Raw genomic sequence first — 115343 nt, forward strand, 5'->3', positions numbered from 1 at the left:
TTGTGATCCTTAACTACATTGCTAACTACATCATTCAAAACGATGCAGTAAACAAAGACTTCGTGAACAAGCACACCACCTTTGCATTGGGTACTGACGATATCGGTTACGGTCTGCGTCCAGACCATCCGCTTGAAAAGAAAGCCAAGAACCCTGGTAACGGTAAGTTCGCACCAATCAGCTTTGACGAGTACGCTAAATTCGTAAGCACTTACACGCTTGAATACGCTGCAGAAATGAGTGGTGTTGAGCCTGAAAAGCTAGAGCTTATGGCGAAAGCGTATGCTGATCCAAACGTTAAGATGATGAGCTTGTGGACCATGGGTATTAACCAACACACCCGTGGTGTGTGGGCCAACAACATGCTTTACAACATCCACTTGCTAACCGGTAAGATCGCGACTCCAGGTAACAGCCCATTCTCGCTAACAGGTCAGCCTTCAGCTTGTGGTACTGCACGTGAAGTGGGTACATTCGCCCACCGTCTGCCAGCAGACATGGTGGTGATGAATCCTAAGCACCGTGAAATTACTGAGAAGCTATGGCAAGTACCACAAGGCACGATTCCGCCAAAGCCTGGTTTCCACGCGGTACTTCAGAGCCGCATGCTTAAAGATGGCAAGCTGAACTGTTACTGGACTATGTGTACCAACAACATGCAAGCCGGCCCGAACATTAACGACGAAATGTACCCAGGTTTCCGTAACCCAGAAAACTTCATCGTGGTGTCTGATCCATACCCAACAGTGACTGCAATGGCAGCCGACTTGATTTTGCCAACCGCTATGTGGGTAGAAAAAGAAGGGGCTTACGGTAACGCAGAGCGTCGCACCCATATGTGGCACCAGCAAGTTAAAGCACCAGAAGGCGCTAAGTCTGACTTGTGGCAGCTAATGGAGTTCTCTAAGCGCTTTAAGGTGTCTGAAGTATGGCCTGCTGAGCTGATTGCTAAGCAACCTGAACTGGCTGATAAAACTCTATTTGACGTGCTTTATGCCAACGGCGTCGTCAACAAGTTCCCAGCAAGCGAATGTAAAGGCGAGTACAACGACGAGTCTGAAGCATTTGGTTTCTACGTGCAAAAAGGCCTATTCGAAGAATACGCCCAGTTTGGTCGTGGCCACGCTCACGATTTAGCAGATTTTGATGCTTACCATGAAACACGTGGTCTTCGCTGGCCAGTAGTTGATGGTAAAGAAACCTTACGCCGCTTCTCTAAGGGTGATCCTTACGTGAAAGGCGATAAGGAGTTTGACTTCTACGGTAAGCCAGACGGTAAAGCGGTTATTTTCGCCCTACCATATGAGCCTGCTGCTGAAGAGCCGAATGAGGAATACGATATCTGGTTATCAACCGGTCGTGTACTTGAACATTGGCACACGGGTTCAATGACCGCTCGTGTACCTGAGCTTTATCGCGCTTACCCAGATGCACAGATCTTTATGCATCCTGAAGACGCTAAAGCACGTGGTCTAAAACGTGGTGATGAAGTCATCGTAGCTTCACCTCGCGGTGAAGTGAAAACCCGTGTTGAAACTAAAGGCCGTAACAAGCCGCCAAGAGGCGTGGCGTTTATGCCATTCTTCGATGCGCGCCAGCTGGTCAACAAGTTAATACTTGATGCAACTGATCCTCTGTCAAAAGAGACAGACTTCAAGAAGTGTCCAGTTAAAGTGATGAAAGCATAAGCTTTTCACTAATAAATTTAACTTTAATCGCTTGAGCAAAAGCGGAGAAAACTAACGCAAATGAGTACGGTCAATCACAGTAAGTTCGCATCTAAAGGCGTCAATCGCCGCCAGTTTTTAGCCACATCGGCAAAAGCAGGCTGTGCGATGGGCTTGCTAGGAATGGGATTAACGGCAGTTGCTAAGCAATCTAGTCAGTTAGACCCGCTCGCGATTCGACCGCCAGGCGCATTAAGTGAAAACGATTTTCTCTCGGCCTGTGTACGCTGTGGTTTATGTGTAGATGCTTGCCCTTACGACACCCTAAAACTGGCTCGCTGGTTTGAAGGTGTTCCAACGGGCACGCCCTACTTTACTGCGCGCACTATCCCTTGTGAGATGTGTGAAGATATCCCTTGCGTTAAAGCTTGCCCATCTGGCTCGCTTAACCATGAACTAACGGATATCGAAGACGCTAAGATGGGTGTTGCGGTATTAATAGACGAGAAAAATTGCCTTAACTTTAAAGGGCTACGTTGCGATGTTTGTTACCGGGTTTGCCCGCTAATCGACGACGCAATCACCCTTGAAATGCAGCACAATGAACGCAGTGGTCATCATGCTATGTTTTTACCCACAGTCAACAGCGATAGCTGCACAGGCTGCGGTAAATGTGAACATGCTTGCGTGCTTGAACAAGCTGCGATCAAAGTGCTACCGCCTCATATTGCTGTTGGTAAAGCTGCTGCACACGATACTTATATCAACACCGAAGAGACCACGCTTGAGATGTTAAACAAGGGGCTTGAGCTATGAGCCAAACACTAAAGCAAAAACCGACAACACATGGCTTTGCTAATGCGGCAGTGAAAGAACTCGGCTGGTGGCGCGCCCACAAGTTCTTGTTCTTACGCCGTGTAAGCCAAGTCAGTGTCTTTGCCATGTTTGCCCTTAGCCCCTTCATCGCAACGTGGGCTGGCGTTTGGTTACTTAAAGGTAATCTTTCTGCCAGCGAACTCTTCGGCGTTGTGCCCTTGTCAGATCCACTTGCCACTTTACAGGTGTTGATGACAGGCCATTTACCCGAGTTAAGCCTAATACTAGGTGCCGTTATTATTGCGCTGTTTTACGCAGTATTAGGTGGCCGAGTATTTTGTAGCTGGGTCTGCCCCGTGAACATGGTGACAGACTTAGCGAGTTGGTTACGCCGTAAGATGAACTTGCCTCGCACCTCAGAGATGCCAAGAAACTTACGCTATTACCTACTTGCGCTCGTACTGCTATTGCCTGTAATGACCGGCCTAACGGTATGGGAATGGGTTAACCCTGTTCCTGTATTGTACCGCGCGGCACTATTTGGCGCTGGCAGCGGTTTATGGATTTTGGCCGCTATCTTCTTACTGGACTTATTTATCAGTGAGCGAGCATGGTGTGGGCATTTATGCCCAACAGGTGCACTCTTTGGCCTACTCGGCAAAGTGAGTCCGGTAAAAGTATCTGCTGTAAACGCAAAAGATTGCGACAACTGTATGGATTGCTTTGTTGTATGCCCTGAAAGACAGGTATTAAAGCCTGCACTCAAAGGTAAGCAGCCTATGATCACCAACAGTGATTGCACTCAATGCGGCCGTTGTATCGACGTTTGCGCCCAACGCGTTTTCCAGTTTCAGAATCGAAAGAATCAAAATCGAATTGCCCTAAAGGCGGAGAACAACCAATGAAAAAAGTACTCACCTTAGCTGCGCTAGTAATGGCGCTTAGTGCTTGCTCTGGTCAGCAAGCGAATACTCAAGCCGAGCCTGTGAACATTAGCTCACTGGGTAAGTCTGAGATCACCGATATTCGTGCAGCCGATCCGGCGCCGCTTTATCCTAAACGTGGTAAATCAATTGAACGTACTTTTGTACATCAACCACCAATGATCCCACACAAAGCAGACTACCCAATTACGCTGAAGCGTAACGGCTGTATCAGCTGTCACAGCCCAGCAAAAGCCAAGCGTATGAAGGCAACTGCGGTTGATCCATCGCATATGTTGGCCGATGGTAAGCTAAACAATGAGTACTACAACTGTACTCAGTGCCACACGCCTCAAGCTGAAAATAAGCAAGAATTAGTCGAGAACGACTTTTCAGCTCAGTAAGCGCTAGCGGGTTTTAAAGCATAAAAAAACCACCTCATTTGAGGTGGTTTTTTGTTTGTTATCTTATTGGATGCTCACTCTATCGGTAACAGTTGCCCTTCTCTTGCTGGCACGATTAATACATTGCTGCGAGTGCGGCTCAAAATAGACTCAGCCATATTACCCACCACATAAGCATAAACGCCTTGACGTTGCACTGCACCAAGCACCAGATATTGCACTTTATGCTCACAAGCTAACTGATACAAACATAAGTCTGGCTCGCCGACCGTAATATGCACACAGTCATCAGTTAAGTTAAGCTCATCGAATAATGGCTGATGCCTTTGCTTAGCTTCTCGCACCAATGCATGGGTATCGACAATCTCCATATCATGGATAACCTGTGGCAAGCGGATCACGTACGCCAAATGTAATTGGCTGCCTGTAGCCTGTGCCAGCGCGGTTGCTTGGCGGATCACCGCCTGATTAAGCTGTTGCTTTAAGGTTTTTTTACTGTCTAGATCCAGCGCCATCATTACGCTATTACCTTTATGCAATGGGTTGTCGGTTAACAGCATGAGTGGCACGCGAGTGTGGCGAATGAGACTCCAGTCGACAGGCAGATAATGATCGGCGTGATGTACCGCCTTTACGATAAGATCAAAGTCATGGCGCTTTGAATGATGACAGGCATGTTCAAATAAATCTTTACTCCACACGCTGTGGATCGGTGTGTCTTGTTCATCAATATCCTGCAGCATTTGCTCTATTTTGGCCTCACGCTGCTTCATCACGTGCTTTTGTGCTACCGCGACAAACTTAGGATTATAAAACTCTGCATCGCCAAAGTATTCAAAACTATATGCAAATACCTCGGCGCGTTTACCAAGTAACTTAGCTAATTCAACGCCTTTTACCACGGCATTAATATGTGCTTCTTGCCGCTGCGAAATCACTAACACTTTACCCATGAAGTCACCTCTGCTGATTATCCTTATCCTAATTTTAGCTTAGCTAAAACGCGTCTTTAAGGAAGCTAAACTGAGAACAATCATGATCAGGATCAAACTAAATTTTGCACAAAAAAACCGCCTTGCGGCGGCCTTTTAGCAATTATAGCTACCGCAGGATTAGGTGTTACAGCCCAAAGACTCAAAGTCTGCACGACTCATATATTCAGTTGTTGGCAAATACTCCCCCATAATCACGTACTCATCACCTGGAGTGCTGGTATTTTGAATCGCTTGCGCAAACCCTTCTTGTGGAAGCATATTACGTACGATTAGCATTGCTTCATTGAGCTTATTATTGCCACCTTCAACAGCTCGGCCAAAGCCATCGCCTTGCTCGGTCCAAGGTAAAAAGTTGTAACCGCAATCAGGATTAGCATTATTCGGTTTAAAAGAGTCTCGACTCGTTACCACAGTGTAATAACCCTCTTCATCGGTAACGAGTTGTTCATCAAACAGACAATCGGTTACCACTTGCGAATAGTACTCGTTCTGGCAAATTGACCAATACCTTATCTGCGAGTCCGATTCATCAAACACGGTATTGCCTTTAAAGGTTTGCGGCACACGCGGTAATTTCCCTCGAGTCACAGCCACTTCACCAAAATTTGAGTCTAAAAAAGTACTGATATATTGGTTATCTGCATTAGCGTAAAAGTTCACGCTACGCTCAGGCTCTCCAGCACATTGCCCTAGAAAGTTACATTGAAACCCATACGTACCGTTATAAGCTGCACGCCAAATAGCGGGGGTTTTAGCTGGGTCAAAAGCGGGATTTGAACGAACTTTAGCATAGGTTTCTTTAGGCACTAGTGGGATGGCAAGATCTTCAGTATCTGCTTGCAGAACATCACAAGCTTGCTGGCCATAAAGTTGCTCCCCCGTAGCTAGCGTTAACTCTACCGCTGGCAGCTCAAAACCTGCTTGCTCATCTTGCCCCTCATCACCGACATATATCCGATAGATCAATACCGCTTTATCTCCCTGTTTAGCATAATCAAACAAGGTATTAGCGGGTAAATCACCAGAGGGCTCTCCTTGAGCAACTGTTAAGGTAAATTCTCGTCGTTGCTTTTGTCGCTCAGCATCTTGAATAAAGGGATTATAAGACCCGTCATCTGCCACTATTTGATTATCAGTAATCGCTGTTGCTGGCGTAGTATCGGCACGATAGCTATTAAGTGAAATATAACGTGCATAAGGATATTCACCGTGAAGAGTTAAGTTTGCCCCTTCAGGCAAAGTGTACCCAGCATGCCAATAATTAGCCCCTGTGTCAGGGTAGGCAAAGTTACGCTCAGGGTGGTCAATGTTATACGGGCCAACCCAAAAGCAAGCACTAGACTCAATTTGCTTACCTTGAGACCCGCCATCCGAGTCACTGTCGCAACCCGCTATTATGAACGATAAGCAAGCAGCCAATATTGCAGAGCCTTTTTTCAAACCTGATTTAGATATAAACGAGTAATGATTCATTATTATTCCTTATAGTTACTCGGCAAAAATGCCACTCCCTCAATGCGTTGCAGCAAGCCTTATCCTACGTGTCCCCCCCCTCTTAATAAAGATTGAGCTTAAGCCGCTTTATTTGTAACCTAAACCATGATGCAGTGGATTAATGGTCGGCGAGAGACAGGTTTATGACTTTGAAGGACAAGAATATAACTAAAGTTGAATCTACAACTATCGCATCTTGGGCGTTAGCAGTGTGTCGCACCATTGATGCCTCTGGCGCTAGCAGTCAAAAAATTCTAGATGAACTTGCCATTGACCCCTCTGTATTAATTGATCCTAATGCCCGCTTACCAGTAAGCCAAATGACACTGTTATGGCGTAAAGCAGTGACGCTAACAGGGGATGAAGCAATAGGTTTAAAGGTCGCTAATTTTGTGCAGCCTACTAGCTTTAATGCATTGAGTTTCTCATTGCTAGTAAGTGAATCCCTCAACGATGCCTGGGTAAGAGTAAAGCGCTATTACAGCATTATTAGTAATGTATTAGAGGTGAATATAGAGCATGGCGAACATGAATCCGCATTATGTTTTAATAAAATAGCCGGAAGGCATTATGCAGATGAAGCCATAGATGCATTTATGGCCACTAGTTATTTAATGGCATTTCAGGTCAGCCACGGACAAATAATTCCCTATCGATTAGAACTGGAACGTCGACAGCCTTTCAACTCGAAACCCTTTAATGATCTGTTTAATTGTCCGATCAAATATGCGGCCAACAGCAATAAAATTTACTACTCAAACACTGCTTTACAACGACCTTTTCCGTCTGCAAATAGACAACTAGCATTGAGTAACGATGAAGCTATTCAGGCTTATTTTCAAACGATTAGCCAGCAAGCCTTCAGTAAAAAAGTGACAGAAGCAATTACTTTCTCTATGACGTTAGGCAATCCTTTACGGGATACGGTAGCCCAGTCATTTCATATGAGCAGCCGCAACCTACAACGTAAGTTACGCCAAGAAGGTACAAGTTTCAGTGAGTTAGTTGAAAACGTTCGTAAAGAATTAGCTATCAAATACTTAGCCAATAATCAGTTGGCAGTGATTGATATTTCATTTCGTTTAGGCTTTAAAGATCCCAGTAACTTTACTCGCGCATTTAAACGCTGGCATGGACTTTCACCACTTCAATACAAGCAGCGACATAAAGTTAAATAATAGGCTGTATCTAAGTGGGATTTTAACGATTTTATAAACATAATCTCACTTGCTATCATTTGATATTCAGGTAACGTTAGGGCTACATCAATCGACATAAGAAGCGTCTATATGAAGTCAGGTAAGCACGATGCACAACTACTGAAGCTCGCGTTAGAAATTGGTGTTGGCTACGCCAAAAAAAGAGGCTTTGCTGATTTTGGCCAAGGGATCTCTCCCAAAGATAAAGTCGAATGTATTTACCGCTTATTAGTACAAGACAACCTTATTCAAGCACTACCAAAAGACAAAGAAGATGGTCCCAATATGAAGCACAAATTAGTACTTTGGATAAGCCGCCAGTTACCACCTGAACATGAGCTACTGAACTAAACATCGAGGAACCCAATTGGCTAATGAACATAGCAATATTCATTAGCCAAGTTTATTTTCACTCACATTTTAGCCATACAAACTAGCTGCTATAGAGGTTTATACCAACACTAGTCGCCACAATACAATCCAAACCACTTTGCTTCATGCTAGTACACGCTGACAATGCTTGTTGACGCTGAGTAAACTCGCCAACTTTAATTCGGTAATATGTTTTTCCGTTAACTAAAACACGCTCATACCTCGGCACATAACGAGCTAACTGAGTGCCAAAACGACTATTTAACTCAAACCAAGTAGGCTCGATACGAGAGAATTTATCCACTGATGATAACTGCAATGCAAAACCACTTTTCTTCCGAGCGGCTTTAGCTTCTGCTTGCGTCTTATTTGCATAGTTCAAAACCTTTGGATTAGACTCGATAGGTTGCTCAGGCCCACCCGGATATGCTGATGCGTAACTTCTAATAGCTAAAGCTTCTGGCACATTAACTTCTGTTTTCGTGCTCTCAGCTGCAGCCATGTGGTCAACTTGTACTCCGTCAACTTTATTGTCACTGCTTTGGCTCGAAATTTGGTGTTTAACCTCCATCGTTGAACTTGCTACTGCTATTGAATCTGACGAAACGGACGTTGGCATTTGTTTAGTCGCTTTAGGCGTTATTGGAGCTGGCCTAACAGGTGCTTGGCCTCCTGCCGCCAACATAGTGAGTTGCTCAACCAATAACTTCAAGTCGCCCTCAATAACAATCAAACGGGATAGACCAGCCTTCATTTGATGCCACTCAGCAAGCTCTTGCTCTAATTGTTCTATTTTGTCTTTTAGTTGCTTTTGCTCTGCAACTCGTTGCTTTTCAAGCGCGATATCAGCCTGATTAGCACAGCCAGTTAAGCTCATTATGGCAACAAGCAAAGCCGCTGCTTTACGGCAAGCTCGATAGTTCACTACATTCATTCTAAAACTCATTTCCACAAGACTGTCTCTGAAAAGTAATATGATTTAAATAGAAAAAGCCTAAATTTATTATGATTCAAATTCGAACTCAAAAGGCTCGACACTGCACTTTAGACCTTGTTTTGTAATTTGAGAGCAACCGTTTTCAGCTTGTTGTTTACGAGCCAAAAAGGCTACATTTAACGCATAACGCTTGGTTTGTTTATCTTCGATATAAAATACTTGTTGGCTCATGGCATCGTCATAATTATGCTTCACCAACTGCCAGTAGGTTTTGAGCATGGCGAGTGAATTAAATTTACCGAGGTTCATTACATAGCCTTTGCTCGTCATGATCTCTGCAAACGTAAAGTCAGCACCATTCATTACATCGCCATTATTTTGCAAGGTAATCGCCATTTGTGACTCACCACGTAACTTCTTACGTTCAAGGTAATTAGCATCAATAGATAATTGGTAATCGCCCGGAATTAAATCAGTAAACAAGTAATATCCATCAAATTCTGTTTCTGTAGTGGCGACAATATCACCTGCCGCATTGACTAAGTTGACTGTGGCATAAGGTGCGATAGATTCAGTACCATCGACTTCGCGCACATACACAGTACCTTCAACTTCTGCTGCGTTAACGACAGGAAAATCTAAAGTCTGTATATGACCACGCCTTGGGGTGATAGAGACCCCAGGAATAGCGGGAATTAAGAAAGGATCACCTAGGCTTTTTTGATCAAGCACAATATCGGTTTTCTTCTGGCTAGACATTGAGGTTAACATCGCCACGCCATCTTGATTACTAGTGCCATAGCGGTACTGTTGCACGCCTTTTACTCTTGCGCCTTCAATAACAGCCTCACCAGCATCAAACCGTCCATTAAGGTTATCATCCTCGAACACCCGCACCATTAAGGCTCCCGCACCAGATAAGCTACGCGATGACATAAACACTTGCTCAGTTTCTGGCTCATAACCAAAGCTAAAGCGGCCATACAAACCTAATGACCAGTCGCCTGTATTATCATAAGAAACAGTAGAATTAAGACTAAATGCATTATGCTGCCAGCTTAAGCTAGCACTACTACTTAACAGATCAGTTATAGGGTAGTAATCAAGCTCAAGTTCAGATTGTAGATGAGTGTTAATTGGGATGGATAGCTCGGTAGAAAATCGAGAAATTTCAGCTTCTGGCTGAATAAAATAATCTAGTTTCACCCTGCTAAAAGCCCAACCAAAACTCTTTTGTAGCTGTAATTGGCCTGTAAGCGAGTCATCTAAAGCTGCGTCACTTGAAGAGTGGCCCGTATACCAAGTTAATTGGTTATTAATGTTTGCCCAACCAGTACTTATCGCGAGCAAGTTGCCGAACTCATCGTGCTTTGCGCCATTACTCGTTTGAGTTTGTCGCCAATGATTTCGATAATTTAAACGATAGGGAGAGCCTTGAAAAATATATCCACTGTGGTCAAAATTATATTCTGTATGTTGTTGCTGACTTAAATCTTCTAAGGTCTTTTCTGATGCCTGATAACGCAAGCTTAAAGATTGGTTACCAATTTGGGTTCGCCCAGAAACAGCAAATGTGCTGTCTTGATGACCTTTAATTTGATAATCAGCATCAACAAGAAAACGTTCAAACAGATTAAAATTACCACCAATGGCATAAGTATCGACAGAAGTGCCCTGTTCTGATAACTGCTCTTGCACACCTAAATTAATCGATGCCCAATCAGTTAAACCGCGCTCATAGGTCGAGCTTAGCACCCAACCCGTTTCATTATCGTCAGGTGTACTAGAGATACCAGATAAACCTTTACCAATTTCAGCAAGCGAAACACTATAGCTGCTCTCGTTAGCTTTGAGTTTATTACTATCAACATAAACTTGTTTAGTTTCGGTTTTAACCTGTCCTTGCGGGCCATAAGCGATCATCTCAAATTGGTTATCACCATACAGCAATTCGATGTCGTTAAACTCATAGCGACCATTTTGCAAACTAAGTGCCTGCCTGATCAGTAAACCGTTTTGATATAGCTCGATATCCCAGCCAGGTTGAATATCACCACTGAGATTGATGGTTCTATTGTTGGCTGATACACCTGTTTTATCATTAGTTACTGAAATACCGCGACTTTGACCGAGCGTGCCATCAACTCCAACGCTCACAGGAGTAATATCACCCAATCTAAATTCTGTCGCCTTTAATGGGCCTAGTAAGTCCCCAGCAGCCGATTCTTTTGATAAGGTTAAACGTAAGTCCGTCAATGCATCGTTACTATTGCCGCTGGCATAAAACTCACTACTTAAGAATGCGAAATCATGACCGCCAATTATCGAGTAACTTTGATAATTGTTGTGTTCTGTCACTGCAGCGTTAACCTGCACATCGACTAAAGGAGAGGATATCGCTTGATAATTAGATTCTTTCCAAGGCAACACAGCCTCTCTATTGCGACTTACAGCTTGATTTAGTTGACGCTTTTTTCGTGCTAACCTTTGTTGTACAGGTAACGGCGAGGAGCTGCTAATATCTACCTTTAAATCTGAAAAACTATAGTCAAAAGTGATACCAAACCACTGTTCAATCTCATCGCCGGCAATATAAATATCATCAGCCATAAGGGTGTAATGACTAGGTTCTAATTCGAAATCCTGCTGGTTAACCGAGACATTAACGACTTCCTCTCCCGCTTCAGGTAGGCGCATTAAAAATTGACGAGTCTCATCTAAATACCAGCCTTTAACCATGCGATTATCAAAGTCGCCTTCAATTGGAAAATCAATTAACTCAAATAGCCCAATTAAACTAAATTGCGCATTTTGCTTACTTTTGATAGCAAACACATCTGACAAATAATGATTATCGACATAAAGAGATAGCAGTAATTCCTCCCCTTCGGGAATACCCAACTGCTCAGTAGAGAGTTCTACGTTTACACTAGCGTCATCAGTTGTAGATGCTAAAACTGCAGCTTGGGATTGTAGCTCCTGCAATGACAAGCTGTAACTTTGCTTCAGCCTCGCTAAAGTGCGCGCAACGTCGGCATTATTTAAACTTGCAAGCTGAACGTTTTGCTCTGATTGAATAACTACAGGTAAGGCGTGTTGAGAAGATATAAAAGCAATAAAAGCAGGCTGCGCACTTGCGGAGCCTGCATAGCTGAGAAGTAGAGATAAAAGTAATGCGTAACTTAGACGATAGCGCACTACTTTCCCTTAAATTCGAATAACAGCAAAGTATTCACCAACTCTGGTCAACATCCACCACAAAAATAGCTAGTTGTTAGTAAATGCTTCTGCGGTTACAGCAAACTCTTTCTCTGCAAAAACTTGCCCGTTAAATTCTTGCTGTCCTTCATAAACAATACGCAGCTTGCCGTTAGACGGCGTGAAATCTTTGGCAATCCAAGCCATAGACTTAATAGCTTGATTGACCTCTGGATATATATTGACGTTATTTAAGCGCGCAACAACTTGCTCATCCCCTTGTTCACCTAGCCAATACGCAACTAAATTCCCAGCAGTAGAATATTCACCAGTTCGAGTTAAATTAACGTTCAACATGGTTTTGCCACTATGTTGATCAAAGCGTAACACCTTTGACGTAATCTCAACTTTAGGGTTAGCTTTTCCTTGCCTAACGATTACTGGCAGGCTGTAACTTAACAAAACGTCCAAATTAATCGACATTTCACCATCTGACTTTTTAGCTCGTTTTGGCGGTAACGCTTCTAACTTTAAATGCGAGCGATACTCTCCATCAGCAAGATCTTTAGGGCGCCTTAGACCCAACCTAACAATCTGACGCTCATTAGGTTTCAAAGTCACCTGCCTCGGACTAAAGCGCAGCATTTTGCTAGCTGAGGGATAGCCAATTGCCTCTTCTGATGTTAGGTCTTTATAGCCACCACTTGGTAAAGCTAACTTTTCTTGCCACGCAAGACGGTATGTTTTGACTTCAGAGCTGCTGTTTATAAGTACAATCTCATAGGATCTTTCGCGTCCCTCAAAAGCAACCCGGATAGGAGACACCAATAAGCTAGCTTGAGCTGAATTGATAAATGAAAATAAGCATATTGACCCAAAAAATGTAGCTTTTAATAAGCGCTTAAACATAGAAAATACTCAAAACAAATGGAATATAATTCACTCTAGTGATGGGGTCTAGGCCCTATAAAATTACAGAGTTACTCTGTAGTTGTTGACTGAACTAATAACTAATATCTAAATAAAAAACGGCTTGATAGGAAGTATTCAGATAATGCTTACCATTACCTGAGGTCATCAGCTTGCCACCCATTTGAGCGATAGCCATACCTGCACTGTCTGTACGAATACTCTGCTCAATATAGATCTCACTTAAGGTGAATTGTTCAGTATCTCCTGATGCAACAGTCGTTATAACAGGCAACATGGGAGTAATTGAAAGATCGACATAAGGTGGGTAATCAGTAATGACCATTTCAGCTGCTTCTCCGGGCTTAATGATCAACAGCTGTCCTGAAGAAGTGCTATGGCCAAAGGTAGGCACTATCACACTGCTTTGAATGCTGTTATCACGTATCACTATAGTGCCAAACGATAGCGGCTGTTCAAAATACACATCTGCACTTACGTCAAAAATGACCGTTGTTAAAACCAAAAATAAAATGGATTTCAAAGCTAGCCTTTTATATAAGGTGGCTAAACATATGTTTCGCCACCTAAGTCTATTTTTACTTAGTAGCTAACAGTAATTGGAAAAGTACCGGTAAACTCACCATCTTGATATTGTCTATCAATAACATTGGAATCAGCAACGTATACATCTGTCGTTAACGTGCCACCAAAGTTAAAGCTCGCATTACCTTGACCGTCTGCAGTCAACTTATTTGTATCATTAACATAAAGCGTGCCGTCATTATCGCCTGATGTAATAAATGCCGTAATAGTACTTAATACAAACTTAGGTGATCCTGGAGGTGCTGAAGCAGCTACAACATTGGTTGGAGTTGTCGGTAAAGTCACACTTAACTCTGAATATGGTGCAACACCAGCAACGGTAACTTCACCAGGTTCACCCGGTACTAGTGATCTAATAGTTGCCGCATTTCCAGCACCATTAACTACAGTTGCCTGCTCAGTTGGGTTTGGCGACATTGTAATACTGGCACTTACGCCATCAGTATCTGTCAGGTCGACTACTGCAGTGATTTCACCAAAGTTTAATGGCTTAGCCACAACCATTTCAAAAGCATTTTTAACAGTAACAGATGCTGTAGCATTCTCTGTTTCAGCAGCCATAACTGGTGCAGATACAACCATAACTAATGCTAAGCCAACAGCTTTTGCCACCATAGAAATATTTTTCATTTAAAACTCCATTTTACACATTATTGTATTTAATAAATAACGCCAAGACACACTTTGATTAAATAAAAACCAAAGGTGACAACAAACCAAGTTAAACTTAGGCTAAAAATAGAAAAGATAAAGCTAGATAACTAATCGGCATTATAAAATTTAACTTTAATTAAATTTACAACTAAGTTCTTTTTCCATAATACTTCATAAAATCCTTTTATATTCTCTCACCCTTATATTCAACTACGGCACAGTACTGCCCTTCGACTTTTAATAGGCGGCATATTGATAATGCCGATTTTTTACTCGAGTATGGCCCATAGACCAACCGAGAGAAACTCTTACCTTTACTAACAAAATCGACCTGCATTGGTTGACCATCAACCAATAAATCATGAAACCTTTTTTTATAACTAAGCCAACCTGCCTTTAGGTTATTACTATTAGAGTAGGAAGATAGATGAATGCCATAAGCATTATGACCATTTTTTATTTCGGTCACCTTATTATTGTTTGCAGCATTTTCTACTTTATTAATAACTGGTGATGGCAATACCACTTCTTGAGGCGTTACGACTTTCAAAGGTTTATGCTGCAACATTGATATTTTACTTAACTCAGAGATCAGCAGTGCTAAGTCCTCCTCATTATGAACCAGTCTTTCAATAGCAGGCTTAAGCTTATCCCAGTCTGCTAGTTGTTGCTTTATTTCTAATAGCTCTGCAGCGAGTTCAAAAGGTATGACTTGTTCTTGCTCATTAGCGAAAGTTATCGATGAAAAAAAATAAGACAAACCAATTAATGAAAATATGATATTCCGCCGATAAAATATACACATGGCTCTAACTCTATTTTCACTTAAACTCATTAAAAGTATTCACTTATCTAAAACCCGCATTAATCCGAAATAGCTTAACTAATAGTTCATCGCTAAAGGACCTATATATCACCAAATTAAGCAGAGTGACAAAATAAAAACACCTAATAATCGTTATAGCCAGAAACGAGCCAATAATTGCAAAATAAAAAACAAATTGTTATTTAAAACTTAATGTGTGACACATATCACCAACCAGCGATTACCACCTATCGGTTGCAAAAACTAAAACCGCAGCAAAAGACGACATTAACATTCAGAACGATATACATTTAAGATTTTAATCTCTACCAATTAAATTTACTTAGTTAAAAATATAGAAGCCCGAACACCATTATTTAAAAATTAATATTCACGGGAATAAAAACAAAAAACATATTAATAATATAAAAAACAAACAGAATGATGAAATTGACAGAATAATGACTATTAATTAAAGCCTCATTGTAATAAAGCTATTCAAAATTGAGATATTTACTTAATAGATAAATGATCTATTTTTTACGCTAATCGTATTCAAGCCTATGAATAAAATTAACCCGAAAAAACTACTACAGAGCAAATGGACTGCGGTTAATACGCAGAAAAAGCAGAAACACTTTATGGTGACTAAAGTGAAATTTGATGAGCAAGGAGAAGTGAGCTTATGTTTGATAGAAGCTGTGCTGACTCGCGCTGAGTTTTCAATTAATTGGCGCGAGTTAACACAAGAGACGGACTGGCTTATGGGCTGGAAATAACAATATACAAGCAGGCTATATTAAGCCTGCTTTGTGCTTGCTTGCCCTGAGTCAATGCGCTGGGCTGAAGCCGCTGCTAATTTTTGCTTCTGCTCTTTGTCTAATGGTTTAGCTGCGAGATACAGAGCTTGAGCAAATAAACCTTGATATGACTTCATTTTAGATCCCATTAATGTATTAAAAACAAACAAAACTGCTTAATTGGTGCTAAAGTAACCGCCTCCAAGTTATTAGTAAAATGAATAGTTATTATTAAATGGATTCCAAATAGGCATGAACATACAGATCAAAAGTTTGCACTGTTTCATTACCTTACTTGAAGTCGGTAATTACACCCGTGCGGCAGAAAGATTACACCTTACTCAACCCACTTTAACCAAGATGATCCAACGATTAGAAGAGCATTTAGAACAGCCGTTACTCATACGTAATAATCAAAAAGTCATTGCAACCGAGGCTGGACGTTTACTCGAAAGTAGTGCGAAACAGATCGTTGGGCAATGGCATCGTTTGCAAGAAGAAATGAACAGCTTAAACGGATTGCAAACTGGACAACTGCGACTAGGGGTATGCCCTATGATGGGAGAAATGGTTATTGATTTGCTATCACAATATCGCAAGCGCTTCCCACGAATAGACGTGAGTATTGTTGAACTCGGTGGTTTTGCAGCAGAGCAAGCTTTGCTAAATGACACGCTTGACCTAACATTTACGGCTTTGCCAACCACTCATACTCAGGATTTCTGTAGCCATAACCTTGGCGGCTATCCGCTATTTGCTTGCTTACCCGAAGACCATATTCTCACTAAAAAAGCATCGATTTCTTGGTCAGACTTAGCTCATTATCCTTTCATCCTTTATAACGATGACTTCTCACTCGCTAAACTTATTCGCCGACTGACCCATAAGGCCAATATCGAATTGAATATTGCCGCACAAAGTGGCCAATGGGATTTTATTGCCGCAATGGTTGAGTCAAAAATGGGACTCGCGATCTTACCAGAGCCTATTTGTCATAAAGTGAATTCGACTCGCTTAACGTATCGACCGCTATCACCGCAACTGACCTGGGATTTAGCATTAATTTGGCGTAAAAATTTACCATTAACCCCAGCAGCAGAAAGCTTTATCCGCTTAAGCCAAGAGTTGAGCCCTGCAAGATTAGCCATTACCAAATAGCTCGGGGTTAGTGGTGTAGCTGATTTTGCCGTGTAGTATTATCTATCGCTTTTAGCCTTAATTACTGGTGAAATAGATAACTATTTTTACCTTGACGCTTTACTTCATACATGGCGTGATCAGCTTGTTCACAGATCTCGGCAAAAGATTGAACAGTGAATAAGCTAATCCCGATACTCATACCGATATTAATACTTTTATTCTCTACTAAAACGTTCAAACCAAAAGCGCTTAATATCCTGTCAGCAATTTCTGAAAGCAGTGTACGATCATTTGACTCAAACAGGAGCACAAACTCATCCCCACCCATTCTTGCAATTGCCTTGGAATCTGGAACCTGTAATTGCAATATCTCAGCAATTTTAATCAGTAAACTATCACCAAATTTATGGCCATAGCGGTCATTATTCGACTTAAAGTCATCGAGATCGATAAACATTAATGCTCCGCATGCAGTTTGCTCTCTTTGCGAGTTAAATGCTTCAATTAATGCTTTACGGTTAAGTAGATCAGTTAATGGATCGCGATGGGCAAGCTTGGCTAACTCTAACTCGTAGCGTTTTTCTTTAGTGATATCGACATGTGTCCCCATGATACGAATTGGCTCACCTTTGTCGCCAAACTCAATCACTCGTCCTCGGTCTGACACCCAACTAACAGTACCGTCTTTATGGACCATTCTATGGGTCACATCGTAAGAGTCTGTTTTGCCGCTAACATGGTCTTCAAAATTAGCGATAACCCATTCTCTGTCATCAGGGTGAAGATTGCCTTTCCAGCTATTGACATGCGCAGCGAGCTCATCAATGGTATAACCTAAGAGTGAGCCCCACTCCATATTGAACATGGTTAAATTGCCAGTTGGAATATGTTGCTCCCAAAGACAAAGTCCCGTGCCATCAAGTGCAGCATTAAGTTTTTGTTCTAAGATTTTATTTTGTTTGCTCAACGCATCGATTTTTTCACGTAATACATTATTCTCATCCACCAGCCGTGCTAACAATTCATCCTTTTTAGCTGTAAAAGTAATAAATAACTCCTTTGAAATAATCTAGCTAGGGCAGATTAAAATAGCGTATAAATAACAAGCAAAGATAACACACAAACTACTTGCAACATGCCCAACCCCGTAAAAACACAATTTACCAACAAGAATGCTAACTAAACTCAATTTAATACGCTTAACATGATAATAATTACTCATAATAAATACTCGCAATGTAAACTGTAAGGCCTATAACTCAATCGATAACACTGAAAGAATGACTCTTAAGATTGGAATTGCAGGCGCAGGTTTTTCAGGTGCTGTCATTGCCAATGAACTTGCAAAAGCCGGCCATAAAATTACCGTTTACGAACCGCGCAATCATGTTGCTGGTAATTGCTACTCTTCGAGAGATGTTGATAGCAAGATAATGCTGCACCATTTTGGCCCACATATTTTCCACACTGATAAAGCTCACGTGTGGAACTATGTCTGTCAATTAGGTCAATTTATGCCTTTTACCAATAGGGTAAAAGCGAGGACTCAAGGCCAGATCTATTCGCTGCCAATTAACCTACACACCATCAATCAATTTTTTAACGCGCAAATGTCGCCAATTGAAGCTAAAAACTTCATAGCGAACCAAGCTGATAGTAGGATTAAAGAGCCTAAAAACTTTGAAGACCAAGCAAAGAAAATGATTGGAGAATCGCTCTATCAAGCCTTTTTCAAAGATTACACTATCAAGCAATGGGGTCGCTCACCCGATAGCTTACCTGCGAGTATTTTAAAGCGACTACCAGTTAGGTTTAATTACGACGACAACTACTTTAGTCATCCATTTCAGGGGATGCCGCTTGAAGGATACACGCCACTTATCGAAAAACTACTGGCTCACCCAAATATACAAGTAAAGCTAAATTCAACGTTCAGTGCAGCCATGAAGAGCAATTATGATCATGTTTTTTTCTCTGGGCCGTTAGATGCTTATTTCGATTACCAGCTTGGTAGACTGCCATATAGAACCCTAGATTTTGTCAAAGAAACCCATCAGGGCGACTACCAAGGTAATGCTGTAATTAACTATTGCGATAATAGCCAAGCTTACACTCGTATTAGCGAACATAAACACTTTACCCCTTGGGAAGAGCACGCTAGCACTGTAATTTTCAAAGAATATAGCCGTGAAGCAACGCCTGATGATACGCCATACTATCCAGTCAGGTTAAGTGATGACAACGCGTTATTAGAGCGCTATATCGCACTCGCTAAACAGCAAGAGAACATTACTTTTGTTGGTCGTCTAGGTACATATCGTTACTTAGATATGGACGTCACTATCGATGAGGCATTAACCGTCAGTAAGTGCTTCCAAGAATCGATAATTAGCAAGCAAACTATGCCGGCTTTCATTGAGCAATAACCAGATATTCAGAGCTATTGATATGAAAAAATACTTAGTCATTGCCCGGGTCGGTGACAACTCACTGCATTCGCATTGGTTAAAAAATGCGACTGCCAACTTCGACTTATTCCTGAGCTACTTCGGTGACAAACCTAAGCACTTTCAAGAAGAGGCAAATTACTATGAACAAGTCAAAGGCGGGAAATGGCCTGTCGTTCATAAACTAATTGAAGCGAATTGGGATGTGATCTCGCAATATGATGCAGTATGGATCCCAGATGACGACATTCTTGCAGATGCTAAGACCATCAATAATATGTTCAGTTTATTTGAGGGGTTTAATCTTGCGTTAGCTCAACCAGCGCTCACGATGAACTCCTATTTTTCGCACTCAAGCTTACTACGTCAATCAAACTCAATTTTACGCTACAGCAATTTTGTTGAAGTGATGGTGCCTATTTTCTCAAGTGACGCGTTAACCCATTTAAAACATAGCTTGGGCCAGAGTCCATCAGGTTGGGGCTTAGATGCTCTTTGGCCACACTTAATTGAAAATCCAGAGCGTAATAAGATTGCAGTCATCGATGCTGCCGCCGTTGTCCATACGCGTCCTGTAGGAGGCGAGCTGTATAAACTCAACCCTGAATTATCACCAGAAAAAGATGCACTCAAGCTGCAACAGCTGTATCCACAATTCAATATTAGCCGTCGCCATGGCCCAAATAAATTTAAGGTCTTTAGCCAAATAACAGAATCTAGAGTGCATTCCCCTTTGCTTGCTAGCCTCAAAGGAAAATGGCAACGAGTCATCGCTAAACAAAAAGCTAAATCTCAACCTAAATACCCTAAAAATTAAACGCTAAAAACAAAAAGCCCACTCATACCAATTGGTATGAGTGGGCTTTTTAGTGAGCTGTAAACTAGCTCCGTAAAGCAGAGCCGCTAATACGGCTCCACTTTAGTAAGCGGTTACTTAGTCACTGGCGATACTACAAATAGTAATTCGCCTTGCGATACTTGTTGACCGTTACTGTTAAGAATACGCTCAATACGATACTGCTGATCTTCTGGGTATAACACCGCATCCTTACGGTTAAAGCCAGCTAATGTTACCTGCGAGAACATCTTCATTGCTTCTGTAAGCGCTAAAGTCTGATCCACAGTAACAATATCACCTTCCTTAACAAAGTCTGCTTCACCAGGTGCTGGAGAGGTATAGAAGATACCTGCGCCCTGCGCCATCACTTTAAGCTCGTTACTCTCACCTACACGCAGTGATGCTGTATCTACGCCAACCGTTTCTGCAGCGGCTTCCATTTCTGCAATCATCTCAGGCACATCTAGCTCTGCCATAAAGCGCGGAAGGTAATTAGTATCGTATACGCCTTCGTTAAACGTGCCATCTTTAAGAATGCGCGTTAACAACGGAATGTTAGTTGCGATGCCTTTAATCACTACTTGATTCGCTAGGTAATCATGTAGCTTTATAATCACATCTTCACGGCTTTCACCACGGCAAATAATCTGTGCAATCAAGCTATCGTAGTAAGGAGAAACCTCTTTACCTTCACCGGCAATTGAGATGATTTCGATGTCATCACGCTCAGGCATCTGATACTCAGTGATGAGACCTGGGTACGGCAATAATTGCAGTACGCCATGGCTATCAAGCGCCGCTTTCTCAGCCGTTACACGTACTTCCATCGCGTAGCCAATATCTTGAGGTTCAAGTTCTGCAATTGAACGACCCGCTGCGATATCAAAACCTGCGCTTACGATATCAATGCCAGAAGTGGCTTCTGTTACTGGATGCTCAACCTGTAGACGCGTGTTCATCTCCATGAAGTAGACTTCGTTCGCGTCTAAGTTATAGATAAATTCAACCGTACCTGCGCCCATGTAGTCAGTCGCATCACCAAGTGCACGAGTGTATTCCATCACGCGCTGCTTAAGCTCATCAGGCAACATAGTTGAGCCAGACTCTTCAACCACTTTCTGGTTGTTACGCTGCACAGAACAGTCACGTAGACCCAGTACTTTAGTGTTACCAAACTGGTCACGTAGCAACTGAACTTCGATGTGACGCAGTGAAGTTACATACTTCTCTAGGTAAAGGTCGCCATTACCAAATGCTGCTGCCGCTTCGGTAGAAGTCTTTTGGAATAACGAGATCATGTCGCCAGGACGTTCAACAACCTGAATGCCCTTACCGCCACCACCTTGTACCGCTTTAAGTAATACTGGGTAGCCGATTTCGCTCGCAACGTTTACCGCTTGCTCTGCGTTATTCAAAATACCGTGGCTACCTGGAACTACTGGTACGTTTTGCGCTTGCGAAGTCTTAATCGCGTTCGACTTGTTACCCATAGTCGTCATGCTGTGCACACTTGGGCCAACGAAGTTAACGCCATTGTTTACACAAAGTGCTGCAAACTGTGGGCTTTCAGATAGGAAGCCAATACCTGGGTGCAATGCATCAACGTTTTCATATTCAGCCACTTTCAGTACTGAGTATGCGTTTAGGTAACTTTCATCAGAGGTGTTACCACCGATACAAACTAGCTTATCGTCGCCTTTAAGCATATCTGCAGGTACAGAAGTCATATCAGGATCTGATGCAACCAGTACCACGTTAATGTTGTTGTCGTGCGCCTTACGGATAAGCTTAACCGCTGTACAACCACGAGCATGAACCAATACTTTTTCAATTGGTTTCATTAACTGACGAGGGTCATCTTGAACAATTTCTTCTTCAGTAATCAGTCTTTCAGGGACTAGAGTCGATACAGCACTACCAATCACATCAACAATCTTAGCTGTTGGCTTAGGCATTAATGGGTCAATGCTTTGAAGCTGAGCGTCGATTGTTTCGCTGAATGGGTTAGTGACCAATGCATCCATCGCGCCCGGTACTTTAGACAAGTAGTTAGACAAGGTAGAGGTTGATGGCAAGTACGCAGGTACAACCATTTGGCCAGCAAATGGCATGTTTGTGCCAGATAGATAGTAAGTTTGTACTAATGGATGAGTTACAAAACTCGCCTGTGCACCACCGGTACAGTCACCGTAACCAAACATTAATACTGGCAATTCGTTATCACGAATAAAACGAGTAATACGGTCGTTCACTACAGCCATTGAGAATAGTGCCGCAGCACCTTCTTTTGTCTGCATACCACCAGAGCTAATGAAACAGATAACCGGTAGTTTACGTTTAGCACATTCGATCAATAGTGCGCTGAACTTCTCAGCAGCCGCCATATCAAATGCACCCGCTTGGAATGCTGTGTTTGATACCGCAACACCAACACGCATTGCTTGACCGTTATGATCGAAATCAGCAAGACCTGTGATCAAACCACATGGACGAATGCCCTTGTCTAGCGCATCTTCGATTGATAAACGGAAACCAGGGAAGTTAAGCAAATTAGCTGAAATCTTGTCGCCATTGATCTCTTCAAACTCAGTAAAGAACTTAGCAACAATCGCGTCCCAACCCATTTTTCCTGCGCGCTTTTCATCGCGAAGTACTTTTTGGATCAGCAAATCTTGATAACCCATGGTCAGACGGTTCCAGAAGTCTTTACGACGACCGATACGTACAGGGTTAATCGCGCCAGTGTATTCACCGCTTTCTTCTTCACTGTCAAAGTACTCAGGCAATAGACGCTCGAAGAAGTAAGTTAGGATAACGAATAAACTGTCGTTTAATTGTGGGAAACCAACACTTTTCCACTGCTCAGTACGAGTCAGCAGCTCAGCGCGGTTTGACTGAGTCATAAAGTACTTCAGCCACTTGTAGAACTTGTTTTTATCGTTAGCTACGTCCTGGGTTGATAATGCGCGGTCAATTGACTCATGCAATAGGTTATCAACTGAGTTACGTGACAAGCTCTTAGACATCATAGCTTCTTTAGCGATTGACGCTAAGTTACCGACTACGTTGTCGTAAAGTGCGTTGAAAACAAGAATGTTATGACACTGCCAAATAAAGTCTTCACGTAGCTCGTCGTGAATGATCACGTCAAGTACCGTCAGTTTGTTTAGCTCAGGCCAATCAGCTTGAGTCACTTCTGATGGAAGCGTTTCTAGGTAGTTGATTAGACCTTTAAAGTTGTTTTCTGCGTTACCTTTCCAGCGGTGGTATAGCGACCAGCTGATGTTAAAGATAAGTGCTTTACGTGCTTTCTTATAGTTCTCTTTTGGCTCACCCAAAATCAAACGCGTTAGCATGTTTCGCTCAGTCGATACATCATCACGCTTAGCGATGAAGTTACCCCAAAGCTTGTTTAGGTCTTCGTCGTAAACCAATTTATCAGGGCTTGATAACCAAGATTGGAATACACGATCTTGCTCTTGCTGGATACGTGCTAGCAAGTCACCTTCAGGTACGCTGACCTTGGATAGACGACCATACTGCTCTTGCGAGATAGAATGGATACGACTACGTAGCGTTAGGTAACGTAAGTAGCGGTATGTGCTACCAAATAGGTTCAAGTGCATAGTTGGGTTGTTAGCAACCGCAAGCTCTGCATTTAGCTCTAACGCTTCAAGATTCTTAGATGGACTAAGGAAACGCGCCAAACTGCGGTCATAATGCTCACGTAAATCTTCAGATTCACGAACAAAGTTAACCGCCGCTTTTTCTACGGCTTCAATGCTGCTGATAATCGCACGGCGCAGATTGTGCTGACGCTCATCTTTATCTGATGGTGAGAAATCAACAATACCGTCGATGCAACCTGAGGTATAAAGTTCTTCAGGTGATACGCCCACTGATTTAGCACATTCCTGCCAAGACAAGTTGTACTTACGCGCGATGCTTTGCAAACCTTGTGGCTGAATGGTGTTAAAAATACCATCACGTAGCGACAATAAAATGTTCGCAGCAGCAAGTGGAATAGCGCCACCAGAGTAACCCGCACCGATAACGATACCTACAGTTGGTACGTCAACGTTCGCGCTCTCGGCAATCGCTTTAGAAATTGAGTGTGCTTGGTTCTGGCTGTTTGCCACTTCACCCGCATCGGCACCAGGAGTGTCGATAAGGTAAACGATAGGCATAGACAATTCAGCAAAATGGCGAATCGCTTTACAGCATGCAATGTGATGCTCAGGCATCCATGCACCGTTAGCTGTAGTACGCTCTTGCGCGACAAAACCGATACGGCGAGTACGAGATCCAAAATTCAGTTCGATCTCTGCACTATAAAAAGGGCCAATATGAGTTTCGGTAACAAGCTTACCTTTTAAGTCCGCGATGATGCGCTTGGCACCTGGGCGGTTCTTATCTTGAGTGGGTTGAATCACCTTAGTGACATAACCGTCGACGTCTAGCTGCGCCAAATCTTTTAGGTTGGCTTGAATCGCATCGTCGTCTAAAAGACCTTTAACTTCATCAGAAAGCGACTGCTTACTGTGTTCAGGGAACAGTGAAAAGTCTTTTGCTAACTGCTCTGCTTTTAGAAAAAGCGGATCGGCAGTTTGCACTTGAGTCATGTTAGCGGGCTGATTTTTGCTGGTCATCGAAAGATCCTCTGCTTTTAGCCTCTGAAATTTTTAGCCCGTAAATATAACTTTGTTATCCTGTCAATTGCTATTAAACTGCGCTAGACGCTTTGTTCCATATTTGAGACAGTGGAGATAACATGCCAGATTTAAACGGTATGATGCTCTTTGCGGCGGTAGTTAGAGCCAAAGGTTTCTCTCAAGCTGCCCGTGAAATAGGCATGCCTAAATCAACCATAAGTCGTAAAGTTGCCCAGCTAGAAGAACAGCTTGGCGTGCGACTTTTGCAACGAGATACCCGTAACCTTAGCTTGACTCAAGTCGGCGCGCTATTTTATCAGCACTGCTCCAGTATAAACGATGAAATTGAAGCTGCAAAAGCGACGGTTGAGAATACCCACAATGACGTATCCGGCTTGCTACGTATCGCTATTCCAGTGTCTTTCAGCCAAGAGTTAATCGCTACCCTTTGTAGCGGTTTTCTACGCCTGTATCCCAATGTTGAGCTCGATGTGCAGTTTACCGACAGCGAAGTAGGCTTGGTTGGTGAAGGCTACGACATTGCGATAAAATATGGCCCTTTGCAATCATCAGACTTAGTCGCGCGTTTGTTATTCGAGCGTCAGCCTATTTTGGTTGCCAGCCCCGGATACTTAAAAGTCCACGGCACCCCTGCAACCCCGCAAGACCTAGCTGAACACAGCGGTATTTTGCTTGGTACCTCGCGATCAGCGCCCATTTGGCCCCTTGGTAAAGGCGCTAGAAAAACCATGGTTAACTTTCAGCGTAAAGTCAGGGTCAACAGTGCGGTCATGGTAAAGCAGTTAGTGATGGATGATTTTGGCATTGCCATGCTATCCAACTCAGTTTGTAAAAATGAGCTAGCTAGCGGCTCGCTAGTGCCTATTTTACAAGAGTGGCCGATGGAAGCTTTTAAGGTTTATGGTGTTTACTCTAGCCGTCGTCAATTAGCGACTAACATCAGCGTGTTTCTAGACTTCTTCCATAAACGCTTTACTAGCCAAGAGTCGTTACAGTCCCTAATGATGTAAACCTACTGATGTAAACCTGCTGATGTAAACCTGCTGATGTAAATCAGCTTATATAAACCTGCTTATGTAAAAAAGCGCCTATCAAGGCGCTTAATTTATATGGTCAATCCATACCGCTTTAGCCGATTAAAAACGATAAGGGAAGCGTAAGCTGATCTGATAATCGGGCGAATCTTCCGTTAAACCAGCACCGATACTGGTGACCATAGAAAAGTTTTCAGTTAACGCGAGCGTTGCACCTAAACCTAGATTAGCCGTGTTAGTATCAGTACGTGCAATATCTTGCCATTGCCCGCCTAATGGCTTTTGGCGGGTTTTAGTAAAGAAACGCTGATTAAAGCTCATGCCGATACTCATTCGCTCTGACACGGCAAAAGCCAGCCCCAAGCTGTAATCAATATAATCGCCTAAGTCGATTTCTCCTGGGGATAATCCCGGAAGACCCGATAAATCACCATACTCTTCCGAAAGAAAAGTGCCGTAATTCAAGTTAAAAAATACAATTGCAGGATCATAGGTTTTCGCTAAGCTAAAGCCGGTTGAAATCCCCCACACACCAGCGCCAGTGGCAATTTGATCTGGATAAGTTAAATTGCCGGACTCGGATGACTCTAAATTAATACCAAATGGGTCTTCCCCTGTTGGCATTCGCACTCTTACGTTCCACACCCAATCAGGCCAACCGTCACCTTCTGTCATTATTCGATAGTAAGCAGCAACACTCATGTCACCAATTTGTGCGCCTTCTACATCTGCCGACTCATAAAGCTGACTAGAATTACCTTCACCAACAGACTCGTATTTGTTCATGCGATAGACAAATGGCATTGCCATTTCAAATTGCCAACTGTCGTTTAAGGTATAACGCGTGGTGAGATCCAGCTGTACTGTATTAGAGCGAATTCTATCTAAATTTAGGTTACCGAGAAAAATCGCATCCAAGGCTAAAAAACCACGTAACACTAAATCCTTACGCCCGTAGTAGCTGTAGGTTAAAGAGGGCTCGATAGTCAGTTTACGGTCAAATACATTGTGCGCTTCTTGCAACACATCTTCTGTACTGCGTGAACGTTCAGGCTCTTTCTTTACACTTGGCTTTGCTGCTGTCTGAGCTGATGCATTAGAACTAGCAATTTTAGTTGATTGTTGAGGCGCTCTTTCAATTGATTGTTGCTGGGACTGACTTGCTTGTGGTTGCTTGGCGACCGTGGTTACAGCAGTACCTTGCTTAAGTTGAGCTTCTTTAGATAGCACCTTTTGCGCCATTTGGTTAATGGCTCGTTGCTGCATCTGCAATTGTTGATTAAGTAAAATAAGCTGCTTTTTTAATAATTGCAGCTCTTCCGCTTCTGTCATAGTTGCTTTAGGTTTTTGTGCAGCATCCGCCCCAAAACTTGAAAATGGCATACACGAAATTGACACTAGCAAAGCGACTTTAGTCCATGAAAAATCCATTTATTTATCCTTAATTATGCTTTCAAAAACTATAGTCCATTACCAATAATGTCGCGTACCTGCATACCTAATATTTGTCTTTGCTTTATGCCAAGATCAATACCGTTATAACGGATCAAAGAGTGATTACTAACTTGATGGAACGCACCATCGACTCGAATAGACTGAATGAGTTGACCATTACCACCTTGAGAAGCCACCCCTTGAGAAAAAGAGGCTGATGACATTGCAACTTCATAGCCAAGTTGGCCACTTGCTGTAGAATAGACAACATCACCACGACTATTCACCAATGTTTGCCCAAACACCACTTCGACCCCATTTGTCAAAGGGGTTAGGTTACCTTGCTCAAAGTCAAATTGATTATTAACATGGTTAAAGTCACCCGCGATTTGAATTGATTGCTGTAAACCTCGCTGCTGACCAGATGCCGATAAATTAATGTTATCATTGGCGAGTAAAACATCATCCGCGACAGTGATACGCATAGCGGGTCCGCTATTCGCGTTCGCCAACTCTACTTGCATATGTACCTGCTGCGACACACCTTGCTCATTGATATAATGGGTTTGCATGTGTAGGCCAAAATAGAAATCTTGACCATTTTCGGTATATTTACCTCTTAACTCTGCCAATTCACCATCCAACAACGGCTCTTTTCCTTTAAAAACATCTAAAGGAGCGTCTGCGGCAAAAACTGAATTAACTAATAATATCCCTGTTACTAAGCAAAATTTCATTTTGCCTCCTAGAGCATGTCTGCATACTCAAAACCGAACTCCAATAGTTCAGCATCAGACAAGGGTTGCATCGGACTCAGCATGTTGTAGGTTAATTGTGCTCGAGGATAAAGTAGTGGGTTGTCTTTGATGTATTGATTACCAATAACTACAAACACAATACCGTTCCACTTATCGGTAAATTCATCATAACTTAATATACGATTACCAAGAGCAGGATCACCAAGGTAAACCTGATGTTCAGAAAATCTTCTCATTACAACAAAATGGCTATAACCACCATCGTTTAATAATACGATTGCAGGTATTTTTAACTGCTGAAGTTCTTCGACTCCAACTCGGTATCCCCGTCCTCGCATGCTTTGTGAATTCAAATAGCGTTTCATATCCAGCAAAGAAAACCCTTGTTGCTGAACCACTTCTACATCAGACACTTTTAACATGCCCAAAAGCACCTGTTCTTCGGTTATTGATTCATTGCCATAACCATATTTAAGAATGCTCGCCAAACTCGCCGCACCGCAGGAAAAGTCTGTTTTTTGTTGCACTACAAACTCAAACTTTCGCTCTCTAATACTTTGGATATTTTTACTGTAATTGCCCATTCCCGGGATCATTCCAGTTAGCATCATGTCAGCAGCAGTTACTTGCGAAGATAGCAAAGTCATTACGAAAATAAGCTGATATTTCATAAATAACGTCCTTGTATGTAATAGCCTGAGCAAAGCCCAGGCCATTATTCACACTAAGTTAATAGTATTAATTAAGGAGCTTCTGAAACGATGGCTCCACCTGTCATACTCGTTAGTGATAGGTTGTTTGATTGCAAATTACCGTGTCCCGATGCCATGTTCACGCCAATGTTACCCGACGCACCGTTAAATGCATTACCCGCTAAGGTTGCTGTATTGCTGGTGCCTTGCATAACTTGCATGTATGGAAGCTCAATAGATAATTCAACATCTAGATCTAGCTCGCCGACCTCATCAAACGCCATTTCACCTCCACTTGGATTGTTGCCATCAAAATCTAAGTGACCGACTAAAGTCGCGTCATCACCATTAGCGTGCTCACCATCGTCCATCCAAATTTCTGGATAGAAATCCTCTTGCAATGTGCTAGTCCCTGTATAATCGCCGGTACTCGTCACTGATGCAGAAGCGGTAAAGGTTTCATCTGATGCACCTACAGCGCTGGTATTCCAAATACCGTTATGAGCCGATACTTGGTTATTAGAAACACTCGCTTCACCAAGTCGACCTTGAAAAGCTGAAGCGGCCATATTATTAGCCTGAACATTGTTACCGCCTGCCGCGATATTCACGCCGATATTACCTGAGGCGCCTTTGAAAGCATCACCATCAATGGTTGCGGTATTAGTTGAAGCGTAATTATCCGTTCCAGTAAATGTGCCTCGCTGAGAACTAAAAATTTCCGCATCACCAGAACCAAAAGCAAAACTGGCATCAATAGACGCTAAGGCTGCAGAGTTACCTTGTACATTAAAGTCACCAGCAGCTTGGTTAACGCCTATATTACCGCTGGCATTACCAAAGGCGGCATCACCGATAGAGGCATCATTTTCCAAATAATCATTGCCAATTAAGTTACCGCCAGACGCCTGAACATTATCGACCACAGCCATGCCCAAACCGTCAGCTCGAATATTGCCATCAATTTTGACTGTTCCTTTGTATTCAAGATCTTTTTTAACGTTGACCTCTTTCGTTAGCGATACACTACTGTCTGATTCTGAGTTTGAAGTTGAATCATTATTACCACCAGCAAAAGCAGGAGCACTAATTGCCGCACCGATACACATTACTAGGGTTAATTTTTTCATTTCCATTTTCATATCTCCATTTTGAGCAATTTAATTCCCACTAGGTAACTGCAGCGAGAACTGATTTATGGCGCTGTTACCATCGCCAGAAACTTGGTTGATCTGAACTATGCCTTGAGCATTTTCAAAGCTGTCTGGAGCAATAACGGCGTGGTTTGTATCGTTACGTTCAAGAGGCAAAGCGGTAGGGCTTACTATGTTATTAAGTGCGCTATCATCAAGACCTAAACCAATTACAGATTGCAGAGCAATCGCACCAAGATTAGCCTGTATGTTTCCTTGACCACTCACTTGGTTAACACTAATCAGACCTTGAGCATTTTCAAAAGCTAGATCTTCAATATGCGTAAGGTTATATGCCGTGTTACTACCTAACTGTTTGAGGTAAGGGTTTTGTTGGTCCGATAAAATGATGACTTGATCAGCAATAGCGTGACTATTGGATTGTAGATTGCGATCACCTGCTGCCTGGTTAATTGCGATACGTCCACTGTTGTTGCTAAAAGACTTTGTGCCTACGGTCGCATGATTATCAACATGTTGGATAAGCTGGCTATCATCGTTGTTTGAGTAAACAACAAATGAAAAACCCGCCAAAGACATGCATAAGCATTTTTGAAAAAAACTTAATTGCATCCAACACCCGATATAAAGTTAAACCGTGCCAACCTTGTAGCAAGTGCTAAGCCAATAATTTTTAGTCTTACAATACATAACGTTAAATAAAACAAAAAAAAATCGGTCTCATTTTTGAGACCGATTTTTTTGTAAATGATTGATTTAACGAGACTCGAACTAAGTTGTCATATTCTCATTATTGAGAAAATAACAAGAGATCTACTCTGTCGCATATATTTCATGCTTATCAATGAGCCTATACAAGGTTGCCCTAGATATTTGTAAGTCATTAGCAACGATATCCATTTTTCCATCATGCTTTTGAATCGCAGAGACAAGCGCATGCTTCTCAACTTGATTCTTAATTGTTTTTAGCCCCAGAGGAACCAGCGGCTTAGCTTGAATAGGCTCAAGCTCCAAATCTCTAGTTTGAATCAGTCCGTTTTCACACAAGATCACAGCTCTGCGGATCCTATTTATAAGTTCTCTTACATTTCCGGTCCATTCATGTCGCATCATTGCGACACATGCATCTTTACTCAGCTTACAGCTCCCAACATTATATTCTTCGGCATAACGCTCACAAAAATGATTGGCCAACTGAATAATATCTTCTGTACGTTCTCTCAATGGGGGTAATTCAATGGTTATTCCATTTAATCGGTAAAATAGATCTAGCCTAAACTCGCCTCTCTCAATTGCAGCCTCCAAGTTTATATGGGTCGCAGCAACCACGCGGACATCTGAGGTTTGCGCACAGACGCCGCCCACGGTATCAAAAGTGCCCTCTTGCAAGAAGCGTAATAAATTGACTTGCTGGTCTAACGGTAAATCACCCACTTCATCTAAAAAGAGTGTGCCGCCATCAGCTTGAGATATTTTACCTTTATGGCAATTAACCGCGCCAGTGAATGCCCCCTTTTCATGACCAAATAACTCAGATTGAACAACGCCGGAAATAAGCGAACCACAATTGACAGCAATAAAAGGCGCTTTTGAACGTGATGATTGGTTATGAATTTTTCTGGCAATGAGCTCTTTACCTGTACCACTTTCACCACGGATAAGGATAGGGATATTGGTTGGCGCGGCTCTAGCAACATTTTTAGCAAGCATTTGCATTGCACTCGATTGCATCACTGGCGTAACAGCTTTTATAGATGGCGTCTCAACCCCTTGGTTAATGCAGCTACTATCAGACATGCACTGCTGACGAATGCGAATAACACCCAGTGCATGCCCCATTAAGCGAATAAGTCTATCGATTTCAAACGGTGCAGTATGGTAATCCCAAGCATGTTGTCCAATAATCTTCTGAATTTGTTTACTCTTTAGTTGAGTTCGCTCTATCAGTACTAATAACAAAGTATTTTGATGTCTCTGCCTTACTAGCGACTCAACCCAAGCAAATTGTTCAAGCCCTCTTAAGTCCAAAAATATCAGTTGGCAATCGAAGCTAAACTTAGCTATATCTGAAACGGCACAAAAATCGGCATATATTTCCTTCCTTTTGAGCTGTTCACATAAAAAATCATCATGATTTTTCCCTATGATGCTGATACGTTTCATCATCTACTCCCTAGACTTAAATACCTTAATCAGTCCAAGTGAATGCCAGCCACTATATTTTCAAAGCACAGAAATGCAGCTATATCTCGTCTCCAATTCGAGTGAGTACTTGCAGGCCATCACTTGTGATGATGTAAGACAGTATAGTAACGATCTACCATCTAGGAGCGCCCAAGCCCCAATAAATCTGCGGTCTCAGGGATATTTTAGATACTCTTACAGCGAACATTTTCACTATTGAACAACTTTTCATCACTACTTTTGTAGTGCATACTGGCTTGAATTATTGTTAGAAAATATAAAAAATCGATGATTTGGAAAACTCAAAATCAGCGATAAAAACAACACTTATAATTGCAAAGGATTTAGTAATGGCTTCTCTTAATATGGCATTATTTGCTGTAGCCCTCACAACAGCCACCAGCATTCTGCCTGTTTCAGCAAAACTCAATATAGAAGAAAGCCGACTGACAACAGCAACTCAAGCGATCCCAGAGGTTGTTAGTCGTTACCAAGTCTTTGCGACACAATTGGGCGATAAATACAGTCGCCACTCAGATGAACTAAAAGTCACCCAAATGGTGGCTCATCAGGGCCAAAGACTGTGGCAACAAGCTGCGCGGGATGTTCAATCTGGCCACCTAGATGACCGTTCTTTATATTGGAATCGTTTGGCAATGCGTGAGTTGCTGAAAACTCAAAAACCAGGTTTTGCGATTGCCGGCTGGCAACAAGAAATCTTGCTAGATGCAGTAGAGAAGTCATCTCGCGGCTTTAGCGACATCGACTTTAAACAAGATGCAGAAGTAAAAATTCTTCTCACTGGATTCGATCCTTTCTTTCTCGATCGCAATATAGACCAAAGTAATCCATCTGGTCTTGCGGCTCTAGCACTTGATGGTTACCAATTTAAAGTCAATGGCAAACAAGCCCAAATTGAAACCGTGATGATCCCGGTACGTTTTGCTGACTTTGATGAAGGAATGATTGAGTCACTATTTACACCTTTCTATCGTGACAACAGTATTGATATGATTTTTACCGTTAGTATGGGGCGCGATGATTTTGATATTGAACGTTTTCCAGGCTTAAACCGCAGCGCAGCGGCACCTGATAACCTTAATGTGTTGACTGGTGCCAATAAACAAAAGCCGATTGCGCCAAAGTTCAATGGAGGCATACTCAATGGCCCTGAATTTGTTGAGTTTTCATTACCTATTAAAGCGATGCAAACTGTAAAAGGACCTTGGAAAGTTAATGATAATCACACCGTATCAACCTTAAAAGGCGGTGAGTTTCAAGCGACATCATTGGCGCAGCTGCAAAACGCAATATCAGTTGAAGGTTCTGGCGGTGGTTATTTATCAAATGAAATTTCTTACCGAGCTATTTTACTCCAACAACAGTTCAATAGTCAGATCCCAGTTGGTCATATTCATACACCACGTATTAGCGCTTATGATGTAAAAGTTGAAGCTGATATCGTCAATCAAGTCAAAGGGATGGTTAAAGCTGCAGCGGCAACCTTGTAGCCACAGCGGCGATTACAAGTTCATTTAACCCTGTTTATGATAGTGGGCCAGCACTACAACGCTGGCCTGAATATTCAGCCTCAGTTAAAATACCTCAATTAGATTAGCTCCGCATTTGTAGTCCCATTTGAGAAACCGCCGCCATGCTTAAAATTCGCAATCCATTTAAGTCAGTTATCAAGACTAAACAGGCGGTAAATAACGCTCCAGCTAGCCACTTTAGCGACCCACTACAGCAACAAATCGCAGAACAAGTTGAGCATTGCTACCAAGTCGCAGAGACGTATCTAGGGCAAACCTTTCCACGACCAGAAATAAGCTTTGCACTACGCGGAAAAAGCGCAGGTACAGCACATCTGCAACTCAATAAACTGCGTTTTAATGCGGCGCTACTTCAAGATAATCTTCAAGCATTTTTAAATGATGTCGTTCCCCATGAGATCAGCCACTTATTAGCATCGCAGCTTTATGGCAGAGTAAAACCTCATGGACGAGAATGGCAAAGCATTATGTTGAGCGTGTTTAAGGTTTCCCCGCGCACTACTCATAGTTTCGATACTCGCGCCGTGGAGGGCAAAACTTTCGAGTATTTCTGCCAATGCGGTCCTATAGAGCTTAGTATTCGCCGTCATAACAAGGTGCTGCGCGGTGAAACCCAATATCGTTGTCGAAAGTGTGGTAGTACGCTGCAATCAAGCTAATTTAATCAAATCCTTGCTTAAGCTTGCCGGTATTCAGCGCATTCGTTTTAATGTGCTCCTATTGAAACCAATACGACAAGTTAAAATATTTTCCACATAACCTACTTACAATGAGCACATAGTGCATCATGCATAGTTAGCAATTAGCCACAGACTTTCTGCTGAAAAGACCTTTATAAGCCACTTACAGTACTTTTGTTGTGGTTGGCAAGCATCTCTATCATTGCGACAAACCGCCCCCTCACTTACAATCCCCGCAAACGAACATACGTTTCGTAATTGCGATATTTTTAGGGATTTTTTAGATGTCATTTATTAAAGTGCTCACAGTAGCACTCGGCCTTTTGTGGCTGTTACCTCAAACAACTTATGCTTCCAACGGTCATGCAAAAAGCTTCAATCAAGCAAAAAAAAATGTTCGTAAGATCTATCTCAACCATCTGCCACAAACCAGCTTTTATTGTGGTTGTGATATCACTGTGAAAGGTAAGAAGTGGATCCCCGAACTTAATACTTGCGGCTATGAAATACGTAAGCAAAAAGTGCGTGCATCACGCATAGAATGGGAACATGTTGTACCTGCGTGGGAGTTTGGCCACCAGCTATTATGTTGGCAAGAAGGTGGGCGCAAAAATTGCGGTCGTAAAGACCGCACCTTTAAAAAAATGGAATCCGATCTGCACAACTTAGTACCGGCTATTGGGGAAGTTAACGGTGATCGCAGTAACTATCGTTTTAGTCAATGGAACGCTAAGCCGAATCAATATGGTCAATGCCAAGTTAGCGTAGATTTTAAAGGCCGCAAAGTACAACCACCAGCGCAAACTCGTGGCCAAATTGCACGCACTTATTTTTATATGCAAAAAACCTATGGTTTGAAAATATCCGGCAGCCAATTAAAGTTATTTAAAGCATGGGATAAAACCTACCCAGTTGATACTATTGAATGTCGACGTGATAGCGAAATAGCTAAAGTGCAAGGCAACCATAATGAGTTTGTACAAGCTCAATGCCAAGGCTTAACCGACTCCAAAACATACGCAGAATAAGGCGAGCAACATCATGAGAGTGCCAAGAATCTATCAACAATCAACATTAGTTGTCGGCCAATCGGTCGCATTAGATGATGAAGCCGCAGGTCATGTTGGCCGCGTATTAAGAATGTCTTCAGGTGAGCAGGTTAGCTTGTTCAATGGTGACGGTAATGACTATCTTGCTGAAATTATTAGTGCCAGTAAGAAAAACGTCGAAGTTAAGGTCCTCTCTAGTGAGGAAAATAATAGTGAATCACCGCTTAACTTACATTTAGGCCAAGTCATTTCTCGTGGCGACAGAATGGATTTCACCATCCAAAAATCCGTTGAGCTCGGTGTGAACACCATTACGCCATTGTTTTCTGAGCGCTGTGGCGTCAAGTTAACCGGTGAACGTTTAGAGAAAAAAATTCAACAGTGGCAAAAGATTGTCATTAGCGCCTGTGAGCAGTCTGGCCGCAGTGTGGTGCCTGTTATCCGCCCTGCTATGCAGTTAGCTGACTGGTGTGCAGAGCCTTCAGATGCCGTTAAGCTTAACTTACATCCGCGAGCATCCCACGGCGTTAACGGCTTAACGCTACCGAATAATCGCGTTAGATTAGTAATTGGTCCTGAAGGCGGACTATCTGCGCCTGAAATAGTCATGACAGAAGAGCACCAATTTACCGACGTATTGCTTGGCCCACGAGTACTGCGCACCGAAACCGCAGCGCTGACCACCATTAGCGCATTGCAGCTAAAGTTTGGTGATATCGGCTAAAACCGTTATATGGCAAACACAGCCAGATAGAAGATTTATTAGTAGCACGCTAGAAAACGGGGGCTGATGCCCCCATATTTATCGTTGAAACGAATATAAGATAAGGAAACCGCTCCATGATCAAACTCGGCATCGTGATGGATCCCATCAGCGACATTAATATCAAAAAAGATTCTAGCTTTGCCATGTTAATGGCAGCGCAGTCTCGTGGTTATCAGCTGTTCTACATGGAGATGAACGATCTGGCGATGGTTAACGGCCAAGCAATGGCAACCATGCGCGCATTAACCGTTAAGAATGATCCACTCGAGTGGTACCAATTAGAAGAAGCAGTCGATACTCCGCTTGCTGACTTAGACGTGATCTTAATGCGTAAAGATCCGCCGTTCGACACTGAATTTGTTTATTCAACCTACATGCTTGAGCGTGCTGAAGAACAAGGCGTGTTAATTGTAAACAAGCCACAAAGTCTGCGTGACGCGAACGAGAAACTGTTTACCGCTTGGTTCTCTGAATTTACCCCAGAAACTATTGTTACTCGTGACGAACAGCGTATTCGCGCTTTCCATCAAGCTAAAGGTGATATTATTCTTAAACCGCTAGATGGCATGGGTGGCAGCTCTATTTTCAGAGTGAAAAAAGACGATCCTAACCTAGGGGTTATCATCGAAACTTTAACCGCTGAAGGTTCACAATATGCGATGGCGCAGGCATTTATCCCTGATATAACTGCTGGTGACAAACGTATCTTAGTGGTTGATGGTGAGCCTGTGCCTTACTCACTTGCCCGTATTCCACAAAAAGGTGAAACCCGTGGCAACTTAGCCGCTGGTGGTCGTGGTGTAGCTCAGCCGCTATCAGAGTCTGACTGGCACATTGCCCGTACTATTGGCCCAGAGCTTAAAAAGCGTGGTCTTATCTTTGTAGGTCTAGATGTTATTGGTGACAAGCTGACCGAAATCAACGTGACGAGCCCAACTTGTATTAAAGAGATTGAAGCGGCATTTGATGTCGACATTACAGGCATGCTAATGGATGCCATAGAAGCACGAATTAACAAAACTGCTTAGCCAAAGGATTCGGCATGAACTTGAGAAAAACATGCACATGGGCCATTAGTGCCCTTGTTCTGTTACCACTATTTGCATCGGCCAATATCGATATTCATGAGGCACCATCGCGCCCAAAAAACATGATTATCATGGTGGGGGATGGTATGGGCCCTGCGTATACCAGTGCTTATCGCTATTACCAAAACAACCCAGACACAGAAGAGATTGAGCAAACAGTATTTGACCGCTTGTTAGTGGGTATGGCGTCAACTTACCCTGCAAGACAAAGTGGCTATGTAACAGACTCGGCAGCATCTGCAACCGCATTAGCGACCGGCGTTAAAAGCTACAACGGTGCTATTAGTGTCGATGTAAATAAGCGCCCGCTCACTAGCATTATGCAGATGGCAAAAGCTCGTGGCATGGCAATTGGCGTTGCCGTCACCTCTCAAGTTAATCATGCCACGCCAGCGGCTTTTCTCGCGCATAATGAAAGTCGTCGTAACTACGATGAAATAGCCCAAAGCTACTTAAGCTCTGATGCTGATGTAATTCTAGGTGGTGGCCAAAAGTACTTCTCTGAAGATCTTCTTGCACAATTTAAAGCTAAAGGTTATCAGCACATTGACGACTTTAGCCAACTAGAAAACCTTAACCAAGGTAAAGTACTCGGCTTGTTTGCCGATGTGCAACTTCCTTGGGTTATCGACCAACAAGATTCTACTCAACTCAGTCTATTAACCCAAAAAGCACTCGATTTATTATCGCAAAATGATAAAGGCTTCGTGCTGTTGGTCGAGGGCAGCTTAATTGACTGGGCCGGTCACAACAATGACATCGCAACAGCTATGAGCGAAATGCATGGTTTTGCCAATGCTATTGAAGTGGTTGAGCAATTTGTGCGCGCGAACCCTGATACCTTAATGGTTGTTACAGCTGACCATAATACCGGTGGATTATCGATTGGTGCTAATGGCGAATACGCTTGGGACACTGCTTTGCTGCAAGGCATTAAAGCCAGTCCCGCAAGCATTGCCGAACAAGCCATTGCCATAGATAACTGGCAAACCCAGCTTAAACAAACCTTAGGGTTTGAGGTCAACAAGGATGAGTTACAACGCCTTAGTAATGCTCGCATGCAGGGCAAAGCAGCTTTTGAAACAAGCTTAAAGCAAGTTATTGATAGCCGCAGCTTTACCGGCTGGACTACCAGTGGCCATACTGGTGGAGACGTACAAGTCTTTGCCGCTGGCCCGGCCGCCGACCTATTTAAGGGTAATCAAGATAATACCGATATTGCTGAAAAAATGATGAGTTTATTGCCACGAGTTAAATAAACTTAGATTGATAGCAACATCAGAAGGTCGCTAAACTTAGCGGCCTTTTTTATTTTTGTTGCGCCCCTCTTCCAACTCGCATTCCAAGGTTGTTACGGTATAATTACCTACAATTGTACTCCGACCTTGAAAACTCATGCTAACCAACGCTTCGCAAGTCCTTCTTAGAAATAGTGAATTAGTCAAAGACCACTCAGTATTGGTCATTAACTATGAAAGCGATCACCTACCAAAAGAGCTACTCAGCACTGCAAGTCGTGTTTGCGGGTTAGCATTAGATTACCATCACCACTTGATGATGCAGCCTTATGCTGCTGCAAATCTAACACTGCATTTTGGTCACCAGCTTCCTAATGAAGATATCTTCGACAGTGTGATTGTTTATTTTCCAAAGGCTAAAGCGCTTGCACCATACCTATTTAATTTAGCTGCAAAGCATTTAAAACCACAAGGTCAGTTAATAGTGGTTGGTGAAAACAAGGGCGGCATCAAATCACTACCGAAACAGCTACCTAGCTATTTTGACAAGCCATTTAAAGCCGACAATGCCCGTCACTGTATCGTATTTTTGAGCGAACTAAATGCAGATGCGCCAAAGTTAACTCTAACCGATTGGCAGAGTAAATATCAGCTAGAGACCCCACAAGGGCAAATTAGCATCTGTAATTTAGTCGGTGTATTTAGCGAGAAAAAACTCGATGAAGGTACGCAATTATTACTTGAGAACCTGCCAAAAATGAAAGGTAAGGTGCTTGATTTCGGTTGTGGTGCAGGTGTGATTGCAGCGGCACTACTCAAAGTACAACCTGAGCTGAAAATAGACTGCGTCGATATTAATGCAATGGCACTAGCGTCATGCCAATTAACATTAGCAGCAAACGGCTTTGATGCAAAAGTATTTGCATCAGACGGCCTAGCGCAAACCAATAATCGCTACGATGGTATTATCTCAAACCCGCCATTCCATGATGGCCTTGCCAGCACAACTCAAATCGTCAATAGCTTCGTCAAAGATGGCGCTAACAACTTAACCACTGGTGGCTTATTCCATATCGTTGCCAACCGTCACTTGCCTTATTCAGATATCATTGCTGAAAATTTCGGAACAGTTAATGTTGCTGCAGAAAACAACAAATACAAGATTTACTCTAACGTAAAACCTTAACTCGCCATCATTACGACCAACAAGCCCAGAGTGCTCCTAGATGACACTCTAGGCTTGAAATATTTGGTTAATCATTTGATTCACACTATTTGCCTCTGCTACTTTTTTCCCCATCTTTTCTATGGTTATATTCTCTCATCACTTTGCATAACGCTGCTGCTTACTCGTCATTTAGAGGTTTTAAAATTGACTAAAACCTGTACGATAAGTTGGTATAAAACAACGATTAAAAAACAGATAGACACGGCAATAAACGGACTAAGCATTGCTACATTAAGCCTAAAGCAGGAATGGATTTTTAGCTGTATATTCGCCCAATACTATAGAACTACTTTAGCCAGAAAGCTCAATTAGACACGGTAATAACTATTAGAAAATAACCGCGCAATCAATCAAATTGATAGGGATTTTTATGCTTCATCCAGAGCTCATAGAATTAAGCCAAGATCAGCAAAAAGCCGAATTAAAAATCGTCCCCAGTACCCACGGGCCGATCAGTGAAAACGATCTACTGCAGCTATTGGGCTTACCAGGATTTTCTAGCCTTTGCCCATCACAGAGCCAAATATCTCAAGCCGTTATAAAGGTGAACCAACTACACCCTCAAGATAAAGGTAATGTTGAACTATTTTTTGAAATTGCTGATAGACGCGATGCAAGCATTAGCTTTGAAGTCTCAGACGATAAAATGCAGGCCACTATGATGCTTACGGCAGCTTATGGCGGTAAAAGTCTCGATATTAAAGACATACTCAAAAACTTAAAACTACAACGAATAAGCATGGGGCTGAGTAAGCCTAAAATAGATAGCCTACTTACCGAGTTTTCACAACTCGCACCTGGAGCAAGCTGCTATGGCACCATAGCCAGAGGTCGCCCCCCCGTAAATGGTGTAGCAGCGCAATTAAGCCGTAAAGTATCCCTAGCCAGAGAGCGCTTGTTGCAGCCACAGAAAAATAGTGATGGCAGTGTTGATATGCGTAACCTTGGTGCCATGATAATGGTAAAGCCAGGTAATTTGCTGATCGAGAAAACCCCTGCAACATCAGGTGTAAATGGCTACAACGTTTATGGCGAAAACATTATCGCTAAGCCAGGTAAAGACCTAAGGTTGATTGTGGGTAACGGCACAGAGCTTAACCTTAATAATCCGAATCAACTACTTGCCAGCGTTGCAGGGCAACCCGTCGAAGCGAAGTCAGGCATGCAAGTTGATGATGTTTTGCAAATCAAAAATGTCGATGTCAGTTACGGCCATGTTGACTTTAAAGGCAGCATTCTCATTACGGGGGATGTCGGAGAGGGGATGATAGTAAAAAGTAGCGGCGACATTACCGTTATGGGATTTGTAGACTCCGCAACCTTGGAAGCAAAAGGCGATATTACCGTAAGCAAAGGTATCATAGGTCGGCAATTAAAAGATCTCAGCTTATCGACAAAGCTTACCGCCCAAGGGCAGATTAGCGCTCAGTTTGTGCAGTACTCTAATTTAAACGCGCAAGGTAATATCCTTGTGACTAAACAGCTATTACATAGCCATACTCATACTAAACAACAACTTATCGTTAGCGATGCAACAGGGCGTCGTGGTGACCTTGTGGGCGGCAAAGCTGAGGCTAATGGTGGTGTGAAAGCCGTAGCCATTGGCGCAACAGCTGACACCAAAACTGAAGTTTACTGCGCGATGGAGCTTAGTGACTTTAAGCAGCAACTTAAACAACTCGATCACAGCATTAAGTCCATGGTTGTCGCAACACTCAATATTGAAGCGCAGTTAAGAAAGCTACCGCCAAAAGAGCAATGGCAAGATGACGCGATGATGGTCGAGCAAGTTACAGTGATGCTCGATGAAAAGCGCCGTATGAATGTAATAAGAGCACAAGAAGAGCTTGAATATGACACGCTAAAGCACACCATAGAAAATTACTATAAGCAAAACTGCGTTCATGCTTTAAAGCACGTGTTTTCTAATGTCGAACTGCATATAGGCCCTGCATTTCATCGAACCCAAAGAGAGCACGGCCCTTGTCGTGTTCAAAACGAAAACCAAGAGATAAGTATTAATTACAGCAATTAACGCTTAATAAATATCTAGATAGGAAATTCAAGTCGTATTCGACTTTCCTTAGGCTGGTTATTCACGGCATAATTAGGTCACATTTGTCCTTTGAGTTATGACGTGGAATTATTGAAAATCGATTGCCTTGGAAAACCACTGCGCCTAGAAGGGTCGCTAGCAGGTTGGCAACAACTGTTTTGGGGTGACACTTTAGTCTCTGTTATTCAAGCAAGCCCTGATAATGAAGGTCTTAAAAACCATAACTTTGAATTAGCAACTCAAGGGAGCGCCTCTGTACAAACCGCAGAGGGTGAGCAAGTGCCAACTCAGAGTATAAAGATCACCCTTGAGACCGACCTACAATGGCAGCCCTTTGTCATTGATTATCGTTTGCTTAAAGACGATGAAGTGATCACCAGCGGTCAACGCAACGCCAAAGATATTGAGCGTCAAATCCCAACGACACCTATTACCGAAAAACGCCAATTTAGTCTTGTCGGCCTAGCGTCACTTGGTTTTAAATTACTAAAAAGCGCCAAAGTCATTAAAGTGCTTTTGGCTGGCGCCAGTGTGGCGGCATATTCTTGGTTATTCTCGTTTCAGTTTGCACTTGCTCTTATCGCTTGCCTTGTATTTCACGAATACGGTCATATCCGTGCAATGAAATACTTTGGCATGAAAACCAAAGGTATTTACCTGATCCCATTTATGGGTGGCTTGGCACTCAGCGACGAAAAGATAAATACTCGCTGGCAAGATGTAGTGATCTCAATAATGGGCCCAACTTTTGGCCTGTTGATGTCAATTGCATCATTGATTGCTTATTGGGTAACAGGCAATATTTTCTTTGCTGGTTTAGCAACTTTTAATGCCCTACTCAACCTATTCAATCTACTCCCGATATTGCCACTAGATGGCGGTCATATCTTAAAAAGCATCAGCTTTTCAATGAACAGTATGATGGGCTTGGTGGCCTGTATTCTTGGTGCTGCGGTTGGGGTTTATATCAGTTATTCATTAGGGTTAGCCTTACTAGGCTTTTTACTACTGATTGGTAGCGCTGAGATTGTATTTGAGTGGAAAACGCGTCACCAAAGCCATCTATTGCCACTTGATAGATATGGACAGATTTTTTCTGCAGTTTGGTACTTCTTAACCGTTGGCGCACTAGTGGGCATTATCTGGTACTTTGCGGCAAGTGGTGATGAAATGCTGGCACTACCACTTGAGATCTTGAAAAGCTAAAAACATCTCATTTAATGACTCGAGCCCATAAAGCGCCTTTGTAGGCTCGAGCAATAACGTAAACGAACACGTTAACCATTACTCACACACGAAACGTAACAATGGCGCTCATCATTATCACTGTCGCAACTCGCGTTAAAAAGTAATACCGAACAATGCGCCCCAGTGTTAGAGACCGTCGATGACCAAAGAGCATTGGCACCTATCGGCCAACTTCTATCTGGATTTCTTGCTAACCATAAGTGTAATTCATGTAGCTCTGTTGAGGTTGGTAAGCGCTTGCCTAGCTTTTTAGCCAAACAATTAGCACTACTAAAGCTCAAATCAGCATAACCTTGCCACTCTTCTGACTCGACTTCAAATTGCTCAGCAAGTGCTTTAGATATTAGGGGAGAAAAGCGTAACTTAGTCCCCCAGCTAGTTTTAAACGTGATCTCATTCATAGCCTAACCTCTACCCTTTCTTATGAATCAAAAACACAAGACACAAACCCGTAGTAGTCATCATTCACACTATAAGACTTGCCATTTTTTAAACGTACAGAGTAATGTTCGCCATCAGTAATACTGGTTGAAGAGCGATATATATTATGAGGCGGCCACTCATGGTTAACTTGTTGATTAATCCATAGGTGAAGCTCAAATAATTCAGCGGATGTAGGCAAACGCATAGCACACTTCTGCGCTAGTTGTGTGGCTGCCCTATGATCTAAATCTGCGTAACCTTGCCATTCTTGGCACTCTATCCCTAACGAACGCACAGCGTTAACTGTCATCGGTGGCGTAAAAGTTAACAATGCACCCCAACTGGTTATAAAACTAATATTATTCATATCAACCTACTTATTATTAACCGCAATAGCGTCTAAATTAGTCACGGGCAAGGGTTATATAAATACCATATTTGGTAGTCAATAATTAATGCAACAACAGACCTTTATAAAGAAGGTCTGTTAAAAATAAAAAATTAAATTTCAACCAAGACATTTAATAAAAACAACATTAATAAACCAAATAAAACAATGCTGTGAACGAAGTCAATAAAATAGAATAAACACAAGATAGAGAAATTCAAAACGAATTAATTAAAGATACATAATCAAGCTTTAAGTAAATAAGAATAACGGAAATAAATTAGCCACATCATTTCTGAATTTCAGAAATACCAAAATTACATCTGTGACTAAATACCTATAGTTTGAATATAAATACCAACAAATGGGTAATTGTGACCACAATCAATTTGTTTCTTTATTCGTTAGTAAATACTCCAAATTAGAAATTGCACCACTAATTAAAATTTTAATTCAATATTACTGAGAGGAAATCAAAATGATTACAAGGAGAGCGCTGCTTGCCAATGGAGCTAAAGTTGCAGTCGGAACTGTATATTGTGGATCATTAGTTAGCTTCCTTACTGGCTGTAGTAGCGATGATGACGATGATAAGACTATTGAGGTTTTACCTGGCGGTTTAATGGTCGTTGATCCTGTGCTATGCGTGGGCTGTAGACGCTGTGAAATAGCTTGTAGCTGGAGCCATGGCAAATCTGCTGTAAGCCCAAATACAGCAAGGATTAAAGTAGCCAAAAACCTCAACTTTGGCCCTCATGGTGTACAAGACAACTACCATCAACAGCGTGGTGAAGAAGGCGATGGTACGGTTGTTCCTGAGACATGTCGACAATGTAATGTGTGCATGTCCGCCTGCCCTCAACAAGCTATTTATATCGATGAAACAACCGGCGCACGCCTTGTTGATGAAGAGCTTTGTATAGGCTGTGGTTACTGCGCAGAAAACTGCCCCCAACAGGTCATTACAATCGATAAGAATACTGAAAAAGCGTTGAAGTGCGATCTTTGCCAAGGAAAACCTAACTGTGCAGAAGTCTGCCCAACTGGTGCAATTAAGTTCTATACATGGGAAGAAGCCATCGCTGAAGTTGAACACCATGAGAAATATTTAAAACTAATTTAATTAATTTTATTTTTATAATTTTATAATTTCATAGGAACTTATATATGAATACCGAATTTGGCGGATGGGCCGGACATGTACTACGCGTAGATCTCACAAACAACATAATTAAAAAGGAACCAACAAGCACCTACCATAACTATATTGGAGGAATGGGGATAGGTTATAAAGTATTATGGGATAATCATAAAGATGGAATAACCGCAACAGATGAAGAGAACAGACTTGTTATTTCAGCAGGACCACTAAGTGGTTCTGGTGCAATATGTTCAGCAAGAACAACTATTACATCAAGAAGCCCTGTAATTAAGAAACACTTAATCACTGATGGTCATTTTGGCGGACATTTCTCTCCAGAAATGAAATATGCAGGTTATGATGCCATCATTATTGAAGGTAAATCTCCTACTCCTGTTTGGTTAAAAATTGTTGATGACGAAGTTAGCTTAGAACCCGCCAATACATTATGGGGTAAAGGTATGTTCGATACCTTTGCAGCTATAAGTAAAATGATGGGGCAGCAAGCTCAAGTTGCCGCGATTGGCCCTGCAGGCGAGAACCTTGTATCTCAATCAACCATCCAAACTCAAGGCGGCCATTCAGCTGGCGGCCACGGTGCAGTACTCGGATCAAAACAATTAAAAGCGATTGGCATTATAGGTAATGGGGTCGTCGATGTTGTAGCTAACAATGAGCAATTAAGAAAGTTAGACGACCATATTCTCGGTATTATTGGCGCCAACAACCAGGGGGTTGTTCCGCATCAACCGCAAACATGGGCAGAATACAGCTCAAGCATTAGCCGCTGGCGTGGTGGTCCTGGGGTAAAATGGGGAGCCGCAGACACCCCTGTAGATGTGGGTGAAACTCCTTGGGACGATCGTCAAAAAGTTGGTATGCGTACCTCAATGGCTGAAATGTATTTCGGTCGTGAAGAAGCGAATAGAGTATTTAAGCGTCCAGGCGGCTGTCACTCTTGCCCAATCCGCTGCTTCTGTGAGGTCAAAAACCCTAAAATGAAGACAGAATACAAACTGCCCACCGACAATATTTCCAATACTTGTATGGGTTTCCTTGACCCTTGGTATGTTATGGGACTACCTGCCAACTCAGAAAAACGCACAGACATCCAAACAGTAGGCGCGTATTACATGGATAACTATGGCGTCTGGAGTGCATATGGCCAGCTATCCCATATCATGCGCGAATTTATTACCCGCAACTTTTGGAAGCAATTGCTACCGGAAGCTGAGTTTGCAGCGATAAATTGGCAGCAACAGAAAGATCTTGATGCTCATTTCATGGAAGATTTCTATACGCGCCTAGCTTTGGGCACGCAATATAAAGGTTCAAACGTACTAGGTCGGTTCTTAGGCAAAGGCTTACATGAATTTATTAATGAAGAAGGTGAGCTCTATAACATCCAAGATATCCTTGATGGCATAGAAAACCCACGTATGGCTGATCTAGTGTTTAACCTAGAAGGTGACGCAGCCTACGGCCTAACGGGTAAAACTTACAGTGTATTCCTCGATAAAGGCGTAAAAGTCTTTAACCGTTCAATGGTAGGTGGCACCCATCACGCTAGCGAAACAGCAGGGCAAGTAGGAGCATTACTCAATACAGTCTTTAACCGTGATCCTCAGTGCCACTCTCACATCAACCTAGTTAACTGTGGTCTGCCTTACGGCAAGATCTCAGAAGTTGCCGATAAAATGTGGGGCGCAGGTGCTTTTGACCCAGTCAAACACTACAAACCTATGAATATCCCCAAGGCTAAGTTCGCTAAATGGTGTCTAGTAAAAAACGTACTTCATGACTCATTAACCTTGTGTAATTGGATGTTCCCTTTGATCGTCTCACCAGACGTAAAGAAAAACTATCAAGGTGATAGCTCGATTGAGGCGCAAATGTTTAGCCTAGTTACTGGGATCCAAACTAGTGAACAAGAGCTAGATGACAAAGCTGAAGGTATTCTGCAGTTGCACAGAGCACTGTCGGTATTACAAATGCAGGAAATAGATCAGCGTAATAAACATGACGTACTAACTGAGTGGGTTTACGACCTTGATCCGGATAAAGTATTTGGCGATGAAGGAACGATCAAGATGAGCCGAGAGGATATGCAGTTAGGCCTTGACCTATTCTATGCCGAAATGGGCTGGGATCAAGCAACTGGTACACCGACTAGAGCAACTTTAGAGAAATTCAAGCTTGGTTATGTTGCAAACAAATTAGAAAGCCTCGGCTTATTACCTGCGTAAGCCTATGGAATCTTTAGTCGATTTTATCCGCCTATTGAGTCAACACGGCCGTCTCGCGACGGCCAATCAATTGATTGCCATTGCAGGGTTGGAGCTTGAAATAAGTGATGTAAATACAGAGTACCAGCAACTAATTGAAGATGAAAAATACCAAGATATTCTGCTTATACAGGGGGAGCTCGATAGCTATTTTTATTCCGATAGGTACATAGTTAATAGCTATGCGCAGCAGTGGTTAGGTGTCAACGAAGATAAACTTAATGCAACTATGGCAGAATATATAAGACGTTACTCTGCTCTAGGGGAGTTAGTACCGGAGGATAACTTTATCCACGCACCTTACAACCTAGCACAAGCGGATCTAAAAACTCTGCCTCAGCAGTTCATAGCTATCGCAGAGTTTGCCGATATTGGCTACCAGCAAGGAGATAATGGTATCGGGCATTACTTCTCAACGGAAAGCATCAAACCAAGCTACGCTAAAGTCTTAGCCAATCACGACCCATTTGAATGGTCAGTATAACGAGTCAACTGTCATCCCGAGACTAGGCAGAAATGCCTAGTCTATAAATATCGAACACACGAGAATACTCGAGATTTCCCTCAAAACCTCAATTTCAAGCATAAAAACTGCCTCATTAATTACTAATTAATGCAAGAGCATACCTTCCCACGATTTCTATACTTTATTTTCAATCTCTATTATTAATCATCAGTACTCACTCAAAAGCCAATACGTTCAGTGTCAATCAGCACATTGGCTTACTCTGGCAAGTTGTCTTGCAAGTAGTTAGTGATCTTATTAGATATGCTCAATAGCTCTTCACGCAGCCAAGTGTGGGCGGGATCCTGATTGAGTTTTTTCAGCCATATAAGGTAGTTAGTGACTTTTTTATATTCAAAGGGAGGCCGAAACACCTGCAGCTTTAACTGTTCTTTGAACTGCAGCGCTAACGACAGCGGAACCGCGCTGATATAATCAGACTGGCTAACAACCAATAAGTTACTGAATAATGAGCGTCCATGATAAGCCACCTTACGCTTAGACAAATCCAAGTTTGTATAGTGGCTCAAACTGTAGAGGTGGTTGCGGGTTCTTTCCAAAATAGCATGGGACTCCTGCATGTACTGCTCCACTGTAATGCTCCCTTGTATTCTTGGGTGTTCCTCACTGCAGATCACCACAAACTCACTATCAAACAGTTTTAGGCTTTCAATATTGGGGTGGTCAAACGGTAAAATATCAATCATCAGGTCAAATTTTTGCTGCAGTAACACTTCATAAAACCCTTCGTCGTTATCCATTTGATCAAAAACTTCTAACGATATTTCTTTATTCTCAATTAACGAAAACTGCTTTAACAACACACCTTGTAAATGCTCTGGGGCGGTTATCACAAACCTACGGTGAGAACTGGATGAATCGAACTTCCCAAAAGACGTGAAAACACCATTAAGCTGATTTATCGGTGCTTGGATCTGTTGATATAAGCTAATTGAGTAACTGGTCGGGACTACCCCACGCCCTTTCCGAATAAAAAGATCTTGACCAATCTCCTCCTTCAACCTGCTTAACATAGTGCTGACTGTCGACTGATTGGTGTTCAGGTTTTCTGCCGCTTTACTCAAACTGCCATCTTCCATGACCTGAGAAAACACCGCGAGCAAATTGAAGTTTGGAATATCGTTTTTCATCTGCAGTCCAAGATCTTGAGTTTAGCTAGGGGTTAGCCAATACATCGTAATTTCGATATTACGAAATCGTAATAGCCTATATATCGAAGACTACTCCCCAATTAACATTAAGTAAAAGAAATTCACATCAATTCAAAACACTGAGGTATTACATGACTTCTTCACTGAAAAAACTTTTACTTTCTGTCGCGATAAGTGCTGCTTTAGTTCCTGTATCAGCATCATTTGCGACCCCAACAACTGAAGCGACATCAACTAACGGTCAATCGCTGCAAACAAGCTCAGCGGCTCACTATCAAAATATTGACTTCGAAAAGCGCTATAACAATGGCGTATTGTTTGAACATGAATCAAACCTATTCTGGGGTAAAGGCGAGCGCATCAAGGTGCTTTCAAAAACAGGCGATACTCTTGCTTACGTAGAAGATTCTCCCCTTGTTCATGACGCACTGACAAAGCATGGTCGTAAGATGGACCAAGCCATTGTCCAAGTCGATGATAACGTATACCTAGGCTACGGTTTTGGTCTAGATACCCCGGTTATGATCGAGGGTGATGATGGCATTATTATCGTCGACCCAGGTGAATCAGTTCAAATGGCAGCGTCTGTAAAAGCGCAGTTTAGAAAAATCACCGACAAGCCAGTGAAAGCCATTATTTACTCTCATAATCACATTGACCATATTTCAGGCGTTCGAGCATGGGTCACCGATGAAGAAGTGGCATCAGGTGACGTCAAAATCATTGCTCAAGAAGGACTAACCGCAGCTGTGGCTAACTGGTCATCTAATCTAGGCACACTATTTGGCCACCGTACCTCTTACACTGGCGCAAAACATGTGGAAGAAGGTGAACATGGCACGGTGAATGATGGTTTAGGGCCTCGCTTCATGCAGGGTGATATCTCTTTCATAGAGCCAAACGTGACCCTTAAAGATCGATTAGACATCACCATTGCTGGTGTGGAACTGCAAATCGTCAATGTGCCTTCAGAGACAAAAGATGAGGTCGTGGTTTACTTACCTAAGCAAAAAATCCTGCACGCAGCTGAAGTATTACAAGGTGAGAACTTTCCAAACTTGCACACTATTCGTGGCACCAAGTTTCGCGACCCTGCTATGTGGTTCAAAGGCATAGATGTGATGCGCCAATTTGATACCGAAGTGATGATCAACTCTCACGGCCGACCAGTAGAAGGTAAAGCTGCGGTAGCCAATGTATTAACAGCATACCGTGACGCCATTCAGTTTACCCATGACCAATCTATTCGTTACATGAATAAAGGCATGACACCGGACGAGTTAGTTGAAGTCGTGAAACTGCCTAAGCATCTAGCAGAGCACCCTTGGTTAGGCGAGCACTATGGCACAGTTGCTCATGCAGTACGCCAGATTTATGTTGGCTATGTAGGGTTCTTTGAAGCCGACCCATGGCAGCTAGAGCCAATGGCATACCAGCAACGCGCCAAGGCATTTGTTGAGCTAATGGGTGGCCGAGACAACATCATCACAACGGCAAAAGCGGCAATTGACGCTGAAAACTACACCTTTGCAGCAGAGATCTTGTCGTACCCCATCACCATCAATAAACAAGATACTGAAGCACGCGAATTGAAAGCTAAAGCCTACAAAACATGGGCTGCGGATCAAGTGAACATCAACTGGCGTAACTGGGCACTTAATGCCGCTGCAGAGTTAGAAGGCACACGCGACTTTTCTAACATGATTAGCTTCGCTTCCGTCGATGTATTAACCGCGCTGCCTAGCGAACAAATTTTCGACATGATGACGGCAACGTTAATTGCAGAGAAAACGCTCGATGTTGAAATGGCAATGACCTACAACTTTGCCGACACCAATGAGTCGATGACTATCGAGATCCGTAATGGTATCGCTCAGCTACATACAACGCCTTATACCGGCGCAGATGTGCAGATTGAAACCACTCGTGAAGTGTTAAACCAAATCCTGATTGCTGGCCCTAAGTCGCAGCAGGTGATTGGTAAGAACTTGAGCTCAGGCAAATTCAACTTTGCTAATGGTGACATACAAGCCTTTGGGTTATTCATGAGCTACTTCGACAAGCCGATGACGCCTGAAGAGTTGAAACTAATCGTTCGATAATACGTTAACCCGAGGGGCTACTTAGCCCCTCCGTTTTAGGTGGTCACTATGTCTCGTCTATTACTAATGCTTATATGCTTGCTGCCGTTTTTCGCCAATGCATGCGGAGTGCATCAAAATACAGGTTTATTCCTTATTACGGAGCCCGGATCGCTCCCTGTATTTGAACGCACCGTAAACCAAAGACAAAACGGTATGCTCAGCCACTCAACCCGTCCTGAAAACGTCATGGCAGACCATTTCATCAATGCACTAACAGACAATGGTCAACAAATACCTTTTAGTCTATTTCAACCGGTAAAAGGCCATTACAGCAACGTATTGTTTGCTGAACAAGCCAAATTACAAGACCGAGAAACACGACCTTCGTCTGCAGAGCTTTTATTGATAGCTGAATTAGACGTGCTTGAAGCGTTAGCCATTAAACAGCTTAGTTGGACAGATGCAAAGACACTCGGTTTAGTGCGCATCAATGGACAAGCCCAAGACATAGCAATGCTCGAACGCTGGTTAGCAACTCTATTTTCATCGACTCGCGTTAATTAATGCATATTGCATTTGCTAAGGAATCTTATGAACCTTATTAAAACCATTTTATCCAAAATCGCTACCATCTTATTGGTACTTATCAAATTCCTGTCTTTTATGGCATTGATGCTCTGCGGTGCTTATCTACTCGCGCCGATGGGACTCATTAACTCTAAAGATATCGATATGAGCCTTTTTACCAATACTCCAAACGACACCATGATGGTGATCTTTAACTCTGAGTATTTCAGCGGCTACCTATTCTCAGTAACTATTGCTCTTGTGGTCTTTGTCTTATACCTACTTTGGTCACTGCATGAAGTTGCTGTTCACCGAGCAGAAAAAAAGCGCAGCTCTCACGTTCAATTGGTGTTTGCACTGTCATTGTGTGGCCTATTTATTCATAAAGCCTGGTGGGTGTTAGCCATCATCATCGCGTTTGCTAACTGGTCGCAAATTGGCGAAGCGCTAAGCGGCGTAATAAGAAATAGCCGTAATAAAAGCAATGACTTAAAAACTAGCAGCAATAAACTTCACAAGGTAGAGGAATAACACTATGAAAGAAGTCATGATCCCTTACATCTTAATTATGTGGATCCTCGTTTCGACAGGCGTCGTCAAGTGGACCTTACGCAACGGCTTTTGGATTGTATCTGGCGGGGTATTTATTCTGGTGATATTAGGGGTACTTTCCCGCCTTTGGGCTCCCGTTGATTTGACGTATTCCTCAACCATTAAGGCTCCACATTCCGTGATGTCACCTTTATTTGGAGAGGAAATCGATGAGGTCCATGTTGTGCATAATCAAATCGTCAAACAAGGCGATATTATTTACTCTCTTGTCGACACTAAATCTAGCGCAGAAGTTGCGAAAATAAAGTCTTCAATCGTTACTCAAGAAGAAGCTATTGCTCAATTTATTAGGGATTTAGAGCGCACAAAAACATCGCCAGAGATATTCAAAAAACGTGATGTTGAGTATTACCAGTCGCAACTGCGTATTGCCGAGGCGACGCTCATCTCGCTTCACGCTGATTTAGATAAAACCCACTTTGAGCAAAGTCGCAAAACAGTGCGTGCCCAATTTGATGGTCAAGTTGCGGTAGTAAACGTCGCTGATGGTAGCCGCGTCGGTAATATGCATATTTACAACACTGGCAAAAAGTTTCTTGAAATGCGTATACCCGATCAAACTTTTCGCTACGTTGAAAAAGGCCAATTTGCAGAGTTTTATGTCGATGCTTATCCAGGTGAAATATTTCGCGCTCGCGTCCACAGTTTTACCGCAGGCACAGGCGAGTCGTCGATTTCACCAATTCAAGGTCCGCAAAGCGTTAGGCAACATGTTGGCGCGAATACCAGTAGTCATGGTCGTACTGTGATCCTCGAAATTTTTGAGCCAGATGGCAAGGTTATTCCTATTGGTGCTACGGGTTCAGCTTGGATTGCAGCTAATAAACCACATCCATTTTTTAGCTTCATTGATGTCATTGGTGCAGCAACCGTGCGTCTTCACTCTTACAAGTCTTACTTGAACGCAATGTAACTGGCTCACTCGCCTCTATCCCGAGGCGAGTCTCCTCAAATTTGCTGACTATTTATTAAGGTTATTTATGAATACCAGAATCACCGTACCGTTAGTACTCTCACTGTTGGTCTCCCACAATGCAATGGCTGGCGCTTACATGTTCCCTGAGCTCGGTGGGGTTAATGTCAGTACTGCGGGCGCAGGCGCTCAAGCACTGGCAGAAGGCGCTGAAACCGCTTTTGCAAACTCTGCGGCAATGACAAAGCTCACAGAACCTACCTTGGCATTTAACCTACAAGGTATGGCGTCAGATATTCAGTACACAGACACGGGATCCGATGGCATATTTTCTGGTGGAGAGGCAACAACTCAAGCAGGAACCGCAATGCCTGCAGGAGCCATGTATTATGTCGCGCCAATTAATGAGCAGTGGAGCGCAGGTATCGCGTTAGTATCTACCGGTGGCTCAGTAATTGATTACGGTGCTGACTTTTCAGGCGCGCTGTTATTACAAGATGCCAAACTCATCACCACACAGCTAAACCCAAGTGTTGCTTACAAGGTTAATGAGCAATTATCACTGGGTGTGGGGCTTGTGGCTGAATACGGTAAACTAGAGCAAAACTTTGCAGGAACAGACAAGTTTCAAACCGAAGCGACTGGCAGTGATCTCGACTTTGGTTATACACTCAGTGCCTTCTATGAGTTTAGCGATAATCACCGACTCGGTTTTTCATATCGTTCTGAAATAGAACACAATATGGATGGCAATTTAACCATAGCTCATCAAGGGCTCGACTCCTCGGTTGGTATTATTATGCCAGCCAATGCATCTTTAAGTGGTTACCACAATGTCACCGACAAAGCCGCTTTGCTATGGAGCTTAGGTTGGACACAATTTAGCACTATTGAGACCACCAATATTGCGCTGGATCAGCGAGTTATCGAGATCCAAAGACTGTGGGATGACACAGCAACAGCAAGCTTAGGCGGTTATTACCGACTCAATGAGAAATGGCGACTAGAAGGCGGTGTATCTTACGAGTCATCACCACAAGATGACCCTACGATGCAGTATCCCGATGTCCCCACCGGCGAGCTTTGGAAGTATGCCATAGGTGCAACATACGACATCAACCAGAGCTGGCGTATGAACATTTACTATGAGTATCTTGATGTTGGAACGCCGAGTATTGAATTTCAGTTAGCGAACTCAACACTCAGAGGAGACTACTCTGCAGCAATCCATTTCTTTGGAGTGATGACTAACTATCGGTTCTAGCCCTTAGTTTGCTAACCAATAACTGACTGGCAATTTATTGCTAGTCAGTTTTAGATACGCTTAATACCAATTATCAACACGACATCAATGTCGCACAATATTACTGCGTCACTGTGGCAGAAGATGACTTAAGTCTATTTATCCTTTTGCGGTAACATAACTGCTTCGACTAATTATAATTTGGCAAGGTTTACTCGCTAATATCGCTAAAGCAAATGTGGGGATTGGTAGAAGGATACTTAACTAGGTTGCTAAAATAGCCAAATTTCAGGCATAAAAAAACCTGCTCGATGGCAGGTTGCTTTGTTGATAATGGTACCTGAGGACGGACTTGAACCGTCACTTCTTTCGAAATCGGATTTTGAATCCGACGTGTCTACCAATTCCACCACTCAGGCATTATCAATAACACTTACTTAAATCTTCTCGACCTCAGTAAGTGAACGGAATTATACCTACAGAGAAACGAATGGCAAGTACTTTGAATTGAGTTTTGTATCAACTGAGCATTTTTCAGGCTCAACAGTCAGGAAGCGCTTACTATCCGTGCAAATTGCTTAGATTTGGATTAATCGTTATAGACATCAAAAATTAGCAAAACGTGATCTACACCATATTCATTAACAACAAACGCCCAATTAATTAATAACCGAGTTCGTTTTTGACTCAGATCAAAAAACAACCGACTGTACACGGGTATTGTTACTAGGAATTAAAAAGAAAGAGGATTTCGCAAATGGCATTCTGGTTAGATTTGATGTTTGGCAACCCAATTGGATTGCTATCAATGATTGTTATCTTTAGTACTATTGGCATCATTTCATATCTGATGTGGATGTTCTATACCAAGTCTGCGGATCCCGAGAATTAACACTGAGTTGTTCTTTCTAATGCAGGGGGCTTATTGCCCCCATTTTTTTGTCCGTAAATTTAAGAGCTACACCACTTAAAGCTAAGTATCCAATAAGCCCATTACGCAGCTTGCTTGCGTGGAGCGGCAAAACTGTTCACAAAATGTGGACGTGCTTTAATTAAGTTTTTCATCTCTTCAGCACTTGGTTCTCCCACAGGAAAACGCAGAACTTGGCGGTTCAAATGTGTACGGGCACGCATTGATATCTTGAAATCTGCAGTAGAAGCTTGAATTGCATAATTTTTCTGATTACCTAAACATTCCAAAATGCCAGCTTTTAATAAGCTATTCACAGCGGGTTCTTGTTCAGGCAAGGTCAAAATCGTTTCGCCTTGTAAGAAAAACTCTCTTAATAATGCTCTTTCAGTTGGATCCAATAATTTGACTTTCTCTTCGATGATCTCCACTGAACGCTTGTCGCTTAAGTAACTAATAGCTTCATCTAGGAAATAGCTTAAAATTTGTGTTAATAAATAAGCAGCGCCAATAATCAGCCCTAGTCCGATAAAGTGTGCATATTGTTGTGAAAAATCATGCAAACTTAATGACGTAAGCAAAGCTTCTGGGGCAAACAATAAAGCGCCACATGCCAATGCTTGCCACAGCATTGCTGTGAAGAAGAATTTTTTAGCCGACATCATTTTAAAAGAAGACAATTTAAAAGCTACGTTTTGCATACCCAATGTACCCAGTGTCAGAAATCTGTTCCTAGTCAATTAAAAGCAATAATGATGCCAATACATCATCTTCCAATTAATAATTTCACATATAGCTAAAACGCTAATTTAACGGGCATAAATCAAATATTAGGTATAAAAAAAGCGCCACTATAGCGCTATTTTTAACCACATCAATGCAAAACTACTTAGCGTTCGCCTTAGCGGCCAATTTGGTTAATACACGGCTAGTCGCAACAAAACCAAATGTACCTGTAACGACTGTCACAGCGCCAAATCCTGAAGCGCAGTCCATACGCATGCTGCCTTCAGCAGTGGCCTTAGTGCTGCAAACGCTACCATCAGCTTGTGGGTATACTAATTGTTCAGTAGAGAACACCGCTTCAATAGAAAAACGACGTGCTACATTCTTAGAAAAGTTATATTCACGCCTAAGCATGTTACGCACCTTAGCTAATAGCGGATCTTGGTAGGTTTTAGCTAAATCTGTAACCTGCACTTGAGTAGGATCCATCTGTCCGCCAGCACCACCAACGGTTACGATTGGCATTTTTTGACGCTTACACCAAGCAATTAGTGCTGTTTTCGCTTTTACAGCATCAATACAATCAACAACATAATCGATATTGCCGCCCGCTTTTTTACCTTGAAAATACTCTGATAGGTTTTCAGGAGTAATAAAGTCTTCTATTTCATTGACGATACATTCTGGATTAATCTGCTTTAAGCGCTCAGCCATAACTTCAACTTTAGACTCACCTATGGTGTCTTTTAACGCGTGGGCTTGTCTGTTGGTGTTAGTTACACATATATCATCGAGGTCGATTAAAGTGATCTGCCCAATCCCACTTCTTACTAAAGACTCTGCTACCCAAGTCCCTACTCCACCAATACCAACCACCACCACATGGGCTGAAGCAAAGTAGCTAAGAGCTTGTTGGCCATATAAACGGCCGATACCAGCGAAACGATTTAAGTAAGCGTCAGATAAAGTGTGATTATTCAAAGTGATACTCAATGTAGGAAAAAACAGACAAAGTTATAAGCTCGATATGTAACTATTTTATCTTAAACCTGTGCAAAACTCTAAAATAAATCATCCGACAAAACACACATTTGTGAATGATTGGTAACCATGCCAGCAACTAGACACCTGACTTGTTTTTCGCGTTGCATTTATTTTAAGTCATTGTTTAAAAGCGGTAAATACCAATGACTTTCATCACGAAAGATCTGCTAATCATGATCTAGATCACTAACGACTTTTATGTTTCCGTGCAAAAATCTCGCCCGACAAATACAGCTTCAGCTTGTTGGCCTATAAATCCGGGCTAACAAATATTGATAGCCTGCAACTATAAATAGCGATTCGCTACAGGAAGATGAAAATGAAAAAAACTGTTCTGTCTGCCACGATTGTTTCTGCACTAGCCGCCACTTCTTTTACAGCATTAGCTGATGGCCCAAATTTCTATGGTCGTGCTGATCTTGCAATTACAAACTCTGATATGGGTATTGCAACTCAAAATCAAAAATCTGGCACCATCATTGAGAACAACTTCTCATGGTTAGGCGTTAAAGGTACTGAAGCGATCAATAACGATCTTGAAGTGGTTTACCAAATGGAGTTTGGCGTTAGCAACTTCGATAACTCAGGTAACACTTTCTCTGCACGTAACACTTTCTTAGGTCTTAAATCAGCTACTGCCGGTACTATTCTTGTTGGTCGTAATGACACTGTATTTAAAGCTGCTGAAGGTGGTTTTGACCTTTTCGGTAACTCTAACTCAGATATCGATCTTTTAGCTGCTGGCCAGTCTCGTAGCGCTGACGGCTTCACATATTACTCGCCAAAGATCGCTGACCTAGTCACACTAAATGCGACTTATTTGATGGACGACAACTACGCGCAAAAAGTAGGCGATGAAGTCATCGACGCTGACAATATGTATGCACTTAGTGCAACTATTGGTGATAAAGCACTTAAAGCACAGAACTACTATGTGTCTGCAGCTTACAACGACAGCATTGATAACGTAAAAGCTTACCGTGGTGTTGCTCAAGTTAAACTCGGCCAAGTAATCTTAGGTGGTTTCTACCAAAACAGTGAACACGTTGATAGCAAGTACGCCAATCTAGAAGGTGACACTTACTTCGTAAACGCGGCATATGTTATGGGTAACCTAAAACTTAAAGCTATGTACGGTAGCGATGATTCTGGTTTAGGTAAATACGTTAGCCGTTATGTTGGCGACGTAAATGGTGGTCTAGAAACTGTTAGCGACGTTGATCTACAGCAATTCAGCTTAGGCGCTGATTACCGCTTAAGTAAAAATACTTTAGTATATGGTCACTACACGAAGTACGACGGTGACATTAAGCTAACTGGTGTTACACAAGATCTAAGCGATGACATCTTCACTGTTGGTATGCGTTTCGATTTCTAAGTTGATTGACAGGTAAACCTGCACAGTTTGTGCAGTTCGAATTTTGCATATAAAAAACAAAGGCAGCTAAGGCTGCCTTTTTAATGCCTATTTTTTAAGCACCTTTAGCAAGTCTAGATAAACAAAGGGTCTACAACAAAAAAGTAACATTTATACTGGTTATTAGGCTTTTTCCGGCCCAATCGCTTACTGGTCAATTTATCTACACACATTCAAACCAAAAATCAACATTTACACAACCTTAGTAAGTCCTTAAAAAGTAAAAGCTATTATATTTACAAGCCGCATAAATACTACTTTAGAGATAGTCTTAAGTGTTTATTTTTACAGATATTCCCAATTAATCAGTCAAAGTTCCCCAATCGTCACAAAAAAGTATCAATAAAGGCCTTGAACCCCGAAAACATGATCTAGTCCACAATCTTAATGCCATAAAACTGTAATATTTAGCCCCACAATTGTTATGAGCTTGGATGCAAGTAACAAAAACAAAAGTTTATGTAAAAAACCATAAGAAACGAATAGGAACTTAGGTTCTGGGAGCAAATGAAATGAAAAAGACACTAATCTCTGCGTCAGTGGCATCAGTTTTAACCCTAGCTTCTTTCGGCGCGCTAGCCGATGGTCCAAGCTTTTACGGTCGTCTAGATCTAGCTGTTACTAACTCAGATCAAGGCACAACTCTTCAAGGTGGCACCAACGGCGTAAACATTGGTGAAAGCGGCACATACTTAGAAAACAACTTCTCTCACATCGGTGTTAAAGGCAGCGAAAGCCTAACTAGCAACATCGACGTTATCTACCAGATGGAATTCCAAGTAGAAAACACTTCAAGCGAAGGTGACGTATTTAAAGCGCGTAACACTTTCCTAGGTCTTAAGTCTCAAGCAGGTACAGTACTTGTTGGTCGTAACGACACAGTATTCAAGCAAGCTGAAGGTGGCATCGATGCATTCGGTAACACTAACGCCGATATCGACCGCCTAGTTGCTGGTCAAACTCGTGCTGCAGATGGTATCTGGTACTACTCTCCAAAAATCGCTGACCTAGTTACATTGAATGCGACTTACTTAATGACTGACAACAACCAAGGTGCTGGTTCAGACTCTGATGCTCAGTACGCATTAAGCGCAACACTTGGTGACAAGAAGTTCAAAGCACAAAACTACTACTTCGCAGCAGCTTACAACAAAGGCATTTCAAACATTGATGCATACCGCGCTGTAGCTCAAGCTAAATTTGGTGACTTTAAAGTAGGTGGTTTCTTCCAGAACACTGAAAGCAACAAGTATGACAACCTAGAAGGTAACACTTACTTTGTAAACGCAGTTTACAACCTAAACGGTGTTAACTTGAAAGTCCAATACGGTGTTGACGAGTCAGGTCTAAGCAAGTACTTCTCTAACTCATTCGCTTACTTAAACCCAGATAATAAAGATACAACTGACGTTAACGAAACTAATGGTTTCCTTAAAACAGTTAACGATGTAAACGTACAAAACATCACTATTGGTGCTGACTACAAGATCTCTAAATCAACTATGGTATATGGCCACTACGCTATGTATACAGGTGATTACAAGATCGGTTCAGGCAAGAAAGACCTAGAAGACGATAACGTATTCACTATCGGTATGCGTTACAACTTCTAATCAATTGAGTCTGTAGACTCTGTGATTTAAAGCTATAAAAAAGCGACCCTAGGGTCGCTTTTTTGTTTTCGCTATTGGCTATTTTCGATAGTTCACTTTTAGCGGCTTAACTAGACTTTACGGGTTAACTTGTACACACTTTCAGTTAACCAAGACACCTGCTTTTTAACAAAGCGCGGATTATCACTAAGTACATCCTCGCTTGCTAAGCATTCAATCTCAAAATCATCGCTAAGATTTGCATTAATCCAATCATCAGATACAGCAAACGGCGGACCATTTAATTCTGCTTGTGGGTAATCTAAAATAATAAGTAAACCTACACTGTTAGCCGGAATAAGCTTAGCCAGCTGTTTAGCGTAAGCAATACGCATATCTTCAGGCCAAGCAATCAATGCGGCGCGATCATAGAAAGCTTCAATATTTGGTAATGTTAGCGCATCAAGAGTGAAAATATCGCCTTGATAAATAGTAACCTGCTCAGTTGAGAACTTTTGGTGTTCGCCAACTTGACTAACTTCTAGGGGTAAGCCGTTTTCTTGGTAAAACTGCTTTACAGCTAGCTCATTTAGCTCGCAACCAACAACATCATGGCCTTGCTCTGCGAGAAAACACATATCCAATGATTTACCACATAAAGGTACCAACACCTTGCGAGTGGGGTTAAGACCTAATTGTGACCAAAACTTAACTAATAACGGATTAACTGCATCTAAATGAAAGCCTATCTGCTGGGCATCCCACTTTTCATGCCAAAAACTTGGTTGCATAATCGAAGTCCTAACGAAAAAACTTAGCTAAATTAGGTATGACTGTGCGCTTGAAGGGAACTGGGAAGAGAGTGAAGCCTCACTCCTAAACAAGTGATACTTCAAGACTTGGCATACCGCTATGGACATTACTGTATAGACAGAGCTAACCATAAGCAAAAGAATAATCTAATGAATAACCGTAGCAACCCGCTAACCAAGTCTTTAAAGGATAGGTGCTTTCATCTGTTTACTCATTTTGAGTACTCAGAATCAGTAAATCTAAATATTCAGTGTTTGTTGGACCTTTCTAAGCCAGATGCAGTTTTCACATTCACAATTACGTCGAGATAGATGATGCGGCGTTAAACTTGAATCAATAAAATCAACCGCGACCAATAATTGCTGTCTCAAGTCCTCTACAGACTTTCTTTCAACGGCAATGGTTTCATCGTTATGGTTCATCCAAGTACACTCCATGCCTTGATGGCAATTAATGCACTCCATATCCGTTGGGTTAAAAAAACCTGCATGCGGACAATAATTTAATTCCATCGACTGCAAAATACGCCGTCTTGGATACTCAAGTAATTTTATTAGTTCGGATTTATCTAGTCCTGACATAAAGCCACCTCGGGTTGATATCTAAGCCTTTTCTTTGGCTTATACCATTTATACTAGCACTGCGTTTAAGATTACCTTTGTCTTATTCTGGTAGATTTGATATGCATCAATATCTAATCCAAAAATATTAGTTAGGTGTCACCAAAATCGTATTTTTATGCCCTCGAACAAGCACCATCCAGTCAATCTGCTTGGACTTTATTATCTCTAATTGATTTAATGGAATTAAATAAAGAAGGGGACTCTATTGCAAACACCTGAACTGCAGCATTTTTACATCTCAGAAGAGCAATCTATCTATCTACTGGGTGCTAATGATGCACGTAAACACAAAGCTTGGATCCGTCTGTGTAAGCAACAACTTGGCCGGCTTGGTTATACGGATATAGAACTAGTGGGTAAAGGTGCATACGGGTTTGTATTTGCAGGCATCAATCAGCAAGGTGATGCTCATGTGTTTAAATTTTCCCGTCTAACCTTACCGCAGCATATTCAAGATAGGCTCGAAGAAGAAGCCTTTATGCTATCGCAAGTAATCCACCCCAATGTGCCACCAGTGATTAAGTTTGAACACGTCGGTAAGCAAGGGATTTTAGTGATGGCTAGAGCGCCAGGGGAAGATCTAGAACAGCTGTGCGTTAGAGTTGGTGCTCTCCCCGTAGCAATGGTGATGAATATTGCCCGACAGCTCGCCGCAGTTTTGCAGTACCTTCATAATGGCCGTCCGCTTATCCACGGTGATATAAAACCCTCTAATTTAGTCTACGACATTAATACAGGTCACCTGTCATTAATTGACTGGGGCTCAGCAGTATTTGCTCAGCGAGACATTGAAGGTAATCCGGTTAATGGCAGCGTGATGGACTTAATGTCGAGCGATCATCAACATACCAACGCACGCATGGGGGATGTTTATTTTATCGGTGATGAGCAACTCAATGGTGCGCTGTCTAGTCCACGATTTGATGAACAAGGCGTTGCCGCAACCTTATATGCTCTAGCTTCAGGGCAAGCTAGCCGTTTTGGCAGTAAAGTTATTCCTCCCACCAGCATAGGCTTACCAGTTGAACTTGCACGCACCTTAGATGCCATGCTCAGTGAAGATCCTGCACAACGAAAAAAAGCGGGTGACTACTTTTTAAAAAGTATGGCCCACAGCCATAGATTGCATCTACCTGAAGTCAACCATAGCCCGCTCATACCTGAAATACCAATATGGAACCTGCCACGAGATAAAGAGGTCGAAACCGTTAGCTATAGCTCGCGTAAAGCTTTCTTAAAAGAACACAATAGCGATGACCCCATTGCCAAAATGGACGATCTGCAATTAGAAAAATACTACCGCAACTTTATGGCTGGCATGGGGGATACAGAAAAAGGTTTTATTGCTGCGGTGGGCCGCCTAAGTCAATATGCCATTGTCGGCGGGCTAGCAATTCACTGGCGCGAAACGGGTGTATTTATTGATTCTAACCTAGCGATTTACAAGGCTGAACAAAAGCACGCTATTACAATTGCCGTTAATAACATGGTGACCTTAGCACGTGGGATCCGTCGTATTGGTGTGTTTAAGGCTTGTTTCTTTAATGCACGCGACACGTTGCATATTGAAAGAACAAACAGCTCACAGCCCTTTGTTTGTGGCAGTGATCAACAACTGCCTTTTGAGGTCGGGGACGTGCCGTCATTGGAAGATAAATCGCGCTTACATTCTTACTTTGAAGATGGTCGAGATCCAGAAGAGAATTTAGAGCTCCCCAAAGAAATTATGACTGAGCTTGGCTGGATAAACCAAATTCACCACACCGGTTGCATTATCTTTGAGGTCCTGCCTAATCACATGAAGATCCACAGCTATTTACGATTGCTCAACCCCAGAAAACAGGCAGCCTTTAGGGCCAGTCTTGACAGGATCTTATCTCATGTCGATAAGATCCAAGGTAAAGGAGTCTCGGGTTTTATGAAACTCCCCTATAAAAACACCCGAAAATTTAACCTAATAGAGCGCAGAGCAGACCGCTTTTATCCGCGCAATCCTAAGCAATTAGAACATGAAAAACCGGACAAGATCACGGCCAGATAAAGTGTTAAGGTTTTGGTTGTTTATCGTCAGCAGCTTTATCATTGTCATCACTAGCCTTTTCACCTTCAAAGGTTGTCCCTTTTACTTGATGACTCTCAGGGCGTTTATCACTTGGGTCGTCTTTACGCTCAAAATCACCATCAAAGGTATTACCTTGATCAAATGGCGACTGACCTCCCTGACCAAATGGGTTTTGTCCTTGCGATCCCATTCCTGGGCCAAAGCCCGCGCCAAACCCTGACTGGAAACCACCATTAGCTTGCACTTTTAGCTGCATACGTTGGTAGAAAAACTTCGCTACGGGAATACGTGTAAATGGCGTTAATAATACTAGGCCAATAAAGTCAGTCACAAAGCCTGGTATAAGCAATAAAAGCCCAGCAACCGCTAACATCATGCCTTCAACAATTTCTTGTCCTGGCGCCTCACCACGAGCCAATTTTTGCTGAACCTGCATTAACGTACTAACACCTTGGCTACGCACTAGCGAAACCCCGACTACAGCCGTAAAAATCACCAATGCAACAGTTGTCCAACTACCGAGTACTTCGCCCACGCGGATCAGTACTGATAGTTCCATCACAGGAACGACAACAAATATTAATAACAAAATAAAAAACACACTGACCTCACATTTTTTGCTGGTGATGAAAACTAAATTGGGGTTACTCGGTCTATTTTCAAGCCGTAGCTTGATGGGCTGAGTTAATTAACAAAAATAATTGCCTCAAACGTGCCCTTTAACCCAGTAATTGTAAGCAAAAACTACTGGCATCACTATTTTAGCAATGCCTTAATGCAAGGCTAAGTTAAAACACGTAAAGTAACAATTAGCTTTATTATCAGCCATTGTAACTTATTTGGCTTAATACAATTTTAATCTGTTGGACAATAGAAATAGTTTAAATGCAAAACCAATTTTTGTTAGTTATCACAACATGCCCTAGCGCCGAGCATGCTAAAAATCTTGCCCGGGAGCTGGTCAAAAACAAACTTGCCGCCTGCGTACAGATCTCACAAGCGATTACGTCCGTATATGAGTGGCAAGATGAGTTGTGTGAAGAGCAAGAGTTTAATTTGCAAATTAAATGCTTAGCGCAGCATTACAGTGCCATAGAGCACACACTCTCTACGCTGCATCCTTATGATGTACCCGAGCTAATTGCGGTCCCTATTACCCAAGGACTGCCAGCCTATTTTGATTGGATAAAAGAAACTACACAGCCATGAAAAGAATCATTAACCTGTTTTTAGCCTCGTTATTGCTATTAACTCCTTTGGTCCATGCAGAGGGGATTTTCAGCAGTAATAAGTTTGACTTTTTAAAGGGTGAGCCCGAGCTCATGCCGGTTGATCAAGCCTTTGTTTTCGATTTTAAACAGCAAGGCGAACAAGTCAAAATAAGCTGGGTCATTGCCGACGGTTACTACATGTACCGCGACAAACTGAAATTCGAAACGAGTGACGGCGCCGTGCTGGGTGAAATAGCCCTACCTCAAGGTAAAATGCACAATGATGAGTATTTTGGCGAGCAACAAGTCTATTATTCTTATGTTGATATTCCTGTTGCAATTAAACAAGCAGCTACTGGTGCCAGCTTAAATGTCACTTTTATGGGTTGTGCTGAAGGCAAACTCTGCTTTCCACCGACCAAACGCACAGCGGAGTTAACCGCTGTTGCAGCCAATGACGGCACACTTCCTCAAGCTGATACGGCTCTTGCTACTGACAATACAGCGACTGCAGCGACAGAAAACAGCGCCCCAATTACTCAACAAGACAGCTTAAGTGCCATGTTATCGGGCGATAGCCTGATTTGGACCTTGGTAATATTCTTCGGTTTAGGTATTGGCCTTGCCTTAACACCTTGTGTATTCCCTATGTACCCTATCTTGTCTGGCATTATTGTCGGCCAAGGGGAAAAGCTGTCTACCGCTAAAGCATTTACGCTTTCAATGGTATACGTTCAAGGTATGGCAATTACCTACTCTCTAGTAGGTTTAATCGTTGCCTCTGCGGGGATGAAATATCAAGCAGCCTTGCAACACCCTGCTGTGCTTATCGGCCTAGCAATACTGTTCTTTGTGCTTAGCTTATCGATGTTTGGCCTATACGATCTTAAACTGCCATCGAAGTGGCAAGAAAAGATGAATGCATTTTCGAATAACCAAAAAGGCGGCAACGTGATTGGTGTATTCGTAATGGGGATAATTTCAGGCTTAGTTGCCTCGCCTTGCACCACAGCTCCCCTATCAGGCGCACTGATTTATGTGGCGCAAACCGGTGATCTATTGCAAGGCTTTCTAGCACTGTACGTACTGAGTATGGGTATGGGCCTACCGTTACTAATTATCGGCACTTCAGGCGGTAAGTTGTTGCCAAGAGCAGGTAGTTGGATGGATATCATCAAGACTATTTTCGGCTTCCTACTGATTGCGGTATCAATCGTGATGATAGGCCGAATTTGGCCAGACTTTATCTCAGATCTGTTATGGTCAATCTGGGCTATTACTTTAGTCGGTTACTTGATGCACCAAAACAAACTCAGCGAATTTAACTGGAAGCAAACCGTGCGTTCAGTACTACTGATGTTAGCGTTACTGGGTAGTTTCTCTTACGGTATGCAAGCGGTCATGACCAAGCTTGGCTTTAATACTCACACCAATGTAGCCACTAATAGCACTGCTGAAAATCATGGTTTTATCCGTATTAAGTCACTTCTCGACCTGCATACTGAAGTTGCAGCTGCGACAGCACAAGGCAAGACGGTAATGGTCGATTTCTATGCTGACTGGTGCGTCGCCTGTAAAGAGTTTGAAGCGATCACATTTAAAGATCCACTCGTCATCGAACGCATGGATCAAATGGTATTACTACAAGCTGATGTCACCAAAAACGATGCGGTTGATATTGAGCTGCTGGAGTACTACGACATACTCGGTTTACCTACTTTGTTAATGTTTGACGAAAACGGCGTGATTCGTGACGACCTGCGGGTTACAGGCTTTATGCGACCAAAAGCATTTGCAGAGCACTTAGATCACCTAGTGAAATAACTGTGGTTAAACAAGCATTAGCGAAATAGCACTTATGCCGTTACTCAGCTGATGACGACTTATCACTGAATAAAGTATTAAAAGCCCCGGTTCATTAAATGAACAGGGGCTTTTTTGTATCTAGATAGTACTTCAATAAAAAGCGTTAACAAACATCACTTTTGTTCACATTTTTCAGCTCAACTTCATAAATTTCTTATACAATGGTGCATCATTCCATATTTAAAAAGGAGCATCATGGAACCCGCCATACTCATTATCACCTTAGCCTGCGGCATGTTAGTTAACCGTGTGGGACTGCCCCCATTAATTGGCTATTTAGTTGCGGGATTTGTGCTGTTTCTATTTGGTATCGACGAGTCCAGCTTGCCAATGCTGGAACAACTTGCCAACCTAGGTGTGACCTTATTGCTGTTTGCCATCGGTCTAAAACTCGATCTACGCAGTTTATTTAAAGCAGAGGTTTGGGCTGGTTCGAGTTTACATTTACTCGGCTCTATGCTGTTCTTTATTCCGCTACTGAAGTTGCTTGGCTTACTCGGTTTAGAGCAGCTAACCGGGCTAGAGCTTAACCAATTAGCATTACTCGCATTTGCATTGAGTTTTTCAAGTACCATTTTTGCTGTAAAAATTCTCGAAGATAAAGGTGATATGCAGTCACTTTACGGCCGCGTAGCCATTGGTATCTTGATTATGCAAGATATCTTCGCTGTTGCATTCTTAACAATATCAAAGGGCGACGTCCCGTCTTACTGGGCACTGTGCCTATTGCTGCTACCGCTTGCAAAACCATTAATCTACAAAGCTTTTGATCGCGTAGGTCATGGCGAATTATTGGTGCTATTTGGCTTGGTCATGGCGCTTGTTATGGGCGCAGGCTTATTTGAACTCGTAGGCTTAAAGCCCGATTTGGGCGCTTTGATTATCGGTATTTTGCTGGCTGGTCACCCTAAATCATCAGAACTTGCTAAGTCACTGTTTTACTTCAAAGAGCTATTTCTGGTCGCCTTCTTCTTAACTGTTGGTCTCAATGGTTTACCCACATTTTCCGATATTGGTGTCGCGGCGATTTTAGTGCTGGTTGTGCCGATTAAGCTCATCTTATTTATGTACTTGTTAACCCACTTTAAATTGCGTTCACGTACGGCGTTACTGAGCTCCTTTTCTTTAGGAAACTACAGTGAATTTGGTTTAATTGTGGCTGCAGTAGCGACATCAAAAGGCTGGCTACCACCGCAATGGATGGTAATTTTAGCCGTAGCCTTAAGCTTTAGCTTTTTGTTTGCAGCGCCGTTAAACACCGCATCAGGACGACTTTATCAAAAGTATCAAAGTCGGCTTAAGCGGCTTGAAAAACACCCTCTTCACCCTGAAGACAGACCTATTCCAGTCGGTAATCCGCGCTTCTTAATTTTAGGTATGGGTCGTATCGGTTCAGGCGCCTACGATGAACTTCGAGCTCGTTACGACGGCGAGATCTTAGGCATTGAGCATAAACAAGAGTTAGTGGATTTTCATATCAACGAGGGACGTAATGTTGTACAAGGCGACGCCTCGGATACTGACTTTTGGGAAAAATTAGATAGAGCACCTAACTTAGAACTCGTGTTACTCACCATGCCTCATCACGTGGGTAATCAATTTGCGGTAGAACAGCTGAAACTACTTGATTATCAAGGCAAGTTAAGCGCAATTGTAAAGTATAAAGAAGATGCTCAGTCCCTCAGTGAATCAGGGGTACATAGCGTTTACAACCTCTATGAAGCTGCCGGTGCGGGTTTAGTTGAACACTTGGTTAAAGAGCTACTGACTCCGAGTGGTAATGCGCCAGACAACCCTGATGCCATTAACCATAAAAATGAGGCGGAGCCATTAGAAGCTAGTCAAAAAGACTGATTGTATACATTATCCCTTTTATAGCGTATGTTATTGGCATCGAGTATAAGATGACCAATAACATACGATGTTTAATAAAAATTATAAGCAAAGTCTCGTTGCCTGTACCTTTTTTACAAGCCTTTTAGTCGCTCTATATATTAGCTCCATTAGCCATGTTCAAGCGAAAGGTGAACGTTGGCAAAACCATCAGTTGTTTGAACAAAATAAGCTGCCACCACATGCCAGCTTTTTTGCCTATACCAACCTTAGCCAAGCATTAAAAGATGACTATCGAACTAGTGCTAATTTTTATGACCTTAATGGCCGCTGGAAATTTCATTATGCAGCCAACCCTTTTAGCGCCCCTAAAGACTTTGCCCAAATCGATGCCAACCTCGATGACTGGCAAAGTATTCAAGTCCCTGGTAACTGGGAGACCCAAGGCTTTGGTCATGCAATTTACCTCGATGAGCGCTACCCGTTTACAACTACTTGGCCTGATGCGCCTGAAGAGCATAACCCTACAGGTAGCTACCGCCGCGAAATACAATTACCGCAAGAATGGCTAGACAAACAAGTGTTTTTGCATATTGGTGCGGCGCGTTCAGCACTCACCATCTATGTAAATGGAGAGGAAGTCGGTTACAGTCAAGGCGCTAAAACGCCCGCGGAATTTGATATTACCTCTTACCTAAATCCTGGTAATAATCTGCTAGCACTACAAATTATTCGCTGGAGTGACGCCAGTTATCTTGAAAGCCAAGACATGCTTAGAGTCAGTGGCATTGAGCGTGATGTGTTCCTGTATGCTACAGAGAAACAAAGGGTTAGTGATATAGATGCCGAATACCAACTCTCTAAAAACTTAGATAAAGCCGACATTAACCTCAAGCTGAAACTTGAAAACCATAACCCCTCTCAAGCAAGTAACCAAGGTTATCATCTCAGTTATCAATTGTTATCACCACAGGGCAAAACCGTCAGTCAAGGCGCTAGAACACTTGCAGTCATAAACAAACAACAACTTGAGAAAATAGACTTTACTGTTACTGGGCCACAATTGTGGAGCGCTGAAACACCTCATCTATATCAGCTTATTGTTAGCCTTAACGATAACCAAGGTGAATTGCTACAAGCCAGTAGTCAATATTTAGGTTTTCGCCGAGTCGAGATAAAAGATGGTCAACTGCTTGTTAATAATAAGGCAATCACCATACGCGGAGTCGACAGGCATGAAACCGATCCTAATACGGGTCATGTCGTTAGTCGAGCCAGCATGGAAACCGACATTCGCCTACTGAAGCAAAACAATATCAATGCAGTGCGCTCTAGCCATTATCCTAATGATCCATACTGGTTGAGACTCACCGATAAGTATGGGCTGTATGTTATCGATGAAGCAAATATCGAATCACACCCTCTCGCTATCGATAAAAATACCCAACTTGGTAACGAAATGAGCTGGCTGCCAGCACATCTGTCGCGGGTAGAGCGTATGGTCGAGCGCGATAAGAACCATCCTTCTATTATCGTCTGGTCTCTAGGAAATGAAGCTGGAGAAGGTAAACTATTCGCTGCACTCTATGATTGGATTAAGCAGCGCGACCCTAGCCGCCCAGTGCAATATGAGCCTGCAGGGCAACATGCTTATACCGATATTGTTGCCCCCATGTACCCTTCAATCGAACGCATTAAAAAATATGCCGAGACTCACAAAGACAGACCACTGATCATGATTGAATATGCTCATGCAATGGGGAATTCTGTCGGCAACTTACAAGACTATTGGGATGTAATAGATAAGTATCCGCAGCTGCAAGGTGGCTTTATATGGGATTGGGTAGACCAGTCATTAGCCTTTACGAATAAAAATGGTCAACGCTACTGGGCATACGGTAAAGACTACCACCCAGATATGCCCACTGATGGTAACTTTCTCAATAATGGTTTAGTCGATCCAGACAGAAACCCACACCCTCACTTATCTGAGGTAAAAAAGGTTTATCAACCATTTAAATTCAGCGATTTTAACCACAAACAACAACGCATCAGTTTTACTCTTACAAATCGCTACGACTTTATCGACACCCGTGGTCTACAACTAAAATGGACACTGCAGCAAGATGGCCAAGCAATAGCAAAAGGACTGGCTCGATTACCTGAAGTGCTAGCAGGAAAATCAGCAGCGATTAATTTTAGTTTACCGAGTACAGCAACTGCTCCCCTAGTGCAAAGCCCGCAATTTGAATACCAACTGTTACTCGAAATAAAAGTCGATACGCCGCAGCCAATGCTGCCTAGCGACCACTTGATCGCTTTCGAGCAATTCACCCTACAAACTCCTACATACTCGTCACTAGAGCAGCATTCAACAGGCAAAAGTGGAATCCAAGCTAAAGCGACACATTGGTTATTAGTTAATGGTCATACGCAATATCAGATAGATAACACAAGTGGCTGGTTAACCGATATTCGCGTTGATGGCGTTACTCAACTTGATGGTCCGTTAATGGCTAACTTTTGGCGTGCGCCGACCGACAATGATCTTGGCAATCAAATGCCTAAATGGGCTGGGATCTGGCAAGACGCTGCAGCAGAGCTAACGTTAAATAAGATAAGCCTGATTGAGGATAAAGCCTCGACGCTCGAAGTGACGCATCAGCACCCTCAACTTGGGTTTACTTTAACAACCCGCTACCAAATAACTCAGCAAGGTAAGCTGTTTGTTGGCAGCCGATTTACCCCTGCTTCGAAAAAGATCGCCGACATGCCACGCTTTGGTTTCCAAGTAAGACTGCCTTTTGCTATGCGCTTTATGCACTACTTTGGCCGTGGACCTGAAGAAACTTATGCTGATAGAAAGTCTGGTAATGCTCTTGGCTGGTATTCACTACCAATAGAGAAAGCCTTTCACCGATATTCTCGTCCACAAGAAACAGGACAGCGAACCGACGTGCGATACGTCGCTGTTACCAATAGCAAAGGTACTGGTTTGTTAGCACAAACAGCGATGAAAGATGAGTACCTACAAACTAGCCTATGGCCATTTGCACAAAAGGATATCGACTTTAGAACTGGCGATGCCGAAGGCTCTGCTTCAGGGTTAGTCCCAGTTACCGCTAACCACGGCGCAGAGATCCCAGTGCGCAACTTTGTCACTTGGAATATTGATTACAAGCAAATGGGCGTTGGCGGTGACACATCATGGGGCAGACCTGTACATACGCCTTATCGTATTGCGCCAAAGCCTATGGAATTTAGCTTTAGCCTCACGCCAATCTCAACCACAAAAAACATTCAGCAGCAGGCGAGACTCCAGCGGTAACCTAGGACTACGAACTCTAGGCAATAGCTGGTCGCTAATCCCTAAATATTGCCTATGGATCAAATTTTTGTCGAGATTATAGTTATTTATTAACTACAGCGAATAAATAAACAGAGTAAAGAAAGTAAAACTAAAAATAACAGTGAAGGATCAACATGGAACAGACTATTCAACTGATTATCTTTTTTGGGCTAACAAGCCTAGTAGGCTTAATTACTTATTTAAAGTGCCGTAAAATCACCCGTGATAGCAGTGACAGTAAAGACTACTTTCTCGCTGGCGGGGGATTAAGCTGGGTTGTTGTTGCCGGCTCTTTAATGATGACCAATATTAGCGCCGAGCAAATAGTGGGCATGAATGGCGCTCAAACCTTACTTATTGCTTGGTGGGAAATTGCAGCGGCGATCGGCCTTATCATTCTAGCTAAATGGCTTATTCCCATTTATTACAAATATAACTGCACCACGACTACCGAACTTCTGGAGCGTAAATACCAAGATAAAGGGATCCGTGCCATGGTATCGATACTTTTTATGCTCGGTTATGCCTTTATTTTGCTTCCCGTCGTGCTCTATACCGGCTCATTATTTATGAAGTCGATGTTTGGCCTATCTATCTCTGTCACCTTTTTAGCAATCATCTTTGCTGTTGTGGGCGCCGTTTATGCCATCTTTGGCGGCCTAAGAGCCATTGCAATTTCAGACAGTCTAAATGGAGTAGGCCTACTCGTAATGGGAGTTATAGTCTCATATTTGGCACTCAATGCGGTGAACTGGGACCTGACAGGGATCCCAATCGAGCGCATCACACTTGTTGGTGATACTCAATCAGACATCCCATGGCACACCCTATTAACAGGGATGATCTTTATCCAAATATTCTATTGGGGTACCAACATGGTGATCACCCAAAGAGCTTTAGCAGCAAAGTCTGTAAAAGAAGCGCAAAAAGGTCTTTATGCAGCGGTTGTCATGAAGCTCATTATTCCAATCATTGTTGTTCTTCCAGGCCTTGTAGCCTTCAAGCTCTACGGAGATGTCGGCGATGTGGCTTACGGCAAGCTCGTTGGCGATATTTTACCAAGTTGGATGTCAGGCGCATTTGCAGCCGTTATGGCCGGTGCGGTATTGAGCTCATTTAACTCATGCTTAAATTCTGCAGCAGCCCTTTATACTTGCGATATCCACCAAAACTATGTCAATTCTAACGCCGATGTACGAAAAATAGGTACCCGAGTCGCATTGCTCTTTACGCTGATTTCATTATGCTTGGTACCTATATTTGCCCAATCAAGCAGCATTATATCGCTGCTGCAACAGTTAAATGGTCTCTATTCAATGCCTGTACTCGCGGCATTTATCTGCGCCCTCGCTTTTAAAGATGTAAATGCTAAAGCAATTAAAATAGGGCTAGTATTTGGCGTGGTCGTCTATGCAGTATTTACCTTTGTTTGGAGTCCGCTGCACTTTATTCACATGATGGCCATTACTCTTGCAGCAACAATTTTAGTCACCCTAGCACTGAGCAAGCTTGTTTTTGGTCCACAAACAGCAAGCGGTCAGCTAATCAGTGACTAAGCTCCTTATTAAGGCATGTTTGATTGCGAACTTTAACCTAAGGTATCAACTGACACCTTAGGTTAAAGCTTTAGCATTAGTGCCAAATAGTTATGAGCTGAAAAACTCAGTTACACAAGTTACAAAGTCATGATATAAAACAATAGATGGATATTTAGCACAAAAAAGATATGACACAGGGAAATGCTTAAAGCGCTTAGCGCTCTGAGCCACTTTTCTACCGTGGACTTATTCAAGCAAGTTTAGGTGTACCGCTGTTATTAATTTGGTCGTCAGAATCAAACCGCAGCTAAACCAATCAGTTTACAGCAATGTTTTTGTACTGAACGCAAATTTTAACATTCGGAATTTAAATTATGTCCAACCCCTCTCAGCGAGCAAACAAATTGTTTGTGCAAACTTTCGGCACCCAAGCAGATGAGCTTTATTGTGCCCCTGGACGCGTTAACCTTATAGGTGAACATACCGACTATAACGATGGTTTTGTTTTGCCTGCGGCCATCAACTTCCATACAGCAATTGTTGTAAAACGCCGTGACGATCTACGTTTTCGCGCAGTGTCTGATGCCTATCCAGGCGAAATTGAAGAATGGACTTTTGGTGAAGAAGGCAACCCCGTTGCAAATCACTGGTCAAACTATTTAAAAGGCTTTACTGCAGCAATGGCCACATCAGGCTTAGCCCCTAAAGGGCTCGACATTGCAGTTGTTAGTAATGTACCAATGGGCGCTGGTTTATCATCATCAGCAGCACTTGAAGTGGCCTTTGGGACCGCCGTGAATGACTGTAGCCAAATAAAACTGTCTCCGCTTGCTATTGCACAACTTGCACAACGTGGTGAAAACCAATTTGTCGGCTGCGCCTGCGGCATTATGGATCAAATGATCAGTGCTCTTGGCGAAAAAGACCATGCCCTATTAATTGATTGTCTAGATCTAGACAGTGAAGCGGTGAATATACCGGACAGTCTGAGCCTTATTATAATCAACTCAAATGTACAGCGTGGTTTGGTAGAATCTGAATATAACCTTCGCCGCGAACAATGCGAACAAGCCGCCGAACACTTTGGGCTTGAATCACTGCGAGATTTAACTTTAGCGACACTCGAAGCCGGCAAATCAGAACTCAGTGATGCTTGTTATAAGCGGGCTAGGCATGTCATTACCGAAAATAGACGTACCCAAAATGCCGCATGGGCATTGGAGTCTAATGATATTGCCAAGCTCAGCCTATTAATGGCCGAATCACATAATTCAATGCGTGACGACTTTGAGATCACTACCACTGAAATCGACTATCTTGTTGAGATAGTATCGGAAGTTATTGGTGATCGTGGTGGTGTGCGTATGACAGGTGGCGGCTTCGGCGGCTGCGTTGTCGCGCTGGTCGACCACGAACTCACCGACGCAGTTGTCGCTACCATTGAACAGAAGTATGCAAACAAAACGGGGCTAGAAGCCAATATATACCTGTGCTCAGCTAGCGACGGTGCCCGACGCATCGATAATTAAATTACGTTTAATAGGACTAAACATGGTACGTATTCGCCCTCTCGAAGCCTGGGATGACCCACGCGGTGGACAAATTGAACGAGTGCTTATGGATAATGGCACAATTGCGGTTGAGGTATTAAGTCTAGGCGGAATTATTCGCTCTTTATGGGCCCCCGACCGAGATGGCGAACGTGCAAACTTAGTATTAGGCTGTGATAATGCCAGCGACTACTTAGCTCAAGATGCCTATTTAGGCTCTGTTACAGGGCGGTTCGCAAACCGGGTAGCTAAAGGTCAGTTTACGGTTGAGCCCAATCATTTTCAGCTTAATGTTAATCAAGCAGGTAATTGCTTGCATGGTGGCATAGAGGGGTTTCATCGAAAAGTTTGGCAGCTTGGAACCCTACCCGATGGCGTGCGTCTTAGTCTAAAGAGCCCTGATGGTGACATGGGCTTCCCTGGTAATTGTAATGTGCAGTTAGATTACCGCTTAGTAGGTAATAACCTTTATGTTGAGATTTTAGCCAGCTCAGATAAAGCTTGCCCAATCAGCATTTCACAGCACAGTTATTTTAATCTTGATGCCAGCGACTCAACTCTTGAGCATCAGCTACAGGTTGATGCGAAGCAATACCTGGCTACGGATGATAGCGGGATCCCCGTTAGTATTTGCGATACTTTCGCTAGCAGTCTAGATCTATCATTACCGACCAACTTACTATCACTAATTGGTCAAGAAGAGTTTACGACAACATCTGGTATTGATCACTGCTACTTACTACCAAAAACAGAATCAAAGTTACAACGATTTGGCAAGCTAAGCTCTCCATTAAGCGGACGTAGTTTGACCTTATATACTAATCAGCCCGGTGTGCAAGTATATGGTGCTAACCACTTACAGGGGACGGTAGGTAAAAATCAGCAGGTGTTGCAACAATACCAAGGTGTGTGCATGGAGCCTCAGCAAATACCCGATGCGCCGAATCAACCTAGCATTGCAGGCAACTCATTAATAGCCCCGGGTGAGCTCTACCACCACATTAGTCGTTATCAGTTTGAATGTGATTAATCTGAGCAGTAAAATATACGGATAAAAAAACAGCGCCTAGTAGGCGCTGTTTTTTATTAAACTAATCGTCGTAATCGTCTGACCAATCGTCATCGTAGTCATCGCCATCGGCAGATGCTAACTCTGGTTCATCGTCATCTTCAGCAGGTGCTGCTTTGGCCTTTTTTGGCGCTGCCGCACTTTTTGGGTTATTTGCTTCAACCCAGCCCTGATGCTTAGCCATAAACTCTTCTCTTGCGGCAAACCAAGCTGCACCGAAGTTTTTCTCAACTTCTGCAATGGCTTGATCATCAAGTTCATGCAGATTAGGCTTAACGATATCCTCTGCATACTCGATGATTGCTTCGCGAGTTGCGTTATAGAAGTAAACACGCCCTGCAGAAGCATCTGGAAACTGTTTATCATGAATTAGAATGGTATTACCACGAGCTGTTCTTAGCTCACCGTACCAAACTGTTTTTTTTGTCGTCTTATACATATATGTTAATGCCCTTAAATCAACACATACAAACTAAATAAGAGGTAATTTGCGCTAACATTTACCTCCGTTTTCCCTATATTTTTTCATCAGGGACAGAAGCGGTATTTTTACAGATTCTTGCCGAATATCAATAGTTGAAAATGCGAAATATGCCTCTCAAAGTTGAAATAAATCACATAAATTATTCAGCTCTTATCGAATTTAGTTCAAAGCAGCGGTTATTCAAGTTTTTCGTTATCAATAAATGCAAAAAATCACTGCAATAGTTAACAAAGCTCACAACATCAACCGTTTAGGTAACAAGTACCAATGAAAGACAACAAGCAAAATTTCTATCGAAAAAGTACTATCACTATAGTGTTAGTGCAATATGACAAGCGTATGTCAGTCGCTTAGGCAATGAATAAAATTTCAACATTCAGCAGAGAGAATGGCACAAAACGTAATACCGTAAAAAGAGAGGTTTAGGCTTTTTAGTCGTGAAAACAAAACCAATATTGGCTAACAATTTAGATGCGGTGATTAGAGTAATATATCCGCAGGTTTAAACTGTATTATTTCTATGCCCAAAATATCATTTCAAAAACTAACTAACACTCAATTGCAGTGTTATCGCTGTTATAAAAGTAAAAAAAGCGGCCCTAAGGCCGCTTATTGATTAGCTACATTTATAGAGTTAGAAGTTCACCGTCATTGGATCAGAACAAAGGCTAGATGATGCTTCACAAATCTTATATTCAACTGATGATGACGCACCAGAGAAACGGTCACGATAACGGCCATCATTGCTTGTCGTTGCAACTGCGACGCCGTCACGGTAAACCACGACATCATCACCCGCAGCACCATCCCATGTTAGGTCAACAAGCGCACTACCACGACGAGATAATTTAGCGCGCACTACACCCGCTGTAATGGTATGTTCAAATACTTCAACATCCATCATTGCGCTATCGCTATTACCCTCAGCATCTGTAACCATCATAGAAACAGTATAAGTTCCTGCTGTTGCGTAAGTATGTGCTGGGCTCATATCTGTCGATACATTGCCATCACCAAGATCCCAGCTGTAACTAACGATATCGTCATTGACGTCACTGCTTGAATTAGTGAAGGCAACATTTAGACCGTCTACTGCATAACTAAAGCCTGCAATTGGGGCTGCAGGTGCTGCTTCTCCAACACCAGAAATCACTATACCCCAACTGTTAAGCGTTCCTGTATCGGCACCAACGTTATCATTAACGAACAAGCTCCAAGTACCTGTCGCGATTTCGCCATTAAATGCACTTAGATCCCAGTTCTTAACAATATCATCTGCACTGCCACCTTCACGGTTATGTAATACCACTTCAGTACCCGCTGGCGAAGTCAGTGTTACCACTAAATCACCAATCCAAGTGTGTGAGATATCCACATTGGCATCAACTCCAAACACTTGCACATCATCAGCAACAACTATCGTGCTTACAATACCTGCAGGGTCATTATCTGGAATAGCTGCAGAATCAGTATTTGAGTACGTGAAATCCTGTAGACCTTCAGGCAACACAGTCAATGAAACCGACTTCTCTTTAACAGTACTTCCATCATCACCAGTAACGGTAATGGTGTAATCTCCCCAAGGAGTGCTCGCATCTGTAACAACATTTACCATAAAGGTATCGTCAGCCATTACACTATTACTAGATAGCGTCACACCTGCAAGCGCTGGCGAGACTACAACTGAAAGTGCGACTGTACCATCCCAACCAGCAACACTGCCTACGCTATAATCGTAACTCGTTGAACTACCGGCTTCGATAGTTTGCGAGGCGGGCGTAACGCTAAAGCGGTACCCAGGATCAGGATCCGCAAGATCAAGTGCATTGGCGACATTGAGTCGAGTACCTGCAACCGTCTTACCCGTTAGGTCTGCATTAACATCACCAGAATCCATTAATAGCTGCTTCATTGCTGTTGCAGACAGATCTGGGTTAATTGACCACACCAATGCTGCTGCACCTGCAACATGTGGCGTTGCCATTGAAGTACCTGAGAAAGTTGAATAAGTGTTGCCCGGCGTAGTTGATAAGATAGCTGAACCAGGCGCGCCCATATCAACACTAGTTAAGCCCCATTGAGAGAAGCTAGACATTGCATCGTTACGATCTGTACTAGCAATAGCCATTACAGCATCAGAGTCATAACTTGCAGGATAACTTGCACTAGCATCATTGTCGTAAGCTCCGTTACCAGCCGCCGCAACAAATAAGATCCCAGCATCACCGCCTGACTCAATTGCATCTTTTAACGCTTGGCTAAATCCACCGCCTCCCCAAGAGTTGTTTGTCGCTTTAATATCAACGCCATGGTTCACTTTTAAGTCAGTCATGTAATCAATACAAGCTATCGCCCCTTCAGTTGAACCTGAACCGCTTGCATCTAAGAACTGACAACCGACAATACTGACATCCCAGTTAACACCAACAACACCGACGCCATTGTTACCTGATGCACCGATAGTACCCGCTACATGGGTACCGTGACCATTGCCATCCATTGGGTCACCGCTATTATTGTTAGCATTGAAACCATGGATATCATCCACGACCCCGTTGCCATCATCATCAATACCGTTACCAGGGATTTCATTTGGGTTGGTCCACATATTAGCTTGTAGATCAGGGTGGTTATAATCGACACCGGTATCGATGACACCAATCACAACTGAACTATCACCCGTTGTTACATCCCAAGCTTCCACTGCATCGATATCAGCATCAGCTGTACCGCCGTCTTGCCCTGTATTGTTTAAACCCCAAAGCGAAACAAAATCAGGGTCATCAGGTGTACCAATCGCTTTAATCACATAGTTAGGTTCTGCGTACTTTACTGCTGGATGACGGCTAATGATTTTAATCGCCTCACCAACATTAGAGCCTGCACGAAGCGTTAACTTTGCCAGCTTGCCATCAAGCAAATTAGCAAAACGGTCATCGATGCCATTAGCATCCATATCTCTCATTGAGGCACGTACCAAACGTTGGGCAGATTCTCGCTCGCTCTTAGTCGCATTGTCTTTATAAACAACGATTAACGAGTCTTTAATATATTCATGTTGCGTTGGCGTTTTTGCCTGCACTGGCGTAGACGAAACAGCAATCACTCCTGCGATCGCTGCTGCTAACGGTGTTAATTTTTTAAACATAAACTAGTCCCTTTTAATCCTTTAAGTATCCCCGAACCGGTACTGCAAAAAACAAACACGCTATGCGTAGCCACAAAACTGACTGATAAAAACGTGCAGTAATAACCCGGTATTTGTAACCGTTAGAATTGTTGCCACAGAGAGTGTCGATTTGAAAGATGGCTTAATTCATTTAGCACTAAACTACTAATCCCATGGCATTAGGCTTTTGACGTTAAAAGCATAATGTAAAGCTTAAACAGCTTTATTTTCAGCAAGTAAGATACAGCTGTAGTTAAGGTAGAACATTTACTAACCGCGCTAATAAGTAGACCTTTTTCTGATTGCGACAAAAAAGTAGCAAGGTAACTTGAGGAACTTATCTGGCGAGTAACGTTGTGCAAACCCGCTCACCAGCAAGCAGCAAAGTGGCTTAGGTTTACTTTGCAACGATGAAAAAAGGAGCGTTAAGTGTCCGTTTTCAAAACCTTGGGGATCATCACCGCCCTTGTCCTTTATTCAGTCGGCAGTTTTGCTGCTGAATCTGAGTTCGAGAGCAATGAGTTACCCATAACACTACAAACACTTCTCGAGAGTTCAGGCCGTAGCAATGTCATTAACCTTGTGCAGGCCGGTGTGTTAAACCAAGCGACGCTAAGTCAGATGGGTGAAGGCAATATCACCGAATTACTTCAAATAGGCAGTAATAACCAAGCTGAAATCATCCAACTTGGCCAAGACAATGAAGTAGAACTCTTACAGTCTGGTGCAAATAACCAAGCTTTTATTACCCAGATTGGCGATGACAATTTAGTACAAATTAATCAACTGGGAAGTGCCAGTTTTTCAATTGAACAAATTGCAGATGGTGCTGCAATGACAATTACTCAATATTAAACAGGGAGAGTCATATGAGATCACAAACAACTAAAACAATGATTGCGCTGGCGATTACAGCAAGCCTAGGCATTAGCAGTAGCGCTTTAGCAGATTCAAGTAATACTGCAGAAATCACTCAAACGACAGCAGCTTCAGGAGCCGTTGTAGGCCAAGATGCGACAGTTCGTCAAACAGGAGATCTAAACGTAGCTAAGGTTGAACAAACTGGCGATGCGCAAGAAACAAACGTGACTCAAGATGGTGTGTGGCAAGAGGCTTACGTAAACTCTGCTGGCGAAGGAAATACAATTGATATAGACCAAACTGAAGACTGGCATATAGCCAATGCAGACATTACAGGTAATGACAATTCAATTACTGTAAACCAAAGCGGATTCTTTAATGAAACTGATATCGATCTCTCTGGTGACGGCAACGAAGCAACAGTAATGCAAGCAGGTGAGCAGAACGGTGCAGTCGTTGAGTTAATCGGTGACGAAAACACGAGCTACGTTGAGCAAGACGGCAACGGTAACTTTGCCACTTTCCGTGTAGAAGGTGATGCTAATGACGGTGATATTACTCAGTATGGTGATAACAACGTGGCAGGTTTTGTGTCATTGGACATCACACCTAACATGGGTAATAACAATGATGTTGAAGTTTATCAAGAAGGTAATGACAACCTAGGTGCGGTTAAAGGTGTTGCAGGCGACAACAACAACTTCATCGTATCCCAAGAAGGTGACGACAACACAGGTTTTGTCTATGAGCTTACTGGCTCAGACAATGAAATTGAAATCGAACAAGTTGGCACAAGTAACACCGCTTATTTAGCGCTTGCGACTGGTGATGATAACGACATCGAAATAGAACAAGATGGGTTATCTAATACTATCGGCGATACACTGATCGCTGAAATTCAAGGTAGCGACAACATGATTCGTATCGAACAAGATGGCGATAATAATGGTGCGGAATTCCAAGTTTTTGGTGACGAAAATAGTCTAGTTCTAGACCAAGAAGGAACTGGCAACTTTGCTACCATAGGTCAATATGGTGACGATAATGATGTTTCAATCATGTCTGACGGTGATGACAACCAAGCCGTCGCTTTCACAGAATTAGATGATAACGGCATCGAAATTGCGCAAGAAGGTAATGAAAACTTCGGTTACGCTGATGTACTTGGTTTCGGTAATGACGTTGATATTGAGCAAGATGGCGATCAAAACGAAGCGTTAGTTTCGGTTGTTGGTTTCGATAATACTGAAGTAGAAATGACTCAAGAGGGTGATCTTAACCTTATCGACCTGATTATTGTCGGCGACGAGAATATCGCTACTATCGCTCAAACAGGTAACGGAAACTGGGTAGGTGGTGAAAGTGTTGAAGCCTTTGAAGTCAACGGTGTAGATAACAGCCTAAACATCGCGCAAACAGGCAACGATAACTTAGTTATGGGTTCACAATCAGGCTCTGGTAATGTTATTAGCGTTACTCAAACCGGTGATTTCAATACCGCTACAGTGATGCAAAATTAAGAGTTAACTCAAAGAGTCACTACCAAAAAAGGGAGCTTAAGCTCCCTTTCTTTTTACTTATCTGATGCGCTAGTTTTATTAACTCTCCAATCTTAGCTGAAGAGCTAAAGCTCTAGGAACACAACTCAAACTGACTTTGGTACGTCTGCGCCCAACGCAATAGTTCAACTCGGTTACGAGATTGGGTTTTTCTAAAAATAGAAGATATATGCGCCTTTACTGTATGTTCACTAATGCAAAGCTGATGGGCAATTTCTTTATTACGCGCACCGCTTGAAACCAATTGAATAATCGTTCTTTCTCGCCCCGTTAGCATTTGCAACATCACAACCGTATCTTGTAATGCCTCACCGCCACTATCTAACCGCTTGACCAAATGATTAAACATCTCGCTCAGTAATAATCTGTCATACCAAAGTTCATTGGCTACCATTTTACGCAAACCATTTAATAGCAAGTCCATGCCCTGATCTGCGTACAATAAGCCTTTTATACCAAGTAGCATTGCAGCTTTGGGGTCTAGCGTACCCCGCTCAACTTGATATAGAGCGATTGGAAACTGTGAAACTAGCCGCGCCGCAACTAAGGGGATCCCTTTACTATCAAGTGCAGTGCCTTTCTGGGCAACCAAATAAAAGCGATTACACTCTTTGGCCATAACCAAATCTGATGGCTTCTTGATCACTCGGGTTTTTAGCCCTATTGATTCAGCCAAAATAGCTAAATGACAAGGTGATGCAACCTGATGAATAAACACTAACTCATCGATTTTACTCATTGAATTCTCTCCATGAATTTGACCGAGACAAACAGAGATAGACATAAAGACACTCTTCCTTAGTATCTATGACTGTAAAACGGCAATAAGCTTGCAACATTAATATAACATTGCGAAGTGAATAGCTACATAAAGCGACCTTCACAACCAATTTATCCGCAAATAAATTAATACTCGGTAGAAAGGACTGGATAATGAATACAAAATAAAACTTATTGGTAGTAAAAAAGAAGGGTGGAACCCGCCCTTCTCATGGTGCAGATAACGATAATACTAACTTAAGCTGGTGACCAATATCCCATGGCAACGCCTTTATCAACCAGTTCAGATACAGCTAACTCAATGGCTTGCAATACGCAAAACTGCACGGGTTCGTTGGTGGTAAACCCGACTTCAGCCTCAGCTAACCGATTCAAACTAGTGAATCGAATTAGTCCAGCACGCATCTCTTGGGAAAAAACTCGCTTAGTTGTTGATACCGACATCATCACTTTCCCTGTATGCACATCAACGGCGCGTAAATAGATAGTGACTTGGTCTTCACGGTACAGCTCTGAGGCACCGATCCCGTAATACTCAACACCTGCTCCGCCTGTGCTAATGTTAGTTTCATAGCTAATAATTCCGCCCTCTAAAAGCAGGCGAGCATTGGTTAGTTGCGGTACTTCTTCTTTACTGGTTTTTGCTGGCTGCTTCTTAGTAATCTTGCGCTCCGTCAGTAAGTTTTGTAGTCCCTCCCTTTCTACCGGTGTAAACCATTTAGAATCGAGTAAGGTTTGCACTAGCATCGAAGTCGCGCCTTGGGTGACGGCTGTAGAAAAAGAGCTTACATTCTGTTGGGGTTTGTACTGGCCTGTTTGATCTCTAAACGAGTACACGGCGACTGGGATTGGATATTTAGGTCCAGGTTTCGCCATTAACGCCTGCATGGTTTCGCTAGTGGGATTAAGTTTTGCTTGGCTAATATTTAGCTCTGGCTTAGGAATTAGACTACAAGCCGACAAGCCGATAACGGTCATAATAGTGAGAATATATTTCATCGGTTAGCCCCCATATGTCGGCATTTCGATAACAGTCACTTCACCGGTCAATAGGTTAGTAATGGTCAACATTACTCCACCACCAATGGATGCGACTTCAATTCTAAAATCCCCAGTATCATAAGTGCCGTCGGTGATCTCTCCACTCGCCACGCCACGTGTAATCGTGTTCATAATGTTTCGCTCTAGCGACTCTTTAAAGCGGCTAACAAAATCTTTCTCTTCAGAACTAGCAGTATGGTCGTTTTGAGCATTAGCTTTATTTAGCAAATAAGAGCCATTTAGCGCTGAACCGCCAAAACTGGGGTTAATAGGGGTGTAAACCAGTTCGGTTGCATGGCTAGATCCAGCAAAGAGTAGCCCAGCAACAATTAACATCCTGTTATTCATTGTAGTTATCCTAATATCCGTCAGAACTATCGGCTAACTCACCAGTAATGGCATTCGCCCTAACACGTGCTAAGTGATCAATAGTGAGTAAAATCGCTTGCTCTGCTCTTTCTTTTATCGGGCTAGCTCTACGCCCAAAGTGAGTCTTGTAAATCGTAATGCCATTAACTTCAAGCGTAAGCAAGGTGCCAGCTTGAGGAAATACAGTTTCATATAAGGTCACGTTAAACCCTTGTGTAAACGGTAAATCACGCCAATAGCTTGAATAGTAAAAACTGAAATCTTTACCAAAACGGGTGAGGGTTCTATCAATAACTAAACCACTAATTTCAATATCAGCATCTTGCGCACTAATAGGCAGAGAGCAGCAAAAAACCAGTAACAATATTGAAATTCTTGCGCGCATATCCAATACAACCCTAGAGTAGATTTCTAGTCTAAATGTTAGATAGCCAGTACTAACCAAGGCCTCAACATTTCTCGACTTTCTACCCTAACAGCTATCGGATTAGTTTTGACGAATGAGCAAAGAGGTTTAAGCCCAAACAATCAAACATGGAAAAAAGGCGTAATACTTTTGGGTATAATTATGTTCACAATAAATTAGCGCTTTGACTGCTTTTATTGAAATACAGGTATAAAAAAGCCCAGCTAATTAGCTGGGCTTTCATGTTCAGTTAAATCCTATTACCATTTACGGCTCAATGGATCTAGAACGGGATATCGTCGTCCCAGCCATCATCCAAGTCAGGAGTGAAGTTCTGCTGTGGCTGCGGAGCTGGGCGCTGTTGTGGCGCTTGCTGCGGAGCTGGAGCAGCTTGTGACTTAGGCGCATAACCACCTTGTTGAGGTGCTTGCTGCTGCGGTTGTGACTGCTGCTGATAACCACTTTGTTGAGCTGGAGCTTGTGGCTTCGGCTGATAGCTGTTTTGTTGTGGTTGCTGTTGTTGCTGTGAGCCGTAGCCACCGCCTTGTTGCTGTTGCTGACCACCATAGTTCTGGTTGCCACCTTGCGATGGAGCACCCGCATTCTGGTTACGGCTACCTAGCATTTGCATGCTACCACTTTGATCGACAACCACTTCAGTGCTGTAACGATCTTGACCACTTTGGTCTTTCCATTTACGAGTCTGTAGTTTGCCTTCTAGGTAAACTTGAGAGCCTTTACGTAAATACTCACCAGTGATTTCAGCTAGTTTGCCGAACATCACAACACGGTGCCATTCAGTACGCTCTTGCTGTTGACCTTGCTGGTCTTTCCAAGACTCACTTGTCGCCACGGTAATGTTGGCTACGGCATTGCCATTAGGCATGTAACGTACTTCAGGATCTTGTCCTAAATTACCGACCAAAATTACTTTATTGACACCACGACTAGCCATTGAAATCTCCTGGAACGTATATTAAATTTTCACTAATCGACAGAGCGTAACACAGCTCTGGCTTCTCTCAAATCGAAATGGTCATCTACTTTTAAATAAGCGACCTTTTCCTCAAGTACAACTATCGCCTCAGACACACCTGCTAATGCCGACAACTCAGTTGCCATGGTCACTGCGCTCTGTTTATCGGTAACATTCGCCTCTAATGTGTAACTCTTCAAAAGCACTGGATTTTTCATACCAAAGGTCAATAAAAACCAAATAACCATCAAGCCTAAAGCAACGGCAAAAACCCCAGATGCCCCCAGTAATTCATAGGCACCACCACCTAATAAACCACCACAAAAGGCACCTAAAAATTGGCTGGTAGAATAAACACCCATTGCCGAGCCTTTATCACCAACGGGACAGAACTTGGCGATCAAACTTGGTAACGAAGCTTCTAGGTAATTAAATCCGGTAAAAAACAGCACTACAGCAATGCTCAAAACCACCAGGTTATCGGCAAACATCGCCATTGAACCAAGGGCGGCCATCATAATCAGCAAAGCAACTTGAAACATACCTTTAGTATTATTGCGCTTAACCCCAATAATAATCAGTGGCACCATTAAAAAGAACGCGCCCATAAAGGCCGGAAAATACAGCATCCAGTGCTCTTCTTTAGCAAGACCGGCATCGACTAAATCCAGCGGCAAGGCGACAAAAACTGCAGTCAAGACTAAGTGCAGGATGAAAATACCCGCATCAAGTCTAAATAACTGTGGATCCATTAACATGCGCTTAAGCTTTTCTGGCGCAGCGACGGTATCACCTTTTGGTGCTTGCGATATTGGGTTAGGCACTAAGACTTGCACAATTATCATGCCTAGCAAAGCAAGGCCTGCCGTCATAAAAAACAGTCCAGACAATCCGAGGTGCTGCGCTACAATGGGACCTACTAGCAGTGATAAGGCAAATGAAAAACCGATACACATACCGATAATCGCCATCACTTTAGTGCGTTGTTCATCACGGGTTAAGTCTGCAGCAAGTGCTAGCACAGCAGCGGCAATCGCCCCCATACCTTGTAAAGCACGGCCAGCGACTACGCCATAAATAGTTTCAGCATTAGCGGCAACTAAACTACCTAATGCAAAGATTAATAATCCGGCTAAGATGATAGGCTTACGGCCAAATTTGTCAGATAAAATCCCCATTGGGATTTGAAGAACCGCTTGCGTTAAACCATACGCGCCAATAGCAATACCAACCCACAAAGGTGAAAAACCTTCGAGGTGTTGGCCGTATAGTGCAAACACAGGCATGATCATAAACAAGCCCATCATGCGCAAGCCAAATACACTGGCTAAAGAAAATGCGACTTTTTTCTCAGTCTTGGAAAGTCCTTGGTTGGCCATGCCCCCGCCCTGATCTGTGAACTTGAAATAGGCCGCGGAGTTTATCACGAAGTTTTTCATAGCCCAAAAGTAAAAACTGAAGATGTATACTTGAACCATGTTTTAAGTGACTGGTTCTCAAAGCCCCGATATCAAGGGGATTACCGCAGTTAACGTGGCAAAATCTTAGTTCTCTCCTACAATTGTTAGCCAGTCTTGGCTATTTACATAGCCAAATTTGTGAGATACTTAACCACTTTTTTCGGCTTTGAGATCTGAACGCTAGATGGAAAATATTGAAGTACGTGGTGCTCGTACCCACAATCTTAAAAACATCAACCTGACCATTCCCCGCGACAAACTTATCGTGATCACGGGACTTTCGGGTTCAGGCAAATCTTCTCTAGCGTTTGATACGTTATATGCAGAAGGCCAACGACGTTATGTTGAGTCTTTATCTGCTTATGCGCGTCAATTCTTGAGTTTGATGGAAAAGCCAGATGTTGATCATATTGAAGGTTTGAGCCCTGCAATTTCTATCGAACAAAAATCAACATCTCATAACCCGCGTTCAACCGTGGGAACCATTACTGAAATCTACGATTATTTACGTCTGTTGTTTGCCCGCGTGGGTGAACCTCGCTGTCCAACTCATGGAGAGCCCTTAGCCGCGCAAACCGTAAGCCAGATGGTCGATAAGGTACTTGAACTGCCAGAAGACAGCCGTCAAATGCTGCTCGCTCCAGTTGTTAATAATCGCAAAGGCGAACACGTTAAGCTATTAGAAAGCTTATCAGCACAAGGTTATATTCGCGCCCGTATCGACGGAGAGGTCTGCGACTTAACCGATCCGCCAGAGCTAGACCTACACGTAAAGCACACCATTGAAGTGGTTGTTGACCGATTTAAAGTGCGTGGAGATATAAAGCAGCGCCTAGCAGAGTCATTTGAAACTGCGTTAGAGCTTTCCGGTGGTATCGCCAAAATTGCCAGCATGGATCCAACTGAAGGCAAAGCAAAAGCTGAAGAACAAGTATTTTCGGCTAACTTTGCCTGCCCAGTTTGTGGCTACTCAATGGCAGAACTTGAGCCACGCATTTTCTCGTTTAACAATCCTGCCGGCGCTTGCCAAACCTGTGATGGTTTAGGTGTACAGCAATTCTTTGACCCTGAACGAGTCATTACGAATACTGAACTTTCATTAGCCGGTGGCGCCATTCGTGGTTGGGATAGACGTAATTTCTATTACTTCCAAATGCTGACTTCACTTGCTGACCACTACAAGTTTGATATTGAAAAACCATTTGAGCAGCTAAGCGATGAAGTACGTAAAATCGTACTTTATGGCTCTGGTAAACAAAGCATCGCCTTTAAATACATTAATGACCGTGGCGATGTCGTTGTTAGAAATCACCCATTCGAGGGCATTCTAAACAACATGGACCGCCGTTATCGCGAAACTGAGTCCAATGCAGTACGTGATGAGCTGACTAAGTTTATTAATACTCAGTCTTGCCAAAGCTGTGGCGGTTCACGCCTACGTGAAGAAGCACGTAACGTGTTTATTGAAGAGCTCAATCTTCCTGTTTTGACTCAGTGGTCTATTGGCGAAGCCATGGATTACTTCGACAAACTAGAGCTAACCGGTCAACGCGCGCAAATTGCCGATAAAATCCTTAAAGAGGTACGCGACCGCTTAGGTTTCTTAGTCAACGTTGGCTTAAATTACTTAAGCCTTTCACGTTCAGCTGATACGTTATCAGGCGGTGAAGCGCAACGTATTCGTCTTGCCAGCCAAATTGGTGCCGGCCTTGTGGGTGTGATGTACGTGCTAGATGAACCATCAATAGGTCTACATCAACGTGACAACGAGCGCTTACTGCAAACTCTTATCCACCTGCGCGACTTAGGCAACACTGTAATAGTGGTTGAGCACGATGAAGATGCTATTCGCATGGCAGATCACGTGATTGATATCGGCCCAGGTGCCGGCGTGCACGGTGGCCAAGTGATTGGTGAAGGTACACTGCAAGACTTACTTAACTGCAAAGAGTCCATCACAGGTCAGTACCTGTCTGGTGAAAAGCAAATTCATATCAAGACTGAACGTACTGAGTATGATCCAACTAAGCTAATCGAGCTATTTGGCGCTTCAGGTAACAATCTTCAAGATGTTGATTTGCAAATTCCTGTTGGCTTATTCACTTGCATTACAGGTGTTTCTGGATCAGGTAAATCAACACTGATTAACGATACTTTCTATAAGATTGCACATATGCAACTTAACGGTGCGACCGTTGATGAGCCTTCGCCTTATAAGAAAGTGGTTGGTATGGATCATTGCGATAAAGTAGTCGATATCGACCAAAGCCCAATTGGCCGCACACCTCGCTCAAACCCTGCTACCTATACAGGTATTTTCACGCCAATCCGTGAGCTATTTGCAGCAACACAAGAATCACGTACGCGTGGTTATCAGCCAGGTCGCTTCTCATTCAACGTTAAAGGTGGTCGCTGTGAGGCTTGCCAAGGCGATGGTTTGATCAAGGTTGAGATGCATTTCTTACCCGACGTGTATGTACCTTGTGACAGCTGTAAAGGTCAGCGATATAACCGCGAAACCTTAGATGTACGCTTTAAAGGCAAGAACATTCACGAAGTGCTGCAGATGACTGTTGAAGAAGCACGTCCGTTCTTTGAAGCTATTCCTGCCGTTGCCCGTAAACTGCAAACCTTAATGGATGTAGGTTTGTCTTATATTCGTTTAGGGCAAAGTGCTACCACTTTATCTGGTGGTGAGGCGCAGCGAGTGAAGTTAGCTAAAGAGCTTTCTAAACGTGATACGGGTAAGACACTGTATATTCTAGATGAGCCAACAACCGGTCTACACTTTGCTGATATTCAGCTGCTGCTAGATGTATTGCACCGCCTTAAGTCTCACGGCAACACTATTGTTGTTATTGAGCATAACCTTGATGTAATTAAAACTGCTGACTGGATTATCGATCTTGGTCCAGAGGGTGGCTCTGGCGGCGGCACAATTTTGGTTGCAGGCACGCCTGAAGAGGTTGCAGAGCATACTGAGTCGCATACAGCGCGTTTTTTAAAACCTCTTTTAGGCAAGTAATTAGAGTTTAAAAAACAAAATGCATTTTAGTAATATTTTATTAAGTTTAGGCCTTGTGTTATCACTTGGCCTACTGCTCACCGCCGTCATCGACCCGCTAATTGGCAATTGTTCTATTCATAAAGCTCGAGTGATAAGTAGTGCTGCCGAATCAAGCACTATTGCGCTATCCAATGGCACTGTTGCTCGAGTTGATGTCGGTAACCTAAAAGAACAGTCTCTGATCAAAGTAGGAGCTAAACGCCGGCTTTTCTCTCGGGTTAAGGTTTATAAAGTTAAAGCAACCGATCTCCCTCAAACCACAAAAAACACCATGCAGGTGAGTAAAATATTGTCGCCATTTCAGTCCTAACCCGTTAACTTAAAAAAGTTAAAACTATTTAAGTTAACGACAAAGGGCAAAATGGATGCTGCGCACACTGCTATTGATAGCCACCTCAATAATACTGACCTCATGTGCTTCTTCCCCAAGTTGCAATAAACACCCCACGCTAACTTGGGCGAATACCACAAGTATCGACGCCGATATACGTCAGCTAACCAGAGCGGAAATGGCAGGTCGCAAAACCGGAACAGCCGGAGCGGCATTAACTCGATCCTATCTAGAAAAGCGTTTTAAGCAAATAGGAATTCAGCCTTGGCAAGGCCAATATCAACATCCATTTAATTATCGTAGCGGCTTTAGCGACAAACTAGGGATCAATATGATTGGGGTAGTACCAAGCACTACTGATAGCAACCGATGGCGTATTGTCATTGCCCATTATGACCATTTAGGCGGACAAGGAAAACGCTATTACCCCGGCGCAGATGACAACGCATCGGGTGTGGCGGGTTTACTACAATTAGCTGAGCGCGCAACAAAGCAAAGCAGTGAAGTAAACTTGCTATTTGTCGCCACCGACGCCGAAGAACCAGGCCTCTATGGTGGCTATGCATTAGCTGAACAATTAGGCATAAACAGCACAGTACCACAGATTGCTCAGATTGAATTGGCCATAAATCTCGATATGATTGGTCGTCCTAATCGCCATAAAGCTATCTATATTGAAGGATCGAGACGTTTTAAGAAGTTTGCCGCAATACGCAAGCAAATTACCCAAGAAAACCAGCTTTGTATTCGAACCCAACAGCCAAAAACATTCGATGGTTCAGTCATTGCAACCGACTTTTTGCGCGCCTCCGATCACTACCCTATGCATAAGGTAGGGATTGCCTGGCTTTACTTTGGCGTCCCCGTTCACCGTGACTATCACCAAAAAACAGATACAGTAGATAAAATAGATATCAACTTTATTGCCGCAGTTAGCGAATCAGCCTATCAACTGCTAAAAATAGACAGCTTACTGCTACAAAATTATCACTAACGTGAACAATGACTTACTTTTTTAACATCGTAAGCCCTTAATTGGCCTGCTATTTGCTTTAAAACTCAAGTAATTTTGAGGATTAATTGGTATTACCAATTGTAAGCTGCTATACTAGTCGGCTTACTGATACGTTTTCGGTGCGGGAAGTCGACACGGGGTTGATTTTCTGTCTATTACACTTAAGCACATACTTTTGTGCTCTGCTATTCCACAAGGCTACAACCCATGTCATCCAATGAAAAAACTTTCCGCGAACTCGGTCTTGCCGAGCCTTTGTTGCGTGCTCTTGACGAGTTAGGTTACGAAAAACCAACTCCAATTCAGGCAGCAAGTATCGAGCCTCTAATGGCTGGTAAAGATATTTTAGGTCAAGCGCAAACTGGTACAGGTAAAACTGGTGCTTTTGCACTACCTCTACTAAACAGCATTGATCCAACTACCAATGCTCCACAAATCCTAGTACTAGCGCCAACACGTGAACTTGCAGTTCAAGTTGCTGAAGCGTTTGGTAGCTACGCAAAATTCATGAAAGGTCTACACGTTCTGCCAATTTACGGCGGACAAAGCATGCACCAGCAGTTAAATGCATTGCGTCGTGGTCCTCAAATCATCGTTGGTACTCCAGGCCGTGTTATGGACCATATGCGTCGTGGCACACTTAAGCTTGATACGCTTAAAGCTATGGTTTTGGACGAAGCTGATGAAATGTTGAAAATGGGCTTCATCGATGATATCGAATGGATCCTAGAACACACGCCTAAGTCTCGCCAATTAGCACTATTTTCTGCAACGATGCCAGAGCAGATTAAGCGTGTTGCTAACAAATACCTAAATGAACCACAGCATGTAAGCATCGCTGCGACTCATACAACGGTTGAAACAATTGAGCAGCGTTTTGTTCAAGTATCACAGCACAACAAACTAGAAGCACTTGTACGTGTTCTAGAAGTAGAGAAGACTGAAGGTATCATTATCTTCGTTCGTACTCGTAACAGCTGTGTTGAACTAGCTGAAAAGTTAGAAGCTCGTGGCTATGCGTCTTCACCACTACACGGTGATATGAACCAGCAAGCGCGTGAGCGTGCAGTTGACCAACTTAAGCGTGGCCAACTAGACATCATCATCGCAACTGACGTTGCGGCGCGTGGTCTTGACGTTGAGCGTATTGGACACGTAGTTAACTACGATATCCCATATGACACTGAAGCTTATGTTCACCGTATTGGCCGTACAGGTCGTGCTGGTCGTTCAGGTATGGCGATTCTTTTCGTTACACACCGTGAAATGCGTATGCTACGCACTATTGAACGTGCAACTAAGAGCCGCATTTCACCAATGGACGTACCAAGTCCAGAGACAGTGACTGAACGCCGTCTTTCTCGTCTAGGCGAGCAAGTTGCTGAAATCATTTCTCAAGATCTTGAGTTCATGAAGGGTGCTGTGGCAACTCTTTGTCAAGAGCTAGAAGTTGATACTGATATGCTTGCTGCAGCACTACTGCACCAAGTTCAGAAAGATCGTCCACTGCAATTACCTGCAATGAACGAACGTCAACGTGATAGCCGTGATGACCGTAACTCTCGTGACCGTAATGATCGCAACGACCGTGGCCCACGTGATCGCAGCGACCGTCCACGTCGTGAGTCTCGTCCAACACCTGCAAACTTAGGTGCTGCTGATTCTCTTAAGGATAATCCAGACGTTAAGATGTGCCGTTACATCATCGATGTAGGTCGTGACAATGGCGTTGGTGTAGGTAACATCGTTGGTGCAGTCGCTAACGAAGCAAACATCGACAGCCGTTACATTGGTCAAATCCAGTTATTCGACCAAGTAACCGCAATTGACTTGCCAGATGGCATGCCAAAAGAAGTTCTACAGCACCTTAAGAAAGTACGTGTTTGTGGCCGTCCACTAAACATCCGTGAAGCTGCTGGCGAAACTTTTGCTAATACTTCTGGTGGCGATAGCCGTCCACCACGTCGACCACGTAACGACCGTCGCCCAGCAAGTGGTGAGCGTAGTGATCGTCGTCCTTCTGGTGATAGAAAGCCGCACCGTAAAGGTCCAAAAGACGCTGAATAAGTCTTAATGTTAGGAACTGCAGTTCCATAACAAAACCTAAAAAGGAGCCTAGTGGCTCCTTTTTTGTTATTAACATATCAGGAAAATAGTGATAAAGCCTAAAACGTAGTTCTTTTGGCTGATAGATGATTAAATTTATTCCCCTTATAGTAATGATTGTTATTTAACCAAGGAAAGGTTTATGAAAACATTACTCACTATGTTCATTGCAGTATCACTAACATTACTACTCTCCCCATCAAGCCAAGCTAATTCATTAGAGCCTTGCGCAACCAAACAATGTAAAGAATATTTTGATGCTTATAAAATCTATACTCGCAGAGGACACTCAGAGGCAATGGCAACGTTGGCAGAGCTCTATTTTGCAGGTTATGGAACTGCACAAAATACAAAATTAGCTTTGAAGTGGTTTCGCCGAGCAGCGAAATTCGGCAGTGCAAGTTCACAATACAAAGCTGCTGTGATCTATTTAAGAGAGCCGGAATATTTGGATGTCGATAAAGGGATTAACTACCTAGAGAAGTCTGCAAAAAAGGGCTTTCCAGCAGCCTCTTATATGCTTGGGAAAATCTATTACGGTAGCTCTATTGCAGAAGCCGATCATGAACTGGCGGACAAATACTTAAGCCAAGCTTTCACTGAGGGGTACCCTAGAACTCAGGGCTTTATTCAACAATTAATAGAAATTGATGGCCTAAGTAAACTTCCTCAACTGACTCAGATGTATCAAAACTCATTAATTAAAACGGACACAAGTACCACCAAATTCCCGACCGGTGAAATGGAAACCATAGAAGTTACAGCACCGGATATAACGGCCTATTTCAATACACAGCTCGCACGATTAAATAACTCTATACCCGATACCTCTAGCGGCACTGGCAGCAAAATTGCGGGCAGAACTTGTGCCGACATGTGGGGTTGCAGTGGCGAGTATGATGAACAAAAACAAAGGGACTTTTCATTTAGTGATTGGGGAAAAATCGCAGCTATTTTTTATCCTTAGTACAATAACTAGGAAGATTAGTTGACTACACCAATACATATGCTCGATTGAAACACAGACACTTTGTCAGCTCTTGGGTGAGATAAATATTACAGAAAAAGTACAAATTGCATTAATTAGCTTTTCCTGATAAAAAATATTAATAGCATTAGACGCTCACTATATGACCCACATAAGTGATTGATTAATGTCGAACGATGCTGTTTACGGAGCCAATTTGATATGGAGTTCAAATGAGAAACTTATTGCTAGCCTTGTCTATTGTCGTGACAAGCACTTTACCAACCTTTGCATCAGCTTCTACAACGTTAGAACCGTGTATGGAGTCTCAATGTGTTGAATACTTTAAAGCGTATAAAATACTCACAAAACGTGGCCATTCTGAAGCAATGGCGACCTTAGGTGAACTTTATTACGCCGGTTACGGTACGGAAAAAAATACTAAGCAGGCATTAAAATGGTTTCGGCGGGCAGCTAAGTTTGGTGTCACAACGGCACAATACAAAGCAGGTATTCTCTATCTACAACAATCTGATTTTCAGGATATAGATAAAGGAATCTCACTTCTTAAGAAAGCATCTAAGATAGATTTTTCTCCCGCATCACTCGCATTAGGCAAAGTCTATCTCAATGGCGGCTTTGTCGTTCAAAATCTTCCGCAAGCTGATAAATGGCTATCAAATGCTTTTAACCTCAATAACCAGCAAGCAATCCAACTAGCCCATCAACTCAAAGCTTCAGAGAATACTGAAGACCTCGCACTACCTATATTGTATGCTCTAGTCGATGAGCAACAAGCGACAAAGGTTAGTGCAGGCTCACTTGCGCCAGTCAATGAAATGGAAACCATCACCATTACTGCACCACAATACACCGAGTATTTTGATGCAGAGATTGCTCGACTGAATAAATCAATTCCTGATACCTCTAGCGGTACAGGCTCGAAAATTAAAGGTATGACATGTGCTAAGTCTTGGGGGTGCAGTACCGAGCAAGATAGCGATAGGATCCGCGATGTACTTTTATCTGATTGGGGACTAGAAACCTTACAGTTTCGTCTAGAGTAACTCACTATAAAAAAGGAGCCTAACGGCTCCTTTTTTATATATACAAACACACTAACTCTAAATCACAGTAGCTTGTTTCATCGCTCTATGCTTTTGCCAAATAGGCGATAACTGCACAACAATTACTGACGCTATAATCAATACAATTCCGCTAAAGGATAACGGATCAATAATCGCCCCTTTGATTAAGTCGCTCCACCAACCCAAGCTCACCACAATCGCAGTTAAGGTAAAGCTAATCACTGGAGTCAATGCCAACATCGCACTTACCTGTCCCGTAGGCCAATACTTCATTGACTGACCAAAGCAGCCATACGCAATCAAGGTATTAATCGCACAAAAAATAGCAATAGCCCACTCATTTTGATCCATTGAGGCAAACTGACTCAAATCGCTAAAAGGTGCCATGGCAAAAATACCAAACAAATAGATGAACAGCAGGATGTTATTTGGAGACAATCGTTTAATCATCGATTTTTGGATTAGCGCGTAACTTGCCCAAGATAAAACGGAAAACTGAACAATCAACACACCTTTCCATACATCTGAGGGCCCAGCAGAAAAGCCTAGATAAGGATGAAAGAACATCAACATACCTAACGCTAACGTCGCAAAGCAGCTTAGCTGTATCGCATTAAGCTTTTCTTTAAAAAATAACATGCCACCGAAAGCTAAAAAGAACGGCGCGGTTTGAAAGTTTAACTGAGCAGAACCGGGCGCTAAATACTGCAAAGAATAAACAAAAGACACATAGTTAAAAATTAAAAACATCCCTGCTAAGGTCAACTTAATCCAAGACGTTTTATCTAAGTCTTTAAACTGCTTAATGCTGCCACTAAGGCATTGGATGGCAAAACTCACCACTAACGCGACTAAAAATCGAAACCAAGTTAAGGTAACTGGATCGATAAACATCCCCGATAGTTTAAGTGCGATGGGTAATAGCCCCCAAAAAAGTACTGCAACTGAAATAAAGATAAATCCGAGTTTGAACTCGGCACGCTGAGTAAGCGTATCCATGGTAGGTGGCTCATTGAAGATATAACAAGATCGCAGATAGTGCCTGAATCAGCTGCCTTGGTCTAGAGAGCTAGTCGATTCTTTTATATAAAGTCTGCTGCGCGGTGATATCAGCCTGCAGCGACACTAGACATGACTCACAAATACAAGTAGTTCCGTTCAATTTAGCCAATTTATCGCTTTCCAAAACTTGTGCTAATAAGCGCTTATCTGGAAATGTTTGTTTACTGCACCAGCACTGTTCAATGCTATTGCCGACTCTCGCGCCACAAAGATTAAATCCTTGGCATAAAGGGCAAAGCTTTGTTTTATCCGTCATTGACAACCTCAAATTCTTAACGGTCTGCGGGGTGGTTACCCCCTCAATACACGCTACGTTTATCGCAAACTGTTCTGTATTGGAACGCCCCTGATGGTGCGCATATATCTCGCAGGCTCGGCAAAAGCAATGCTTCGCCGTTAAGGTGTTAAATTGGTAGAGAGAAAGCTTATCCGCCCCTTTCTAACACTTAATACCTTCAAGTGATACAAAGGCTACCACAGCACCTCTTCTGCGGCACATCGTTCAATCACAACGACGTAACTAAACCAAGCCTTTGGGTAAGCTCAACGCTAATTGGACAGCGCCACAATAACAACTGGCTTTATGAGTATGTTGCACTTCATTCTCCCCACAGCAGCAATCACTATTCTTACTAAAAATGTCATCAAAAAATAAAAAGGGGCGTAATCACGCGCCCTTAAATACACCCTAACAAATAATATTGATTACTGTGCTTTATTAGGATTATTTGGATAAGCCTTACTACCGAGAACAGCCTGTCCAGCAACACTCTGACCATAGTAACCTTGGTGTTGATGGTATTGCTGTTTAAGCTTAGTTATATCACCTTTAAAACGCGGGTCTTGTGGGCGTTCTTGCGAATTAATATAAGCCGCCACATCCCAAGCTTGTTGATTAGTTAACTGAATGCTCTTACCAAAAGGCATATTCTCATAAATGAAATAAGCAGCAGTATTCACTCTATGCATGCCTGCCCCCCAGTTAAAGCTTTGAGGTCCCCATAATGGTGGTAAAGAATAGACTCCCGCAGTTTCATAACCTTGACCATCGACATTATGGCAAGACTGACAATGAGCTTGATAAACCTCTTTACCACGCTCAGGTGAGTAAGCTTGATCAGGTTCAGGAATTTTAGGATAGGCTTTACCCGGCAATTTAGCACGCTGCTCTAGCGTCATCGCCGCTTTCACAGCCGCAGGCATAGCAAAGTCATCACGCTTACCACCTTTTAGTAGCTCATCATCACTAAGCGCTGGCACGGGCGATGAAACACCGACTTGGTCCATTAAACCACTCATGCCCAGCCAATAAGAGTAGGCAGACAAAGCCACGAGCTCTTCACTACCAGACGCCGGCGGCTTACCATTCATCGAATAGGTAAAACAGCCCTGAAGGCGCTCTTGATAACTATTAACTTTATCGTTTTTCTTACGATACGCAGGGTAGGCAAAATAGGCGGCCCATAATGGCGCAGCATTAGCTTTACGGCCCGCATCCATATGGCAATTTGAACAATTTAGATTATTGCCAACGTATTTATCTCGCATCTGCTGCGAGTTAACAAACAATTGATATCCCCGACGCACTTTGTCACCAAATTCCCCCTCAGGAATAGTGCTCAATGGTCGAGGCTGCAAATAAGTCTGCCCCTCTTTTTTCGCGCTGGCATCAAGCTCGGCTTGTTTGTCAGGCAAGGTTTCAGCTTTAGACGTAAAACTGGCAACAATAAGCAGCAAACTAATGTGAGTCAATTTCATGGTTAGCTCCCTATTTTATAGTCGAAAAGTACTGTGCTAATGCTTCAATTTCAGCAGCGGTCAACTTGCCTGCAATAGTGCCCATGACAGCATCTTGATCACCGCCTCTAGTGCCTTGTTGCCAGGCAATTAATTGGTTTTTAATATACGACGCTTGTTGACCAGCTAAACGAGGGAAATCACCAACACCAAGACCAGATGGACCGTGGCAAGTCACACAAGCCGGGATCATTCGTTCCCAGTCACCTTGATATACCAACTGCTCTGTCGGATCCGTATAACTGACCTTCTCACCTCTTAAATGCGGCGTAACAACAGGAACATCCTGCGCGGAAAAGTAGTCTGCAACTTCTTTGATTGCTGGTCCTTGCAGTGTCATAGCCATTGGCGCCATGGTGACATTTTGTCGTTTACCCGTTTGAAAAAGCTTCACTTGCTGAGCAATATAGTCAGAGCTGAGGCCAGCGAGTCTAGGTCCTAGAGGCTCGACACCTTGGCCTTGTGGACCATGACAACTGCCACACAATACTGCAGATGGCGGCATAGCGGCATAGGTTGACCCGCTAGATATCAGCAGAGCCAATATTATTAATTTGCGTTTCATTGTTTGACCTCACTTTTTGAGATAGCACTATTACCTTGAGCATAAAAATAAGCATGAATAAGATAAATTTAGGAGAAATTAACTTCATAAGCCAGTGCTCTGCACTCAAGTCTCGCCTTGCATGATGCGAAAGGGTCCTCTTTTGAACACTCCATAATCACAACGCCATTACCGCCAAGTTGCTGCACCTTATACTTAAGAGCACCAACCACTTTAGAATAAGAAGGCGCTGGACTATTAAGTGTTTGGCAGTATGACGCGCTTACATCTCCAAGCATCTGAGAGTCATAGTTATACACTTCTTCTGCGGAGTATTCGATGACCTTGCTGATTTCATAGGAATCCACCACGTAATCAGGTGTCAAATTTGTATTAAACCTGACTCCTTGGCACGCTGTAAGACCTATTACAGTGACAAAAATAATAAAACATTTTAATTGATTATCCATAATCTACTCTGTCCCAAAAAACCTCAACACAAACAACCGTATCAACTAGTCACTATAGGCTCAACTAAATGTAAACTTTATATATCGTGACTTTAGTTTTATTTGCACGGCAAATAAGCATAAAAAAACCAACAGCTCAAAAAACTGTTGGTTTTAATTACGAACACTATCTATAAAATTACTTGCCTGGGCGTACACCTAATGTATGACAAATGGCATACGTAAGTTCAGCGCGGTTAAGGGTATAGAAGTGAAAATCTTTTACGCCTTCACGAGACAACACTTTAACCATATCAATAGCCACGTTGGCGCCGACCATCTGACGGGTAGTAGGGTCATCTTCTAGCCCTTCAAACTGACGATGTAACCAGCTTGGAATAGACACGTTAGTCATAGCGGCAAAACGCTTAGTCTGATTGAAATTAGTGACAGGTAAAATACCCGGTACAATTTCTGCGTCAATGCCTGCCGCCGCACAACGGTCACGAAAACGTAAGTATGACTCTACATCAAAGAAAAACTGAGTAATGGCTCGATTAGCACCCGCATCAATTTTTTTCTTCAGATGAATAAGGTCTGCCTGTGCATTGCTCGCATCAGGGTGCACCTCGGGGTAAGCAGCCACAGAAATATCAAAATCAGCAACAGAGCGAAGTAGGCGCACAAGATCATTAGCAAAGCGTGTTGGCTTAGGGCTACCATCCGGTAAATCACCGCGTAATGCTACTATGTCACGAATACCGCTATTCCAGTAATGCTTAGCTAACTCTTTTAATTCTTCATCACTTGCGTCAACCAATGTAAGGTGCGGCGCAGCTAATAAGTTGGTCTCGTTTTGAATACGCTCAATCACGCTATGAGTTCTATCACGAACTCCTGAGTTAGCACCGTAAGTAACTGAGACAAACTTTGGGTTAAGCGGCTCCAAGCGACGAATCGAGTTCCAAAGCAAAGTTTCCATCTCTGGAGTTGAAGGCGGGAAAAATTCAAAAGAAACGTTAATGTCACCATTTAGCTCAGATAAGCTCTGGTTTAGTGACGTAGCATGTTGTGCGTGATGAAAACCCATTTCTACATTCCTCAACTTCAGCATTAGATTTTTGTTAGATAGACGTTTGGACGTCTATATGTCCATATACTAGAGAAACTGAGATTGAAGTCAAGCCTAAAAAGCAGGCAAATGAGTTTTTTTCCTAAAACAATCCTTTCCGATAAATAAGCCAATAAAAAAGGACTCAAATGAGTCCTTTTTTATTGATTAACATGAAAATTATTCTTGTAGCAGATCGCGGCAAATATGCGCGAGGTCAGATTGCACCGCAGCTGCAGTCACTAACCGCCCTGCACCTGGCCCCCTGATAATCAACGGATTTTCTTGATAGAACTCGCTGCGAATAACAAATACATTGTCGCCAGGAGTGAGGTTGGCATATGGGTGACTATTATCAACCCACTGGATCCCTACCCCCGCTTTCAACTTACCATCCACTTTATCTAGAGACGCCACATACCTAAGGACTTTATCTTGTTCTGCAGCAGTCACAAACTGCTGTAGCATATCGTCATCAAGCTCATTAATGCGTGTTAAGAACTGTTCTAATGACAGTTCAGCCAAAGCCGCTGGCACGAGCGATTTAAGTTCAATATCTTCTAGCTCAATTTCAAAACCAATTTCACGCGCTAAGATAAGAAGCTTACGCTGCATATCTCGGCCCGATAAATCATCGCGAGGATCGGGCTCAGTGATCCCCAAGCCCTTGGCTTCAAGTACTAGCTCTGAGAATGGCTTTTTGGCATCAAAGTTTTCAAACAACCAGCAAAGCGTGCCAGAGAAAATACCACCAACAGCTTCGATACTGTCGCCACTATTATGCAAATCATTCAGCGCATGCTGTACTGGCAGGCCAGCACCACAACTAGCGTTATAGCGCCAAAATAAACGGCGATTATCTAATTGTTGCTTTAGCTCTAAATAAAACGGCAATGGACCGGATCCCGCTAACTTATTAGCACTTACCACATGAATACCACGAGCAAAAAACTCTGGATATTGCAAGGTCAAGTCGGCACTTGCACTAATGTCGAGCGCTATAACTTCATCACATTCAAGCTGATGTAATTCTTCAAATAGGCTGTCGTACTGCCAAGATTTAGCATCGTTTTCAAATACAGACTTCCAAGTATCAAGTTCAATCCCGTCATCGCTAATGAGGGCCTTTTTTGAACTCAGTAAACCAACCAGTTCAACGCTAGCTTCTAACTCTTTATTTAACGCAGCCTGAGCATTAGCAAACAATTCAACCCAAGCCTCGCCAATATTACCCACACCGAGCAGTAATACACCGATACGTTTCCGCGGACCCGCACAACGACGATGCACTTTTTGAGTCAGTAAATTAACTTGGCTTTGTGGCACTAACGTCACAAGACTCATTCCGTCATTAAATAACGGTCTAGCATTGCGGCTCAGTAGACGAGCAAACCCACGGCGATAAAGGTTAGCATCAGCACTAACTAACGCGACAAGTCCGAGATTGTCAGTAACTTTAATGTCACTTACACCTAGCGCTTCAGCATTGGTTTCCAATAGCGCTAGAACCTGTTTTTGGTTTTCTAGCGTTACGGTAAACTCAACACGCTGTTGACCAAGCTCCCAATGCGCAAGCGGACTGAGCCCAGCCTCTTCTAGCAAGGCTATAAACTGTTTAAAATCGCTATTTAGCTGCAGGTTAAACAACGCCACGCTATTTAGGTTCGTCACTACCGGTGCACTCGCTGACGAGCTTTTAGGTGCAATTAAAGTAAAGTCAGTATGAGAAGCATAACTGGAACGAACCGCTAGGCTCACTTTAGTATCAAACAGCGGCTGTAAAGTACGATTATGCAGGACTGGCGAGCCTAAATGCGCCAAACGATTAGCTTCAGCTAACGACAAGCTGCTTAGTAGTTTAGCGTCATTAATTTTATTAGGATCGGCGTTAAATACACCTTCAACGTCGGTCCATATTGTCACACGCTCAATATCAGCCAAACTAGCGATTAACGTTGCGCTAAAATCTGAACCATTGCGCCCAAGCAGCAAGGTATCGCCACGCTCATTGGCGCAGATAAATCCGGTAATGATTAAACGCTCATTAGGGTGTGCTTCAATCAATGCTTGCACTCTAGCACGTGACTCTTGCAGACGAATTTGCGGCACAGCGGCTTCATCAGCAATTAATAATGTGCGCGCATCAACGTCTGATGCCGCAACACCAGATTCGCGTAATAACGCCGCTAACAGACGTGCTGACCAACGCTCACCAAAGCTAACCACTTGGCTACTTTGGTAATCATTAATCTGCCCTAAAGACAACAAGCTAATAAGTTGCGATTGGTCTGTCGATAAGCGCTCGCGTAATGAACGCGCTTGCTCATTCGATAGCAATTGCTCGATCAAGTTTTGCTGGAAGCTAATAAGCGTTTGCAGCTCCTCTTGCCACAACTGTTTAGTTGAGCTTAACTCAAGCAACTTATATAAAAAGTTAGTGCTTTTACCCGCAGCAGACACCACAACCAAGTCATCGCTATGGCCGTGCGTCAGTAAGATATGAGCAACGCGACGGTAACAATCTGCATCAGCCAGACTAGAGCCACCAAATTTATGTAAGTGACAGCGTGCCATCGTATACCCCTTTAATTAACAAGCAGCCGCAGCATTTAGCGCAGCTTCAATATCAGCAACAAGATCGTCAGCATCTTCGATACCAACAGAAAGACGGATCAGCGTATCTTTAACCCCTGCTTCAGCACGAGCCTCTGGCTCCATCGCTCTGTGGGTCATGGTTGCCGGCACAGCCACTAAGCTTTCCACGCCACCTAAGCTTTCTGCAACTGAAAAATAATTAAGATTTTTTAAGAATGCCACTAACTCTGGCTCGCCACCTTCAAGCTCAAAGCTCAACATAGCGCCAAAACCTTTTTGCTGTTTTGCAGCAATCTTGTGACCAGGGTGATCTTTAAGCCCTGGATAATAAATCTTTGATACCGCTTTATGGTTGACAAGAGTATCAAGAATTCGCTGCGCATTCGCCTGATGTTCACGAATTCGCACTGCAAGTGTGCGAATTCCGCGCAAAGTGAGATAGCTGTCAAATGCAGAGCCGGTTAAGCCCAAAGTATTTGACCACCAATGCAGCAATTCACCGACTTCAAGGTCTTTTGCAACTACGGCCCCGCCAACGACATCGCTGTGGCCGTTAATGTATTTAGTGGTGGAGTGAATAACGATATCAGCACCCAGTAAAAGAGGTTGCTGTAAGATTGGCGAAAGAAAAGTGTTATCAACCACCACAAGTGCGCCCACTTCATGACTTGCAGCACTGATGGCCTCGATATCAACCACCCGCAGTAGAGGGTTTGATGGTGTCTCTAACCAAACCATCTTAGGTTTTTGTGCAATGGCTTGATTCAGAGCTTTCGAGTCAGTTTGATCTACGACTATCAACTTAAACTGGCCTTTTTTGGCAAGATTAGTAAATAAACGGTAACTGCCACCGTAACAGTCGTGTGGGACAATAATAAGATCATCCGGGCCGAGTAAACTAGTAGCTAAAGTAATGGCAGCCATTCCGGTACAAGTCACCACTCCTGTTGCACCTTTTTCCAGTTCTGCAATTGCATCACCTAAAATTGAACGGGTTGGATTGCCTGAGCGGCTATAGTCAAAATCTCGTGGGTTTTTATGCCCATCAAAAGAGTAGTTAGTAGATAGATAAATAGGCGGAACAACGGCACCATGTTGGCTATCGGACTCAATGCCTTGACGCACTGCCGCAGTGGCGAGTTTACGCTCAGTCATGTACTACTCCTTTTAATGCTAATTTTCTTATTAGAGATGTCTGGACGTCTAAATGTACCGAAGCCATACCTCGCCGTCAACCACTTTAGACGTTTAGACGTCCATGCATATAGAAATCTATTTGCAATTGTCATAAATAAGAGGCAATAATTTGACTGCACAATTTAAAGGGTTAAAATCTGCCCCGAATTTTGAAATAACAGGTGAGTCAATGACTGAGTGGAATGGCGATTATATCAGCCCATATGCTGAACACGGCAAAAAGAATGAACAAGTAAAAAAAATTACTGTGTCCATTCCTTTGAAAGTACTTAAAGTGCTTACCGATGAACGCACCCGCCGCCAAGTGAATAACTTGCGTCACGCCACGAATAGCGAACTGTTATGCGAAGCATTCTTGCATGCGTATACAGGCCAGCCACTACCAAACGATGCAGATCTTACCAAAGATAAACCTGACAGCATGCCTGCAGAAGTGAAGCGTTTGATGGATGAGATGGGCATTGAGTGGGAAGAACTTGAATAATCTTCATCGATTATCCAAATATACTTTCTAGATAAGGACTGCTAAGCAGTCCTTATCTGTTTTTGACATCTGCACAATCTTAAGAATCATTCCACTTTAGCCATTTGCGACTGGACAAACTAATGATAGAGCCCATCACTCTTCTACTCGCCTCACTGATTATTTTTTGTGGTGCATTGACCCAAAGCTTAATAGGCTTTGGTCTCGCCGTTGTTGCCAGCCCTTTACTTTATATTATCGACCCAAGCTTAATCCCTGCTCCAGTGATTATGATGGGGTTCTCTATTGCACTACTTACACTATTTCGAGAACGAGGTCAGTTGGAATTCAATGGCCTGCAATATGCGCTTTTAGGAAGGATCCCAGGCGGTATTATTGGTGCGACCTTAATTATTATCGCACCGCAGCCGATCTTAGGCTTGGCCATTGCCGGAATTGTTGCGCTAGCTGTAGGTTTAAGCTTGATGAAATTTAGTATACCGGTTAATCGATTTAGCTTATTTATTGCCGGCGTGTTGTCTGGGGTATTTGGTAATATCGCTGCTATTGGTGGACCACCATTAGCGATATTGCTATCAGGTAAAGACGCGGGGCAATTTAGAGCGGCTTTATCTGCCTTCTTTATTTTCAGCTCAATGATTGCATTGATAATTTTAGCATTTGCAGGCCTACTCACCCTTGAACATTTTTATATTTCACTAATGCTACTACCTTCAGTGATATTAGGTTATCTAGTAGCGGGTCGGTTGGTTGGAAGAGTCGATAAGCAGAAAACCAGATCACTCACTTTGGCCTTATGTGCTGTCAGTGCGCTTGTTTTAACGATTAAATCGATTATTGAACTAGCTTAAATCTGACTAGAAATGATAGGAGGTTTGCAACACGCCTCCTATTGCGTCACCGTCACCAAACATGCCGGTAAAGTCTAAAGAAAAAGACTCCCCAATCATAAAGCCAGAACCCAAAGAATAAATGTCCGCTGATGAGTCTTTCATATCATGACGATACCCCACACGCACTGACATCCAATCAAAAGCTCTCACCTCACCACCAAGTCGCCAATATTGCGCCCCATCAAGCTCTTTAAACTTTTGATTCTCAATCAAATCAATATCAGAGGAGACTGATAACATGCTCCAGTCATAAGCCACACCTGCTGTCACTAATGGCTCAACCTGATATGTAAAACTTTGCCTATCGACCTTTATAGAATCAACGCTTTGGCTTATAAGGTTACGCCCAGAAACAGCTAAGGTTAAGCCATCAAGTGGCTGTATGGCGATACCTATGTCGACATTGAAATGACTTTCATCATTGCGGTACTGCGCTTCATCAAAATCACTGTCTCCGAAGTGGTTGCCATTAGCAACATAACTATAAGTATCAATGCGTTGTAATTTGGGCGATATCCCCATCGAAATCGGCATATTCACTATAGAAAGAGGAAAGCTCAGCGCAACACCTAAATCTGACACTGTACCACCAATCATTTGTCCTTGAGGTTCAAGAGCATCAACTTCTGCAGCTATATTCACATCGAGATTATTCAAACTGCCCATTCTAGACATGGCAGCATTAGACTGAGCGGTGTCTGATTGGCCATTATCAGAGAAAGCACTATCCTCAACATCGATTGCGCTTAGCTCACTCTGAAAAAAAATAGCCATTGGCATGTTTTGATAAGGGAAAGCAACACTTAAGTCAGAGATAGCGCTAACATAGGCAGAGCTACCCTTTAGCGCTCTTGAATCACGAATACGTTGGTCATGATAGCGGCGATTGTTATTGCCCGTTATCGTAATAGCTAGAGCAAGTTCATTGTAAGCATCACTGAATGAATCAATTATCTCACTCATTCTATCGCGATCGACCATTTCTACGCCCAGAGCAGGAGCACGAACCGGCATAACAACGGCGTTGTCTTTGCGGATATTTAGCGCAAGCAAGGCTGGATTAACAAGTATGGCGCTATCGAGATAGGTGGCGGCAACAGATTCTCCGCTAATACCATTAATCCGAACCTCACTGTATTCTTGATCTGCTAGGACAGAAAAGCAGGGAAGCAAGACTAAAAATAACGCTATTTCAGATCGTTTCATCCATCTCACCCTTTTTATGTCCTTAACGCTTTAAGCTGCAATACGGCTCAAATCGAAAAAAGGTTAATTTTTGTTCTTAGAATATTCTAAGACAAAATTTTCTAGTGAGGAGGAAAATAAACAACTTAAAACGAACATTTTTAAAACAGAAGTTAGCGACATCTTGTTTCGCGGCGGACTAACCTAAATATCAGGTAAATCTACATAATTCATAAAGTTATCCATCGTAAACTCAATAAACCGTCTTAACCTAGCAGGTTGAAATTGGTCTTTGCTATAGAGTAGGTAGAGTGGAGTGTCGGATATGGTCCAATCATCGAACACATGCACTAACTCACCATTATTTAACTCGCTACTACAATAGATCTCAGGCAGTCGCACAATCCCATTACCTGCTATTGCGCTACTTTTCATCACCCTACCGTTTTTACACAAAAACGCGCCAGCAATGGTGACTTCTGTCTTTTCAGTTTTATCAGCACGGCGGTGGTAGTTCCAATGATAGATAGAGCCAGTTATACAAGCGTGGGATTTGAGCTCTTTCGGGTGTTCAGGTCTGCCCCGGCGGGCAATATAACTAGGTGAAGCTAGGGTGCAGTTCGCAATATCCATCAGCTTTCTGGCGACTAAGCTTGAATCCTCAAGCTCACCCATACGAAATACCAAATCAAACTCATCGAGCACTAAATCCACACGTTGACTACTAAAATCGAGGTGGATTTGAATATTAGGATGCAGACTCATAAAGTCATTCACCAATTGATTGACTATCTCCTCACCGATATAGCCGCCAACACAGTTGATATTGATCTTACCCTGAAGGTTATGAGCATCATCGACAGTCTTAGCTACCGCTTGCTCCATCACATCCAGCGCATGCTGGCAGCGTTCATAGAAAAATTGCCCCTGCTCAGTTAACCGCTGCGCCCTTGTAGTACGGGTAATCAAGGTTACGCCTAGATAGCGCTCAAGTTGAGTTAACTGCTTAGAAAGGTGTGAGCGTGAACATCCGAGCTTGTCAGCAGCCAAGGTAAAACTACCCTTTTCTGCAATCACGGTAAAAGCACGTACATCTGCTAAATTTAGGTCTTGGTACATAAGTAGAAACTCGTGTTATCTCAGAATACAGCTTGGCATTAGGAGTTATATGTAAACAATCATATTCTCTATGCATTATATATCAACAATAATCTGTTAGTTAGAATACTCACCAATTACTAAGACCCACATATTTGAGGCTGATATGAAACAATTAATCGTTATTACAGGTGCATCTTCTGGTATTGGCGCAGCCATGGCTCAAGCATTCAGCGCTAAAGGCCACCCTCTTCTTTTATTGGCGCGTCGTGTTGAACCGATGCAGGCACTAGCTTTAGAAAACAGCTTATCTATTAGCGTTGATGTAACCGATGCCGATGCGATGAAAGCAGCAATCGCAACAGCAGAAGCAAAATTCGGCCCAGTGGGCTGCTTAATTAACAACGCTGGCGTTATGCTTCTAGGCGCTGCAGACGTGCAAGATCCTGCAGAATGGAGCCGCATGCTTAACATCAACGTTATGGGTGTACTAAACGGCATTCATGCTGTTTTAGCTGATATGAAAACCCGTAAAACCGGCACTATCATCAACGTAAGCTCAGTTGCAGGCCGTAAGACATTCCCGAACCACGCAGCTTACTGTGCAACTAAGTTTGCAGTACACGCACTAACTGAAAACATCCGTGAAGAAGTCGCAATGGATGACGTACGCATGATAACAATTGCACCAGGTGCGGTTGAGACGGCATTGCTAAGCCATACCACCAGCGAAGAAATTAAAGACGGCTATAACGACTGGAAAGAGTTTATGGGCGGTGTAATGGACCCAACTGCAGTTGCAGATGCAGCGGTATTTGCCTTCGAGCAACCACAAAACGTATGTGTACGTGAAATCGTATTAGCACCTACGCGTCAACAGCCTTAACCTTATTACTGTAAAAACAAGCTCTACTTGAAATGACAAGTAGAGCTTTTTTATGTTTCATTTTTGGCTTTACTGTAAACCTTCATTTTATCTGCTCTCTGCTATGCTCAATAGACCATGAAAATTGGTTTAAAAATCATCTACAAATCCGTACACAAACCACAATTTTGCTGTTAGGTTTAAATAGTATCCAATCACCAAAAGTGCATCGATGCATTTGAGCTAACCGGCAAGTGACTTGTCTATAACTATGATTTGATTTATCCAAGGATGAGGTAAACAATGAGAGAAAACTTCAATCTAATAAAAGCTAACCGCGCTTGGACAGAGCTATTGCTGTCATCAACATTTATCAATCTCCTATCTCTCGCCTTGCCTTTCACCATGCTACAAATTTACGACCGTATCTTGCCTAATCAAGGCTATGGCACCGCCAGTGTGCTGGCATCGGCTGTTGCGGTGGCGATTTTACTGGAACTCATTTTACGTTATGCCCGCAGCTGGATGCTCGCCTCTTCAGCTGCTAACTTTGAACTACAGACCACCACCAAGGTCGTGTCAGCGTTAATGCAGTCTGATTATCATCACGTCGAAAAGTTGGGGACTGGTAAAGTCTATAACGGCCTTTCAGGCATTGCAGCCATGCGCGAGCTCTATTCTGGCCAAGCCTTAGTTGCCTTAATGGATTTTCCGTTCGTGCTTATATTTTTAGCCTTAGTTGCCTACATAGGTGGGCCTTTAGTGTTTATTCCTATCGCGGTTTGGGCGCTAATTGGTGTGATGGTATTTTTAATCGGCAAAAAACTAACGTTAGCAACGCAGGAGCTCGCGCTCTCTGAAGGCGAACGCTCACGCATGTTGATATTGGTATTATCAGGATTAACCACAGCTAAAGCCTTAGCCATGGAGTCACGCCTCGCATCAAGCTACAGCAAAATCAACTATCGGCGCTTGGCGGAGCAGCAGCAAGTAGACTGGTTGTCCTCTAAATTACAAGAGTTAATCCAAGGCGCCTCCCAAGGAACAACATTACTGATTGTACTCATTGGTTGCCTAGAGGTGCTCAATGGCACATTAACAACCGGTGGGTTAGCAGCTTGTTCAATATTAGCCGGACGCGCCATTGCTCCTTTAAGTGCCATCATAAGCCTACGTTCAAGACTCGCTAGTGCGAAAACTGCCATGTCACATGTGGATGATCTAACTAAGTTGCCGCAAGAGTCGTTTAAAGCAAATGTGCAATATCAACAAAAACTTCCTCTCGGCCCCATCACTTTTACAGATGTAGCGAGCCACCAAGTAGGTGCAACACTCCATAAGTTTAATCTTAAGATTAAACCCGGAAATTTAGTTTGTATCACCTCAGATCCACTCACTCATGCCAGCTTGTTACTCAGTGTAGTCGGTGCATTTCATCACCTAGAGCAGGGGGCTATCTATATTGCAGGAGTTGCGCAACATGAACATAGCGCAGACGAGTATCGCCAATCCGTTACCTACGTTGCTCCTTGGCCAACTTTGTTTGCGGGCAGTTTGTTAGAGAACATGACGCTATTTAGACCAGAAAAAGAGTCACTCGCAATGGAGATTGCAGAGCAACTGGGGCTAACAATGAGTATTGCCAAGTTACCCGCCGGTTACCAAACAGAGGTGGGTGTCAATGACAGCCAAATGCTCAATAAAGGTGCCATAAAGCTACTCGCTATCGTTCGCGCAATGGTGCAATCCCCTTCAATTTTATTACTTGATGAGCCGATGATCTCACTCGATGCAGACTCCCAATCGAGGTTACTAACGCTATTGACTCGATATAAAGGTCAAATGACCATTATTTGTGCATCTCACTTTGCCGCGCTCGCCGATATAAGTGATTTAAGAGTCAATATTAATCCAAAGGGCCAAGCTGAGCTTCTAACACCAACGACTGCAACTGCAGCAACAAAAGGATGAATACTATGAATGAGAGCACCCTGATTCATCCAGAAAGCCCGGCTCGATTCACAACAGAACAGTCTGCGAGTACTGAATTAAAAACCATTTTAATCGTCCTATTACAGCAACTTGGTCTATATGCTCAAGCCACAAATCTAATTAGTGATAAAGCGATTACGAGTATTGATACAGCTCAACTTGCAGGATTACTTAAGAAACACCATCTGAACTTTTCTGTCTATAAACTGCATCAAAGCGCACTATCTCAATCTATCCACCCTTTTATTGTGGTACCTGATTGTGAACCGGCCTTTTTGGCACGCAGACATGCCGAAGTAATTGAGCGGCTTGATAGTTCCAGTAATCAATGGCAACAAATAGCTTACGCTGAGCTGCCAAAATCGAGCCATATCTTTGTGATTGAGTCACTACCGAGTAGCAAACAAAATGCACGCGCTTTTGCAGCCCACATGAGCAAGAGAACCAAGTGGTACCGACCCGTGTTTTGGTTAAGTTTACTGTCGAGTATTACAGGCCTTGCCGTGCCACTATTCACTATGGCCGTTTACGATAAGGTTATCGGCGGCCAAGCCCCTAACGTATTACCAAGCATTGCCCTTGGCGCAGCGCTAGCGCTAGCGGTATTAATCTCGAGTCGACTAGCCCGAGCCAACCTGCTCGCTACCGTCAGTAATCGATTTGCCCGAGACTTATCAGATATAACCTTCAGGCGTTTACTTAGCATGCCATTAATGGTGCTATCACGAGTAGGTGTGTCTAATCATATTGCACGAATGCGCAATGCAGAAAAAGTGCGAACGTTATTGTCAGGTCCTGGTGGTGCTGGCTTAGTGGATATCCCCTTTACCCTTATTGCCTTTGTCACTATTGCGCTATTAAGTGGCTGGTTAGTCTTGGTGCCGATAGTGATGTTATTGCTGTTTTATTTTGTTATGAAGGCAGTCAATAAATATGCCCAGTCAGCCTCGCCAACAATCAGTAATGATTACCAAAACTCAATAAACGAGCTCGCTAAAAACTTACTCCAGCTAAAAACCAGTGGCGATACCGAGGGCTGGAATACTAAATTTGCCCGACAATGCAAAGAAAACTGTCGGCAAAACTTTTTATACGCCAAACGTAATGGCCTTAATGCGGCTGTGGCCCACGCGATGAGTCTATTAACCGCACTAGTGACGGTTTTCACAGGTATTTTCTTAGTATTAAATCAAAGTATTAGTCCGGGGGCCTTAATTGCGTGTGTGATGCTTATTTGGCGTATTACCGGCCCAGCACAATTAGCCTTTTCTTCCAGTCAAAAGATCACCATGATGGATTCGGCAATTAAGCAGTTTGATCGCTTTATGCAAGCTGGTACCGAGCATAGCGAATTACGCTTGGATACTCCCGCTACAGATCGCGCTCCGGCGATTAGCTTCCAGCATGTAACCTTGCGCTATAGCGCCGAAACAGAACCAGCTCTCACTGGCGTATCGGTGGATATTGCTCCTGGTGAAAATGTTGCCATTATCGGCCCTAATGCCTGTGGCAAAACATCTATGTTACTCGCGGCAATGGGCGTTGCAGAAGCGCAAGCTGGCTACATCACAGTCAATGAGAAAAACCTTAAACAGTACGACCCTGAACCCTTTAGGTTATGGGCAGCCTTTTGCCCTGCAGAACCCGATCTGTTTCCGGGAAGCCTAGCTGAAAACTTAAGGATAGCTAAACCCGATGCTAGCGATGAAGAACTGATTAACGCACTTACCGCAGCGGGAGGTCGCTCGCTATTTACAGCGCTCAATAATGACCTAGATATCGACCTATTTAATCGCGGCCATACATTATTATCAGCAGTAGAAGGCAGTTATATCAGCTTAGCTCGGGCTCTGTTAAAACAATCAACTCTTATCATCTTAGATGAGCCCATTGCCAACCGTAACCCTGCAGCTAAAGCGGCACTACTTAATACCTTTAACGAATTAAAGGGCCAAGCTACCGTGCTATTTACCAGTCACGATCAAGAGCTGATTCAACAAGCTGACAAGGTCGTGATCCTTGATAAAGGCGCTGTTGTTTACGCAGGTCCTATTCCCGACAAAAATCAATCTCAAGCTGCTGGCTCACAAGAGGAAAACTCACATGGATAATCGTCAACTGGCAAATAGAGTCTACCCAGCGCATGAGTTTACCGATGCGATTGAGGCGCCCACTGAGCGTAAATTTATTAAGCGAGTTATATTGTTAATTACCGGTTCAGTCCTCGTCATGCTGCTTTGGTCCATCTTTGCTCAGGTAGAGGAGATCTCAAAATCTAAGGGGCAAGTTGTGCCTTTAGGCCATAGGCAAGTCATACAAAGCCAAACCGGTGGCACTATCGCCTCGGTCATCGTAGAAGAAGGCGATGTTGTAAAAAAAGGCGATGTTCTCGCAAGTTTTGTCGCCATTGATAGCCAATCAGCAGAAGAGGAATTAGCCAGTAAACGAGCTAACTTACTCCTAAGAATTGAGCGTTACGATGCCTATATTGATGAGCGTGATGCCGACTTTAGTGAATTCCTCGAGGTATATCCGCAATTAGTTAAATTACATCGCTCATCGTTAAAGCGTATGAATGAAGAGCGCCTAGCTATGGCAAGCCTTTCTGAGTCTGACATAGCCAAATCACAAGCCGAACTGAATGGTTTAAAAGCAGAAATAGAACCGCTTAGCGACCAAATCAACACCGCGAAACAAACATTAAAAATGATGAATTCAGTAACAGAAGAGCAAGCAGTCTCTAAGTTACGTATTTTAGAATCGCAACAGAAACTCGACTCTTACATGCGTGAGTTAAAAAGCATGGAGAGTAAGCAGCAGGTACTCGCAAAAAATGTGGTTAACCTGGAGCGACAGCTCAACCAAAAACAGGCCACTTTAGTCAAAGAAGTCGGAGAAAAACGCACCGAAGCTCAAGCAGAACTGTTAGGAATTATTGCCAGATTAAAATCTTCAGGATCGCTGGTTTCACAAAATACCATCACTGCGCCAGTTGACGGCATTATCCAATCAATTCCATCAACTTCATCAGGCAGTGTTATTCAGCCAGGCGGCACGGTGGCAGTCATTGTGCCTATGACTAAAACCGGATTAATGGAAGCAAAACTATCACCTAGGGATATTGGCTTTGTAAGGGTTGGCCAACCAGTGCGCATCAAAATTGATGCTTTTGATTACAGCCGTTACGGCGCTTTAGATGGCGTAGTAAAACGTATTTCCCCTAGCACCGACGCCGATGAAAAAGGTGGTGTGTTTTATAAAGTGCAAATCGCAATCGATAAGCCTTACTTCTCTGATAAACCGGGACAATTTGACCTGATCCCAGGAATGACGGGTGAAGCCGATATAGTCACTGGCGATAAAACTGTTTTTCAGTATCTTTGGAAGCCTGTATTTACCAACGTAACAGAAGCTTTTGGTGAGCGATAAAGAGGACGTAAACAATGAGCCATGATGATAACAAGCATGATAGTAAACATAGTTCTGCCTCTGAATCGAACAGCAACTCTGCTAGTAATCTTAATAACAAAGATAGAGATAACAACCTTGAAAGCGAACAGAGTAAACGTGATAAAACATCAAAAAATAAAGCCAAGCAGCTCGATAAAGATGTAGCCCGTCTGCAAGCTAAAGAATTAAGAGATTCAGCAAAAACCACTAACATAGGCAATAAAGATTTGGTTGCCGATAAGTCATGGTCCAGTCAATCGACGGCCTCAACAGATGCGCTTGATGGTTCTAGTACCGCGAATGTCATAGATCCAGCGGAAAATCTTAAACAAGGCAATCAGGCGTTAACGGCTCTCGACAACAGTAGCACTGCAGCAGAAACAAGCAGTGTTACTGAGCCCGAAAATGCTGCAGAAACTCAAACCTCGCCTACAGAGCAAACCGCTGCCAATAAAGCTGCACGACCAACGGGCTCGAGCGAAACAACAGGCTTGGGTTCAGGGGCTAATTTCCACAATGAAAACGCCCAAGCGCCAGCACTCACAAACTTAGATCAAGCACTGACGCTTAGTGGCAATGAATATCAGCAACCGCATTTTACTGTTACCTTAAAACTGCATCATTCTCAGCCGACAACTAGCACGCCGTCACACACACCCGATATTTTACCAAATACCACGGCAACAACTGCGCCCTTACCTACAGGTACTGGTACTGGCACAGGTACTGGTACTGGCACAGGTACTGGCACAGGTACTGCCACAGGTACTGCCACAGGTACTGGCACTGGCACTGGCACTGGCACTGGCACTGGCACTGGCACTGGCACTAATGAAAAGCCATTAACTATCGATGGTCAACAACAAATTCAACAAGTTAAAGAGGATTCGTCTGTCGATACCGCTCAAGGAACATTAGTGGCTCATGGCGATAATAGCCAATCAATTACTTGGTCAAGCCATCAAAC

Annotated in this window: 97 protein-coding genes and 1 tRNA gene (2 of these 98 cut by a window edge); 54 read left to right on the forward strand and 44 right to left on the reverse strand. The window is 43.0% G+C overall.

Annotation, left to right across the window (positions count from 1 at the left end; translation table 11 throughout):
* The 4 genes in view from napA to AB4298_RS10400 are tightly spaced (at most 60 nt apart) and all read left to right on the forward strand, a layout consistent with a single transcriptional unit that may run on beyond the window.
* Positions 1–1688: the 3' portion of a nitrate reductase catalytic subunit NapA gene (gene napA, locus AB4298_RS10385; RefSeq protein ID WP_371986641.1), read on the forward strand. It extends 793 nt beyond the left edge of the window; only the last 1688 of its 2481 coding nucleotides appear in the window; its start codon lies beyond the left edge, outside the window; the stop codon is at positions 1686–1688.
* 60 nt (positions 1689–1748) lie between these two features.
* Positions 1749–2483 carry a ferredoxin-type protein NapG gene (gene napG / locus AB4298_RS10390; protein WP_371986643.1) on the forward strand — a complete coding sequence of 245 codons (735 nt, stop codon included), beginning with the start codon at positions 1749–1751 and terminating at the stop codon, positions 2481–2483.
* Positions 2480–3388, forward strand: coding sequence for a quinol dehydrogenase ferredoxin subunit NapH (gene napH, locus AB4298_RS10395; protein ID WP_371986644.1), 909 nt, complete (start codon positions 2480–2482; stop codon positions 3386–3388). Before napG ends, napH begins: the two co-directional genes overlap by 4 nt.
* Entirely contained in the window at positions 3385–3810 is a 426-nt protein-coding gene (locus AB4298_RS10400) for a nitrate reductase cytochrome c-type subunit (protein WP_220759032.1), read from the forward strand. The genes napH and AB4298_RS10400 overlap by 4 nt, the downstream gene beginning before the upstream one ends.
* Before the next feature lie 74 nt (positions 3811–3884).
* On the opposite strand, the gene AB4298_RS10405 is transcribed toward AB4298_RS10400, so the two are convergent.
* Both AB4298_RS10405 and AB4298_RS10410 read right to left on the reverse strand, forming a co-directional pair.
* The gene (locus tag AB4298_RS10405) at positions 3885–4763 is read right to left on the reverse strand and encodes a universal stress protein (protein ID WP_371986646.1); all 879 of its coding nucleotides are present in this window, start codon (positions 4761–4763) and stop codon (positions 3885–3887) included.
* Between the two features lie 159 nt (positions 4764–4922).
* Positions 4923–6278, reverse strand: coding sequence for a hypothetical protein (locus AB4298_RS10410; RefSeq protein ID WP_371986648.1), 1356 nt, complete (start codon positions 6276–6278; stop codon positions 4923–4925).
* Positions 6279–6442: 164 nt separating this feature from the next.
* Between AB4298_RS10410 and AB4298_RS10415 the strand changes: the two genes are divergently transcribed.
* Together AB4298_RS10415 and AB4298_RS10420 are read left to right on the forward strand one after the other, a co-directional pair.
* A complete protein-coding gene (locus AB4298_RS10415; RefSeq protein ID WP_371986650.1) occupies positions 6443–7477 on the forward strand; it encodes an AraC family transcriptional regulator in 1035 nt (344 codons plus the stop codon).
* 111 nt (positions 7478–7588) lie between these two features.
* Positions 7589–7849, forward strand: a complete 261-nt coding sequence (locus AB4298_RS10420) for a DUF5062 family protein (protein WP_248998192.1) — start codon at positions 7589–7591, stop codon at positions 7847–7849.
* Between the two features lie 82 nt (positions 7850–7931).
* Here AB4298_RS10420 and AB4298_RS10425 read toward each other — a convergent pair whose 3' ends face one another.
* The 6 genes from AB4298_RS10425 to AB4298_RS10450 form a co-directional block, all read right to left on the reverse strand.
* On the reverse strand, positions 7932–8804 hold the full coding sequence (locus AB4298_RS10425) for an SPOR domain-containing protein (protein WP_371986652.1): 873 nt from the start codon (positions 8802–8804) through the stop codon (positions 7932–7934).
* 69 nt (positions 8805–8873) lie between these two features.
* Positions 8874–12005 (reverse strand): sporulation protein, encoded by a 3132-nt coding sequence (locus tag AB4298_RS10430; protein WP_248998190.1) that lies wholly within the window; start codon positions 12003–12005, stop codon positions 8874–8876.
* A gap of 69 nt (positions 12006–12074) precedes the next feature.
* A complete protein-coding gene (locus AB4298_RS10435) occupies positions 12075–12830 on the reverse strand; it encodes a fimbrial biogenesis chaperone (protein ID WP_371986653.1) in 756 nt (251 codons plus the stop codon).
* A 178-nt stretch (positions 12831–13008) separates the two neighbouring features.
* Positions 13009–13458: a DUF4402 domain-containing protein gene (locus tag AB4298_RS10440; protein WP_248998188.1), complete on the reverse strand. Its 450-nt coding sequence runs from the start codon at positions 13456–13458 to the stop codon at positions 13009–13011.
* A 59-nt stretch (positions 13459–13517) separates the two neighbouring features.
* The gene (locus tag AB4298_RS10445; RefSeq protein ID WP_248998187.1) at positions 13518–14150 is read right to left on the reverse strand and encodes a hypothetical protein; all 633 of its coding nucleotides are present in this window, start codon (positions 14148–14150) and stop codon (positions 13518–13520) included.
* Between the two features lie 208 nt (positions 14151–14358).
* Positions 14359–15009: an SPOR domain-containing protein gene (locus tag AB4298_RS10450; protein ID WP_371986654.1), complete on the reverse strand. Its 651-nt coding sequence runs from the start codon at positions 15007–15009 to the stop codon at positions 14359–14361.
* A 533-nt stretch (positions 15010–15542) separates the two neighbouring features.
* On the opposite strand from AB4298_RS10450, the gene AB4298_RS10455 reads away from it, so the two are divergent.
* A complete protein-coding gene (locus AB4298_RS10455; RefSeq protein WP_248998185.1) occupies positions 15543–15758 on the forward strand; it encodes a TIGR02450 family Trp-rich protein in 216 nt (71 codons plus the stop codon).
* Positions 15759–15778: 20 nt separating this feature from the next.
* On the opposite strand, the gene AB4298_RS10460 is transcribed toward AB4298_RS10455, so the two are convergent.
* A complete protein-coding gene (locus tag AB4298_RS10460; protein WP_371986655.1) occupies positions 15779–15916 on the reverse strand; it encodes a hypothetical protein in 138 nt (45 codons plus the stop codon).
* A gap of 115 nt (positions 15917–16031) precedes the next feature.
* On the opposite strand from AB4298_RS10460, the gene AB4298_RS10465 reads away from it, so the two are divergent.
* Positions 16032–16937, forward strand: coding sequence for a LysR family transcriptional regulator (locus tag AB4298_RS10465; RefSeq protein WP_248998183.1), 906 nt, complete (start codon positions 16032–16034; stop codon positions 16935–16937).
* A gap of 61 nt (positions 16938–16998) precedes the next feature.
* Here AB4298_RS10465 and AB4298_RS10470 read toward each other — a convergent pair whose 3' ends face one another.
* On the reverse strand, positions 16999–17925 hold the full coding sequence (locus tag AB4298_RS10470; RefSeq protein WP_371986656.1) for a diguanylate cyclase domain-containing protein: 927 nt from the start codon (positions 17923–17925) through the stop codon (positions 16999–17001).
* 274 nt (positions 17926–18199) lie between these two features.
* Between AB4298_RS10470 and glf the strand changes: the two genes are divergently transcribed.
* Positions 18200–19345: a UDP-galactopyranose mutase gene (gene glf / locus AB4298_RS10475; RefSeq protein WP_248998181.1), complete on the forward strand. Its 1146-nt coding sequence runs from the start codon at positions 18200–18202 to the stop codon at positions 19343–19345.
* A 22-nt stretch (positions 19346–19367) separates the two neighbouring features.
* Entirely contained in the window at positions 19368–20183 is an 816-nt protein-coding gene (locus tag AB4298_RS10480; protein WP_371986657.1) for a DUF707 domain-containing protein, read from the forward strand.
* Positions 20184–20296: 113 nt separating this feature from the next.
* Here AB4298_RS10480 and AB4298_RS10485 read toward each other — a convergent pair whose 3' ends face one another.
* Positions 20297–24853, reverse strand: coding sequence for an ATP-binding protein (locus AB4298_RS10485; protein WP_371986658.1), 4557 nt, complete (start codon positions 24851–24853; stop codon positions 20297–20299).
* Between the two features lie 122 nt (positions 24854–24975).
* Between AB4298_RS10485 and AB4298_RS10490 the strand changes: the two genes are divergently transcribed.
* A complete protein-coding gene (locus AB4298_RS10490) occupies positions 24976–25887 on the forward strand; it encodes a LysR family transcriptional regulator (RefSeq protein ID WP_248998178.1) in 912 nt (303 codons plus the stop codon).
* A 126-nt stretch (positions 25888–26013) separates the two neighbouring features.
* Here the strand turns inward: AB4298_RS10490 and AB4298_RS10495 are convergent, their stop codons facing one another.
* The 6 genes from AB4298_RS10495 to AB4298_RS10520 all read right to left on the reverse strand — a co-directional run bounded on the left by AB4298_RS10495 (position 26014) and on the right by AB4298_RS10520 (position 32115).
* Positions 26014–27342: a transporter family protein gene (locus AB4298_RS10495; protein WP_371986660.1), complete on the reverse strand. Its 1329-nt coding sequence runs from the start codon at positions 27340–27342 to the stop codon at positions 26014–26016.
* A 29-nt stretch (positions 27343–27371) separates the two neighbouring features.
* Positions 27372–28082 (reverse strand): hypothetical protein, encoded by a 711-nt coding sequence (locus AB4298_RS10500; RefSeq protein WP_248998176.1) that lies wholly within the window; start codon positions 28080–28082, stop codon positions 27372–27374.
* 8 nt (positions 28083–28090) lie between these two features.
* Positions 28091–28774: a C39 family peptidase gene (locus AB4298_RS10505; protein ID WP_248998175.1), complete on the reverse strand. Its 684-nt coding sequence runs from the start codon at positions 28772–28774 to the stop codon at positions 28091–28093.
* A gap of 71 nt (positions 28775–28845) precedes the next feature.
* Positions 28846–29931: a FapB/FapC family functional amyloid domain-containing protein gene (locus tag AB4298_RS10510; protein ID WP_248998174.1), complete on the reverse strand. Its 1086-nt coding sequence runs from the start codon at positions 29929–29931 to the stop codon at positions 28846–28848.
* A 24-nt stretch (positions 29932–29955) separates the two neighbouring features.
* The gene (locus tag AB4298_RS10515) at positions 29956–30561 is read right to left on the reverse strand and encodes a FapB/FapC family functional amyloid domain-containing protein (protein WP_248998173.1); all 606 of its coding nucleotides are present in this window, start codon (positions 30559–30561) and stop codon (positions 29956–29958) included.
* Positions 30562–30762: 201 nt separating this feature from the next.
* Positions 30763–32115: a sigma-54-dependent transcriptional regulator gene (locus AB4298_RS10520; protein ID WP_371986661.1), complete on the reverse strand. Its 1353-nt coding sequence runs from the start codon at positions 32113–32115 to the stop codon at positions 30763–30765.
* Between the two features lie 368 nt (positions 32116–32483).
* Between AB4298_RS10520 and AB4298_RS10525 the strand changes: the two genes are divergently transcribed.
* From AB4298_RS10525 to AB4298_RS10565, 9 genes are all read left to right on the forward strand, one after another.
* Entirely contained in the window at positions 32484–33644 is a 1161-nt protein-coding gene (locus AB4298_RS10525) for a pyroglutamyl-peptidase I (protein WP_371986663.1), read from the forward strand.
* Positions 33645–33787: 143 nt separating this feature from the next.
* On the forward strand, positions 33788–34345 hold the full coding sequence (locus AB4298_RS10530; protein WP_248998171.1) for a SprT family zinc-dependent metalloprotease: 558 nt from the start codon (positions 33788–33790) through the stop codon (positions 34343–34345).
* A 305-nt stretch (positions 34346–34650) separates the two neighbouring features.
* On the forward strand, positions 34651–35394 hold the full coding sequence (locus AB4298_RS10535) for an endonuclease (RefSeq protein ID WP_248998170.1): 744 nt from the start codon (positions 34651–34653) through the stop codon (positions 35392–35394).
* A gap of 13 nt (positions 35395–35407) precedes the next feature.
* Positions 35408–36139, forward strand: a complete 732-nt coding sequence (gene rsmE, locus AB4298_RS10540) for a 16S rRNA (uracil(1498)-N(3))-methyltransferase (RefSeq protein WP_371986664.1) — start codon at positions 35408–35410, stop codon at positions 36137–36139.
* A 116-nt stretch (positions 36140–36255) separates the two neighbouring features.
* A complete protein-coding gene (gene gshB, locus AB4298_RS10545; protein WP_248998168.1) occupies positions 36256–37209 on the forward strand; it encodes a glutathione synthase in 954 nt (317 codons plus the stop codon).
* Positions 37210–37223: 14 nt separating this feature from the next.
* Complete coding sequence (locus AB4298_RS10550) at positions 37224–38528, forward strand: alkaline phosphatase (RefSeq protein WP_248998167.1); 1305 nt, start codon at positions 37224–37226, stop codon at positions 38526–38528.
* Between the two features lie 136 nt (positions 38529–38664).
* Positions 38665–39693, forward strand: coding sequence for a methyltransferase (locus AB4298_RS10555; RefSeq protein WP_371986665.1), 1029 nt, complete (start codon positions 38665–38667; stop codon positions 39691–39693).
* 412 nt (positions 39694–40105) lie between these two features.
* A complete protein-coding gene (locus tag AB4298_RS10560; protein ID WP_371986666.1) occupies positions 40106–41770 on the forward strand; it encodes a flagellar assembly protein A in 1665 nt (554 codons plus the stop codon).
* A 90-nt stretch (positions 41771–41860) separates the two neighbouring features.
* Entirely contained in the window at positions 41861–42997 is a 1137-nt protein-coding gene (locus AB4298_RS10565) for a site-2 protease family protein (RefSeq protein ID WP_248998164.1), read from the forward strand.
* Between the two features lie 71 nt (positions 42998–43068).
* Here the strand turns inward: AB4298_RS10565 and AB4298_RS10570 are convergent, their stop codons facing one another.
* Positions 43069–43440, reverse strand: a complete 372-nt coding sequence (locus tag AB4298_RS10570; protein WP_371986668.1) for an adhesion domain-containing protein — start codon at positions 43438–43440, stop codon at positions 43069–43071.
* Positions 43441–43460: 20 nt separating this feature from the next.
* A complete protein-coding gene (locus tag AB4298_RS10575) occupies positions 43461–43829 on the reverse strand; it encodes an adhesion domain-containing protein (RefSeq protein WP_371986669.1) in 369 nt (122 codons plus the stop codon).
* Between the two features lie 499 nt (positions 43830–44328).
* Between AB4298_RS10575 and AB4298_RS10580 the strand changes: the two genes are divergently transcribed.
* From AB4298_RS10580 to AB4298_RS10590, 3 genes are read left to right on the forward strand one after another with little or no spacing between them, the layout of a single operon-like run.
* Positions 44329–44973, forward strand: a complete 645-nt coding sequence (locus AB4298_RS10580) for a 4Fe-4S dicluster domain-containing protein (protein WP_248998161.1) — start codon at positions 44329–44331, stop codon at positions 44971–44973.
* A 44-nt stretch (positions 44974–45017) separates the two neighbouring features.
* Complete coding sequence (locus AB4298_RS10585) at positions 45018–47237, forward strand: aldehyde ferredoxin oxidoreductase (protein ID WP_371986671.1); 2220 nt, start codon at positions 45018–45020, stop codon at positions 47235–47237.
* 4 nt (positions 47238–47241) lie between these two features.
* Entirely contained in the window at positions 47242–47760 is a 519-nt protein-coding gene (locus tag AB4298_RS10590; RefSeq protein WP_248998159.1) for a YdhW C-terminal domain-containing protein, read from the forward strand.
* 239 nt (positions 47761–47999) lie between these two features.
* On the opposite strand, the gene AB4298_RS10595 is transcribed toward AB4298_RS10590, so the two are convergent.
* The gene (locus AB4298_RS10595) at positions 48000–48932 is read right to left on the reverse strand and encodes a LysR family transcriptional regulator (RefSeq protein ID WP_371986672.1); all 933 of its coding nucleotides are present in this window, start codon (positions 48930–48932) and stop codon (positions 48000–48002) included.
* Positions 48933–49084: 152 nt separating this feature from the next.
* On the opposite strand from AB4298_RS10595, the gene AB4298_RS10600 reads away from it, so the two are divergent.
* The 5 genes from AB4298_RS10600 to AB4298_RS10620 all read left to right on the forward strand — a co-directional run bounded on the left by AB4298_RS10600 (position 49085) and on the right by AB4298_RS10620 (position 54393).
* A complete protein-coding gene (locus AB4298_RS10600; protein ID WP_371986673.1) occupies positions 49085–51055 on the forward strand; it encodes an alkyl sulfatase dimerization domain-containing protein in 1971 nt (656 codons plus the stop codon).
* 48 nt (positions 51056–51103) lie between these two features.
* Entirely contained in the window at positions 51104–51601 is a 498-nt protein-coding gene (locus AB4298_RS10605; protein ID WP_371986675.1) for a hypothetical protein, read from the forward strand.
* A 27-nt stretch (positions 51602–51628) separates the two neighbouring features.
* On the forward strand, positions 51629–52135 hold the full coding sequence (locus AB4298_RS10610; protein WP_371986676.1) for a magnesium transporter: 507 nt from the start codon (positions 51629–51631) through the stop codon (positions 52133–52135).
* A gap of 4 nt (positions 52136–52139) precedes the next feature.
* On the forward strand, positions 52140–53129 hold the full coding sequence (locus tag AB4298_RS10615) for an efflux RND transporter periplasmic adaptor subunit (RefSeq protein WP_371986677.1): 990 nt from the start codon (positions 52140–52142) through the stop codon (positions 53127–53129).
* A 67-nt stretch (positions 53130–53196) separates the two neighbouring features.
* Positions 53197–54393 (forward strand): OmpP1/FadL family transporter, encoded by a 1197-nt coding sequence (locus AB4298_RS10620; RefSeq protein WP_371986678.1) that lies wholly within the window; start codon positions 53197–53199, stop codon positions 54391–54393.
* 313 nt (positions 54394–54706) lie between these two features.
* Here the strand turns inward: AB4298_RS10620 and AB4298_RS10625 are convergent.
* Positions 54707–54791, reverse strand: a tRNA-Leu gene (locus AB4298_RS10625).
* Between the two features lie 338 nt (positions 54792–55129).
* Here AB4298_RS10625 and AB4298_RS10630 point away from each other — a divergent pair.
* On the forward strand, positions 55130–55264 hold the full coding sequence (locus AB4298_RS10630) for a DUF3149 domain-containing protein (RefSeq protein WP_012153859.1): 135 nt from the start codon (positions 55130–55132) through the stop codon (positions 55262–55264).
* Between the two features lie 101 nt (positions 55265–55365).
* On the opposite strand, the gene AB4298_RS10635 is transcribed toward AB4298_RS10630, so the two are convergent.
* Both AB4298_RS10635 and tcdA read right to left on the reverse strand, forming a co-directional pair.
* Positions 55366–55983: a superinfection exclusion B family protein gene (locus AB4298_RS10635; protein WP_248998152.1), complete on the reverse strand. Its 618-nt coding sequence runs from the start codon at positions 55981–55983 to the stop codon at positions 55366–55368.
* 184 nt (positions 55984–56167) lie between these two features.
* Positions 56168–56989: a tRNA cyclic N6-threonylcarbamoyladenosine(37) synthase TcdA gene (gene tcdA / locus AB4298_RS10640; protein WP_371986679.1), complete on the reverse strand. Its 822-nt coding sequence runs from the start codon at positions 56987–56989 to the stop codon at positions 56168–56170.
* A 382-nt stretch (positions 56990–57371) separates the two neighbouring features.
* Between tcdA and AB4298_RS10645 the strand changes: the two genes are divergently transcribed.
* Together AB4298_RS10645 and AB4298_RS10650 are read left to right on the forward strand one after the other, a co-directional pair.
* On the forward strand, positions 57372–58430 hold the full coding sequence (locus AB4298_RS10645; RefSeq protein WP_248998150.1) for a porin: 1059 nt from the start codon (positions 57372–57374) through the stop codon (positions 58428–58430).
* A gap of 551 nt (positions 58431–58981) precedes the next feature.
* Positions 58982–60082: a porin gene (locus tag AB4298_RS10650; RefSeq protein WP_371986680.1), complete on the forward strand. Its 1101-nt coding sequence runs from the start codon at positions 58982–58984 to the stop codon at positions 60080–60082.
* 110 nt (positions 60083–60192) lie between these two features.
* Here the strand turns inward: AB4298_RS10650 and AB4298_RS10655 are convergent, their stop codons facing one another.
* Positions 60193–60852 (reverse strand): thiopurine S-methyltransferase, encoded by a 660-nt coding sequence (locus tag AB4298_RS10655; RefSeq protein ID WP_371986681.1) that lies wholly within the window; start codon positions 60850–60852, stop codon positions 60193–60195.
* A 261-nt stretch (positions 60853–61113) separates the two neighbouring features.
* Positions 61114–61455 (reverse strand): hypothetical protein, encoded by a 342-nt coding sequence (locus AB4298_RS10660; protein ID WP_371986682.1) that lies wholly within the window; start codon positions 61453–61455, stop codon positions 61114–61116.
* Positions 61456–61702: 247 nt separating this feature from the next.
* Between AB4298_RS10660 and AB4298_RS10665 the strand changes: the two genes are divergently transcribed.
* Positions 61703–63538, forward strand: coding sequence for a protein kinase domain-containing protein (locus tag AB4298_RS10665; protein ID WP_371986683.1), 1836 nt, complete (start codon positions 61703–61705; stop codon positions 63536–63538).
* A 4-nt stretch (positions 63539–63542) separates the two neighbouring features.
* Here the strand turns inward: AB4298_RS10665 and AB4298_RS10670 are convergent, their stop codons facing one another.
* The gene (locus tag AB4298_RS10670) at positions 63543–64160 is read right to left on the reverse strand and encodes an FxsA family protein (RefSeq protein WP_371986684.1); all 618 of its coding nucleotides are present in this window, start codon (positions 64158–64160) and stop codon (positions 63543–63545) included.
* A gap of 284 nt (positions 64161–64444) precedes the next feature.
* On the opposite strand from AB4298_RS10670, the gene cutA reads away from it, so the two are divergent.
* The 7 genes from cutA to AB4298_RS10705 all read left to right on the forward strand — a co-directional run bounded on the left by cutA (position 64445) and on the right by AB4298_RS10705 (position 75936).
* Entirely contained in the window at positions 64445–64768 is a 324-nt protein-coding gene (cutA, locus tag AB4298_RS10675) for a divalent-cation tolerance protein CutA (RefSeq protein WP_371986686.1), read from the forward strand.
* A complete protein-coding gene (locus tag AB4298_RS10680) occupies positions 64765–66594 on the forward strand; it encodes a protein-disulfide reductase DsbD (RefSeq protein WP_371986687.1) in 1830 nt (609 codons plus the stop codon). The genes cutA and AB4298_RS10680 overlap by 4 nt, the downstream gene beginning before the upstream one ends.
* A gap of 237 nt (positions 66595–66831) precedes the next feature.
* Entirely contained in the window at positions 66832–68490 is a 1659-nt protein-coding gene (locus AB4298_RS10685; RefSeq protein WP_371986688.1) for a cation:proton antiporter domain-containing protein, read from the forward strand.
* Between the two features lie 67 nt (positions 68491–68557).
* Entirely contained in the window at positions 68558–71797 is a 3240-nt protein-coding gene (locus AB4298_RS10690; RefSeq protein ID WP_371986689.1) for a glycoside hydrolase family 2 TIM barrel-domain containing protein, read from the forward strand.
* Between the two features lie 155 nt (positions 71798–71952).
* A complete protein-coding gene (locus tag AB4298_RS10695) occupies positions 71953–73374 on the forward strand; it encodes a solute:sodium symporter family transporter (protein WP_371986690.1) in 1422 nt (473 codons plus the stop codon).
* A gap of 356 nt (positions 73375–73730) precedes the next feature.
* Entirely contained in the window at positions 73731–74885 is a 1155-nt protein-coding gene (gene galK, locus AB4298_RS10700) for a galactokinase (RefSeq protein WP_371986692.1), read from the forward strand.
* Positions 74886–74907: 22 nt separating this feature from the next.
* Entirely contained in the window at positions 74908–75936 is a 1029-nt protein-coding gene (locus tag AB4298_RS10705) for an aldose epimerase family protein (RefSeq protein WP_248998139.1), read from the forward strand.
* A 61-nt stretch (positions 75937–75997) separates the two neighbouring features.
* On the opposite strand, the gene AB4298_RS10710 is transcribed toward AB4298_RS10705, so the two are convergent.
* Complete coding sequence (locus tag AB4298_RS10710; RefSeq protein ID WP_248998138.1) at positions 75998–76414, reverse strand: hypothetical protein; 417 nt, start codon at positions 76412–76414, stop codon at positions 75998–76000.
* Between the two features lie 679 nt (positions 76415–77093).
* The gene (locus AB4298_RS10715; protein WP_371986693.1) at positions 77094–79607 is read right to left on the reverse strand and encodes a S8 family serine peptidase; all 2514 of its coding nucleotides are present in this window, start codon (positions 79605–79607) and stop codon (positions 77094–77096) included.
* Positions 79608–80057: 450 nt separating this feature from the next.
* Between AB4298_RS10715 and AB4298_RS10720 the strand changes: the two genes are divergently transcribed.
* Entirely contained in the window at positions 80058–80483 is a 426-nt protein-coding gene (locus tag AB4298_RS10720; protein WP_371986694.1) for a curlin repeat-containing protein, read from the forward strand.
* Positions 80484–80497: 14 nt separating this feature from the next.
* The gene (locus AB4298_RS10725; RefSeq protein WP_371986695.1) at positions 80498–82009 is read left to right on the forward strand and encodes a curlin; all 1512 of its coding nucleotides are present in this window, start codon (positions 80498–80500) and stop codon (positions 82007–82009) included.
* A 112-nt stretch (positions 82010–82121) separates the two neighbouring features.
* Here the strand turns inward: AB4298_RS10725 and AB4298_RS10730 are convergent, their stop codons facing one another.
* The 6 genes from AB4298_RS10730 to AB4298_RS10755 form a co-directional block, all read right to left on the reverse strand.
* A complete protein-coding gene (locus tag AB4298_RS10730; RefSeq protein WP_371986696.1) occupies positions 82122–82787 on the reverse strand; it encodes a response regulator transcription factor in 666 nt (221 codons plus the stop codon).
* 278 nt (positions 82788–83065) lie between these two features.
* Positions 83066–83827, reverse strand: a complete 762-nt coding sequence (locus AB4298_RS10735; protein ID WP_371986698.1) for a CsgG/HfaB family protein — start codon at positions 83825–83827, stop codon at positions 83066–83068.
* A 3-nt stretch (positions 83828–83830) separates the two neighbouring features.
* A complete protein-coding gene (locus AB4298_RS10740) occupies positions 83831–84217 on the reverse strand; it encodes a curli assembly protein CsgF (protein WP_248998132.1) in 387 nt (128 codons plus the stop codon).
* A gap of 10 nt (positions 84218–84227) precedes the next feature.
* Positions 84228–84623, reverse strand: a complete 396-nt coding sequence (locus AB4298_RS10745; protein WP_248998131.1) for a curli production assembly/transport protein CsgE — start codon at positions 84621–84623, stop codon at positions 84228–84230.
* 304 nt (positions 84624–84927) lie between these two features.
* Entirely contained in the window at positions 84928–85599 is a 672-nt protein-coding gene (locus tag AB4298_RS10750) for a single-stranded DNA-binding protein (RefSeq protein WP_371986699.1), read from the reverse strand.
* A 32-nt stretch (positions 85600–85631) separates the two neighbouring features.
* Entirely contained in the window at positions 85632–86999 is a 1368-nt protein-coding gene (locus AB4298_RS10755; RefSeq protein WP_371986700.1) for an MFS transporter, read from the reverse strand.
* 265 nt (positions 87000–87264) lie between these two features.
* On the opposite strand from AB4298_RS10755, the gene uvrA reads away from it, so the two are divergent.
* The 6 genes from uvrA to AB4298_RS10785 all read left to right on the forward strand — a co-directional run bounded on the left by uvrA (position 87265) and on the right by AB4298_RS10785 (position 95633).
* A complete protein-coding gene (gene uvrA / locus AB4298_RS10760) occupies positions 87265–90105 on the forward strand; it encodes an excinuclease ABC subunit UvrA (RefSeq protein ID WP_371986701.1) in 2841 nt (946 codons plus the stop codon).
* A gap of 19 nt (positions 90106–90124) precedes the next feature.
* On the forward strand, positions 90125–90457 hold the full coding sequence (locus tag AB4298_RS10765; RefSeq protein WP_248998127.1) for a hypothetical protein: 333 nt from the start codon (positions 90125–90127) through the stop codon (positions 90455–90457).
* Between the two features lie 55 nt (positions 90458–90512).
* Positions 90513–91472 carry a M28 family peptidase gene (locus AB4298_RS10770; protein ID WP_248998126.1) on the forward strand — a complete coding sequence of 320 codons (960 nt, stop codon included), beginning with the start codon at positions 90513–90515 and terminating at the stop codon, positions 91470–91472.
* Between the two features lie 228 nt (positions 91473–91700).
* Positions 91701–93560: a DEAD/DEAH box helicase gene (locus AB4298_RS10775; protein ID WP_248998125.1), complete on the forward strand. Its 1860-nt coding sequence runs from the start codon at positions 91701–91703 to the stop codon at positions 93558–93560.
* A 181-nt stretch (positions 93561–93741) separates the two neighbouring features.
* A complete protein-coding gene (locus tag AB4298_RS10780; RefSeq protein WP_371986702.1) occupies positions 93742–94566 on the forward strand; it encodes a tetratricopeptide repeat protein in 825 nt (274 codons plus the stop codon).
* A 233-nt stretch (positions 94567–94799) separates the two neighbouring features.
* The gene (locus tag AB4298_RS10785) at positions 94800–95633 is read left to right on the forward strand and encodes a tetratricopeptide repeat protein (protein ID WP_248998123.1); all 834 of its coding nucleotides are present in this window, start codon (positions 94800–94802) and stop codon (positions 95631–95633) included.
* Between the two features lie 57 nt (positions 95634–95690).
* Here AB4298_RS10785 and AB4298_RS10790 read toward each other — a convergent pair whose 3' ends face one another.
* From AB4298_RS10790 to metB, 8 genes are all read right to left on the reverse strand, one after another.
* The gene (locus AB4298_RS10790; protein WP_371986703.1) at positions 95691–96653 is read right to left on the reverse strand and encodes a DMT family transporter; all 963 of its coding nucleotides are present in this window, start codon (positions 96651–96653) and stop codon (positions 95691–95693) included.
* A 70-nt stretch (positions 96654–96723) separates the two neighbouring features.
* Positions 96724–96972, reverse strand: a complete 249-nt coding sequence (locus tag AB4298_RS10795) for a cysteine-rich CWC family protein (RefSeq protein ID WP_248998121.1) — start codon at positions 96970–96972, stop codon at positions 96724–96726.
* A 449-nt stretch (positions 96973–97421) separates the two neighbouring features.
* Positions 97422–98474, reverse strand: a complete 1053-nt coding sequence (locus AB4298_RS10800) for a c-type cytochrome (RefSeq protein ID WP_371986704.1) — start codon at positions 98472–98474, stop codon at positions 97422–97424.
* Positions 98475–98484: 10 nt separating this feature from the next.
* Positions 98485–99078: a c-type cytochrome gene (locus tag AB4298_RS10805; protein ID WP_371986705.1), complete on the reverse strand. Its 594-nt coding sequence runs from the start codon at positions 99076–99078 to the stop codon at positions 98485–98487.
* A gap of 68 nt (positions 99079–99146) precedes the next feature.
* Positions 99147–99527, reverse strand: coding sequence for a hypothetical protein (locus AB4298_RS10810; protein WP_248998118.1), 381 nt, complete (start codon positions 99525–99527; stop codon positions 99147–99149).
* A gap of 178 nt (positions 99528–99705) precedes the next feature.
* Positions 99706–100596 carry a methylenetetrahydrofolate reductase gene (gene metF, locus AB4298_RS10815; protein WP_248998117.1) on the reverse strand — a complete coding sequence of 297 codons (891 nt, stop codon included), beginning with the start codon at positions 100594–100596 and terminating at the stop codon, positions 99706–99708.
* A 201-nt stretch (positions 100597–100797) separates the two neighbouring features.
* Positions 100798–103191 (reverse strand): bifunctional aspartate kinase/homoserine dehydrogenase II, encoded by a 2394-nt coding sequence (metL, locus tag AB4298_RS10820; RefSeq protein ID WP_371986706.1) that lies wholly within the window; start codon positions 103189–103191, stop codon positions 100798–100800.
* Positions 103192–103206: 15 nt separating this feature from the next.
* Positions 103207–104367 (reverse strand): cystathionine gamma-synthase, encoded by a 1161-nt coding sequence (gene metB, locus AB4298_RS10825; protein ID WP_371986707.1) that lies wholly within the window; start codon positions 104365–104367, stop codon positions 103207–103209.
* A gap of 211 nt (positions 104368–104578) precedes the next feature.
* On the opposite strand from metB, the gene metJ reads away from it, so the two are divergent.
* Positions 104579–104893, forward strand: a complete 315-nt coding sequence (gene metJ, locus AB4298_RS10830; protein ID WP_012153825.1) for a met regulon transcriptional regulator MetJ — start codon at positions 104579–104581, stop codon at positions 104891–104893.
* Positions 104894–105015: 122 nt separating this feature from the next.
* The gene (locus AB4298_RS10835) at positions 105016–105744 is read left to right on the forward strand and encodes a sulfite exporter TauE/SafE family protein (RefSeq protein WP_371986709.1); all 729 of its coding nucleotides are present in this window, start codon (positions 105016–105018) and stop codon (positions 105742–105744) included.
* A 6-nt stretch (positions 105745–105750) separates the two neighbouring features.
* Here AB4298_RS10835 and traF read toward each other — a convergent pair whose 3' ends face one another.
* Entirely contained in the window at positions 105751–106992 is a 1242-nt protein-coding gene (gene traF / locus AB4298_RS10840) for a conjugal transfer protein TraF (RefSeq protein WP_371986710.1), read from the reverse strand.
* Between the two features lie 183 nt (positions 106993–107175).
* On the reverse strand, positions 107176–108090 hold the full coding sequence (locus tag AB4298_RS10845) for a LysR family transcriptional regulator (protein ID WP_371986712.1): 915 nt from the start codon (positions 108088–108090) through the stop codon (positions 107176–107178).
* Positions 108091–108235: 145 nt separating this feature from the next.
* Between AB4298_RS10845 and AB4298_RS10850 the strand changes: the two genes are divergently transcribed.
* The 5 genes from AB4298_RS10850 to AB4298_RS10870 form a co-directional block, all read left to right on the forward strand.
* The gene (locus tag AB4298_RS10850; RefSeq protein WP_248998111.1) at positions 108236–108955 is read left to right on the forward strand and encodes an SDR family oxidoreductase; all 720 of its coding nucleotides are present in this window, start codon (positions 108236–108238) and stop codon (positions 108953–108955) included.
* A gap of 282 nt (positions 108956–109237) precedes the next feature.
* On the forward strand, positions 109238–110905 hold the full coding sequence (locus AB4298_RS10855) for an ABC transporter transmembrane domain-containing protein (RefSeq protein WP_371986713.1): 1668 nt from the start codon (positions 109238–109240) through the stop codon (positions 110903–110905).
* Positions 110906–110910: 5 nt separating this feature from the next.
* Positions 110911–113037, forward strand: coding sequence for a peptidase domain-containing ABC transporter (locus tag AB4298_RS10860; RefSeq protein ID WP_371986715.1), 2127 nt, complete (start codon positions 110911–110913; stop codon positions 113035–113037).
* On the forward strand, positions 113030–114355 hold the full coding sequence (locus AB4298_RS10865; protein ID WP_371986716.1) for an HlyD family type I secretion periplasmic adaptor subunit: 1326 nt from the start codon (positions 113030–113032) through the stop codon (positions 114353–114355). The genes AB4298_RS10860 and AB4298_RS10865 overlap by 8 nt, the downstream gene beginning before the upstream one ends.
* Positions 114356–114369: 14 nt before the next feature.
* Positions 114370–115343, forward strand: partial view of a VCBS domain-containing protein gene (locus AB4298_RS10870; protein WP_371986718.1) — the start only. 8767 nt of this gene lie beyond the right edge of the window; only the first 974 of its 9741 coding nucleotides appear in the window; it begins with the start codon at positions 114370–114372; its stop codon lies beyond the right edge, outside the window.

It is taken from the genome of Shewanella sp. 10N.261.52.F9 (assembly GCF_041471165.1).
GTDB classification, from domain to species: Bacteria; Pseudomonadota; Gammaproteobacteria; order Enterobacterales; family Shewanellaceae; genus Shewanella; species Shewanella marinintestina.

Coding starts and splice junctions, on each gene's coding strand:
- napG (WP_371986643.1), top strand. CDS start 1,749: ATGAGTACGGTCAATCACAGTAAGTTCGCATCTAAAGGCGTCAATCGC.
- napH (WP_371986644.1), top strand. CDS start 2,480: ATGAGCCAAACACTAAAGCAAAAACCGACAACACATGGCTTTGCTAAT.
- AB4298_RS10400 (WP_220759032.1), top strand. CDS start 3,385: ATGAAAAAAGTACTCACCTTAGCTGCGCTAGTAATGGCGCTTAGTGCT.
- AB4298_RS10405 (WP_371986646.1), bottom strand. CDS start 4,763: ATGGGTAAAGTGTTAGTGATTTCGCAGCGGCAAGAAGCACATATTAAT.
- AB4298_RS10410 (WP_371986648.1), bottom strand. CDS start 6,278: ATGAATCATTACTCGTTTATATCTAAATCAGGTTTGAAAAAAGGCTCT.
- AB4298_RS10415 (WP_371986650.1), top strand. CDS start 6,443: ATGACTTTGAAGGACAAGAATATAACTAAAGTTGAATCTACAACTATC.
- AB4298_RS10420 (WP_248998192.1), top strand. CDS start 7,589: ATGAAGTCAGGTAAGCACGATGCACAACTACTGAAGCTCGCGTTAGAA.
- AB4298_RS10425 (WP_371986652.1), bottom strand. CDS start 8,804: ATGAATGTAGTGAACTATCGAGCTTGCCGTAAAGCAGCGGCTTTGCTT.
- AB4298_RS10445 (WP_248998187.1), bottom strand. CDS start 14,150: ATGAAAAATATTTCTATGGTGGCAAAAGCTGTTGGCTTAGCATTAGTT.
- AB4298_RS10450 (WP_371986654.1), bottom strand. CDS start 15,009: ATGAGTTTAAGTGAAAATAGAGTTAGAGCCATGTGTATATTTTATCGG.
- AB4298_RS10455 (WP_248998185.1), top strand. CDS start 15,543: ATGAATAAAATTAACCCGAAAAAACTACTACAGAGCAAATGGACTGCG.
- AB4298_RS10460 (WP_371986655.1), bottom strand. CDS start 15,916: ATGAAGTCATATCAAGGTTTATTTGCTCAAGCTCTGTATCTCGCAGCT.
- AB4298_RS10465 (WP_248998183.1), top strand. CDS start 16,032: ATGAACATACAGATCAAAAGTTTGCACTGTTTCATTACCTTACTTGAA.
- glf (WP_248998181.1), top strand. CDS start 18,200: ATGACTCTTAAGATTGGAATTGCAGGCGCAGGTTTTTCAGGTGCTGTC.
- AB4298_RS10480 (WP_371986657.1), top strand. CDS start 19,368: ATGAAAAAATACTTAGTCATTGCCCGGGTCGGTGACAACTCACTGCAT.
- AB4298_RS10485 (WP_371986658.1), bottom strand. CDS start 24,853: ATGACCAGCAAAAATCAGCCCGCTAACATGACTCAAGTGCAAACTGCC.
- AB4298_RS10490 (WP_248998178.1), top strand. CDS start 24,976: ATGCCAGATTTAAACGGTATGATGCTCTTTGCGGCGGTAGTTAGAGCC.
- AB4298_RS10495 (WP_371986660.1), bottom strand. CDS start 27,342: ATGGATTTTTCATGGACTAAAGTCGCTTTGCTAGTGTCAATTTCGTGT.
- AB4298_RS10500 (WP_248998176.1), bottom strand. CDS start 28,082: ATGAAATTTTGCTTAGTAACAGGGATATTATTAGTTAATTCAGTTTTT.
- AB4298_RS10505 (WP_248998175.1), bottom strand. CDS start 28,774: ATGAAATATCAGCTTATTTTCGTAATGACTTTGCTATCTTCGCAAGTA.
- AB4298_RS10510 (WP_248998174.1), bottom strand. CDS start 29,931: ATGGAAATGAAAAAATTAACCCTAGTAATGTGTATCGGTGCGGCAATT.
- AB4298_RS10515 (WP_248998173.1), bottom strand. CDS start 30,561: ATGCAATTAAGTTTTTTTCAAAAATGCTTATGCATGTCTTTGGCGGGT.
- AB4298_RS10520 (WP_371986661.1), bottom strand. CDS start 32,115: ATGATGAAACGTATCAGCATCATAGGGAAAAATCATGATGATTTTTTA.
- AB4298_RS10525 (WP_371986663.1), top strand. CDS start 32,484: ATGGCTTCTCTTAATATGGCATTATTTGCTGTAGCCCTCACAACAGCC.
- AB4298_RS10530 (WP_248998171.1), top strand. CDS start 33,788: ATGCTTAAAATTCGCAATCCATTTAAGTCAGTTATCAAGACTAAACAG.
- AB4298_RS10535 (WP_248998170.1), top strand. CDS start 34,651: ATGTCATTTATTAAAGTGCTCACAGTAGCACTCGGCCTTTTGTGGCTG.
- rsmE (WP_371986664.1), top strand. CDS start 35,408: ATGAGAGTGCCAAGAATCTATCAACAATCAACATTAGTTGTCGGCCAA.
- gshB (WP_248998168.1), top strand. CDS start 36,256: ATGATCAAACTCGGCATCGTGATGGATCCCATCAGCGACATTAATATC.
- AB4298_RS10550 (WP_248998167.1), top strand. CDS start 37,224: ATGAACTTGAGAAAAACATGCACATGGGCCATTAGTGCCCTTGTTCTG.
- AB4298_RS10555 (WP_371986665.1), top strand. CDS start 38,665: ATGCTAACCAACGCTTCGCAAGTCCTTCTTAGAAATAGTGAATTAGTC.
- AB4298_RS10560 (WP_371986666.1), top strand. CDS start 40,106: ATGCTTCATCCAGAGCTCATAGAATTAAGCCAAGATCAGCAAAAAGCC.
- AB4298_RS10570 (WP_371986668.1), bottom strand. CDS start 43,440: ATGAATGAGATCACGTTTAAAACTAGCTGGGGGACTAAGTTACGCTTT.
- AB4298_RS10575 (WP_371986669.1), bottom strand. CDS start 43,829: ATGAATAATATTAGTTTTATAACCAGTTGGGGTGCATTGTTAACTTTT.
- AB4298_RS10580 (WP_248998161.1), top strand. CDS start 44,329: ATGATTACAAGGAGAGCGCTGCTTGCCAATGGAGCTAAAGTTGCAGTC.
- AB4298_RS10585 (WP_371986671.1), top strand. CDS start 45,018: ATGAATACCGAATTTGGCGGATGGGCCGGACATGTACTACGCGTAGAT.
- AB4298_RS10590 (WP_248998159.1), top strand. CDS start 47,242: ATGGAATCTTTAGTCGATTTTATCCGCCTATTGAGTCAACACGGCCGT.
- AB4298_RS10595 (WP_371986672.1), bottom strand. CDS start 48,932: ATGAAAAACGATATTCCAAACTTCAATTTGCTCGCGGTGTTTTCTCAG.
- AB4298_RS10600 (WP_371986673.1), top strand. CDS start 49,085: ATGACTTCTTCACTGAAAAAACTTTTACTTTCTGTCGCGATAAGTGCT.
- AB4298_RS10605 (WP_371986675.1), top strand. CDS start 51,104: ATGTCTCGTCTATTACTAATGCTTATATGCTTGCTGCCGTTTTTCGCC.
- AB4298_RS10610 (WP_371986676.1), top strand. CDS start 51,629: ATGAACCTTATTAAAACCATTTTATCCAAAATCGCTACCATCTTATTG.
- AB4298_RS10615 (WP_371986677.1), top strand. CDS start 52,140: ATGAAAGAAGTCATGATCCCTTACATCTTAATTATGTGGATCCTCGTT.
- AB4298_RS10620 (WP_371986678.1), top strand. CDS start 53,197: ATGAATACCAGAATCACCGTACCGTTAGTACTCTCACTGTTGGTCTCC.
- AB4298_RS10630 (WP_012153859.1), top strand. CDS start 55,130: ATGGCATTCTGGTTAGATTTGATGTTTGGCAACCCAATTGGATTGCTA.
- AB4298_RS10635 (WP_248998152.1), bottom strand. CDS start 55,983: ATGCAAAACGTAGCTTTTAAATTGTCTTCTTTTAAAATGATGTCGGCT.
- AB4298_RS10645 (WP_248998150.1), top strand. CDS start 57,372: ATGAAAAAAACTGTTCTGTCTGCCACGATTGTTTCTGCACTAGCCGCC.
- AB4298_RS10650 (WP_371986680.1), top strand. CDS start 58,982: ATGAAAAAGACACTAATCTCTGCGTCAGTGGCATCAGTTTTAACCCTA.
- AB4298_RS10655 (WP_371986681.1), bottom strand. CDS start 60,852: ATGCAACCAAGTTTTTGGCATGAAAAGTGGGATGCCCAGCAGATAGGC.
- AB4298_RS10660 (WP_371986682.1), bottom strand. CDS start 61,455: ATGTCAGGACTAGATAAATCCGAACTAATAAAATTACTTGAGTATCCA.
- cutA (WP_371986686.1), top strand. CDS start 64,445: ATGCAAAACCAATTTTTGTTAGTTATCACAACATGCCCTAGCGCCGAG.
- AB4298_RS10680 (WP_371986687.1), top strand. CDS start 64,765: ATGAAAAGAATCATTAACCTGTTTTTAGCCTCGTTATTGCTATTAACT.
- AB4298_RS10685 (WP_371986688.1), top strand. CDS start 66,832: ATGGAACCCGCCATACTCATTATCACCTTAGCCTGCGGCATGTTAGTT.
- AB4298_RS10690 (WP_371986689.1), top strand. CDS start 68,558: ATGTTTAATAAAAATTATAAGCAAAGTCTCGTTGCCTGTACCTTTTTT.
- AB4298_RS10695 (WP_371986690.1), top strand. CDS start 71,953: ATGGAACAGACTATTCAACTGATTATCTTTTTTGGGCTAACAAGCCTA.
- galK (WP_371986692.1), top strand. CDS start 73,731: ATGTCCAACCCCTCTCAGCGAGCAAACAAATTGTTTGTGCAAACTTTC.
- AB4298_RS10705 (WP_248998139.1), top strand. CDS start 74,908: ATGGTACGTATTCGCCCTCTCGAAGCCTGGGATGACCCACGCGGTGGA.
- AB4298_RS10710 (WP_248998138.1), bottom strand. CDS start 76,414: ATGTATAAGACGACAAAAAAAACAGTTTGGTACGGTGAGCTAAGAACA.
- AB4298_RS10715 (WP_371986693.1), bottom strand. CDS start 79,607: ATGTTTAAAAAATTAACACCGTTAGCAGCAGCGATCGCAGGAGTGATT.
- AB4298_RS10725 (WP_371986695.1), top strand. CDS start 80,498: ATGAGATCACAAACAACTAAAACAATGATTGCGCTGGCGATTACAGCA.
- AB4298_RS10730 (WP_371986696.1), bottom strand. CDS start 82,787: ATGAGTAAAATCGATGAGTTAGTGTTTATTCATCAGGTTGCATCACCT.
- AB4298_RS10735 (WP_371986698.1), bottom strand. CDS start 83,827: ATGAAATATATTCTCACTATTATGACCGTTATCGGCTTGTCGGCTTGT.
- AB4298_RS10740 (WP_248998132.1), bottom strand. CDS start 84,217: ATGAATAACAGGATGTTAATTGTTGCTGGGCTACTCTTTGCTGGATCT.
- AB4298_RS10745 (WP_248998131.1), bottom strand. CDS start 84,623: ATGCGCGCAAGAATTTCAATATTGTTACTGGTTTTTTGCTGCTCTCTG.
- AB4298_RS10750 (WP_371986699.1), bottom strand. CDS start 85,599: ATGGCTAGTCGTGGTGTCAATAAAGTAATTTTGGTCGGTAATTTAGGA.
- AB4298_RS10755 (WP_371986700.1), bottom strand. CDS start 86,999: ATGGCCAACCAAGGACTTTCCAAGACTGAGAAAAAAGTCGCATTTTCT.
- uvrA (WP_371986701.1), top strand. CDS start 87,265: ATGGAAAATATTGAAGTACGTGGTGCTCGTACCCACAATCTTAAAAAC.
- AB4298_RS10765 (WP_248998127.1), top strand. CDS start 90,125: ATGCATTTTAGTAATATTTTATTAAGTTTAGGCCTTGTGTTATCACTT.
- AB4298_RS10770 (WP_248998126.1), top strand. CDS start 90,513: ATGCTGCGCACACTGCTATTGATAGCCACCTCAATAATACTGACCTCA.
- AB4298_RS10775 (WP_248998125.1), top strand. CDS start 91,701: ATGTCATCCAATGAAAAAACTTTCCGCGAACTCGGTCTTGCCGAGCCT.
- AB4298_RS10780 (WP_371986702.1), top strand. CDS start 93,742: ATGAAAACATTACTCACTATGTTCATTGCAGTATCACTAACATTACTA.
- AB4298_RS10785 (WP_248998123.1), top strand. CDS start 94,800: ATGAGAAACTTATTGCTAGCCTTGTCTATTGTCGTGACAAGCACTTTA.
- AB4298_RS10790 (WP_371986703.1), bottom strand. CDS start 96,653: ATGGATACGCTTACTCAGCGTGCCGAGTTCAAACTCGGATTTATCTTT.
- AB4298_RS10795 (WP_248998121.1), bottom strand. CDS start 96,972: ATGACGGATAAAACAAAGCTTTGCCCTTTATGCCAAGGATTTAATCTT.
- AB4298_RS10800 (WP_371986704.1), bottom strand. CDS start 98,474: ATGAAATTGACTCACATTAGTTTGCTGCTTATTGTTGCCAGTTTTACG.
- AB4298_RS10805 (WP_371986705.1), bottom strand. CDS start 99,078: ATGAAACGCAAATTAATAATATTGGCTCTGCTGATATCTAGCGGGTCA.
- AB4298_RS10810 (WP_248998118.1), bottom strand. CDS start 99,527: ATGGATAATCAATTAAAATGTTTTATTATTTTTGTCACTGTAATAGGT.
- metF (WP_248998117.1), bottom strand. CDS start 100,596: ATGGGTTTTCATCACGCACAACATGCTACGTCACTAAACCAGAGCTTA.
- metL (WP_371986706.1), bottom strand. CDS start 103,191: ATGGCACGCTGTCACTTACATAAATTTGGTGGCTCTAGTCTGGCTGAT.
- metB (WP_371986707.1), bottom strand. CDS start 104,367: ATGACTGAGCGTAAACTCGCCACTGCGGCAGTGCGTCAAGGCATTGAG.
- metJ (WP_012153825.1), top strand. CDS start 104,579: ATGACTGAGTGGAATGGCGATTATATCAGCCCATATGCTGAACACGGC.
- AB4298_RS10835 (WP_371986709.1), top strand. CDS start 105,016: ATGATAGAGCCCATCACTCTTCTACTCGCCTCACTGATTATTTTTTGT.
- traF (WP_371986710.1), bottom strand. CDS start 106,992: ATGAAACGATCTGAAATAGCGTTATTTTTAGTCTTGCTTCCCTGCTTT.
- AB4298_RS10845 (WP_371986712.1), bottom strand. CDS start 108,090: ATGTACCAAGACCTAAATTTAGCAGATGTACGTGCTTTTACCGTGATT.
- AB4298_RS10850 (WP_248998111.1), top strand. CDS start 108,236: ATGAAACAATTAATCGTTATTACAGGTGCATCTTCTGGTATTGGCGCA.
- AB4298_RS10855 (WP_371986713.1), top strand. CDS start 109,238: ATGAGAGAAAACTTCAATCTAATAAAAGCTAACCGCGCTTGGACAGAG.
- AB4298_RS10860 (WP_371986715.1), top strand. CDS start 110,911: ATGAATGAGAGCACCCTGATTCATCCAGAAAGCCCGGCTCGATTCACA.
- AB4298_RS10865 (WP_371986716.1), top strand. CDS start 113,030: ATGGATAATCGTCAACTGGCAAATAGAGTCTACCCAGCGCATGAGTTT.